This is a genomic window from Pseudochrobactrum sp. Wa41.01b-1, assembly GCF_019464455.1.
GTDB lineage: Bacteria > Pseudomonadota > Alphaproteobacteria > Rhizobiales > Rhizobiaceae > Pseudochrobactrum > Pseudochrobactrum saccharolyticum.
Genome location: NZ_CP080493.1, coordinates 57672 through 173014, shown reverse-complemented (window position 1 = coordinate 173014; position 115343 = coordinate 57672). Strand labels below are relative to the sequence as shown.

The 115343-nt window shown below is 50.7% G+C and carries 111 protein-coding genes and 5 tRNA genes (1 of these 116 only partly in view); 45 read left to right on the top strand and 71 right to left on the bottom strand.

The genetic code is table 11. From position 1 onward, the window contains the following. The 3 genes in view from K1X45_RS00865 to K1X45_RS00855 are tightly spaced (at most 33 nt apart) and all read right to left on the bottom strand, a layout consistent with a single transcriptional unit that may run on beyond the window. On the bottom strand, positions 1-261 hold the 5' end (the start) of the coding sequence (locus K1X45_RS00865) for an MlaD family protein (protein ID WP_220159517.1). The gene continues 735 nt to the left of window position 1, outside the view; only the first 261 of its 996 coding nucleotides appear in the window; its start codon is at positions 259-261; its stop codon lies beyond the left edge, outside the window. After that, positions 261-1193, bottom strand: a complete 933-nt coding sequence (locus K1X45_RS00860; protein WP_116088104.1) for an ABC transporter ATP-binding protein — start codon at positions 1191-1193, stop codon at positions 261-263. The genes K1X45_RS00865 and K1X45_RS00860 overlap by 1 nt, the downstream gene beginning before the upstream one ends. A gap of 33 nt (positions 1194-1226) precedes the next feature. Continuing rightward, positions 1227-2414 carry an ABC transporter permease gene (locus tag K1X45_RS00855; RefSeq protein ID WP_220159516.1) on the bottom strand — a complete coding sequence of 396 codons (1188 nt, stop codon included), beginning with the start codon at positions 2412-2414 and terminating at the stop codon, positions 1227-1229. Between the two features lie 178 nt (positions 2415-2592). Between K1X45_RS00855 and dgcA the strand changes: the two genes are divergently transcribed. The 3 genes from dgcA to K1X45_RS00840 all read left to right on the top strand — a co-directional run bounded on the left by dgcA (position 2593) and on the right by K1X45_RS00840 (position 7274). Then, positions 2593-3585 carry an N-acetyl-D-Glu racemase DgcA gene (dgcA, locus tag K1X45_RS00850; RefSeq protein WP_220159515.1) on the top strand — a complete coding sequence of 331 codons (993 nt, stop codon included), beginning with the start codon at positions 2593-2595 and terminating at the stop codon, positions 3583-3585. A 363-nt stretch (positions 3586-3948) separates the two neighbouring features. Then, entirely contained in the window at positions 3949-6297 is a 2349-nt protein-coding gene (locus K1X45_RS00845) for an NADP-dependent malic enzyme (RefSeq protein ID WP_022710371.1), read from the top strand. A 206-nt stretch (positions 6298-6503) separates the two neighbouring features. Further along, on the top strand, positions 6504-7274 hold the full coding sequence (locus tag K1X45_RS00840) for a hypothetical protein (RefSeq protein WP_220159514.1): 771 nt from the start codon (positions 6504-6506) through the stop codon (positions 7272-7274). On the opposite strand, the gene gltX is transcribed toward K1X45_RS00840, so the two are convergent. The 7 genes from gltX to rpiA form a co-directional block, all read right to left on the bottom strand. Next, positions 7237-8610, bottom strand: coding sequence for a glutamate--tRNA ligase (gene gltX / locus K1X45_RS00835; protein WP_220159513.1), 1374 nt, complete (start codon positions 8608-8610; stop codon positions 7237-7239). The genes K1X45_RS00840 and gltX overlap by 38 nt on opposite strands. 23 nt (positions 8611-8633) lie before the next feature. Then, entirely contained in the window at positions 8634-10316 is a 1683-nt protein-coding gene (locus K1X45_RS00830) for an NAD+ synthase (RefSeq protein WP_220159512.1), read from the bottom strand. A gap of 82 nt (positions 10317-10398) precedes the next feature. Then, on the bottom strand, positions 10399-10764 hold the full coding sequence (locus K1X45_RS00825) for a diacylglycerol kinase (protein WP_220159511.1): 366 nt from the start codon (positions 10762-10764) through the stop codon (positions 10399-10401). 80 nt (positions 10765-10844) lie between these two features. Continuing rightward, on the bottom strand, positions 10845-12224 hold the full coding sequence (locus tag K1X45_RS00820; RefSeq protein ID WP_075655519.1) for a class II 3-deoxy-7-phosphoheptulonate synthase: 1380 nt from the start codon (positions 12222-12224) through the stop codon (positions 10845-10847). 260 nt (positions 12225-12484) lie between these two features. Next, positions 12485-13879 carry a glutathione-disulfide reductase gene (gor, locus tag K1X45_RS00815; protein ID WP_075655521.1) on the bottom strand — a complete coding sequence of 465 codons (1395 nt, stop codon included), beginning with the start codon at positions 13877-13879 and terminating at the stop codon, positions 12485-12487. A gap of 255 nt (positions 13880-14134) precedes the next feature. Then, entirely contained in the window at positions 14135-14662 is a 528-nt protein-coding gene (locus K1X45_RS00810) for a DUF2059 domain-containing protein (protein WP_022710379.1), read from the bottom strand. A gap of 94 nt (positions 14663-14756) precedes the next feature. Further along, the gene (rpiA, locus tag K1X45_RS00805) at positions 14757-15455 is read right to left on the bottom strand and encodes a ribose-5-phosphate isomerase RpiA (protein WP_116088111.1); all 699 of its coding nucleotides are present in this window, start codon (positions 15453-15455) and stop codon (positions 14757-14759) included. A 273-nt stretch (positions 15456-15728) separates the two neighbouring features. Here rpiA and K1X45_RS00800 point away from each other — a divergent pair, with 273 nt between their 5' ends. Both K1X45_RS00800 and K1X45_RS00795 read left to right on the top strand, forming a co-directional pair. Beyond that, the gene (locus K1X45_RS00800) at positions 15729-16445 is read left to right on the top strand and encodes an HAD family hydrolase (protein ID WP_220159510.1); all 717 of its coding nucleotides are present in this window, start codon (positions 15729-15731) and stop codon (positions 16443-16445) included. Positions 16446-16468: 23 nt separating this feature from the next. Beyond that, positions 16469-17278 carry a class I SAM-dependent methyltransferase gene (locus K1X45_RS00795; RefSeq protein WP_220159509.1) on the top strand — a complete coding sequence of 270 codons (810 nt, stop codon included), beginning with the start codon at positions 16469-16471 and terminating at the stop codon, positions 17276-17278. A gap of 34 nt (positions 17279-17312) precedes the next feature. On the opposite strand, the gene tgt is transcribed toward K1X45_RS00795, so the two are convergent. The 5 genes from tgt to coaD all read right to left on the bottom strand — a co-directional run bounded on the left by tgt (position 17313) and on the right by coaD (position 21466). Further along, the gene (gene tgt / locus K1X45_RS00790; protein WP_116088114.1) at positions 17313-18446 is read right to left on the bottom strand and encodes a tRNA guanosine(34) transglycosylase Tgt; all 1134 of its coding nucleotides are present in this window, start codon (positions 18444-18446) and stop codon (positions 17313-17315) included. Between the two features lie 115 nt (positions 18447-18561). Beyond that, positions 18562-19638 carry a tRNA preQ1(34) S-adenosylmethionine ribosyltransferase-isomerase QueA gene (gene queA, locus K1X45_RS00785; RefSeq protein WP_151159296.1) on the bottom strand — a complete coding sequence of 359 codons (1077 nt, stop codon included), beginning with the start codon at positions 19636-19638 and terminating at the stop codon, positions 18562-18564. A 142-nt stretch (positions 19639-19780) separates the two neighbouring features. Then, positions 19781-20287, bottom strand: a complete 507-nt coding sequence (locus K1X45_RS00780) for a peptidylprolyl isomerase (RefSeq protein WP_220159508.1) — start codon at positions 20285-20287, stop codon at positions 19781-19783. A gap of 58 nt (positions 20288-20345) precedes the next feature. After that, positions 20346-20945, bottom strand: coding sequence for a peptidylprolyl isomerase (locus tag K1X45_RS00775; RefSeq protein WP_116088116.1), 600 nt, complete (start codon positions 20943-20945; stop codon positions 20346-20348). A 26-nt stretch (positions 20946-20971) separates the two neighbouring features. Next, positions 20972-21466, bottom strand: coding sequence for a pantetheine-phosphate adenylyltransferase (gene coaD, locus K1X45_RS00770; protein WP_028233504.1), 495 nt, complete (start codon positions 21464-21466; stop codon positions 20972-20974). 291 nt (positions 21467-21757) lie between these two features. Between coaD and K1X45_RS00765 the strand changes: the two genes are divergently transcribed. Next, a complete protein-coding gene (locus tag K1X45_RS00765; protein WP_220160553.1) occupies positions 21758-21937 on the top strand; it encodes a hypothetical protein in 180 nt (59 codons plus the stop codon). A gap of 202 nt (positions 21938-22139) precedes the next feature. Here the strand turns inward: K1X45_RS00765 and gyrA are convergent, their stop codons facing one another. Then, positions 22140-24938 carry a DNA gyrase subunit A gene (gene gyrA / locus K1X45_RS00760; RefSeq protein ID WP_220159507.1) on the bottom strand — a complete coding sequence of 933 codons (2799 nt, stop codon included), beginning with the start codon at positions 24936-24938 and terminating at the stop codon, positions 22140-22142. Between the two features lie 326 nt (positions 24939-25264). On the opposite strand from gyrA, the gene K1X45_RS00755 reads away from it, so the two are divergent. Further along, complete coding sequence (locus K1X45_RS00755) at positions 25265-25897, top strand: MarC family protein (RefSeq protein WP_075655538.1); 633 nt, start codon at positions 25265-25267, stop codon at positions 25895-25897. A gap of 50 nt (positions 25898-25947) precedes the next feature. Here K1X45_RS00755 and K1X45_RS00750 read toward each other — a convergent pair whose 3' ends face one another. Both K1X45_RS00750 and rpsD read right to left on the bottom strand, forming a co-directional pair. Continuing rightward, the gene (locus K1X45_RS00750) at positions 25948-26463 is read right to left on the bottom strand and encodes a single-stranded DNA-binding protein (RefSeq protein WP_220159506.1); all 516 of its coding nucleotides are present in this window, start codon (positions 26461-26463) and stop codon (positions 25948-25950) included. A gap of 157 nt (positions 26464-26620) precedes the next feature. Then, a complete protein-coding gene (gene rpsD / locus K1X45_RS00745; RefSeq protein ID WP_220159505.1) occupies positions 26621-27238 on the bottom strand; it encodes a 30S ribosomal protein S4 in 618 nt (205 codons plus the stop codon). A gap of 883 nt (positions 27239-28121) precedes the next feature. Between rpsD and K1X45_RS00740 the strand changes: the two genes are divergently transcribed. After that, entirely contained in the window at positions 28122-28517 is a 396-nt protein-coding gene (locus K1X45_RS00740; protein ID WP_220159504.1) for a BspC domain-containing protein, read from the top strand. A gap of 146 nt (positions 28518-28663) precedes the next feature. On the opposite strand, the gene K1X45_RS00735 is transcribed toward K1X45_RS00740, so the two are convergent. Beyond that, positions 28664-29116: a winged helix-turn-helix transcriptional regulator gene (locus K1X45_RS00735; RefSeq protein ID WP_370627051.1), complete on the bottom strand. Its 453-nt coding sequence runs from the start codon at positions 29114-29116 to the stop codon at positions 28664-28666. 190 nt (positions 29117-29306) lie between these two features. On the opposite strand from K1X45_RS00735, the gene K1X45_RS00730 reads away from it, so the two are divergent. Next, on the top strand, positions 29307-29948 hold the full coding sequence (locus K1X45_RS00730; RefSeq protein WP_220159503.1) for an NAD(P)-dependent oxidoreductase: 642 nt from the start codon (positions 29307-29309) through the stop codon (positions 29946-29948). Positions 29949-29993: 45 nt separating this feature from the next. On the opposite strand, the gene map is transcribed toward K1X45_RS00730, so the two are convergent. The 7 genes from map to K1X45_RS00695 form a co-directional block, all read right to left on the bottom strand. Further along, positions 29994-30791, bottom strand: coding sequence for a type I methionyl aminopeptidase (map, locus tag K1X45_RS00725; protein WP_220159502.1), 798 nt, complete (start codon positions 30789-30791; stop codon positions 29994-29996). Continuing rightward, on the bottom strand, positions 30788-31000 hold the full coding sequence (locus K1X45_RS00720; RefSeq protein WP_113942878.1) for a ParD-like family protein: 213 nt from the start codon (positions 30998-31000) through the stop codon (positions 30788-30790). The genes map and K1X45_RS00720 overlap by 4 nt, the downstream gene beginning before the upstream one ends. Before the next feature lie 76 nt (positions 31001-31076). Beyond that, positions 31077-34580 carry a DNA polymerase III subunit alpha gene (gene dnaE, locus K1X45_RS00715; RefSeq protein WP_220159501.1) on the bottom strand — a complete coding sequence of 1168 codons (3504 nt, stop codon included), beginning with the start codon at positions 34578-34580 and terminating at the stop codon, positions 31077-31079. A 756-nt stretch (positions 34581-35336) separates the two neighbouring features. Further along, a complete protein-coding gene (locus K1X45_RS00710; RefSeq protein ID WP_075655849.1) occupies positions 35337-36041 on the bottom strand; it encodes an ABC transporter ATP-binding protein in 705 nt (234 codons plus the stop codon). An 8-nt stretch (positions 36042-36049) separates the two neighbouring features. Next, positions 36050-37276: a lipoprotein-releasing ABC transporter permease subunit gene (locus tag K1X45_RS00705; protein WP_255561012.1), complete on the bottom strand. Its 1227-nt coding sequence runs from the start codon at positions 37274-37276 to the stop codon at positions 36050-36052. A gap of 143 nt (positions 37277-37419) precedes the next feature. Further along, positions 37420-38748, bottom strand: coding sequence for a proline--tRNA ligase (gene proS, locus K1X45_RS00700; RefSeq protein WP_022711724.1), 1329 nt, complete (start codon positions 38746-38748; stop codon positions 37420-37422). Between the two features lie 737 nt (positions 38749-39485). Next, positions 39486-40556, bottom strand: a complete 1071-nt coding sequence (locus tag K1X45_RS00695) for a helix-turn-helix domain-containing protein (RefSeq protein WP_220159500.1) — start codon at positions 40554-40556, stop codon at positions 39486-39488. Between the two features lie 147 nt (positions 40557-40703). Between K1X45_RS00695 and K1X45_RS00690 the strand changes: the two genes are divergently transcribed. Further along, the gene (locus tag K1X45_RS00690; RefSeq protein WP_220159499.1) at positions 40704-41405 is read left to right on the top strand and encodes a hypothetical protein; all 702 of its coding nucleotides are present in this window, start codon (positions 40704-40706) and stop codon (positions 41403-41405) included. Positions 41406-41463: 58 nt separating this feature from the next. Here the strand turns inward: K1X45_RS00690 and K1X45_RS00685 are convergent, their stop codons facing one another. Continuing rightward, a complete protein-coding gene (locus tag K1X45_RS00685) occupies positions 41464-41730 on the bottom strand; it encodes a DUF1467 family protein (protein WP_220159498.1) in 267 nt (88 codons plus the stop codon). Between the two features lie 194 nt (positions 41731-41924). Here K1X45_RS00685 and K1X45_RS00680 point away from each other — a divergent pair, with 194 nt between their 5' ends. Further along, entirely contained in the window at positions 41925-42734 is an 810-nt protein-coding gene (locus K1X45_RS00680) for a transporter (protein ID WP_255560468.1), read from the top strand. A 55-nt stretch (positions 42735-42789) separates the two neighbouring features. Here the strand turns inward: K1X45_RS00680 and K1X45_RS00675 are convergent, their stop codons facing one another. The 17 genes from K1X45_RS00675 to K1X45_RS00595 form a co-directional block, all read right to left on the bottom strand. Continuing rightward, positions 42790-44508, bottom strand: a complete 1719-nt coding sequence (locus K1X45_RS00675) for a ribonuclease J (RefSeq protein WP_220159497.1) — start codon at positions 44506-44508, stop codon at positions 42790-42792. Positions 44509-44773: 265 nt separating this feature from the next. Next, positions 44774-45553: a biotin--[acetyl-CoA-carboxylase] ligase gene (locus tag K1X45_RS00670; RefSeq protein WP_220159496.1), complete on the bottom strand. Its 780-nt coding sequence runs from the start codon at positions 45551-45553 to the stop codon at positions 44774-44776. A gap of 64 nt (positions 45554-45617) precedes the next feature. Beyond that, positions 45618-47054, bottom strand: coding sequence for an NADH-quinone oxidoreductase subunit NuoN (nuoN, locus tag K1X45_RS00665; protein ID WP_151159306.1), 1437 nt, complete (start codon positions 47052-47054; stop codon positions 45618-45620). Positions 47055-47071: 17 nt separating this feature from the next. Beyond that, entirely contained in the window at positions 47072-48577 is a 1506-nt protein-coding gene (locus tag K1X45_RS00660) for an NADH-quinone oxidoreductase subunit M (RefSeq protein ID WP_220159495.1), read from the bottom strand. After that, on the bottom strand, positions 48577-50559 hold the full coding sequence (gene nuoL, locus K1X45_RS00655) for an NADH-quinone oxidoreductase subunit L (RefSeq protein WP_220159494.1): 1983 nt from the start codon (positions 50557-50559) through the stop codon (positions 48577-48579). Before nuoL ends, K1X45_RS00660 begins: the two co-directional genes overlap by 1 nt. 7 nt (positions 50560-50566) lie before the next feature. Next, positions 50567-50875 (bottom strand): NADH-quinone oxidoreductase subunit NuoK, encoded by a 309-nt coding sequence (nuoK, locus tag K1X45_RS00650; RefSeq protein ID WP_022711734.1) that lies wholly within the window; start codon positions 50873-50875, stop codon positions 50567-50569. 13 nt (positions 50876-50888) lie between these two features. Further along, positions 50889-51509, bottom strand: a complete 621-nt coding sequence (locus K1X45_RS00645; protein ID WP_022711735.1) for an NADH-quinone oxidoreductase subunit J — start codon at positions 51507-51509, stop codon at positions 50889-50891. 209 nt (positions 51510-51718) lie between these two features. Further along, positions 51719-52210: an NADH-quinone oxidoreductase subunit NuoI gene (gene nuoI / locus K1X45_RS00640; RefSeq protein WP_022711736.1), complete on the bottom strand. Its 492-nt coding sequence runs from the start codon at positions 52208-52210 to the stop codon at positions 51719-51721. An 11-nt stretch (positions 52211-52221) separates the two neighbouring features. After that, a complete protein-coding gene (gene nuoH, locus K1X45_RS00635) occupies positions 52222-53268 on the bottom strand; it encodes an NADH-quinone oxidoreductase subunit NuoH (RefSeq protein WP_022711737.1) in 1047 nt (348 codons plus the stop codon). A 223-nt stretch (positions 53269-53491) separates the two neighbouring features. Then, positions 53492-55573: an NADH-quinone oxidoreductase subunit NuoG gene (gene nuoG, locus K1X45_RS00630; RefSeq protein WP_220159493.1), complete on the bottom strand. Its 2082-nt coding sequence runs from the start codon at positions 55571-55573 to the stop codon at positions 53492-53494. A gap of 127 nt (positions 55574-55700) precedes the next feature. Then, positions 55701-57008 carry an NADH-quinone oxidoreductase subunit NuoF gene (gene nuoF, locus K1X45_RS00625; RefSeq protein WP_075655572.1) on the bottom strand — a complete coding sequence of 436 codons (1308 nt, stop codon included), beginning with the start codon at positions 57006-57008 and terminating at the stop codon, positions 55701-55703. Positions 57009-57011: 3 nt separating this feature from the next. Further along, positions 57012-57641, bottom strand: coding sequence for an NADH-quinone oxidoreductase subunit NuoE (nuoE, locus tag K1X45_RS00620; protein WP_022711740.1), 630 nt, complete (start codon positions 57639-57641; stop codon positions 57012-57014). Next, entirely contained in the window at positions 57641-58831 is a 1191-nt protein-coding gene (locus K1X45_RS00615; RefSeq protein WP_022711741.1) for an NADH-quinone oxidoreductase subunit D, read from the bottom strand. Before K1X45_RS00615 ends, nuoE begins: the two co-directional genes overlap by 1 nt. Further along, entirely contained in the window at positions 58824-59264 is a 441-nt protein-coding gene (locus tag K1X45_RS00610; RefSeq protein WP_220159492.1) for a GFA family protein, read from the bottom strand. The genes K1X45_RS00615 and K1X45_RS00610 overlap by 8 nt, the downstream gene beginning before the upstream one ends. Positions 59265-59292: 28 nt before the next feature. Beyond that, complete coding sequence (locus K1X45_RS00605; RefSeq protein WP_028233835.1) at positions 59293-59901, bottom strand: NADH-quinone oxidoreductase subunit C; 609 nt, start codon at positions 59899-59901, stop codon at positions 59293-59295. A gap of 12 nt (positions 59902-59913) precedes the next feature. Next, on the bottom strand, positions 59914-60483 hold the full coding sequence (locus K1X45_RS00600; RefSeq protein ID WP_033316155.1) for an NADH-quinone oxidoreductase subunit B family protein: 570 nt from the start codon (positions 60481-60483) through the stop codon (positions 59914-59916). A gap of 35 nt (positions 60484-60518) precedes the next feature. Next, positions 60519-60884: an NADH-quinone oxidoreductase subunit A gene (locus K1X45_RS00595; RefSeq protein ID WP_022711745.1), complete on the bottom strand. Its 366-nt coding sequence runs from the start codon at positions 60882-60884 to the stop codon at positions 60519-60521. 483 nt (positions 60885-61367) lie between these two features. Here K1X45_RS00595 and K1X45_RS00590 point away from each other — a divergent pair, with 483 nt between their 5' ends. Then, positions 61368-61589 (top strand): hypothetical protein, encoded by a 222-nt coding sequence (locus K1X45_RS00590; protein ID WP_220159491.1) that lies wholly within the window; start codon positions 61368-61370, stop codon positions 61587-61589. A gap of 115 nt (positions 61590-61704) precedes the next feature. On the opposite strand, the gene K1X45_RS00585 is transcribed toward K1X45_RS00590, so the two are convergent. Then, positions 61705-61781 (bottom strand) — tRNA-Asp (locus K1X45_RS00585). A 199-nt stretch (positions 61782-61980) separates the two neighbouring features. Continuing rightward, a tRNA-Asp gene (locus K1X45_RS00580) sits at positions 61981-62057 on the bottom strand. 411 nt (positions 62058-62468) lie between these two features. On the opposite strand from K1X45_RS00580, the gene K1X45_RS00575 reads away from it, so the two are divergent. From K1X45_RS00575 to K1X45_RS00535, 9 genes are all read left to right on the top strand, one after another. Beyond that, positions 62469-62544, top strand: a tRNA-Val gene (locus K1X45_RS00575). A gap of 101 nt (positions 62545-62645) precedes the next feature. Beyond that, positions 62646-62721: transfer RNA gene (locus K1X45_RS00570), tRNA-Val, on the top strand. Positions 62722-64156: 1435 nt separating this feature from the next. Next, the gene (gene nrdH, locus K1X45_RS00565) at positions 64157-64378 is read left to right on the top strand and encodes a glutaredoxin-like protein NrdH (protein ID WP_022710815.1); all 222 of its coding nucleotides are present in this window, start codon (positions 64157-64159) and stop codon (positions 64376-64378) included. Positions 64379-64649: 271 nt separating this feature from the next. After that, a complete protein-coding gene (gene nrdI, locus K1X45_RS00560) occupies positions 64650-65060 on the top strand; it encodes a class Ib ribonucleoside-diphosphate reductase assembly flavoprotein NrdI (RefSeq protein ID WP_022710813.1) in 411 nt (136 codons plus the stop codon). 243 nt (positions 65061-65303) lie between these two features. Further along, the gene (gene nrdE, locus K1X45_RS00555; RefSeq protein WP_116088138.1) at positions 65304-67409 is read left to right on the top strand and encodes a class 1b ribonucleoside-diphosphate reductase subunit alpha; all 2106 of its coding nucleotides are present in this window, start codon (positions 65304-65306) and stop codon (positions 67407-67409) included. A gap of 69 nt (positions 67410-67478) precedes the next feature. Then, positions 67479-68453 carry a class 1b ribonucleoside-diphosphate reductase subunit beta gene (nrdF, locus tag K1X45_RS00550; protein ID WP_022710811.1) on the top strand — a complete coding sequence of 325 codons (975 nt, stop codon included), beginning with the start codon at positions 67479-67481 and terminating at the stop codon, positions 68451-68453. Between the two features lie 325 nt (positions 68454-68778). Next, on the top strand, positions 68779-68970 hold the full coding sequence (locus K1X45_RS00545) for a Flp family type IVb pilin (protein ID WP_116088139.1): 192 nt from the start codon (positions 68779-68781) through the stop codon (positions 68968-68970). A 107-nt stretch (positions 68971-69077) separates the two neighbouring features. Further along, positions 69078-69251, top strand: coding sequence for a Flp family type IVb pilin (locus K1X45_RS00540; RefSeq protein ID WP_116088140.1), 174 nt, complete (start codon positions 69078-69080; stop codon positions 69249-69251). A 122-nt stretch (positions 69252-69373) separates the two neighbouring features. Continuing rightward, on the top strand, positions 69374-70630 hold the full coding sequence (locus tag K1X45_RS00535; RefSeq protein WP_220159490.1) for a cytochrome P450: 1257 nt from the start codon (positions 69374-69376) through the stop codon (positions 70628-70630). A gap of 57 nt (positions 70631-70687) precedes the next feature. Here K1X45_RS00535 and K1X45_RS00530 read toward each other — a convergent pair whose 3' ends face one another. The 3 genes from K1X45_RS00530 to K1X45_RS00520 all read right to left on the bottom strand — a co-directional run bounded on the left by K1X45_RS00530 (position 70688) and on the right by K1X45_RS00520 (position 72930). Further along, positions 70688-71032 (bottom strand): cupin domain-containing protein, encoded by a 345-nt coding sequence (locus K1X45_RS00530; protein WP_370627050.1) that lies wholly within the window; start codon positions 71030-71032, stop codon positions 70688-70690. Beyond that, positions 71032-72318: an O-acetylhomoserine aminocarboxypropyltransferase gene (locus K1X45_RS00525; protein ID WP_220159489.1), complete on the bottom strand. Its 1287-nt coding sequence runs from the start codon at positions 72316-72318 to the stop codon at positions 71032-71034. The genes K1X45_RS00530 and K1X45_RS00525 overlap by 1 nt, the downstream gene beginning before the upstream one ends. Positions 72319-72513: 195 nt before the next feature. Then, complete coding sequence (locus K1X45_RS00520) at positions 72514-72930, bottom strand: CoA-binding protein (RefSeq protein WP_255560467.1); 417 nt, start codon at positions 72928-72930, stop codon at positions 72514-72516. Between the two features lie 366 nt (positions 72931-73296). On the opposite strand from K1X45_RS00520, the gene rplM reads away from it, so the two are divergent. From rplM to K1X45_RS00485, 7 genes are all read left to right on the top strand, one after another. Next, positions 73297-73761: a 50S ribosomal protein L13 gene (gene rplM / locus K1X45_RS00515; protein ID WP_022710805.1), complete on the top strand. Its 465-nt coding sequence runs from the start codon at positions 73297-73299 to the stop codon at positions 73759-73761. Then, positions 73761-74240 (top strand): 30S ribosomal protein S9, encoded by a 480-nt coding sequence (rpsI, locus tag K1X45_RS00510; protein ID WP_022710804.1) that lies wholly within the window; start codon positions 73761-73763, stop codon positions 74238-74240. The genes rplM and rpsI overlap by 1 nt, the downstream gene beginning before the upstream one ends. Before the next feature lie 135 nt (positions 74241-74375). Continuing rightward, positions 74376-74735, top strand: coding sequence for an antibiotic biosynthesis monooxygenase (locus K1X45_RS00505; protein ID WP_220159487.1), 360 nt, complete (start codon positions 74376-74378; stop codon positions 74733-74735). After that, the gene (locus K1X45_RS00500; RefSeq protein ID WP_220159486.1) at positions 74732-75193 is read left to right on the top strand and encodes an N-acetyltransferase; all 462 of its coding nucleotides are present in this window, start codon (positions 74732-74734) and stop codon (positions 75191-75193) included. Before K1X45_RS00505 ends, K1X45_RS00500 begins: the two co-directional genes overlap by 4 nt. Before the next feature lie 191 nt (positions 75194-75384). Next, positions 75385-76335, top strand: coding sequence for an agmatinase (speB, locus tag K1X45_RS00495; protein WP_220159485.1), 951 nt, complete (start codon positions 75385-75387; stop codon positions 76333-76335). A 191-nt stretch (positions 76336-76526) separates the two neighbouring features. Beyond that, complete coding sequence (argC, locus tag K1X45_RS00490) at positions 76527-77459, top strand: N-acetyl-gamma-glutamyl-phosphate reductase (RefSeq protein WP_121992749.1); 933 nt, start codon at positions 76527-76529, stop codon at positions 77457-77459. A gap of 17 nt (positions 77460-77476) precedes the next feature. Then, positions 77477-78328, top strand: coding sequence for an aminoglycoside phosphotransferase family protein (locus tag K1X45_RS00485; protein ID WP_220159484.1), 852 nt, complete (start codon positions 77477-77479; stop codon positions 78326-78328). 29 nt (positions 78329-78357) lie between these two features. On the opposite strand, the gene K1X45_RS00480 is transcribed toward K1X45_RS00485, so the two are convergent. After that, a complete protein-coding gene (locus K1X45_RS00480; protein WP_370627129.1) occupies positions 78358-79371 on the bottom strand; it encodes a COX15/CtaA family protein in 1014 nt (337 codons plus the stop codon). A 264-nt stretch (positions 79372-79635) separates the two neighbouring features. Between K1X45_RS00480 and K1X45_RS00475 the strand changes: the two genes are divergently transcribed. Together K1X45_RS00475 and K1X45_RS00470 are read left to right on the top strand one after the other, a co-directional pair. Next, positions 79636-79848 carry a DUF2842 domain-containing protein gene (locus tag K1X45_RS00475; RefSeq protein ID WP_075655607.1) on the top strand — a complete coding sequence of 71 codons (213 nt, stop codon included), beginning with the start codon at positions 79636-79638 and terminating at the stop codon, positions 79846-79848. 2 nt (positions 79849-79850) lie between these two features. Further along, positions 79851-80996, top strand: coding sequence for a GNAT family N-acetyltransferase (locus K1X45_RS00470; protein WP_220159482.1), 1146 nt, complete (start codon positions 79851-79853; stop codon positions 80994-80996). Between the two features lie 7 nt (positions 80997-81003). Here the strand turns inward: K1X45_RS00470 and K1X45_RS00465 are convergent, their stop codons facing one another. Continuing rightward, a complete protein-coding gene (locus K1X45_RS00465) occupies positions 81004-83244 on the bottom strand; it encodes a Wzz/FepE/Etk N-terminal domain-containing protein (protein WP_255560466.1) in 2241 nt (746 codons plus the stop codon). Positions 83245-83558: 314 nt separating this feature from the next. Here K1X45_RS00465 and K1X45_RS00460 point away from each other — a divergent pair, with 314 nt between their 5' ends. The 4 genes from K1X45_RS00460 (at position 83559) to K1X45_RS00445 (ending at position 88439) form a co-directional block, all read left to right on the top strand. After that, positions 83559-84122 carry a polysaccharide biosynthesis/export family protein gene (locus K1X45_RS00460; protein WP_116088154.1) on the top strand — a complete coding sequence of 188 codons (564 nt, stop codon included), beginning with the start codon at positions 83559-83561 and terminating at the stop codon, positions 84120-84122. A 46-nt stretch (positions 84123-84168) separates the two neighbouring features. After that, positions 84169-85308: a glycosyltransferase family 4 protein gene (locus K1X45_RS00455; RefSeq protein WP_255560465.1), complete on the top strand. Its 1140-nt coding sequence runs from the start codon at positions 84169-84171 to the stop codon at positions 85306-85308. Between the two features lie 243 nt (positions 85309-85551). Further along, on the top strand, positions 85552-87096 hold the full coding sequence (locus K1X45_RS00450) for an undecaprenyl-phosphate glucose phosphotransferase (RefSeq protein ID WP_022710792.1): 1545 nt from the start codon (positions 85552-85554) through the stop codon (positions 87094-87096). Continuing rightward, a complete protein-coding gene (locus K1X45_RS00445; protein ID WP_255560464.1) occupies positions 87093-88439 on the top strand; it encodes an O-antigen ligase in 1347 nt (448 codons plus the stop codon). Before K1X45_RS00450 ends, K1X45_RS00445 begins: the two co-directional genes overlap by 4 nt. Positions 88440-88604: 165 nt before the next feature. On the opposite strand, the gene K1X45_RS00440 is transcribed toward K1X45_RS00445, so the two are convergent. After that, positions 88605-89741 (bottom strand): GGDEF domain-containing protein, encoded by a 1137-nt coding sequence (locus K1X45_RS00440; RefSeq protein WP_220159481.1) that lies wholly within the window; start codon positions 89739-89741, stop codon positions 88605-88607. 351 nt (positions 89742-90092) lie between these two features. Between K1X45_RS00440 and K1X45_RS00435 the strand changes: the two genes are divergently transcribed. Together K1X45_RS00435 and K1X45_RS00430 are read left to right on the top strand one after the other, a co-directional pair. Beyond that, a complete protein-coding gene (locus K1X45_RS00435; RefSeq protein WP_022710788.1) occupies positions 90093-90344 on the top strand; it encodes a GlsB/YeaQ/YmgE family stress response membrane protein in 252 nt (83 codons plus the stop codon). A gap of 54 nt (positions 90345-90398) precedes the next feature. Further along, positions 90399-90692 (top strand): hypothetical protein, encoded by a 294-nt coding sequence (locus K1X45_RS00430; RefSeq protein WP_022710787.1) that lies wholly within the window; start codon positions 90399-90401, stop codon positions 90690-90692. 64 nt (positions 90693-90756) lie between these two features. Here the strand turns inward: K1X45_RS00430 and K1X45_RS00425 are convergent, their stop codons facing one another. Further along, positions 90757-92391: a phosphoethanolamine transferase gene (locus tag K1X45_RS00425; RefSeq protein WP_220159480.1), complete on the bottom strand. Its 1635-nt coding sequence runs from the start codon at positions 92389-92391 to the stop codon at positions 90757-90759. A 446-nt stretch (positions 92392-92837) separates the two neighbouring features. Between K1X45_RS00425 and K1X45_RS00420 the strand changes: the two genes are divergently transcribed. The 4 genes from K1X45_RS00420 to K1X45_RS00405 all read left to right on the top strand — a co-directional run bounded on the left by K1X45_RS00420 (position 92838) and on the right by K1X45_RS00405 (position 94794). Then, positions 92838-93137: an XRE family transcriptional regulator gene (locus tag K1X45_RS00420; RefSeq protein WP_220159479.1), complete on the top strand. Its 300-nt coding sequence runs from the start codon at positions 92838-92840 to the stop codon at positions 93135-93137. A gap of 246 nt (positions 93138-93383) precedes the next feature. Then, positions 93384-93728 carry a DMT family protein gene (locus K1X45_RS00415; RefSeq protein ID WP_028233603.1) on the top strand — a complete coding sequence of 115 codons (345 nt, stop codon included), beginning with the start codon at positions 93384-93386 and terminating at the stop codon, positions 93726-93728. A gap of 40 nt (positions 93729-93768) precedes the next feature. Continuing rightward, positions 93769-94287, top strand: coding sequence for a DUF3060 domain-containing protein (locus K1X45_RS00410; RefSeq protein WP_220159478.1), 519 nt, complete (start codon positions 93769-93771; stop codon positions 94285-94287). 234 nt (positions 94288-94521) lie between these two features. Beyond that, positions 94522-94794 (top strand): LptA/OstA family protein, encoded by a 273-nt coding sequence (locus K1X45_RS00405; RefSeq protein ID WP_220159477.1) that lies wholly within the window; start codon positions 94522-94524, stop codon positions 94792-94794. A 184-nt stretch (positions 94795-94978) separates the two neighbouring features. Here K1X45_RS00405 and K1X45_RS00400 read toward each other — a convergent pair. Next, positions 94979-95055 (bottom strand) — tRNA-Pro (locus K1X45_RS00400). A 98-nt stretch (positions 95056-95153) separates the two neighbouring features. Continuing rightward, positions 95154-95906, bottom strand: a complete 753-nt coding sequence (locus K1X45_RS00395) for a hypothetical protein (protein WP_220159476.1) — start codon at positions 95904-95906, stop codon at positions 95154-95156. A 123-nt stretch (positions 95907-96029) separates the two neighbouring features. On the opposite strand from K1X45_RS00395, the gene K1X45_RS00390 reads away from it, so the two are divergent. Further along, entirely contained in the window at positions 96030-97220 is a 1191-nt protein-coding gene (locus tag K1X45_RS00390; RefSeq protein WP_220159475.1) for a glycosyltransferase family 4 protein, read from the top strand. Between the two features lie 51 nt (positions 97221-97271). Here the strand turns inward: K1X45_RS00390 and K1X45_RS00385 are convergent, their stop codons facing one another. Further along, entirely contained in the window at positions 97272-98057 is a 786-nt protein-coding gene (locus tag K1X45_RS00385) for a glycosyltransferase family 25 protein (RefSeq protein ID WP_220159474.1), read from the bottom strand. Positions 98058-98230: 173 nt separating this feature from the next. Between K1X45_RS00385 and K1X45_RS00380 the strand changes: the two genes are divergently transcribed. Together K1X45_RS00380 and K1X45_RS00375 are read left to right on the top strand one after the other, a co-directional pair. Further along, complete coding sequence (locus tag K1X45_RS00380; RefSeq protein ID WP_116088163.1) at positions 98231-98482, top strand: hypothetical protein; 252 nt, start codon at positions 98231-98233, stop codon at positions 98480-98482. An 83-nt stretch (positions 98483-98565) separates the two neighbouring features. Next, positions 98566-98877, top strand: a complete 312-nt coding sequence (locus K1X45_RS00375) for a hypothetical protein (protein ID WP_220159473.1) — start codon at positions 98566-98568, stop codon at positions 98875-98877. A gap of 16 nt (positions 98878-98893) precedes the next feature. Here K1X45_RS00375 and K1X45_RS00370 read toward each other — a convergent pair whose 3' ends face one another. The 4 genes from K1X45_RS00370 to K1X45_RS00355 form a co-directional block, all read right to left on the bottom strand. Then, on the bottom strand, positions 98894-99427 hold the full coding sequence (locus tag K1X45_RS00370) for a GNAT family N-acetyltransferase (protein ID WP_220159472.1): 534 nt from the start codon (positions 99425-99427) through the stop codon (positions 98894-98896). A 29-nt stretch (positions 99428-99456) separates the two neighbouring features. Further along, a complete protein-coding gene (locus K1X45_RS00365; RefSeq protein WP_220159471.1) occupies positions 99457-100503 on the bottom strand; it encodes an HlyD family secretion protein in 1047 nt (348 codons plus the stop codon). A 27-nt stretch (positions 100504-100530) separates the two neighbouring features. After that, the gene (locus K1X45_RS00360; RefSeq protein ID WP_220160335.1) at positions 100531-102066 is read right to left on the bottom strand and encodes an MFS transporter; all 1536 of its coding nucleotides are present in this window, start codon (positions 102064-102066) and stop codon (positions 100531-100533) included. 283 nt (positions 102067-102349) lie between these two features. Continuing rightward, positions 102350-102742: a MarR family winged helix-turn-helix transcriptional regulator gene (locus K1X45_RS00355; RefSeq protein ID WP_238481587.1), complete on the bottom strand. Its 393-nt coding sequence runs from the start codon at positions 102740-102742 to the stop codon at positions 102350-102352. Between the two features lie 34 nt (positions 102743-102776). On the opposite strand from K1X45_RS00355, the gene K1X45_RS00350 reads away from it, so the two are divergent. Next, positions 102777-103394 (top strand): META domain-containing protein, encoded by a 618-nt coding sequence (locus K1X45_RS00350; RefSeq protein ID WP_220159470.1) that lies wholly within the window; start codon positions 102777-102779, stop codon positions 103392-103394. A 63-nt stretch (positions 103395-103457) separates the two neighbouring features. On the opposite strand, the gene K1X45_RS00345 is transcribed toward K1X45_RS00350, so the two are convergent. From K1X45_RS00345 to K1X45_RS00320, 6 genes are all read right to left on the bottom strand, one after another. Further along, on the bottom strand, positions 103458-103982 hold the full coding sequence (locus tag K1X45_RS00345) for a MerR family transcriptional regulator (protein ID WP_022710774.1): 525 nt from the start codon (positions 103980-103982) through the stop codon (positions 103458-103460). 377 nt (positions 103983-104359) lie between these two features. Beyond that, positions 104360-104686, bottom strand: a complete 327-nt coding sequence (locus K1X45_RS00340) for an integration host factor subunit alpha (RefSeq protein WP_022710773.1) — start codon at positions 104684-104686, stop codon at positions 104360-104362. Between the two features lie 147 nt (positions 104687-104833). Beyond that, on the bottom strand, positions 104834-105805 hold the full coding sequence (locus tag K1X45_RS00335) for a beta-ketoacyl-ACP synthase III (RefSeq protein WP_220159469.1): 972 nt from the start codon (positions 105803-105805) through the stop codon (positions 104834-104836). Between the two features lie 351 nt (positions 105806-106156). After that, positions 106157-107233 (bottom strand): phosphate acyltransferase PlsX, encoded by a 1077-nt coding sequence (plsX, locus tag K1X45_RS00330; protein WP_220159468.1) that lies wholly within the window; start codon positions 107231-107233, stop codon positions 106157-106159. A 335-nt stretch (positions 107234-107568) separates the two neighbouring features. Next, entirely contained in the window at positions 107569-108144 is a 576-nt protein-coding gene (locus tag K1X45_RS00325; RefSeq protein ID WP_220159467.1) for a DUF177 domain-containing protein, read from the bottom strand. 56 nt (positions 108145-108200) lie between these two features. Beyond that, complete coding sequence (locus K1X45_RS00320; protein WP_213599871.1) at positions 108201-108740, bottom strand: ubiquinol-cytochrome C chaperone family protein; 540 nt, start codon at positions 108738-108740, stop codon at positions 108201-108203. Between the two features lie 89 nt (positions 108741-108829). On the opposite strand from K1X45_RS00320, the gene K1X45_RS00315 reads away from it, so the two are divergent. Next, the gene (locus tag K1X45_RS00315) at positions 108830-109342 is read left to right on the top strand and encodes an outer membrane protein assembly factor BamE (RefSeq protein ID WP_075655863.1); all 513 of its coding nucleotides are present in this window, start codon (positions 108830-108832) and stop codon (positions 109340-109342) included. 81 nt (positions 109343-109423) lie between these two features. On the opposite strand, the gene K1X45_RS00310 is transcribed toward K1X45_RS00315, so the two are convergent. The 5 genes from K1X45_RS00310 to ribD all read right to left on the bottom strand — a co-directional run bounded on the left by K1X45_RS00310 (position 109424) and on the right by ribD (position 115203). Further along, complete coding sequence (locus K1X45_RS00310) at positions 109424-111565, bottom strand: sodium-translocating pyrophosphatase (protein WP_220159466.1); 2142 nt, start codon at positions 111563-111565, stop codon at positions 109424-109426. 447 nt (positions 111566-112012) lie between these two features. Beyond that, positions 112013-112519, bottom strand: a complete 507-nt coding sequence (nusB, locus tag K1X45_RS00305; protein ID WP_075655648.1) for a transcription antitermination factor NusB — start codon at positions 112517-112519, stop codon at positions 112013-112015. Position 112520: 1 nt separating this feature from the next. Beyond that, positions 112521-112982 (bottom strand): 6,7-dimethyl-8-ribityllumazine synthase, encoded by a 462-nt coding sequence (locus tag K1X45_RS00300; RefSeq protein ID WP_121992946.1) that lies wholly within the window; start codon positions 112980-112982, stop codon positions 112521-112523. A 413-nt stretch (positions 112983-113395) separates the two neighbouring features. Continuing rightward, positions 113396-114004 carry a riboflavin synthase gene (locus tag K1X45_RS00295; protein ID WP_220159465.1) on the bottom strand — a complete coding sequence of 203 codons (609 nt, stop codon included), beginning with the start codon at positions 114002-114004 and terminating at the stop codon, positions 113396-113398. A 26-nt stretch (positions 114005-114030) separates the two neighbouring features. Then, positions 114031-115203: a bifunctional diaminohydroxyphosphoribosylaminopyrimidine deaminase/5-amino-6-(5-phosphoribosylamino)uracil reductase RibD gene (ribD, locus tag K1X45_RS00290; protein ID WP_022710483.1), complete on the bottom strand. Its 1173-nt coding sequence runs from the start codon at positions 115201-115203 to the stop codon at positions 114031-114033. Between the last annotated feature and the right edge of the window lie 140 nt (positions 115204-115343).

Here is a 115343-nt window from a genome sequence, read left to right as displayed (position 1 = left end):
GTTCACTTCAGACTGCACAATCACCATATTCGGATTGAGCGGATCGAGGAACATCTGGCGCACATCGCCAACTTTAATCCCGTTGAACAGCACCTGACTGCCCTTGGACAGACCGGTAACAGAACCGGGAATACGGATTTCCAGCGGCAGCGTATCATTGCCGTCACCGAAACGCGCAGCCCAATAAACGAAACCAAATGCGGCAAGTGTCACAGCAAGTGTGAAAATACCGACCAGAACATAATTGGCTTTTGTTTCCATTACTGATTCAATTCCGTATCTGGTCCCGCATCAAGATTTGTATTCTGGTTTTCAGTCCCGCTCAAATCCGTTCCTTTTTTCTCAACCGGTATTGCTGAGCTTTTGCGCCGGCGGTTTGCTGCATTCATATCAATCTGCCGTGCTCTCTTACCGTTGAAATAGGTCTGTACCCAAGGATCGTCAAATTTCAGCAATTCTTCAACTGTGCCGTCTACCAGCACTTTCTTTTGCCCTAATACAGCAATTCGGTCGCAAATTGCAAAAAGACTATCAAGATCATGGGTTACCATATAAACGGTCAGCCCCATCGTATCGCGCAAATTGGCAATCAGATCATCGAAATCCGCTGCACCGATCGGATCAAGCCCTGATGTCGGCTCGTCGAGAAACACCACTTCGGGATCCAGCGCCAATGCGCGTGCCAGTGCAGCGCGCTTAATCATCCCGCCGGAAAGTTCAGACGGATATTTCTCCGCCGTATCCGGCTTCAGCCCCACCAGATCAATTTTGAGCCGTGCCAGCTCATTCATCAGCTTTGGCGACAGGTCGAGATATTCGCGCATCGGCACCTGAATATTTTCCAGTACCGTCAGCGAGGAAAATAGCGCACCTTGCTGAAAAAGCACGCCCATACGCATATCAATCGCCATTTTCTGGCGCTCATTGACCTTATCAACATCCTGTCCGAAAATATCGATCAGGCCGGATTTCTTCTGGTTCAGCCCCAGAATAGTGCGCATCAGCACCGACTTACCCGAGCCAGACGGACCGATAAAACCAAGAACCTCGCCGCGACGAATATCCAGATCCAGCTTGTCCAAAATCACATTACGGCCAAAAGCAACCGTGACATCACGCACGGAGATCACGGCTTCCTGCGCCGCTCCTGCATCTGTGCCCTGTGATGGCTGCCGGTTGTCTTTGCTTGTCATATTCATCCGTATGTTTATCGTAATGCTTTATTTTTAGAACTCGATGGCTGCGTAGAAAATCGCAAACAAGCCGTCCACGACAATCACCACAAAAATCGATTTCACCACCGATGAGGTAACGCGACGACCCAGTGATTCTGCACTGCCTTTTACCTTCATACCCTCAACCGAAGCCATGATACCGATAATCATCGCCATGAACGGCGCTTTAATCAGACCTGCAAGATAGGTTGAAGTCACAATCGCGTCACGCAACCGGCTCATAAAAGCTTCCGGCGGAATGCCCGAATAGGCCCATGCAACAAAACCGGCACCGGCCAAAGCGGCCAGATCGGCAATGATTGTCAGCATTGGCAGAACAATCACCAGCGCCACCAGTCGCGGAAACACCAGCACACCAACGGGATTGAGACCAATAACCGTCAGCGCATCGGTTTCCTCGCGCATTTTCATCGAGCCTATTTCCGCCGTGATCGCGCTGCCGGATCGCCCTGCAATCATAATCGCAGTGAGCAACACCCCGATTTCACGCAGTACGAGAATACCGACCAGATCGACCACGAAAATTTCTGCACCGAAATAGCGCAACTGAAAGGCGCCCTGCTGGGCGATAATCGCACCGATAATCGTCGACATCAGCAAGACAACAGGAATCGCGCCGACGCCCATTCGGTCAATCTGATTGACGATAGCTGCATAGCTGATGCCGTTGCCGCGACCGGACTTCATCTGCGAGCCGCGGATCGTCGCGCCAAGAATATGCATCGACATCAAAAAATCATCGCGTGCCGCATACATGAAGCGGCCGAGCTTATCGAGCAGAGCAATTGCAAAAAACGGACGACGGTGTTTTTCAGGCAGCTGATAGCGCTCAACGGCAGCGCCGACCTCTTCCAGCAGCGGTGTCCAGCTCGGGCGGATATTATCAATATGCACACGGATCTGCTGTTTGCTCAGCGCAACGCGCAGACGCTCGATCAGCCATGCTCCGGCCGTATCGAGACCGGATATGTCGCCCATATCCACTTTCACAACGGGTGCCTGCATTTTATCTGCAAGACCGCTTTCCAGCTTGCGCATCTGATTATCAACGCGGGCGACAGTCAGCGACGTCCAGCGGCCGGATAAAGAGATAATAGTCGCGCCATCATCCGCCACCACATTAATTTCGGGTGCGGATGCAGGGCTGCTACTTGTTTTACCCGTTTTATCGGTCAACATGCGTCTTCCAAAACCTGAGTCTGTTTGGAAATAACCGGATCAGATATGCGCCGGACTACTTCCATCCCTTCTGCAAATATCCAAGTCTATCAGCTTTCTGATAATCCCGAACGCCTGCACCAATATGATTTATCTGCACTATACCAGGCGTAAATTTCTATAATTACGGACAGTACCAATGCAATATAATCTAAACCTGCTTATTGAGCGCTACCCGATTGCAGGGAAATTTACAATCTCGCGCGGCTCCAAAACCGAAGCAGTGGTCGTAGTGTGTGAATTGAGTGACGGTATTCACAGCGGTCACGGCGAATGTGTGCCTTATGCCCGTTACGGCGAAAGCATCGAATCGGTCAGCGAACAAATTCATGCAATTGAGCCTTTGCTAAAACAAGGCGGCTCAGCAGAAAGCCTGCGTGTAAAACTGCAATCCTTCATGCCTGCCGGTGCCGCACGCAATGCCGTGGACTGCGCTTTGTGGGATTTGCAGGCCAAACAGTCCGGCACGACAGTTGCTGCTTTGCTCAAGATTGCACCGCGTCCGCTGATTACTGCGATCACCGTCTCCATTGATACGCCGGAAGCTATGGCCACAGCCACCGCCAAACTCGCACATCATCCGCTGATTAAAGTGAAAATCGGCGGTGAGAATGATGCTGCGCGTATTCGTGCTGTGCGGGAAGCCGCACCAAAAGCGCAAATCATTCTGGATGCCAATGAAGGCTGGAATGCGAATAATTTTGCTAAAAATATCAATGTGGCCGCAGAATGCGGGATTGCACTGATCGAACAGCCGCTGCCTTCATCCGATGACAGCTATCTGTTACAGGCGAGCCGCCCTGTGCCGGTCTGCGCGGATGAAAGCGCCCATACATCTGAAGGTCTGGAAAAGCTGAAAGACCGCTATGATGCGGTGAATATCAAGCTGGATAAAACCGGCGGCCTGACTGAAGCGCTGGTCATGCGTGACAAAGCCCGTTCTCTTGGCCTGCAAGTGATGGTCGGCTGCATGGTTGGTTCGTCTCTCGCGATGGCACCTGCCCTGATGGTGGCGCAGGATTCGGATTTCGTCGACCTCGACGGACCGCTCCTGCTGGCGCGTGACCGTGAACCGGCATTGCATTATGACGGGACAATTGTCTCCCCGCCTCTGCCTGAATTGTGGGGTTAACCGGATTTAGGTTAAGCGCGATTTCACTCTGACTGAGACATAATCGCGCTCCCCTTTCGGCTACAGGCCGCAAAAGCGTATTTTTTGATTTTTACAGTGCCGAATGAGCAGTCTGTGATTTGTAACTTGCCCGAATATCCCATATACGACCTTATTCCTACAAAATGGCACGCTTGTCCGAAGCGCCTCCCTTTGAGACAAATGCGCCAGAGTGTTTTTGGTTAATGTAGTTTGGGCAGATCATTGCGGAAAAGAAATAAGTCCGGCGGACTGATTTCCCCGCACAAGTGGAACCCGCTTTTGCTTAACTGCTTAGCTGTCACGGGGATGACTACCCCAATCGTCTGACTGGACAAGAATTATATGACAAAAAAATCATCCAACGACACGAATAACACCGGCACCGCACAGGTATCCGGCACAGACAGAAAATTCTCGGATTTTGAAGAAGCGGCACTGTTTTACCACCGCTCGCCAAAGCCGGGTAAGCTGGAAATCCAGCCAACAAAAACACTCGGCAACCAGCGCGATCTGGCACTGGCCTATTCCCCGGGTGTTGCAGCTCCTTGTCTTGCTATTCAGGATGATCCGGCACTGGCTGCCGATTATACTGCCCGCGCCAATCTGGTTGCGGTTATTTCCAACGGTACAGCCGTTCTCGGTCTCGGCAATATCGGCCCGCTGGCTTCCAAGCCGGTGATGGAAGGTAAAGCCGTATTGTTCAAGAAATTTGCCGATATTGATGTTTTCGACATTGAAATCGACTCGCTCAAAGTCGAGCGTATGGTTGACGTGATCTCCGCGCTGGAACCAACCTTCGGCGGCATCAATCTGGAAGACATCAAAGCGCCGGAATGTTTCGAGGTTGAAGAACAGCTCCGCGCTAAAATGAACATTCCGGTTTTCCACGACGATCAACACGGTACAGCGATTATCGTAGCCGCAGCCGTTATGAATGGTCTGGAGCTGGCCGGCAAAGATATCACCAAAGCCAAAATTGCGGTTTCCGGCGCCGGTGCGGCAGCGCTTGCCTGCCTTAACCTGCTGGTCAGCCTTGGTGCACAGCACAAGAATATCTGGGTCAGCGACCTGGAAGGCGTTGTCTATAAAGGCCGTAACGAGCTGATGGACCGCTGGAAAGAGGTCTATGCGCAGGATACCGATGCCCGCACATTGAATGACATTATCGCGGATGCGGATGTGTTCCTCGGCGTGTCTGCCGCAGGTGTATTGAAGCCGGAAATGGTTGCCAAAATGGCGCCTACCCCGCTGATTATGGCTCTGGCCAATCCGAAGCCGGAAATCATGCCGGAAGAAGCCCGTGCCGTGCGTGAAGATGCAATCATCTGCACCGGCCGTTCGGACTATCCGAACCAGGTGAACAATGTTCTCTGCTTCCCGTATATTTTCCGCGGTGCATTGGATGTTGGCGCCACAGCCATCAATGAAGAAATGAAAATGGCTGCGGTGAAAGCAATTGCGGCTCTCGCCCGCGAAGAAGTGTCCGATGTGGCAGCCCGTGCCTATTCCGGTGATACACCGGTATTTGGTGCCAATTATCTGATCCCGTCGCCGTTTGATCCGCGTCTGATCCTGCGCATTGCTCCGGCTGTGGCAGAAGCTGCTATGGAAACCGGTGTGGCAACCCGCCCGATCACCGATATGGAAGCCTATATCGACCGTCTCAACCGCTTCGTGTTCCGCTCCGGCCTGATTATGAAGCCGGTCTTTGCCGCTGCACGCCGCTCGGCAGACAAAAAACGCGTTATCTATGCCAATGGTGAAGAAGAACGCGTGCTGCGTGCCGCTCAGGTGGTGCTGGAAGAAGGCATTGCGCAGCCGATCCTGATCGGCCGTCCGAATGTGATCGAAACCCGCCTGCAGCGCTATGCGCTGAAAATCAAACCGGGCGTTGATTTTGAAGTCATCAATCCGGAAGATGATCCGCGTTACCGTGATTATGTTGATCTGATGCATAAGCTGACCGGCCGTCAGGGCATGACACCGGAAGCCGCCCGTTCCATCGTGCGCACCAATCCGACGGTGATTGCTGCTCTGGCCATGATGCGCAACGAAGCCGATGCGATGATCTGCGGTCTCGAAGGCCGTTTTGAACGTCACCTGACGCTGGTCAAACAGATTCTCGGTGTTCAGACCGGTCTGCATGATCTTTCCACACTCAGCCTGCTGATCTCCTCACGCGGTACCCTGTTCTTTACAGACACCTATGTGACCATTGATCCGAGCGCTGAAGAAATCGCGGAAATGACCATTCTGGCGGCAAAAGAAATCCGCCGCTTTGGTATCGAGCCGAAGGCTGCCCTGCTGTCGCATTCCAACTTTGGTTCACGCGATTCAAAAAGTGCAGCCAAAATGCGTCAGGCCTGCGCAATTCTGCAGGAACGCGCACCGGAGCTGGAAGTGGATGGTGAAATGCATGGTGACGCGGCTCTGTCGCAGTTCCAGCGTGACCGCGTATTCCCGAATTCCCGTCTGAAGGGCGAAGCCAATCTGCTGGTCTTCCCTAATCTGGATGCCGCGAATATCACCATGAATGTACTGAAGACTGTGACCGATGCGCTGCATGTCGGCCCGATCCTGCTTGGTGCAGCCCGTCCTGCGCATATTCTCACACCGTCGGTTACATCGCGCGGTATTGTGAATATGACAGCTCTGGCCGTTGTTGAGGCTTCACAGCGCACAACAGCCTGATTTCAACAGCGCTATAAAAATATTTGAACGCCGCATAGTTTCAAAACTATGCGGCGTTTTTTGTTAGCAATAAAATCTGATCCGAAAACACAAAAACATGATTGAAATTTCAAAATATTATTGAAAATCAATAATTTACACGTCATTTACCATCAATATTCATACTCTTCTCATTAGCAGTTCATTGCATTTGAGCGGAGTATTTCATGTTTTCATCAATCCATTTCAGAATAGCAGTTTTTCAATTTTCAGCATTTAAAGCCATGCTGGTTGCAGCCACACTTATATTTGCAAGCGCACCGGCAATTTCACAGAACCTGTCTGATGATCGTATATGCCGTGTCTATGAGCAGGACTTGCGCAATCTTGATTATCATACCAGCCTGAATGCGCGGCAGGCCAAACGCTACCAACAACTGAGCCAGATGCAGCGGCAGGCCAATAGTGATGCCAGACGCTATTCCTGTAATCCGGGACCATTCAGCAATGGTTCCGCTTCAGAAGAATGCCGCTATATACGTGCCTCCCAACATCGTATCGAAAGCGCCTTGCAGCAGATTTCCCGCGCAGCAGCAACACCACAGCAGAGACATCTGCGGCAGGTCATTTACACAGACATGCGCCGCTATAATTGCCGTAACCCGCAAGAAGTTGAGCTCTTGATGAAAGAAAATCGCGTTGTGAGCTCAGCGCGCAAGCGCATTAAGCAGACCTATAAAAAGCCAAAAACTCTCAGACAGGCTGCATTGCAGCAAATACCTGTAGTGCCTGCGGAAAACATAACCAGCACCACAGATCTGATACCGGTTAAGGCAACGGCCAGTGTCGGCAAATCACCCTTCTCCATTCCGGCAGCACCCGCGATGAAACATACAAAAGCGGCGGAGAAATCCCCGCCGCTTATTCAGGAAGCCGTTGATTATGTGCCTGATCCGGCGATCAGGCGCGTCGGGCCAGCGTATTTTCCCGCCCGATAAGCGGCAAGAGATCAGCCAGTTCAGGGCCGGAAGCAACACCGGTCAGCGCCAAACGCAAAGGCATGAACAAGGTTTTGCCTTTGCGGCCGGTGGCAACTTTCACAGCCTCTGTCCAGACTTTCCAGACATCATTGCCCCAAGGTGCTTCCGGCAGCAGATCGAAAGCCTGTGCGATGAAATCCTTGTCTTCATCAGCCACTGCATCGCTAAAAGGCGTTGTGCGGTTGACAACTTCCCACCACTGCGCAGCATCCTGCACATGGTCAATATTACCGCGCACAGTTGCCCAGAAGGCTTCAGCATTGTCGCCGGAAATACCCAAGGCTGCCAGACGCGGTTCAACATCGGCAAATTCCAGATGATGGATCAGAGCACGGTTGAGACCGGTCAGATCAGCCGGATCGAATTTGGCATTGGATTTTGATGCATGGGACGGCTCATAGCGTGCCGCCAGTTCTTCCATAGTTGCAATCGGCTCAACATTGTCCGATGTGCCGGTCAGCACCGCCAGTGAGGCAACCGCCATAGGCTCCACACCGGCTTCGCGCAGACTACCAACCGACAAAGCACCGGAGCGCTTTGACAGGCCTTCACCGCTTGTTGTTGTCAATAGATTGTGATGGCCGAAGACCGGCACCACATCGCTCAGTGCACGGAAAATTGCAATCTGTGCACCGGTATTGGTCACGTGGTCATCGCCACGGATAATATGGGTAATACCCATATCAATATCATCCACGACGGACGGCAGCGTATAGAGATAGGTGCCGTCTTCACGCACCAACACCGGATCGGACATGGAAGCAAGGTCAACAGTCTGGGGCCCGCGCACCAGATCATCCCAATGCACTTCAGTGCGTTCGGTTTCAAATGGTGTTGTTTTGAAATTCGGCAGCAGAAAACGCCAATGCGGTTTACGACCTTCAGCTTCATAAGCAGCCTTCTGCTCGTCTGTCAGCTTCAGTGCATCACGGGCGTAAACCGGCGGTAATTTGCGAGCCAAACGCAATTTGCGGCGCAAATCCAGCTCTTCCGCTGTTTCATAACAAGCATAGAGCAAACCGGCTGCTTTCAGCTTTTCAACGGCAGCATCATAAACGGCAAAGCGCTTGGACTGATATTCGACGCGGGATGGTTTGATGCCCAGCCAATCAATATCACGGGCAATCGCTTCTGCATATTCTGATCGAGAGCGCTCCACATCCGTATCATCGTAACGCAGAATGAATTGCCCCTTATTTTTGAGCGCAAACAGCCAGTTATAAAGCGCCGGACGGGCATTGCCGATATGGATATAGCCGGTCGGCGACGGTGCAAAACGAACGATTACAGTCATAATTTTCTTCTTTGTTTTTTGTATTAATGCCGGTCGCGGAAGCGGTTGGTTATCGGATAACGACGGTCGCGGCCAAAATTCTTGGTGGTAATCTTCACACCCGGAGCGGATTGCCGGCGCTTATATTCGGCGATGTACAGCAGATGCTCCACACGCTCAACCACAGCACGGTCATAACCCTCGGCAACAATCTCATCCACGCTGCGTTCATGCTCGACCAGCGCCTCCAGAACCGCGTCCAGCACCGGATATGGCGGCAGGGAATCCTGATCGGTCTGATTATCGCGCAGTTCCGCACTCGGTGCCTTGTCGATGATATTTTGCGGCACGACCACGCCTTCAGGTCCCATAGCACCTTCCGGCAGATGATGATTGCGCCAGTCGGCCAGCGCATAGACCTGCATCTTGTAGAGGTCTTTGATCGGATTGAAGCCGCCATTCATATCGCCGTAAAGCGTGGCATAGCCGACAGCCATTTCCGATTTATTGCCGGTGGTCACAACCATCGAGCCGAATTTGTTGGAGATCGCCATCAGAATAACGCCACGGGCGCGGCTCTGCAGATTTTCTTCTGTCACACCGCTCTCAGTACCGGCGAACATTGGCGCAAGCACATTGAGAAAGCCCTCAACAGGCTCTGCAATCGGCACAATATCATAACGGCAGCCAAGCGCCTCGGCACAATCTTTCGCATCTTTCAACGACATTTCAGATGTGTAGCGATAAGGCAGCATCACTGTATGCACGCGGTCTTTGCCCAGAGCATCAACAGCCAGCGCCGCACAGATTGCTGAGTCCAGACCGCCGGACAGGCCAAGCACGACGCTTTTAAAACCGTTTTTGTTCACATAATCACGCAGGCCATGCATACAGGCAAGATAATCCGCCTCTTCACCTTCCGGCACCCAATTGCGGTCGCCGTCTGCACAAGACCAGCCATCCGCACCGCGTGTCCAGTCACTCATGGAGACCAGTTCTTCAAACTGCGGCAGTTGCACCGCCAGATGATGATTAGCATTGATAACAAATGAACCGCCATCAAACAGCAACTCATCCTGCCCGCCGGTTTGGTTGGCATAGATCAGCGGCAGACCGGTTTCGACAACCTGACGTACAGCTATCTGATGGCGCACTTCCATCTTGGAGCGGTGATATGGCGAGCCATTCGGCACCAGCAGAATTTCCGCTCCGCTCTCTGCCAGCGTTTCACACACGCCGAGCTCACCCCAGATATCTTCGCAAACCGGAATACCTAAACGCACACCACGAAAATTGACCGGCCCCGGCATAGCGCCAGCCTGAAAATTGCGCTGCTCGTCAAATTCACCGTAATTCGGCAGGTCAACTTTGAAACGCTCGGCTATGACCTTACCGCCATCCAGCACCATCACCGCATTATGCAGACCGGTTTCACGCTGCAAAGGCGTGCCGATAATCACACCAGGGCCGCCGTCAGCAGTTTCCAGCGCAAAGGCCTGCACTGTCTTTTCACAGGCTTTGACAAAAGCAGGCTTGGAAACCAGATCTTCCGGCGGATAGCCGCAGATGAACAATTCAGTAAACAGGATCAGGTCGGCCTTGGCATCAGCCGCAGTTTTGCGGGCTGCGCGCGCCTTGGTAAGATTGCCCTGAAGATCGCCCATAACCGGATTCAGCTGGGCGATTGCGATACGTAATTTATCGGGAGATGTGGTCTTTGTGCTCATAGCACAAGCATTACCGCGACTGCCTTTTTCTTGCAATGAGAAACGGGCGCAGATCAGTGAATACAGGCGCCCATATCATTATTTAAGCAGAAAAAATCAGCGGTCGTACAAGCGGCCAGAGATGATAAATCCAGACGGTTGCACACATGATCGAGGCGATCAGCACGGCTAGTGAGCCTGCATCTTTGGCAATTTGAATATCTTTCTTGAAATCACGGCTGATAGCGTTGCAGGTAGCTTCAACGGACGTATTGATGACTTCCACCAGCAGCAGAAACAATACCGCGCCAACCAGCAACAGATAGGCTGCCATATCTGCCGCCACAAACCATGCCACAGGCAGCGAAACAAGCAACAGCACCAGTTCCTGCTGCACCGGCTTTTCATGGCGCGCCAGATGGTTCAGCGACCGCATAGAATTGATAAATGCTTTAAAAATGCGTTCCATATTGCCCCGCAATAAACCGGAAATCATAAAAATACGGGCGGGGAACCAAGCCCCGCCCGTATAGTTTTAGCTATTTAAAATCAGGCATTTGCCGCGATTTTCTGAGGTTGTGAATCACGATCCTTCTTCAGAAGTTCAGCCACGAGGAATGCCAGTTCCAGAGCCTGGTCCGCATTGAGGCGCGGATCGCAATGGGTGTGGTAACGGTCGGACAGGTCTTCTGCAGAAATGGCGCGTGCACCACCGGTGCATTCGGTCACATTCTTACCGGTCATTTCGATATGAATACCACCGGCATGAGTGCCCTCAGCCTGATGCACTGCAAAGAAGCTCTGAACTTCTTTCAGAATACGATCAAACGGACGGGTCTTATAACCCGCAGCAGTAATCGTATTGCCATGCATCGGATCGCAGGACCAGACAACCTTACGGCCTTCCTTCTCAACCGCACGGATCAGACGCGGGAGATGATCTTCTACTTTGTCATAGCCGAAACGGGCAATCAGGGTCAGACGACCGGCTTCATTTTCCGGGTTCAAACGGTCGATGAGACGCAGCAGATCATCAGCTTCCAGTGAAGGACCACATTTCATACCGATCGGGTTCTTGATACCACGGCAATATTCAATATGCGCATGATCCAGCTGGCGGGTACGGTCGCCGATCCACATCATGTGGCCGGATGTGCCATACCAGTCACCCGAGGTTGAATCCACACGGGTCAGCGCTTCTTCATAGCCAAGCAGCAGAGCTTCGTGGCTGGTGTAGAAATCGGTTTCACGCAGCGCATGATTGCTGTCTGCGGTAATGCCGATAGAGCGCATGAAATTGATGGTCTCGGAAATGCGGTTGGCAACGGCAACATAGCGCTCGTTCTGCGGGCTGTCCGAAACAAAGCCGAGCGTCCATTTATGCACGTTTTCCAGATTGGCATAGCCACCCTGTGCGAAAGCGCGCAACAGATTGAGCGTTGCCGCAGACTGGCGGTAAACCATTTCCTGACGGTTCGGATCAGGAATGCGCGATGCTTCATTGAACTCGATACCATTGATGACATCACCACGGTAAGAAGGCAGTTCCACACCATTCACGGTTTCCATGTCGCTTGAGCGCGGCTTGGCAAACTGACCGGCAATACGGCCAATTTTAACAACAGGCTGTGATCCGCCGAAAGTCAGCACAACAGCCATCTGCAAAAACACGCGGAAAAAGTCGCGGATATTGTCCGCGCCATGTTCCGCAAAGCTTTCTGCACAATCGCCACCCTGTAAAAGGAAGGCGCGACCTTCAGCCACTTCGGCCAGTTGCCTGGTAAGCTTGCGCGCTTCCCCTGCAAAAACCAAAGGCGGATATGTACGCAGACGAGCCTCGACATCGGCCAAAGCCTGCGCGTCCGGATAAGAAGGCACTTGCTTAATCGGCATGCCTCTCCAGGATTGCGGTGTCCAGTTCTTCGTCATTATAGCACCTGTAATATATTCTGATTTTATTTAGAGTTATCCCCTGCTGCACCGCACCATTGCAGTAACAGCCTTGCGTATATAGTCCACCGGAAGACAATGTACCAGCCGCAATTAAGCCGACAGGCTCCAGCCTTGTCATTTTTGCCAAGATTTAAGTCACATCTTGTAATTTTATGACGAAATCCATCAAAACTCACAAAAAAACCGGCGATTACCACCGCCGGTCTGTCACTCTGTCTCATGAGCGATACAAATAATCAGCCCTGACGCTGCCCTTTGACCAGCCTGTAGCTTGGTGTGTACATGGTCACGAACTCTTCCGCAGCGGAAGGGTGCAGCGCCATTGTGCGGTCAAAATCATCTTTTGTCGCTGCCGCTTTCAAGGCAATACCAAGCAGCTGCGCCATTTCACCGGCATCCGGCCCGAGCACATGGGCACCCAGCACTTTACGCGTATCCCCATCAACAACCAGCTTGGTCAGCATTTTCTCATAGCGTCCGGCCAGCGTATTGCGCATCGGGCGAAAATGCGCGCGATAAATTTCAACATTGGCATATTGCTTCGCCGCCTCTTCCTCCGACATGCCAACAGTGCCGATTTCCGGCTGCGAAAAGACAGCGGTCGGGATCAGCTCATGGTCAGGGCGCATCGGATTGCCCTTAAATGCCGTTTCAAGGAAGCACATAGCCTCATGAATGGCGACAGGCGTCAGCTGAACACGATTGGTCACATCACCGACAGCCCAGATATTCTCCACATTGGTATGGGAATATTCGTCAACAATGATCGAACCGTCTTCCGCTTGTTTCACACCGGCATTTTCAAGGCCAAGCCCCTTGGTATTCGGTACACGGCCGATTGCCTGCAGCACCTGATCGGCGGCCAGCACTTCACCATTGCTCAGTGTAACACTCAGACGATGCTCACCTTCCGCTTCTGCAACTGAGGTAATATTGGCTTCCGTGACAATACGGATGCCTTTTTCAATCATCGCCTCAGTAACCAGCCGGAACAGATCGCCGTCAAAACGGTGCAAAATCTGCTTACCGCGATAGACCAGTGTAGTCTCAACACCCAAACCGTTGAAAATACCGGCAAATTCAACAGCAATGTAACCGCCGCCCTGAATAGTAATCGACTTTGGCAGCTTAGCCAGATCAAAAACCTGATCGGAATTGATGCAAAGCTCATGCCCCGGCATGGCATCATCCATAAACGGATGACCACCGGTCGCGATCAGAATGGTTTCCGCGGTAACAGTTTTGCCGCTGCCGACCAGTTCAATCGTATGGGCATCTTTCAGCACGGCACGATAAGGCAGAATCTCCGTCTTCGCATTATTCAGCCCCTTGGTATAAAGGCCTTCAAGACGGGTGATTTCAGCTTCTTTATTGGCAACCAGCTTTGACCAGTCAAAACTGGTTTCGCCGACAGTCCAGCCATAACCTGCAGCATCACTGAAATGTTCCGGAAATTGGGATGCATAGACATAAAGCTTTTTCGGCACGCAGCCGCGGATCACACAAGTGCCGCCCATGCGAAACTCTTCTGCCAGCCCGACGCGTTTTCCCATAGCTCCGGCAAGACGCCCTGCCCGAACACCGCCGGAACCGCCGCCGATCACAAACAGGTCATAGTCATAACTGGTCATTTTAGTCTCCGAATTTTTTACGCGTTATCCGAATATGTTACCGGCACAATGGCTTAACAAGAGGAACCGTTACAGAACGTTACAACAGTCAAATTTGAGATTGAATCGTTGAAACTGCTGTAACTCATTGTTTTTACGTATCATCCCACACAGTTTTGCTGGAAATGCCGTAAAGTCACAAGCTCAACGTGCCAAATAATATGCAATAAAAAAGCCCGGCACTCAGACCGGGCTTTTTCTGTCATTGAGACTGAATTATTCAGCAGCAGCCGGAGCTGCACTGCCGGCAGCTTTCGCCAGCACTTCACCAACCTGCATGGCCAGATCACGGGCAACGCCGTTCTGCCAGACTTCAGCAGCCTTCAGCACTTCACGGGTTACAATCGGGCCTTCAGAAATCAGTTTCTTACCGGCTTCGGATGTATAGAAGCCGCTGATTGCTTTCAGTTCATCTTCACTGAAAGAATTTGCATAGGCACGGGCAGCTTCGGTTTCCAGATCGGAGCGGCGGGCAGCCAGTGCCAGAGCCTTATCATCAACTGTTTTGGTGATGATTGCTTCGAGATTCGGGTCTTTCTGGATCAGCTCGGATTTCAGAGCCTGTGCTGCACGTGGCAGAATGCCGTCAAACTGTTCGGTAGCGCCGATTGCAGCAATTGCAGCACGCGCGGCTGCCAGATGAGACTGCGAAGCCTCCTGAGCCTGCGCGAGATTGACACCAGCCAGTACTGTAAGCGCCGCCAGCGGCGCAATAAGACGGCGATAGCCAGTTGCCTTGGTCATATGGTCAATACTCCGTTTTTTATTCACTTTACACCGTTCTGTACGGCGTGAAATCTGTTTGTTCCGGCAATAGCCGACAGATATGTATTTAAAATTACGACAATGTACGGATGCCTGATGTGCCTGCAATAATCGCAGCACGCGCAAGCCCGATAAACAAACCATGCTCTACAACACCCGGAATGGCGAAGAGTGCGTCTGATAATGCTTTTGTATCCGGAATACGGCCAAAAGATGCATCAAGAATATAATGTCCGCCGTCCGTTACGAAAATTTCGCCGTCTTTCATGCGAAGATTCAACGGCGCTTCCAGTCCGAGGCCGGCAATAGCCTTTTCAATTGCCAGCTTTGTTGCAGCCAGACCAAAACGGTTCACTTCAACCGGCAGCGGGAAGCGGCCGAGTGTGTCCACCACTTTTGATTCGTCAGCAATAACGATCATAGCATCAGATGCGGCAGCGACAATTTTCTCGCGCAATAAAGCACCGCCGCCGCCCTTAATCAGCGACAGATCGCCATCCACTTCATCTGCACCGTCAATGGTGAGATCAAGATGCGGGGTTTCTTCCAGCGTGGTCAGCGGAACGCCCAGTTCAGCGCACAAAGCAGCGGTGCGCTCAGAGGTCGGCACGCCGATAATTTCAAAGCCTTCAGCCACCTTAACGGCCAGCAAGCGCACGAATTCCTCAGCTGTGGAGCCGGTACCGATACCGAGCTTCATACCGTTTTTCACATGGGTTAAAGCCTCAGCGGCGGCGGCAATTTTCAACTGACGCGGATCAACTGAACTCATAAATCTGCTTCCCGTATTTCCATTTGCAGCTTTGGCTGCGAAACGCTTTATGCCTTAACAAGCCACGCGCGGTAGTCGCGCAAAACACCGTTAATGCTGCTTATTTCCGCACTGCTGTAGCACGAGCATCACGCGCGGCAAATATATTATTGTTCCCATTTCATCTATTTAGCGAAAAAGACTATCAATAAGTCGCATTTCAGGTAGGTTTTGCCAATGCCGCACACTTTCCGTGCCGTGTTCTGTAAAATAGCGATAAGCCAAAGGGCAGATATGTCTCATTCCTCCGCAACCACCACAGCGCAACCCGTTATCGTCTTTGATCTCGACGGCACATTGGTAGATACAGCTCCGGATTTGCTCGACAGTCTCAATCACTGCCTCATTGCCGGTGGACTGACACCTGCCGATCCGGTCTCTTTGCGCAAATTTGTCGGCTCCGGCGCTAAAGTGATGATTGAACGCGCTTATCAGGCACAGAACCGTCAGCTGACGGATGAGGATATGAAAACGCTGTTTGCCCTGTTTATGGAGCATTATAACGGCAATATGCCGGGCAAGTCAGCCTTTTATCCGGGTGTGCTGAACAGTCTCGACCGGCTGAGTGCCGCAGGTTATGTCCTTGCTGTCTGTACCAACAAGTTTGAAATCAGTGCCAAGGCATTGCTGGAGCGTATGGGGGAAGCACATCGCTTTGCCGCGATCTGCGGACAGGATACCTTCCCTTACCGCAAGCCTGATCCACGCCATCTGACGGATACAATTGCGCAGGCCAAAGGCGACCGTTATCAGGCGGTTATGGTTGGCGACAGCCGCGCCGACATTGACGCTGCCAAAGCTGCCGGTATTCCGGTGATTGCCGTTGATTTCGGCTATACCGATCTGCATGTCTCACATTTTGAGCCAAGCCGCATCATCTCGCATTTTGACGAGATGACATTGGATATGATCAGCGACATGCTGGAGGCTGCAAAAGAAGCTGCTGAATAATTTTATACGACCTGTGGAGCACTATGACCGGTAAGCAGAATATTCAAGCTACTCAATCCTTTGGCAAAACCATTGATTTTGGCAAAACTGCCTCTGATTACCGGAATTTTCGTGCCGGTTTTCCGCCGAAGTTTTTCGATGCTTTAAGCGCGAAAAACTATATCAGCCCTGAACAAACAGCGCTTGATATTGGCACGGGAACCGGCACCGTCGCCCGCGGCCTTGCACAAAAAGGACTGATTGTTACCGGTGTTGATCCGGCGCAGGCCTTGCTTGATGAAGCTGCAGAACTGGACAGAGACACAGGAGTTAACATCCATTACCGGACAGGCTCAGCCGAGAGCCTTACCGAAGCGAATGATAATTTTGATCTTTTGACAGCCGGACAATGCTGGCACTGGTTTGATCGTCCGAAAGCGGCTCAAGAAGCAAAACGGGTTCTGAAACCTCATGGCCGTATCATTATCGCTCATTTTGACTGGTTGCCCTTTGCAGGGAATGTTGTTGAAGCAACAGAACAGCTTATTCTGAAATACAATCCGAAATGGACAATGGGCGGTGGCAGCGGAATTTATCCGCAATGGTTACAGGACTTGGCAGAAGCTGGTTTCTCTACGATTGAAACCTTCTCTTTTGATCTGCCGGTTTATTACAGCCATGAAGCATGGCGCGGACGTATTCGTGCAAGCGCGGGTGTAAAAGCCAGCCTGTCAGCTGAAGAAACGGTTCGTTTTGACAGTGAATTCTCTCAAGTTTTACTGAAAGGCTTTCCTGAAGACCCTCTGGCAATTCCCCATCGGGTCTGGGCTGTCACAGCTCTCAACACAAAATAAAAAAGCGGGATTTCTCCCGCTTTTTTATTGCCTGTTACAGAGGCGAAATATCGCCTTTGGCCCATTCCGCTGTCGTCTCTTCAAAGAAGTCATTGAAACGACCCGCTTCAATCGCATCGCGGATGCCCTGCATCAGATACTGATAATAATGCAGATTGTTCCATGTCAGCAGCATACCGCCCAGTGCTTCATTGGATTTCACCAGATGATGCAGATAAGCGCGGCTATATTGGCTCGATGCCGGACAGGTAGACATTTCATCCAGCGGGCGATGATCTTCCGCATGACGCGCATTGCGCAGGTTCACCTTACCGCGACGGGTAAAGGCCAGACCGTGACGGCCTGCACGGGTCGGCATAACGCAGTCGAACATATCAATGCCGCGCGCAACCGACTTCAGCATATCGTCCGGCGTACCAACACCCATCAGATAGCGCGGCTTCTCATGCGGCAGGATCGGACAGGTCACATCCAGCATATCCAGCATTACCTGCTGCGGCTCACCAACAGCCAAACCACCAACGGCATAGCCTTTGAGATCCATATCCTTCAGCGCCTGCGCAGATTGCTCGCGCAGCTGCACATTATCGCCGCCCTGCACGATACCGAACATCGCCTTGCCCGGCTGATCGCCGAAGGCCACCTTACAACGTTCTGCCCAGCGCAATGACAGTTCCATCGCCTTCTGCATCACATTGAAGGATGCAGGCAGTGCCGTACATTCATCGAGCTGCATCTGGATATCGCTATCAAGCAGTCCCTGAATTTCAATGGAACGCTCCGGCGACATTTCATAAGCGCGGCCGTCAATATGCGAACGGAAAGTTACGCCCTGCTCTGTCAGCTTGCGCAGCTGCGCCAGTGACATCACCTGAAAACCGCCGGAATCGGTGAGGATCGGCCCTTGCCAACCGCCAAACTCATGCAAACCGCCAAGGCGTGCCACACGCTCGGCACCCGGACGCAGCATCAGGTGGTAGGTATTGCCGAGGATGATATCCGCGCCAAGGTCTTTGACCTGATCCATATACATGGCTTTGACGGTGCCTGCGGTGCCAACCGGCATAAAGGCCGGTGTGCGGATAGTGCCGCGCGGCATAGTAATTTCACCGCGCCGTGCTTTGCCGTCTGTTGCCAGCACTTTAAATTCAAAATTTTCACTAGTCATATCAAAATCTCTTAGTATTATTTTTCGCAGTTTCGTATGGATCGTAGCGGAAGTTGAAATCACTCCGGTGGACTGATTTCTCCGCGTAGGCGGCTTCCACTTTTCCTGAAACTGCTCAGGCGTCGCGACGCGTCAGAAGGCTGGCATCGCCATAGGAATAAAACCGGTATTCGTTGCTAATGGCATGGGCATAGGCCGCCTGCATTGTCTCGAAACCGCTGAAAGCCGAGACCAGCATGAACAATGTCGAGCGCGGCAGATGGAAATTGGTCATCAGCATATCAATCGCACGGAACTTATAGCCGGGTGTGATGAAGATATCGGTCGCGCCCGACCAAGGACGGATAATGCCGTCCTCACCGGTTGCGCTCTCAATCAGGCGCAGCGACGTCGTGCCGACAGAGATAATCCGCCCGCCCCGCTCATGCACACGATTGAGTGCTGCTGCGGTTTCCTCAGAGACATAGCCGATCTCCGCATGCATTTTGTGGTCGGCAGTATCATCAGCCTTAACCGGCAGGAAGGTGCCTGCACCTACATGCAGGGTCACAAAATGTTCTTCCACGCCCTTGGCGCGAATGCGCTCCAGCAGTTCCGGCGTGAAATGCAATCCGGCAGTCGGCGCTGCAACAGCGCCCTCTTCACGCGCATAGACAGTCTGATAATCCTGTCTGTCCTGCGCATCTTCCGCCCGTTTGGACGCGATATAAGGCGGCAGCGGAATATGCCCGACCGAAGCAATCGCTTCATCCAGCACGGCACCGGAGACATCAAACACCAGCAGCACTTCACCGCTGTCGTGCTTTTCTGCAACCAGAGCATCCAGCGTGCCTAAAAAACAGCTGGAACCCGAATGGCCGAAACGAATGCGCTCGCCTTCCTTCACGCGCTTTGCAGGGCGCAAAAATGCTTTCCAGCGGTCAGCGCCGGTGCGCATATGCAAGGTCGCACTCACGGTTGCGACTGTGCCGTCACGCTCACGCGTACCCTCAAGCTGCGCCGGAATAACTTTGGTATCATTGAAAACCAGCGCATCACCTTCGCGCAGCAAATCCGGCAGATCGCCGACATGCAGATCCTGCAAAGGCTGATCCGGAATTACGCGCAACAGTTTTGCATGATCGCGCGGGGTAACCGGACGCAGCGCGATGCGCTCTTCCGGCAGGTCAAAATCAAACAGATCGACGCGCATCACTGGCCTCAATTTCGGGGAGTTCAAATTTTTCTAAAATTCGCATTGCCCTGCCATACAGAACAGCGGGCAAAAAATAAAGGGCGCGTTACGGCTTGAACCATAACGCGCCCCTCAAATCAGCAAGCTGACAGATCAGAAATTACAGATCAGCAGCGATTTTTGCAGTAGTAATTGAATCCGGATCAGTTACCGGCTCACCGCGCTTGATCTTGTCAACATTGTCCATGCCTTCAATAACCTGACCCCATACGGAGTACTGGCGATCCAGCCAAGGTGCATCAGCAAAACAGATATAGAACTGGGAGTTAGCCGAGTTCGGGTTCTGGCTGCGAGCCATCGAGCAGGTACCGCGTACGTGCTTGGTATTGGTGAATTCTGCCTTCAGGTCAGGCTTGTCCGAACCGCCCATACCGGCGCGGGATGGGTTGAAGCTGGAACCGCCCTGTTTACCGAACTTCACGTCACCGGTCTGCGCCATGAAACCATCGATCACGCGGTGAAATACAACGCCGTCATAAGCGCCTTCACGTGCCAGTTCTTTAATACGGGCAACATGACCTGGTGCCAGATCTGGATAGAGTTCGATTGCAACTGTACCTTTAGTGGTTTCCAGTACCAGTGTATTTTCCGGATCTTTATAAGCCATGGGGCTTCTCCTGTAGATTTTTCAGGCTGCAACTCAGACAGCCGCGTTTAAAGTAGAATTACTTACGATCGGCCAGAACAATGGCTTTAACGATACGGTCAGGATTATCAACCGCGCCATTGGCAGATTTGCTGCCTTTTTTGATTTTATCGACGGTTTCCATGCCGCTGACGACTTCGCCGACAACAGTATACTGGCCGTTCAGGAACGAGCCTTCATCAAACATGATGAAAAACTGCGAATTGGCAGAATCCGGCGATGAGCTGCGTGCCATGCCGACGGTGCCGCGCACAAATGGCTGCTTGGAGAATTCTGCCGGAATATTACCATAGGAAGAACCGCCGGTGCCTGCGCGACCCGGATTATAATCCTTATCCGCATTACCGAACTCTACGTCACCGGTCTGCGCCATAAAGCCGTCAATCACGCGGTGGAACACAACGCCGTTATAAGCACCGTCGCGCACCAGTTTCTTGATCTGCTCCGCATGTTTCGGAGCCAGATCAGGACGCAGTTCAATAACGACATCACCGTCTTTCAGAGTCAGAACCACTGTATTTTCAGGGTCTGCGGCCTGCGCATTAACCGGCTGCAAAGCGGCTGTGGCTGAAAATGCGAGAAAGGCTGTGACAGCCAGTAATTTACGCAAAAAGGACATGATTTTTCCTGTGTGAAGCTAAGGTCTTATTTTTTAAGCTTATGCTTTAGAGCTTTTTCGATAACAGGCGGCACGAAGCGGCTGACATCGCCCCCCATTGCCGCAATCTGGCGCACCAGTGTGGCAGTAATAAAACGCACATCGGGGGAAGCGGGCAAAAACACAGTCTGCACATCCGGTGCCATACCTGTATTCATACCGGCCATCTGCATTTCATAATCAAAATCAGTGGCATCGCGCAAACCACGCACCATCAGCGTTGCGTTGAAACTTCTGGCAGTGTCCACCACCAGACCGCTGAAACTGGTATAATCAATACGGCTATTATCTTTGCCAAAAGCCTGCTCTCCGGCCTCGCGCAGCAGCTCTACCCGCTCTTCAAAGCTGAACATCGGGGTTTTGCCCGGATGGACGCCGATAGCGACAATCACCTTATCGGCCAGCCCAAGAGCCCCGCGCAGAACATCAAGATGACCATTGGTGACCGGATCAAATGATCCTGCATAGAGAGCTGTTTTCATACCCAATGAATTAATCATTATACTGACCAATTTCAATCTCTAAAGCGAAGTACATAACGGGTTCAGCAAAGAGCGGAGCAAGAACCTCTCTAAGCCTCAGTCTTACATCAAAAGCATAGGTTTACGCGCTCCCAAAGTGAACCTAGCATGAATAGACCGGTCAGAAATAATTCAAGTGAAAACGCCTATATTACCGGCAACACAGTAACCGCACTGATCTCACATGCCACAAAATGAAAGATTTTATGCAACCTTTGTGTCGCTTGCGCGTAATATAAGCGAAAGGATAAAATGATGATGCTATTTATTCTCGCAATCTCAATGATCGTCGCGATGATGTTTGCAGCCATTATCCTGATGATCGAAGAAAGTGCCTCCAGGCGTCTGAGCGATCAGAAATCCGTCTTCGACCTGCGCTCTGTACGGCGTGTCGCCCGCGGCACCAGATCAAAGCGCATTACACACGCATAAGTGAAGTGATAATATCTTGGTTTCGCCTAAATCAGGCCTAAATAGATACAAAATACCTCTTTAATCAGAGGGCAGTTGCAGCCGGAACCTCCAGTCCAGGCTTTTATTTCAAGGCGGTGTGAGAAGACACCGCCTTTTTCTTTATGTAAGCACAATAAAAAACGCCCTGTCATTTTGACGGGGCGTTTTTTTGTTTCAGAACTTATTCAGCAGTTGGTTCATCGCCCGTTTGGGTCACTTCCTGAACCGGTGCCTGATCGCCGGCGGTTTCCGAGGTCTCATCCTCTTCATCATCGGTTTCAGAAATACGTTCTACCGACACAACCTTTTCACCATCAGCGGTGTTAAAGATGGTGACGCCCTTGGTGGAGCGACCGGCAATGCGGATGCCGCCAACCGGCACACGGATCAGCTGACCGCCATCCGACACCAGCAGGATCTGGTCGCTTGCTTCCACAGGGAACAGCGCAACCAGTGCACCGATTTCATCGGTTTTCGATGTATCAGTTGCGCGAATACCCTTACCGCCACGGCCGGAAATACGGAATTCATAGGACGAAGAACGCTTGCCGTAACCGAACTCGCTGACTGTCAGAACAGTCTGCTCATGGGCTTTCAACTCTTCATAACGCTCATCATTGAGTTCCGCATCTTCGGTCACGTCTTCACCGACGACTGCGATATCTTCCACATCATCCGAGCCAAGGCTGCGGCGCTCCGCAACGGCACGCTTCAGATAGGCTGTACGCTCGGCCGGTGTCGCTTCCACATGCTCAAGAATGGCCATGGAGATAACTTTATCGCCGTCTGCCAGATTGATACCGCGTACACCAATCGAATTACGACCGGCAAAGACGCGCACATCCTCCACACGGAAACGGATACACTGGCCGCCGGCAGCGGTGAGCAGCACGTCGTCATTAACCGTACATGTATCGACCGAGAGGATTTCATCACCCTCTTCTTCCAGCTTCATCGCAATCTTACCATTGCGGTTGACCTGAACGAAATCAGACAATTTGTTACGGCGCACTGTGCCGCGCGTTGTAGCGAACATCACGTCGAGTTCTGCCCAGCTTGCCTCATCCTCAGGCAATGGCATGATCGTGGTGATACGTTCACCCTGCTGCAAAGGCAGCATATTAATCAATGCCTTACCGCGGGATTGCGGAGTACCGATCGGCAGACGCCAGACTTTTTCTTTATAGACGATACCGCGTGAGGAGAAGAACAGCACCGGCGTATGGGTATTGGCCACAAACAGACGGGTAACAAAATCCTCGTCCTTCGTCGCCATACCTGAGCGGCCTTTACCGCCGCGACGCTGTGCACGATAGGTATTCAACGGCACACGCTTGATGTAACCGGCATGGCTGACGGTGACGACCATATCTTCACGGGCGATGAGGTCTTCATCATCCATTTCAGCGCCGCCAAGGGTCAGTTCAGTACGGCGTGGTGTGGCGAATTCATCACGAACCGCAGCCATTTCATCCTTAACAATGCCGAGAATGCGCTCACGCGATGCCAGAATAGACAGGTAGTCTTTGATTTCTTCGCCGATCTTATTCAGTTCATCAGCGATTTCATCACGGCCGAGAGCTGTCAGGCGCTGCAGGCGCAGTTCAAGAATAGCGCGTGCCTGTTCTTCCGACAGATTATAAGTGCTGTCATCATTCAGCACATGACGCGGATCGTCGATCAGACGGATCAGCGGTGCGATATCGGCTGCAGGCCAGCGGCGTGTCATCAACTGCTCACGCGCCGTTGCAGGATCCGGCGCACGGCGGATCAGCGCAATAATTTCGTCGATATTGGCAACGGCAATCGCCAGACCAACCAAGACATGCGCACGTTCGCGGGCTTTATTCAGCAGGAACTTGGTGCGGCGGCTGACAACTTCTTCACGGAAATGCACAAATGCATTCAGCACTTCCATCAAGGTCAGAAGCTGCGGCTTACCACCATTCAGCGCCACCATATTGCAGCCGAAAGAGGTCTGCAGCGGGGTGTAGCGGTAAAGCTGGTTCAGCACCACATCAGCATTGGCATCGCGCTTCAGTTCAACAACCACGCGGTAACCGTCACGGTCGGATTCGTCACGCAGATCGGAAATGCCTTCAATACGCTTATCGCGTACCAATTCAGCCATCTTCTCGATCATGGTCGCTTTATTGACCTGATACGGCACTTCCGTGATCACGATGGATTCGCGGTCATTGCGCATCGGCTCAATCGTCACGCGGCCACGCATCAGCACAGAACCGCGACCGGTGCTGTAAGCCGAATAAATGCCGGAGCGACCGAGGATCAAACCACCGGTCGGGAAATCAGGCCCCGGAATGATTTCGATCATTTCTTCCAGCGACATTTCAGGATTGTCGATCAGGGCAATACAGCCATTGATCACTTCACCCAAGTTGTGCGGCGGAATATTGGTGGCCATACCAACGGCGATACCGCCGGAACCATTGACCAGCAGGTTCGGATAGCGCGCCGGAAGCACTTTAGGCTCCTGTTCGCGGCCATCATAATTGTCCTGAAAATCAACAGTATCCTTGTCGATATCTTCAAGCAGAACCGAGGAAACTTTTTCCAGACGGCACTCGGTATAACGCATCGCAGCGGCACTGTCGCCGTCGATGGAACCGAAGTTACCCTGCCCGTCAACCAGTGGTTCGCGCATGGAGAAGTCCTGCGCCATACGCACCAGTGCATCATAGATAGAGGCGTCACCGTGCGGATGGTATTTACCCATCACTTCACCGACGACACCGGCAGATTTACGGTAGGAGCGGTTCCAGGCGAGCCCCATCTCATTCATGGCATGGAGAATACGCCGGTGGACCGGCTTCAACCCGTCACGAACATCAGGAAGCGCGCGGCTGACGATAACGCTCATAGCGTAATCGAGGTAGGACCGCTGCATCTCCTCCACAATAGAAATCGGTTCAATACCGTTAAATTCGTCTGAACCGGGCGGCGGAGTAAGGTCTGTCACTATTCAAATATCTTTCATAAAGAATCGATTAGTTTTGATAGATTGTACTCTATCCCATAACATCAAAATCACGAAATTTCGACTGCCTTGCGGCGGCCTTCATACACACCAAATATAGCCGATTTTGTGCTTTTTTGGCATATTTATTACCCTGTCACGCATAAATCAGAGAATATTCTTGTTTCCCGTTCGGGACGGGGGCAAATGCATCAGAATACTTCATCAATCGGCCTTTCAGAACCGGCACAAGAACCATCTTGCGCTTATACGGCAAAGACAGGCATAATTCTTACAATCATTCATAAAGAACAAGAACAGGAACACGGATGAGCTTTTATGACAGTCTCTTCAGCGCCTTTGTCACACTGCTCGTAACCATTGATCCGCCTGGGCTTGCACCGCTGTTTCTCGCCGTTACCACCGGCATGGATCGCCGCGAACGGGCACAGGTTGCCAAACGCGCCAGCATCATCGCCTTTATCATCCTCGCGCTCTTTGCCGTTGCCGGCGCGCAAATTCTGATGCTGTTCGGCATCACGCTCGGCGCGTTCCGCGTTGCCGGTGGTCTTTTGCTGTTCTGGATCGCATTTGAAATGATCTTTGAACGCCGTCAGGAACGCCATGAGAAAAGCGCGACGGTCGCCATCACCAAAGACCATATCCGCAATGTTGCCGCCTTCCCGCTGGCCATTCCGCTGATTGCCGGCCCGGGCGCCATCTCCGCCACAGTCCTTCTCGGCGGTACATTTCCGACCATTGGCAGCAGACTTGCTTTGCTCGGCATTCTGCTTGCCTGTATCGTGCTTTCCTACATCGTATTTCTGCTTGCAGAGCGTGTGGATCGTTTCTTGGGGGAAACAGGCCGCTCCATCCTCACCCGTCTGCTCGGCGTTATCCTTGCGGCTCTGGCTGTGCAATTTGTGGCGGATGGTATCCGCTCGCTGATTGTAGGAAGCTAAATAAAAAAGCCCGCGTCAAACGCGGGCTTTTCTTTTTGAGAGAATAAATCTCAGAATGGAATGTCATCATCCAAATCATGACTGAAACCGCCGGACTGCTGCTGCGGGCTGGAACGACCGAAATCATTGCCGCCGCCGCTGCTGCCATAGTCACCGCCGCGCGATGAACCGCCGCTGCCGCTGCCTTCAAAACGGCCGCCGCCACCGCCTTCGCCACGGCTGTCGAGCATCTGCAACTCACCACGGAATTTCTGCAACACGATTTCAGTTGTGTAGCGTTCATTGCCGTTCTGGTCTGTCCATTTGCGGGTCTGCAACTGACCTTCAATGTAAACCTTGGCGCCTTTTTTCAGATACTGTTCTGCAACTTTGGCCAGATTTTCGTTGAAGATTACAACGCTGTGCCATTCGGTCTTGTCCTTACGCTCACCGGACTGGCGGTCGCGCCAGCTTTCCGATGTTGCGATACGCAGGTTTGCAACCGGCTCACCGGAGTTCAGACGGCGGATTTCAGGATCCGCTCCGAGATTACCGACGAGAATAACTTTATTGACTGAGCCTGCCATAGACCTGCACTCCAGATTTTTTTCTTACAGTTTGCGTGACAATACATAAGGCAGCTCCCCGAAGAAAGGGAAAGATAGCTTATCCAAAACAAAAAAGCCGCCGCGGAAATCCGCAGCGGCTCTGATTTCACAGCGGATAATTCCGCCATACTCACGATTAACGGGAGTAATATTCAACAACCAGATTTGGTTCCATCTGAACGGCGTATGGAACGTCGGACAGGCCTGGAACGCGGCTGTATGTTGCAGTCAGCTTGCCGTGGTCAACAACGATGTAGTCAGGAACATCGCGTTCTGCGAGCTGAACAGCTTCCAGAACGATAACCAGCTGCTTGGACTTTTCGCGAACTTCAACAACGTCACCAGCCTTCAGGCGGTAGGACTGAATGTTAACGCGACGACCGTTTACGTTTACGTGACCGTGGTTGATGAACTGACGGGCAGCAAAAATGGTCGGTACGAATTTGGCGCGGTATACAACTGCGTCCAGACGGCTTTCCAGCAGACCGATCAGGTTTTCACCGGTATCGCCTTTACGACGAGCAGCTTCTTCGTAAGTTTTACGGAACTGCTTTTCGGAGATATCGCCGTAGAAGCCTTTCAGCTTCTGCTTTGCGCGCAGCTGAATACCGAAGTCGGACAGCTTGCCCTTACGGCGCTGACCGTGCTGACCCGGGCCGTATTCACGACGGTTTACAGGGGATTTAGGACGGCCCCAGATGTTTTCGCCAAGACGACGATCAATTTTATATTTGGAAGATTCGCGCTTACTCATCGCATTTCCCTTTAAAAGTTATACCGGCGCGGCAGCTTGTCTGCCTCGCTCGAAGGAAACGCGCCCTCCTCTGCCTTCTTGTTGTGAAGACTGACAGAATATTGCGACAGCGAATGTGGCAATTATTCACGGGACACGTCAACAGATACGGGGAATCTGTAAAGACGCCCTGAAATCCTGAGCGGCTTTTAAGGAGTGAAAGCCTGTCTTGTCAAGGCCTGCGGCGCAGACAGCGGATTGTTTCCGTATCTTGATCCGAAACCGGCCACTTATGTTTCGGAACACATGCCGGTTTCTTGCGTTGCAACATTGCCATTCTTTGAATCTTGCCTCAACTTAAATATCCGGCATTCCAAGAACAGAGATCGGCATGATAAAATTTATAATACGCATATATCCTGATGTAATCGCTGTTCTGTGCGGCCTTCTCATTATCCCGTGGATACTCGGCGTTCCCGGGCGGCCGACACCGGCTCAATTATCAGGCTGGAACATCGGGTTTTTCGCCATATGCGCCTATCTGCTACTCTATCAAACTATAAAATCCGTGAGAAATTTTGAGTTTTATAAAAAGAAGATTTCAATTCACCGGCCTGTTTCAAATATTCTCATTGGCGCTGCCTTATTCATTCCTGCGGTGATGGTGACGTCATTTCTTTTGCTTATTTACTCTTAACAACCCACATCAATGGAAATGATTTTGAAGTGAGAAACAGAGACTTCTCGATGCATATTACTGCAAAATGATATAGAAGGCAGCTTTTAACCCTCATTTGCACTAAAATAGATCATAGTTTTCAGCGATATTTTAAGAACCAATATTAATCAGATCATCACGATCAACAGGTATATTACATTCAATCAATAACCGGCAGGATTTGCTATGTTAACTCTTCCTTTTAAAGCCTCTGTTGTAATAATTTCTCTTATCGGTTCATCCTCCCTTGTTCAGGCGGAAGCTGTGCCAAAACAGAGCTCTGACTTTAAAGCCAATTACAATCTGGCCATCAATGACAGCAAGGCAAAGCCGGAAACTGCTTTATGCTCTGCAACAGTGCATGATCTGACCAAAAACAAGAAATATAAATATGACCGCTTCGGCTTTACGCAAGCCGATTATGATGCTGCGCAACTGAACCGCAACAACGGCAATGTAACCGTCAGGCTCAGCGGCGAAGCCCGTCAGCGCAACGGCAGTGCTGCATGGGATGCAATTACAGTCGACTGCAGTGTCAGTAAAAACAAAGTCCGCTCTGTATCCGTTACCGTGAAAAAATAACACGATAAGAAAGGAAGGCGCATTGTCAGAGCGGTTTGCATTCAAACCGGATCACGGCGCTCGTTCTATCTCTTTGTTTTTACGCGTATCTTATCCAAAAACCGGTTCTCAGTTTTCGGGATACGCTCTGACAATGCGCCTTTGATTTATTGTTGCGCATCGAAACGCGCCCGCTCCTCACGCATGGTATGGCGGTTGTCGACCGCCCATTGCCCCAGATTGTCAATCGGCTTTGCCAGCGACAGCCCCAATGCAGTCAGCGAATATTCCACCTCCGGCGGTGAAGTCGGACGTACAGTGCGCAACACCAAACCGTCACGCTCCAGCGAGCGTAAAGTTACTGTGAGCATACGCTGCGAAATACCCTCGATCAGACGGCGCAGTGCATTGAAGCGGATTGTACCCTGCTGAAGATTGAGAATAACCAGCAGACTCCATGTATCCCCCACCCGATCCAGCACTTCGCGGATCGGACATGTACCGTTCTCATCCGCTGTAAATCCTGCGGTATCAGCCAGAATCGGCGAGGTATTATTTCCATCATCATGCTGTGGCTCTGCTGAATTTTTCTTCAGCGCGGCATTCATCTGAGAGGTCATTACCTTCTCCTTCATTGCACGCGACCGTAAAATTGAACGGTAAAGCGCGCATTTGCAGGTGGTTACTTTGAAGTGACTTGCTGACTTTAAAGTGCATTCTTCACAGTCACTTCAAATCATATTACATAGTTACTTATCGTAACCTAATTAAAAATAATTCTTATCAATCTTATAATATGAGGTAAGTCCTATGTCAAAAATCGCAATCATCGGTGCCAGCGGCTATGTCGGTACAGCCTTGCTTAATGAAGCCGTGAAACGCGGCCATCAGGTGAGCGCCCTTGTACGCCATCCGGAAAAAATTGCTGCCAATGCCAATGTCACTGCTGTCAAAGCCGATGTTCTCGACACAGACGGACTGGCTGCCCTTTTAAAAGGCCATGATCTGGTAATCTCCGCCTATAATCCGGGCTGGCAGGAAGCCGACATCCGCAATATTCACATCAAAGGCAGCAAATCTATCACTGAAGCTGTGAAAAAAGCCGGTATCAAGCGCCTGATCGCGGTTGGAGGCGCAGGCAGCCTTGAAATCAACGGCGCTCAGCTGGTGGATTCCCCTGAATTTCCGGCGGAATATAAAGAAGGCGCGCTGGGTGCCCGTCAGGCACTCAATGATCTGAAAACTGAGAATGAACTGGACTGGTCATTTGTTTCACCAGCTATTCTGTTGGTACCGGGTGAAGCCACCGGCACATTCCGCTTGGGCACAGATTCTCCGGTTTTTGACGATAAGGGCGAAAGCAAAATCACTGTCGGCGATCTGGCAGTAGCCATTCTTGATGAAGCGAAACAGGGCAAATATATCCGCCAGCGCTTCACCGCAGCATATTAAAACATAGAATAAAAAGGCCTGTAGTCACTGCACGCCTTTTTCACATCAACTTGCTATCAAACCTAATCGTTTCGCCTGCGGTGAATTCTTTTCATCCCCACGCAAGGTCAGCACCGACACGCCTGTTGCGGTCACTGCAACCGTATGCTCGAACTGAGCCGAGAGTAACCCGTCCTTTGTGGTGACAGTCCACTCATCCGCTTCGGTCTTCACATTGCGCCGCCCCTGATTGAGCATTGGCTCAATGGTGAAAACCATTCCTTGTTGCAGAAACAGGCCGGTTCTGGGTTTACCGAAATTGAGAATTTGCGGCTCCTCATGCATTTCACGGCCGATACCGTGACCGCAATAATCATGCACAACCGAATAGCCGTTGCGCTTGGCATGATGTTCAATCGCCCAGCCGATATCGCCGATCCGCGCACCCGGTCGCACAGCCGCAATCCCCATCCACATTGCTTCATACGCAGTGCGCACCAGTCTTTTAGCGGCAGCATTCACCTCGCCAACACAATAGGTTTTGCTGGAATCCGCGATATAGCCGTTCTTTTCCAGTGTAATGTCAAAATTGACAATATCACCGCTTTTCAGCACATCCGTTTGTGACGGCACACCGTGACAAACCACATGATTGATTGAAGAGTTCAGCACAAAACCATAGCCATACTGGCCTTTACTCGCCGGACGGGATTGTAAATCCTCAATGATAAAGCGCTCGACTTTGTCGTTGATCTCAAGCGTTGAGACACCTTCAAGCGGCGTTTTATCCAGCATATCAAAGACAGAGGCCAGCAAACGCCCTGCTTCTGCCATCAGCGCCAGTTCCTGAGGTTGCTTAATCATGCTTCACTCACACTCAGCGAAGACACAGCAACACCGGCAGCATTCAACTCACGGCGCATAATTTCTGAAAAACTGAGCGTCGGATTGGTTTCGCATAACATGCCGATTTTAATCCAGAAGGCAGCCTGCGCATTAATAGAGCGGCAGGTCACCTTGCTCGCAAGACGCAACTGCTCATGCAGCTCGTCTTCAATATTCACAATACCCATAAGGCCTCACATATGCTTCATATACATACTATATACGAAACATATATTGAGTCTCAAGGCGAATAATAGTCAGCGATCAGCTGATGAGTTCCACATCCACCACACCGCTGATCGCCTTCATCGCGCTGGCTATCTGCGGGCTGATGCGGTAGCGATCCGGCAAAGCAACCTCCACCTCGCGCTGACCATTATCTTTAATCACGATAAAGCTGACCTCACCGTCACCACGGGTTTTGAAATAAGGCACGATCTGATCGAGCGCATCGCTGTTGCGCAGAAACAGACGCAGCGCCTTTTGCAGGCGGCTGGCTTCATCTTCCAGTGACACAACTGTAGCAATGCGCAGGCTCACGCCTTCCGGCCGGTTTTCAGCAGAAACGGTAATCACCACCGAGCGACCGGGTTCCAGCAGGTCGCGGAACTGCTGAAGCGCCTCTGAGAACAGCACCGATTCAAACTGACCGGTGGCATCGGAAAAAGCGATGATGCCCATTTTATTGCCGGTCTTGGTCTTGCGCTCCTGCTTGCTGATAACTGTTCCGGCAAGACGACCGTTGGTTGCGCCTTTCTTCACCGCATTGGAAAAGTCAGCCCAGCTCTGAACGCGCATTTTCTGCAGTGCTTCATTATAATCATCCAGCGGATGCGCGGAGAGATAGAAGCCTGCGGCCTGCAATTCGCGATGCAGTTTCTCTGATGATGTCCAAGGGGTTACCACCGGCAATTGCAGCTTTTCTTTTGGCACCAGACCGGTACCGAAAATATCAGACTGCCCGCTATTGGCGTTCTCCTGCGTGCGCTGGGTATAGGCCATCAGGCTGTCCATACCAGAACTCAGAGCTGAACGGTCAACACCGAAACAATCCAGCGCACCGGCATTAATCAGGCTTTCAAACACACGGCGGTTGACCATACGCGGATCAACGCGCTCGCAGAAATCTTCAAGGCTTTCAAACGGCTTTTCTTTCCGCTTTTCAACAATATGCTCAACGGCAGCATCACCAACGCCTTTGATCGCGGCCAGCGAATAGAAAATCTTACTTTCGCCGACTTCAAACGGACGGTAGGATGTCATGACCGATGGCAGCACCACCTCAATACCAAGACGCAAGGCATCACGGCGGAAATCATTGAGCTTTTCCGTGTTGTTCATATCATAGGTCATGGATGCGGCGAGAAACTCTGCCGGATAATGCGCCTTCAGATAGGCAGTATGATAAGAAACAATCGCATAGGCCGCCGCGTGAGATTTGTTGAAACCATAGTCAGCAAATTTAGCGAGCAGATCGAAAATCGTATTGGCCTGCGCCTTGCCGACACCGCCTTCAATCGCACCATCAACGAAACGGACGCGCTGCTTGTCCATTTCCTCGCGGATTTTCTTACCCATCGCACGGCGCAGCAAATCCGCTTCACCAAGCGAATAGCCGGAAAGCTCCTGCGCGATCTGCATCACCTGCTCCTGATAAACGATAACGCCCTGCGTTTCCTTCACCAAATGGTCGATTTTCGGGTGAATAGAGGCAATCTCCTCCTCACCATGCTTACGCGCATTATAGGTCGGAATATTCTCCATCGGGCCCGGACGATAGAGCGCCACAAGCGCAATAATATCCTCGATACGGTCAGGCTTCATCCCGATGAGTGCTTTACGCATACCCACAGATTCCACCTGAAACACGCCGACCGTCTCACCACGCGACAGCATTTCATAGGTCAGCTGATCATCAAACGGCAGTGTTTGCAGATCGATATCGACACCTTTACGGGCAATCAGCTTCACGGCTGTATTGAGTACCGTCAGCGTTTTCAGACCAAGAAAGTCGAACTTTACCAGACCGGCCTGCTCAACCCATTTCATATTGAACTGAGTGACCGGCATGTCCGAGCGCGGATCGCGATACATCGGCACCAGTTCCGACAATGGTCGGTCACCGATAACAATACCCGCCGCGTGGGTGGAGGCGTGGCGATAAAGTCCTTCAAGCTTCAGCGACATATCGAGAAGACGACCGACAACCGGCTCCTTCTCACGCTCCTCATTAATGCGCGGCTCTTCATTAATAGCCTGTCCAAGCGATACCGGATTGGCAGGGTTTGACGGCACAAGCTTACACAGCCTGTCCACCTGCCCGTAAGGCATTTGCAACACACGGCCAACATCGCGCAACACCGCACGCGCCTGCAACGTACCGAAAGTGATAATCTGCGCTACCTGATCGCGACCATATTTGGCTTGCACATAGCGGATCACCTCTTCGCGGCGATCCTGACAGAAATCGATATCAAAGTCCGGCATCGATACACGATCCGGATTAAGAAAGCGCTCAAACAGCAGAGAGAAACGCAGCGGATCAACGTCCGTAATGGTCAGCGCATAAGCAACCAGCGAGCCCGCACCGGAACCACGCCCCGGCCCCACCGGAATATCCTGTTGTTTCGCCCATTTGATAAAGTCCGAAACGATCAGGAAGTAGCCCGGAAACTTCATGCGGACGATAATGCCGATTTCATAATCCAGCCGCTTGAGATAGTCCTCGTGAGTATGGCCTTCAGCAAGGCCAAACAGTTTCAACCGCTCTTCAAGACCTTCACGCGCCTGACGCGCCATTTCGTCCGCTTCTGCCTGCAAAGCGGCTTCCGGATCATCGGATTCACCGGTAAAGCGTGGCAAAATCGGCGCGCGCGTTTGCGTGTACCAATGGCACCGGCGTGCAATCTCGACGGTATTTTCCAGAGCCTCCGGTAAATCGGCAAACAATGCCGCCATTTCGCTCTGGGATTTCAGATAATGATCCGGTGTCAAGCGGCGGCGATCATCTGATGCAATGACCTGACCATCTGCAATAGCCAGCAAAGCATCATGCGCTTCATAATCTCCGCTCTGCTTAAAGAATGCCTCATTGGTTGCAACCAATGGCAGCTCATATTCATAGGCCAGATCAACCAGTTTGGATTCAAGCACGCGGTCATAACCGCGCTGGCGGTGCAGTTCGACATAAAGGCGATCGCCAAAGATGTTTCTTAAAAATTCGAGGCGGCTGCGCGCACGTTCTTCCCGTTCATTGCTGAGCGGTTTGCCAATCGGCCCCTCTGCTCCGCCGGTCAGAAAAATCACATCTTCTGACAAATCCGGCAGCCAGTCGGCACGGATATGCACCGGATCACCGGCTTCTGTTTCCAGATAGGAGCGGCTGACCAGCCGCACCATATTGGCATAGCCTTCCTCACTGGAAGCCAGCAGTACCACCGGTGACAAGTCCAGCGCATCGCGGCGGTTAATCGCACGGCCTTCCGGCTGATGGTCGCCAAAGGCAATATCAACAACACAGCCGATAATCGGCTGTACACCGTCTTTCGACGCTTTCTGCGCAAATTCCAATGCGCCGAAGAGATTATTCGTGTCTGTTACGGCAATTGCAGGCGCATTATCATCCTTGGCATGGCCGATAATTTTGCCGATTTGCAATGCCCCTTCCAGCAATGAATAAGCCGAGTGCGTGCGCAAATGAATAAATACCGGCGCACCGGCAGGTAATTCAGAAGCAGCTACGGCAGAAACATCAGAAGGCAAAGGCATATACTCCGTCATTGCAATCATCGCCTGCCCGTTTGTGCAGTGATGTATCGCAGTACAAAGCCTTACATAGAAACTGCATTTCCAAAATAACAGTTCTGTAAGACGGGAAAATCAAACCGGATAATGAACTGAAGCCTGTCAGACTCCGCACATTCATCGGATCCTTTTTCCCGCAATGCCGTCATGATGTCCAGATGCATAAGCACATTCCGGCAATCATTACACATTCTATATCTCTAGCTGGCTATATCTTCAGCCAGCTACATCTTTACACAGAGCGTGCCGCGTTTAATTGTATCCGCTCTGCTCGCTCTATCTTCTTGTTTTACGCATGTCGCATAGGAAAACCAGTGCCCACTTTTCCGCGACATGCTCTGGTTAAATCAGGCTTTGTGCAGCCTCAGAACGCTGCCAGCCACATAGCAAAAGTTGCTACAAACAAACCGATGGAAATAAATGACATAACATCACGAACCAGATCAGACATGATATGAACTCCATTTGTTCTTGTATGTATGCATTTTGTTCCATTATTGTTCCGCAGTCAACCCCTCTTTGTTCACGTAAAAACATCTATAGTTAGTGAAATATGAACCGCTGATTTACCGCCTGGTTATGTAAGCAGCGCCTGTTTTATTTTTGATTGTAGTTTCAGCTATTTAAGCCGCAGCTCTTTTTTCCGTATCTACAGAACAAATAAAAATGCCGCATGCATATTTCAGCATACGGCATTCAATAATTCAGCTTGTCTTGCAATCAGGCGGCAGGTTTTCTCAAATCGAGATCAACGATCTTGCCGTCTTTCAGTGTAACGCAACGATCCATCCGTCGCGCCAGATCATGATTATGCGTTGCGATCAGCGCAGACAGGCCGGACTGACGCACCAGCGCCTCCAGTGCCTGAAACACATAAGACGATGTTGACGGGTCGAGATTGCCTGTCGGTTCATCCGCGAACAGTACCAGCGGCGCATTGGCAACTGCACGGGCAATGGCCACACGTTGCTGCTCACCACCGGACAACTCCGACGGGCGGTGCGAAGAGCGGGGCCCGATACGCATATAATCCAGCAAGTTCTGCGCACGCTGTGATGCAACTTTGGATGACAGGCCACGCAACATTTGCGGCACCATCACATTTTCAAGCGCGGTAAATTCCGGTAGCAGATGATGGAACTGATAGACAAAGCCCAGATCATTGCGGCGCATGGCTGTACGTTCATCATCATCCAGCTGAGCGCAAGAAGTTTTGCCCAGGATTACATCACCGGAATCCGGCTTTTCCAGCAGTCCTGCCGTATGCAGCAGGGTGGATTTACCGGCACCGGATGGTGCAACCAGCGCCACCATTTCACCGCGCATCAGCGTGAAATTCGCATCTTTAAGAATAGTCAGCTCACGGTCTGCTTCATGATAGCTGCGGCAGACATTTTTCAGCTGGAGGATCGGCTCTCCGGACATAGCAGCCATTATTCGTACCTCAGCGCTTCAACAGGATCGAGTTTGGCCGCACGCCAAGCCGGAAAAATCGTTGCAATAAATGACAAGAACAGCGCCATACCAATAACAGAAAGCGTTTCGCTGAGATTCATTTCAGCAGGAAGCTGACTCAGGAAATAAAGCTCCGGATTAAACAAAGTTGTGCCCGACAACCATGAGAAAAATGCACGGATACGCTCCACATTGAGGCACACGACAACGCCGAGTACCACGCCTGCCAGCGTGCCCGTGACACCGATCGCCGCACCGGTCATCAGAAAGATGCGCATGATTGCACCGCGGGTTGCGCCCATTGTGCGCAGGATCGCGATATCACGCCCCTTATCTTTCACCAGCATAATCAGGCCGGAAATAATATTGAGTGCCGCAACAAGAACGATCAGCGTAAGGATCATGAACATCACATTGCGTTCAACCTGCAAAGCCGAGAAGAATGTGGCATTACGCTGGCGCCAGTCTGTCAGCATCACAGGGCGTTCTGCCGCCTCTTCCACACCGGCACGCAGATCATCAACCTTGTCCGGATTATCGGCAAAGACCTCAATCGACTGCACACGGTCTTCCTGATTGAAGAATAATTGCGCCTCAGCCAAAGGCATCAGCACAATAGACGCATCATATTCCGACATGCCGATCTCGAAGATCGCCTTGATCGGATAGGCTTTGGTACGGGCATTGACACCAAACGGCGTTACGTCACCATCCGGTGAAATGATTTTCAGATCGTCACCGACACCAAGACCGAGATTCTGCGCCATACGGGTACCAATGGCCACACCGTCAGACGTGTCAAAGCTCGCGAAAGTACCGGATTTCACATTCTTGGCGATCAGCTCAAGCTTATTCACATCTTGCTCGCGCAAACCACGCACCAGCGCACCGGTGCCCGCACCGATACTGCCCTGCACCAGAGCCTGCCCCTCAACAACCGGAATAGCGAATTTCACGCCTTGCAGCGCATCCATACGCTTCACCAGATGATCGTAATCTTCCAGCGGACTGTCGATCGGCGCAACAATCAGGTGGCCGTTGATACCGAGAATACGGTTGAGCAGCTCCGTGCGGAAGCCGTTCATCACCGCCATAACGATGATGAGTGTGGCCACGCCGAGCATGATGCCGGTGAATGAAAAACCGGCAATCACAGAAATAAAAGCCTCGCGACGGCGGGAACGCAGATAGCGCCATGCAATCATACGTTCCAGTGAGGAGAATGGTCCGGTGCCCTGACGTTGTGCCTGAGCTGCCGGTTTCTTTTCCTGTTGTTTCTTTGGCAATTTATCGAGCAATTGCGCTCCCCCGTTGCCTTGATTTCCACCTGTCGCAGGCTTTTTGAACATTACTGCCCCGCAGTCAGAAGATTGATTGCGGCTTCAACAGTCATAGTCTGACGTTCACCGGTCTTACGATCTTTGACTTCAACTTCGCCATTGGCAACGCTGCGCGGACCGGCAATGATCTGTACCGGCACGCCAATCAGATCCATGGTTGCGAATTTCGAACCCGGACGGTCGTCGCTGTCATCCAGTAAAGGATCAAGACCGGCATTGGTCAGGGCTTCATAGAGTTTTTCAGAGACTGCATCGCAAGCTGCATCGCCCGGCTTCATATTGACGATACCTGCACCAAACGGCGCAATAGCTTTCGGCCAGATGATACCGTTTTCGTCATGGGATGCTTCAATCGTTGCAGCAACCACGCGCGACGGGCCGATACCGTAAGAGCCCATGGAAACCAGATGTTCTTTGCCATCCGGTCCCTGCACTTTCGCACCCATTGGCTCGGAATATTTGGTGCCGAAATGGAAGATGTGACCAACTTCAATACCGCGTGCAGCAACCTGATTACCTGCATCGACTTTTGCCCATGCGGCTTCATCATGCATTTCTTCCGTTGCAGCGTAAGGCGTTGTCCACTGGTCAACGATAGATGCCATTGCCGCATCATCGAAGAAGTCGATATCCGCACCCGGCACTTTCAGATCGAGATAAGCGCGGTCACAGAAAACCTGACTTTCGCCGGTATCCGCCAGAATAATAAATTCATGGGACAGATCGCCGCCGATCGGGCCGGTATCCGCACGCATCGGAACCACCTGCACGCCAATACGGGAGAATGTGCGCAGATAAGAAACGAACATGCGGTAGTAAGCAGCTTTCGCACCTTCGTAATTCAGGTCGAAAGAATAAGCATCTTTCATCAGGAATTCGCGCGAACGCATCACGCCGAAACGCGGACGCACTTCGTCACGGAATTTCCACTGAATGTGATAAAGGTTCAGCGGCAGGTCTTTATATGAACGCACATAGGAGCGGAAAATATCAGTGACCATTTCTTCATTGGTCGGACCGAACAGCATTTCACGCTCGGAGCGGTCTTTAATGCGCAGCATTTCCTTGCCGTAAGCATCATAACGGCCGCTTTCGCGCCACAGATCAGCAGACTGGATTGTCGGCATCAGAATTTCATTACCGCCAGCGCGGTTCTGCTCTTCACGAATGATCGTATTGACCTTGTTCAGAACCTTCAGACCCAGCGGCAGCCATGTGTAAATACCGGCTGACTGCTGGCGGATCATCCCCGCACGCAGCATCAGACGATGGGAGACAATTTCTGCCTCTTTTGGATTTTCTTTCAGGATCGGCAAAAAGAATCGCGACATACGCATGGAGGAACCACCGGAAATTGCTCCCGATCCCGTTAGAATCAGGAAAAAACACATAAAATCTCTCGTGTTTATTAACCACTTATCATGGCAATGAAAACCCGTCTCACGCAGAGCGGAGCCAGCAAATCTTCAGTCACGAAGGCATGCAGACCTGACGGATAAAGCCTGCCAAATTATGGCAGCGCCCGATGATTCCTTATATTTCAGGAGATCGGGATAAAAATAATGTGAGCTTTACAGCATTTCCCGCTGCCTGAACGGCAAAAGACAGGTTCAGCTTCAGTTTTATTTATTTGTGACAAATTTTTTACATTTTTGATTTTCATCCAAAAAGCACTCTAAAAACTGCAATTCTTATGAAAATTTCATTTTAAATCGAATTAAAAACATTGAATTTTGCTTTTCGGCTTCAATTCTTATGGCATTTTTGTGTCCGTGCTTAAAAAAACGCGTGACAACTGATATTTCTCATTCTATTTTCCAAGCAACGACAACAGAGAGCAGGCTTAACTACTCTCTCACGCGGTCAAAGTCTTGGGAGGATGCAACTCAGGCGCGGTATTTCGCAGCCGCCTGTAACAAGGAAACGAGTTGGACGCGTATTTTATCAGCAAGGCTAACGCCTTGCTTTTTTTTACATCTTAATAATACAAATATAGTGTGATTATAAACTCCGGCTTTGCTTCATCACGATAATAAAGCAATTCTCCTCAAAACTCATGTCATGCAAGGCCGTGCTATTCAGTGATGCTGGTGTCGGTCATAATTATTTGATTACGATATGTTTTAGGTGCAATCCCCGTCACCCGTAAAAATTCGCGATTGAAATTCGATTTGGTGAGAAAGCCGCTGGCAAATGTGATCTGCGTCACCGGCTCATCCGTATCCCGTAGCAAACGACACGCCTCCTCCACGCGAAAATTATTCACATAAACCGATACGCTGATCCCGCGACACCGGTTAACTGCCTCAGAGACATGGCGTGGTGGCCTGCGTAGCCGGTGAGCAATGCGCTTCAGGTTGAGCTCCATATCCTTATAAAGCTGTTTATCCCGCATCAGCGCATCCAGCTCAGTCACAATGGCCAGATGCTCATCTGTTGTCAGCGCAGTCTCAGATGTAAGTGCAGGTGCCTTCCCCTCATCCCGTTCATCCTCATCGGCATTGGTGCGATTATTCAGTGCCACACCAGCCGCCGCTCCCAATACCAGCAGCGACAAAATATTGGTGACCAGAATGATCGAGGGGGAATAGCGGCCGCTATTCCAGAGAAAATCAAAATTAATCAATATATCGACGATTACAGAGCCGATCAGCATAGCGGCGGTTATCTGCATCGCCCGATAGGAGCGCATGACCCCGTCTAGCCGCGCAGCAATCAGCACATCCGGCCCCGCAAAGCTCAGGCGCAGCAGAGCCAGACCATAGGCCAAAAATATCATGATAATTGCCAGTGCCGCCAGATCACGGCGTATAAGCAGCAACACAAACACCGCCAATACCGGCAGCAAATGCGGCCAGATTTTATGCGCCCGCAAAGCATCATCACTATTCTGCACCGTGAGACTGCGAAAACTTAAATAAGACAATCCGGCAATTATCGACGCCAGTAAAATCTGCACGGGCAGAACAGCAAGGATATCATAGCCCCAGCGCAAGCCGAGCAAAACCGATTGCAGCATATAGGTGCCGATCAGCGCGATGAAAAACATATCCGCACGGCTTCCCGCCTCGCGATTGCGCAAGAGCTGCACCAGTATAATCGCCAGCAATATTGTCAGCACAAATGGCAGCGGAATAAAAATCATCGGCAAATATCTCGGTCTTGTCTTATCTTGCGATCAGGAACATGAAGCAAAACACGTTATGCGTCGACCTTGATCCTGTTTCAGGTCGCAGAAATACACAGCCCGGCAAATGATCCCTGCATTATCAACGCAGTCAGGATCAAAATTATGGACTATATGCTTCTCTCAATTTTACTTTCAGCCATTCTCACGCTCAGCGGTTGCAGCAATGAAACAAGTACATCGGAAAAATCCGTGGCAACCGACGGCATAAAGAGCGTAACGATCAGCGGTGATGCCAGTCTTATCCGCTTGAACGCAAAAGACGATCAGAAACAACAGGCTGTCATGAGTGCCAAGCCATCGGGCTGGCTTTCCGGCTGGTTCTATAATGACTGTAAATCCAAAGGCGAGATGATTGTCAGCGGCCAGACATTGCTGATTAAAGCGCAAAACAGCGGCTGGTATGACCTGTCCGAATGCAGCACTTATCTGCAAATCAATCTGCCGCGCAATGCAGGCGTGACGATTAATCAGCCTGCTTTCAAAGGGGACTTACAGGGACAATTTGCCGATCTGAATATAGAGACCCGTGCCGCAGATATCAGCCTGCAAGGCTCTGCCACATCAGTCAGAATTCGCGGCGATGCTTTCCGCACCAGACTGCAATTTGACGGTACAACAGAGCCACAACAGATTGATATTGCAGGGCGTGCGCTGGATACGAGTCTGATTTTCCCGAAAGGTACTTCGATCAGTTATCGTATCCATTCCAAAGCCTCGCTGCTCGATACCAAGCTGCCGAATACGCAAGGAGCAAAGCCGGAAATCGTGATTTCAGGCGATTATGCGCGCACAGAAATCCAATAACAATTATCGAATAGCACTATAATTACAGCGTCTTATGGCAAATATTTCAGAATGAGATTCACAGTTCAGGAAAGAAGTGCGGGATATCGTCCAGCCCGTAACCGAGCTTCTGCGTCACAAACCAGAACAGGCCGAAAATCACTGTCGCAAGGATGGTCGTACGCAGAAAAGCCAGCCAGATCCGCGGGCGCGCCGGTGCGCTCGCGACTGTCCCGCGCACAATATTATTCTCTTCTGCCTGTGTACGCAGACCGAAAGGCAGCATGGCAAACAGACTTGTCCACCAGATGATAAAATAGATCGCCATTCCGGACATAACAGACATATTTTTCCTCCCCGCATAATTCTCTTAAAGGACTATGCATCATTATTGACCGTAGCATAGAGCAGCGAAAGAACACGGGCAAGAGACAGCATCACGCAGTTTCTCACAATGCTACGCATAAAAATGCCAGCTTCAAATTTCAGGCAATGCGCTTAACCTGCTTATTATTTCGAATAATATCAGGTCATTAGCCGATGATACGCAATATATTTCTCTACATTATAACATTCATATTATGCAGCATTGTCAGTTTCATTCCTGCTGCCAAAGCGCAAGAATCCGACGCACAACAACTGGCAAAGAAACTGGCCAATCCGGTTTCCAGTCTTATAAGCGTGCCTATTCAAAACACTTATACCTGTTGTACCGGCGCAAATAATGCCGGCCGTTTTACCACCAATATTCAGCCGGTTATTCCCTTTTCCCTCAATGCCGACTGGAATTTGATCGTGCGCACGATCGTGCCAATCAGTCATCAAAGCTCCCCTGCGCCGGATATCGGAGCGAAATTCGGACTGGGTGATACGGTACAGAGCTTTTTCCTGTCTCCGGTTCAGAAAACAGATGGCATCATCTGGGGTGTGGGACCGGCCTTTCTGTGGCCAACCGCCACCAATGCCATGCTTGGCAACCAAAAATGGGGCGCAGGCCCGACAGTTGTTGTACTCAAACAACAGCATGGCTGGACTATGGGTGCGCTGACCAATCATATCTGGTCCTTTGCCGGAGAAAGCGACCGGCAGAATGTCAGCGCCACACTGATCCAGCCTTTTATCAGCTATACTTTTCCCAATACGGTCGGCTTATCGCTCAACAGCGAGATGACCTATGACTGGACGAATGAGCAATGGACAATACCGGTTGATCTCGGCATTTCCAAAGTTTTCACCTTCGGCAAGCAACATGTCAGCCTTGGTGTTACCGGCCAATATTACGCCAGCAAGCCGGATAATGGTCCTGAATGGGGCGCTCGTTTTACAGCGACATTTCTGTTTCCTAAATAAAAACCGCCGGTGAATGGCTCACCGGCGGTACAATATTTATTCTGAACAGAAACGATCAGGCTTCCGGAATACGAGTGACAAAAACCGTGGTCACCGGTTTTTTACCCCAGACATCATTAGCTGCAGCACGCACTGCACGCCGCGCGGCTTCACGCACCAGCTCGATATCCTTGCGACGCGCACGCGGAATACTGTCGACAGCGCTGACGACTGCATCATAAAGCAGGTCTTCAATCAGATTGCGCTGACTATCTTCTTCCGGCAAACCAAAGGCCACAACCTCCGGCTCATCATAGATTTTATGCTGATTATCGAGAAGAATGGACACCGATACATGACCGACATAAGCCAGCTTGCGGCGCTCGGTGATGCCCATTTCATCTTCATCACCGATCAGGCGGCCGTCTTTATAGATGCGGCCATAAGGTGCTTCATCAATAATCTTTGCAGGGCCCGGTGCTAAACGCAGCACATCACCGTTACGCACCTGTGCCACATCCGGAATACCGGCCTGTATGCCCAATGTGCCCTGCGCAACCAGATGCGCGGCTTCACCATGCACAGGCACCAGAATTTGCGGGCGCACCCACGCATACATGCGCTTCAGCTCATTGCGGCGCGGATGACCGGAAACATGCACAAGCGCATCATCATCCGAAATGATTTTGATGCCCTGCTCGATCAGCATGTTTTTGATTTCAATGATCGATTTTTCATTGCCCGGAATAGTACGCGACGAGAAAATCACCGTATCACCGGCGGTCAAAGCCAGTGAGCGCATTTCATCGCGCGCCAGCTTGGCCAGCGCAGCGCGTGGTTCACCCTGACTACCGGTCAGCACCATCACCACATTTTCACGCGGGACATAGCCGTAATCTTCCTCGGAGAGAAATTCCGGCAGACCTTCCATATAGCCAAGCTCGGTTGCTACCGAGATACAGCGCTTCATCGAACGGCCAACCACCAGCACCTGACGACCGGCATCACGTGCAGCTTCGGCAATCGAGCGGATACGCCCGACATTGGAGGAGAATGTGGTGATTGCCACACGGCCTTTGGCATTCTCGATCAGTTCGCGCAGGCTTTCCGATACCTGACGTTCGGATGGCGATTCACCCTCGCGCATCGCATTGGTACTGTCGCAAACCAGTGCCAGCACACCTTCATCACCAAGCTGCTCAAAGCGGTTTGCATCAAGTACAGGCCCGAGCGACGGCTCCGGATCAATCTTCCAGTCGCCCGTATGGATTACACGGCCAAGCGGCGTGGTAATCGCCAGCGATACCGGCTCAGGAATGGAGTGCGTAACGGCCAGCGCTTCAATCTTGAATGCGCCGACTTCAAAGCTTTCACCGGCGCGGAACACAGTCACCGGAATTTCCGGCGCATTATATTCAGCCTGACGTTTGGCTTCGAGCAATCCGGCGGTAAACGGGGTCGCATAAACCGGCAGGCGCAGACGCGGCCAGAGATCCAGCAGCGAGCCATAATGATCTTCGTGCGCGTGGGTAATGATAATCCCGCGGATATTATTACGCTCGGCTTCCAGATAGCGGATATCCGGCAGGATCAGGTCAGCCCCCGGCAATTCAGGACCGGCAAAACTCACGCCCATATCGATAATGATCCATTCACGCGCATGTTCCGGCCCGTAGCCATACATTGCGAGGTTCATACCGATTTCGCCTACACCGCCCAATGGCAGGAACACCAGTTCCGCTTTGCCATTCACAGCGCTATCGTTTTGCACATCATCCAAACGGGACTGGGGCATTCCCCCTCCTCAATAAATATTACTTCCGACACATTATCATGTGGCACTTTCCATGCTCTTTTAAAGACAGAGCCGGATGCGCAGAGGCATGACAATGCAAATTTAGCATTATAATTTCATGACCGCTAAAGTGATTTGAAGCAAGAATAGTTCTCAAAAATTCTCAACTTACAAAAAGAAAACTGAAGTTTTGCACTTCAACTTAACAATTATAGCAATACCGGCCTTTTAGCAGTTCACAGCCTGCACTTCATTACAGGATGCTTTAGCGTGTTTCAGCACCAAAGAAAACCTCACCGGCTGAGATCGTCTGTTTTCGTCCCTGCGGCAGTGTCAGAACCAGATGGCCCTGTGGATCGATCGAGGAAAAGGTGCCTTCCAATGTCTCGCCACCACTTTGCACCCGAATGACTTCCCCCAGCCTTGCCGCATGGCGCAGCCAATGGGTACGGATAGTTTCCAGACCCTGACCGTTATTCCACAAAGCAAAGTTCACAGCAAAGCGCTCTGCCAGCGCCTGCAAAAGCTGTTCTGCACCCTGTGTATAGCCATTGGCTTTCAGACTGCTCACCGCATAGGGCACGCCTTCCGGAATATGCAGCACATTCACACCAATGCCGATAACCAGAGCCTTGCGACCGTCTTTCAGCAAAGCGGATTCAAGAAGAATGCCCGATAGTTTCGCGCCATCAGCCAGCACATCATTCGGCCATTTCAACTGAAATCGTGTCTCTGTCTCCGGCAGCAATTGCTCAACGGCCTCAACCAGTGAAAGACCGGCGACGAAGCTCAGTGTGGCAGCCAGTTCCAGCGGATAATCATGTATAAGCAGCAAGGTTGCAGCGAGATTACCGGTCTGTGTTGACCATTCACGACCACGTCGACCACGGCCGGAGCGCTGATCCTTCGTCACATACCAGACAGCACTTTCAGCTCCTGTCTGTGCTTCAGCCAAGGCCTCTGCATTGGTTGAGCCGATATATTCAAATTCCTTTAGCCCGTAACCGGCAGCAATTGTTTTCTCACTCAGAACAAAACTCATCATGCACCTTACAAAAAGAAACGCCCGGCATAAACCGGGCGTTTATAACATGCTTATTCAGATCGTATCAGAAAAATGCTTTGGCAGCATTTGTCGCCCAGATCATGATCGGCGAAGCGATCAGCGCATAGAGCAGAACGAAAGCTGCAGATACGCCCATCACCAGTTTCAGCTCACCGGCAGGTGCTTCAAGACCACCTGCAGGCTCATCAAACCACATGATTTTGATAACGCGCAGATAGTAGAAGGCACCAACAACGGAAGCCACGATACCGATAACCGCCAGCGGCACCAGACCAGCCTGAACAGCTGCAAGGAATGTGTACCACTTACCGAAGAAACCGGCCAGCGGAGGAATACCTGCAAGCGAGAACATGAAGATGGTCATGATTGTCGCCATCACCGGATTGGTACGGGACAAACCGGCCAGATCATTGATCTCTTCAACTGTACCGCTCTTGTTACGCATTGCCAGAATGAATGCGAATGTACCCAGTGTCATCACCAGATAGATCAGCATGTAAATAGCAACGCCGCGCACACCGTCTACAGTACCGGCAGCAAGACCAACCAGAGCATAACCAACATGGCTGATGGAAGAATAGGCCATCAGGCGTTTGATGTTTTTCTGACCGATCGCCGCGAAAGCACCGAGGATCATCGAAGCCAGAGCCACGAAAACGATGATCTGTTGCCAGTCAGCGGTCAGCGGTGCAAAGGCCCCCATGGTCACGCGTACCAGCAATGCAATAGCAGCCATTTTCGGAGCAGCAGCAAAGAAAGCGGTTACAGGGGTTGGCGCGCCTTCATAAACATCCGGCGTCCACATATGGAACGGAACAGCGGAGATTTTGAATGCCAGACCAGCCATGATGAAGACCAGACCGAAGACCAGACCCAACTGACGCTCGCCGCCGGTAACAGCAGCAGCAATATCAGCAAAGTTGATTGTGCCGGTGTAACCATAGACCAGAGAAATACCGTAAAGCAGCATACCCGAAGACAGGGCACCGAGAACGAAATATTTCAGACCGGCTTCTGTGGAACGTACGCTGTCGCGGTTGAAAGCGGCCAGCACATAGAGCGCCAGCGACGACATTTCGAGGCCGAGATAGAGAGCCAGCATATTGTTGGCGGATACCATCAACAGCATACCGACAGTCGACAGTACAACCAGAACCGGAAACTCAAACTTGTTGAATTTCTGGTCTTTGGCAAAGCCGACCGACATGATCAGCGTGACGACCGAACCGATCAGTGTCAGCACTTTCATGAAACGGGTGAAGCTGTCGCTGATAAATGCCGAGCCGAAAGCAGCGCCGTCAGCAGGGAAAACCAGCACGAGTGCGAGCGCACCCAGCAGCAATGCTACGGAGAGACCCGTAACAATGGTGTTGGCACGGTCGCCGGAAAATACACCCACCATCAGCAGCACTAGCGCGCCAACTGCGAGCAGCACCTCTGGTGCAGCGAGAGTAAGGTGGGCAATCAGATCGGTGTACATCGCTTGATGCCCTCGTCTTAATTTGCAACAGGCATGGCAACACTTGCCACAGCCGCATTGTAGTTGGTGACCAGAGCGTCAACGGCACTCGCAGTCGCATCAAAGACCGGAACCGGATAGACACCGAATAAGATCGTCAGAATGACGAGCGGATACAGGATCGCTTTTTCACGTGGTGAAAGATCCAGCAGCGCTTTCAGGCTTTCCTTATCAAGCGCACCGAAAATGACGCGGCGATAGAGGTACAGCGCATAGGCAGCCGACAGAATAACACCGGTTGTTGCAATCACAGCAATCCATGTATTGGCCTGGAAAACACCGAACAGTGTCAGGAATTCACCGATAAAGCCGGAAGTCCCTGGCAGACCAACATTGGCCATGGTGAGGATCAGGAACACAACCGCATATTTCGGCATGTTATTGACCAGACCGCCATAGGCCGAGATATCACGTGTATGCATGCGGTCGTAAACCACGCCAACGCAAAGGAACAGACCGCCGGAAATGATACCGTGCGACAGCATCTGGAACAATGCACCCTGCACACCTTGTGCATTGGCAGCAAAGATACCCATGGTCACATACCCCATATGGGCAACGGACGAATAGGCGATCAGCTTTTTGATATCGGTCTGAACCAGAGCCACCAGAGAGGTGTAAACAATGGCGATAACCGAGAGCCAGAATACGAAAGGTGCAAAATCAGCGGAAGCCAGCGGGAACATCGGCAGCGAGAAACGCAGGAAGCCGTAGCCACCGAGTTTCAGGAGAATACCCGCCAGAATAACCGAACCGGCTGTCGGCGCTTCAACGTGCGCGTCAGGCAACCATGTATGAACCGGCCACATTGGCATCTTCACCGCGAAAGAAGCGAAGAAGGCCAGCCACAACCATGTCTGCATTGATGCAGGGAAGTCGTAAGCCAGAAGGGTCGGAATATCCATTGTACCGGCGGTGAAATACATTGCCATCATAGCAATGAGCATCAGCACCGAGCCCAGCAGCGTATAGAGGAAAAATTTCAGGCTGGCGTAAACGCGGCGCTGACCGCCCCACACACCGATGATGATGAACATCGGGATAAGGCTGGCTTCAAAGAACACGTAGAACAGGAACATATCCAGTGCGCAGAACACACCGATAACGAGCGTTTCAAGGATCAGAAACGCAACCATATATTCCTTGACGCGGAAATCTACCGACTTCCAGCTCGCCAGAATACAGAACGGCATCAGGAATGCGGTCAGCACCACAAACAGCATGGAAATACCGTCCACACCCATGTGATAGCTGATGCCTTCACCGAACCATGCATGTTTCTCAACCATCTGGAAACCGGCATTTGAATTATCAAAGCCTGCCCAGATCACCAGAGACAATGCAAACACAAAGATTGTGGTCAGAAATGCAACATTACGGATATTGCGGCGCGCTGCCTCGCTGTCGTCCTTGATCAAGAGGATCAAGAACGCACCTACGAGCGGCAGAAACGTGACCGTTGAGAGAATTGGCCAGTCGGTCATCAGAAAGAGCTCCCGATCATCATCCAGGTGACGAGCGCGGCGACACCGATAAGCATCGCGAATGCGTAGTGATAAAGGTAACCGCTCTGCAGTTTAACAACGCGGTTGGTAATGCCGACCACACGAGCCGCCACACCATTCGGACCCATGCCGTCAATGATCTTGGTATCACCGGTTTTCCAGAGGAAACGGCCAAGAGCCATGGCAGGTCGCACGAACAGGAAGTCATAGAGTTCGTCGAAATACCACTTGTTCAGCAGGAACTGGTACAGACCGGGATGACGGGCTGCAATTGCCTTCGGTGTTTCCGGCGAACGGATATAGAAAGCCCAGGCAAAGATGAAACCCAGTACCATTGCGATGAATGGTGAGAATTTAACCCAGGTCGGCACACCATGGAAGTCATGCAGGATGTGGTTATCCGCACCGGTGAACAGAGCGCCCTTCCAGAAGGCATCATAATGATCGCCGAAGAAGTAACCGACGAAGAAGAAGCCTGCGAAAAGCGCACCAACTGCAAGAACGAACAGCGGTACCAGCATAACCGGAGGAGAATCATGAACGTGATGCATAACTTCAGCGGTTGCGCGCGGCTTACCGTGGAAAGTCATGAAAATCAGACGCCATGAATAGAATGATGTGAATGCAGCAGCGATCACCAGCAGCGTGAAGGCAAAGCCCGATGCAGCTGAATGCGAAGCAAATGCAGATTCAATAATCGCATCTTTGGAGAAGAAGCCGGCAGTACCGATAACAGTGCCCGGAATACCAAGACCTGTCAGCGCCACAGTACCGATGATCATCATCCAGTAAGTGGTCGGGATCAGCTTACGCAGACCGCCCATACGACGCATATCCTGCTCGTCAGATACCGCATGGATCACCGAACCGGCGCCCAAGAACAGCAGAGCTTTAAAGAATGCGTGTGTGAACAGGTGGAATACGGCAGCGCCGTAAGCGCCAACACCGAGTGCCACGAACATATAACCGAGCTGCGAACAGGTCGAATAAGCAATAACGCGCTTGATATCGTTCTGTACCAGACCAACGGTCGCGGCAAAGAATGCAGTGATCGCACCGATAATGGTTACAACCAGCAGAGCTGTTTCAGACTGTTCAAAGATCGGCGACATACGCGCAACCATGAACACACCTGCGGTCACCATTGTCGCCGCGTGGATCAGAGCCGACACAGGTGTCGGGCCTTCCATCGCATCAGGCAACCATGTGTGCAGCAGGAACTGCGCCGATTTACCCATCGCGCCCATGAAGAGCAGCAATGCTACAACTGTCAGAGCGCCTTGTTTGTCGAGTTCAAAACCAAGGAAGCTCAGCACAACCTGCGATGCATTTTCACCGGCAGCATAATTCTGGGCTGTCGAGAAGATCGTGGCATAATCCACGGCGCCAAACAGAACGAAGATACCGAAAATACCAAGCAGGAAGCCAAAGTCACCAACGCGGTTGACCACGAAAGCTTTCATCGCAGCCGCATTGGCCGAAGGTTTCTTATACCAGAAGCCGATCAGCAAGTAGGATGCAAGACCCACGCCTTCCCAGCCGAAGAACATCTGAACCAGATTGTCAGAGGTTACCAGCATCAGCATCGCAAAGGTAAACAGCGACAGGTAAGCAAAGAAACGCGGACGATGCGGATCGTGATGCATATAGCCGATCGAGTAGATGTGTACGAGCGCAGACACGCTGTTGATAACAACAAGCATGATCGCGGTCAGTGTATCCACACGGATTGCCCAGTCAAAAGACAGGGTACCGGAAGTCAGCCAGTGCAGAACCGGCACACGGACAGGCTCGGAGGAGCCCATTGCAATAGTAAAGAACGCAACCCATGACAGCGCAGCCGCAATCACGAGGAAGCCGGAAGTGATATATTCGCTGGCTTTGGCTCCGATCTTATTGCCGAACAGACCGGCAATAAGAAAACCAAGCAGCGGAAGGAAGACGATCGCGTAGTAGAGCATCTGCCCGTCAACCTTTCATGACATTGACATCTTCCACCGCAATAGAACCACGGTTACGGAAGAACACGACAAGAATAGCAAGACCGATTGCCGCTTCAGCAGCTGCAACAGTCAGGACGAAGAGTGCGAAAACCTGCCCGACCAGATCGCCGAGCGTTGCGGAAAACGCAATGAAGTTCAGATTGACCGAGAGAAGAATAAGCTCGACCGACATCAAAATGACGATCACATTCTTACGGTTGAGGAAAACCCCGAAAACGCCAAGCGTAAACAGGATCGCCGACACGGTCAGATAATGTTCGATACCGACTACCATCATGAGGCTCCTGTTAAATACCCTTGCCTGTTTCGACTTTTTTGATCTCGATCGCGGTTTCCGGTGTACGGGCAACCTGCGCAGGGATCGACTGACGTTTGACGCCTTCTTTATGACGCAGGGTCAGCACAATCGCGCCGATCATCGCCACCAGCAGGATCAGGCCGGCAATCTGGAAGTAGAAAACGAAATCCGTATAGAGAATGTCGCCAAGCGCCTGTGTATTCTGGCGTGTCGCCACATCAGGGATCGGATAAGCGGCATTTGCTGCAATTTTCGGCGAGAAGATCGAGGCGGAGAATGCCAAAATCAATTCTGCCAGCAGAACCACACCGACCAGAGCACCAACCGGCGCATGTTTAAGCGCACCCTGTTTGAGCTCAGCAAAATCCACATCCAGCATCATGACGACGAAGAGGAAGAGAACCGCCACAGCACCGACATAAACAACCACAAGGATCATTGCCAGGAATTCAGCGCCCGTCAGCAGGAACAAAGCCGCTGCGTTGAAGAATGCCAAAATCAGAAACAAGACCGAGTGAACGGGATTGCGTGCGGTGATAACCATCAGCGCACTCGCAATCATGATGAAGGCGAATAAATAGAAAAACGCCGCCGCTATACCTGTCAGCATGGGGTTCCCCAATATCCTTTAACTTGGCAAGGCAACTTGCCTGTCCTACCACCTCATATCCCACAGCCAAAAACCGCGACATGAGGCAAAACTTCAAGCACAACAGCCATGAGCACCAAAAGCTCCGGCTATTGCACCAACTTAAATATTCAGCTCCGCCCTCTCCGGACAGAGGAACTCATCTTAGCGATCCGATGGCTTAGCCCATCTTAGCGATAAGGTGAGTCCATCGCGATATTGCGCGCAATTTCACGTTCCCAACGGTCACCATTGGCAAGCAGCTTTTCTTTATCATAGTAAAGCTCTTCGCGGGTTTCCGTGGCGAATTCGAAATTCGGCCCTTCAACAATCGCATCCACCGGACAGGCTTCCTGACAGAAACCGCAATAGATGCATTTGACCATATCAATGTCATAACGCACGGTGCGGCGGGTTCCGTCATTGCGGCGCGGACCAGCTTCAATTGTAATTGCCTGTGCCGGGCAGATCGCTTCGCAAAGCTTACAGGCGATGCAGCGTTCTTCACCATTCGGATAACGGCGCAGAGCATGTTCACCGCGGAAGCGCGGTGAAACAGGACCTTTTTCATGCGGGTAGTTCAATGTTGCCTTAGGCGCAAAGAACTGACGCATGGAGAGAAAGAATGCTCCGACGAATTCTTTCAGAAGCAGTGATTTAGCGGCTTGAGCGATAGAAGCCATGTGATGTCTCCTTAACCTACGAGGCCGGTAAATTTGAGGAATGCAGCGGTTGCCACAACCATGAACAGCGAGATCGGCAGGAATACTTTCCAGCCCAGACGCATCAGCTGGTCATAACGGTAACGCGGTACGAATGCCTTCACCATCGCGAACATGAAGAAGCACATGCAGAGCTTCAGCATGAACCAGACAATGCCCGGCACCCATGCGAGGAACCATACATCCACGATTGGCAGCCAGCCGCCAAGGAACAGAATGGTCATCAATGCGCACATCAGAGTGATGGCAACATATTCACCGAGGAAGAACAGCAGGAACGGTGTCGACGAATATTCGATCATGTGACCGGCAACAAGTTCGGATTCCGCTTCAACCAGATCGAACGGAGGACGGTTGGTTTCCGCCAGTGCCGAGATGAAGAAGATCACGAACATCGGGAAAAGCACGAGCCAGTTCCAGTCGAGGAACGAATTCGGCAGACCCAGCGAAGTACCAAGACCTGTGGACTGAGACATTACGATGTCGGTCAGGTTCAGGGAACCGGCAACCAGCAACACTGTTACAATCACAAAACCGATCGAGACTTCATAGGAAACCATCTGCGCTGCGGAGCGCAGTGCGCCGAGAAACGGATATTTCGAGTTTGAAGCCCAGCCGCCCATAATCACGCCATAAACTTCAAGTGAAGATATAGCGAGAATATAAAGGATACCGACATTGATATTGGCAATTGCCCAGCCTTCACTGACCGGAATAACTGCCCATGTTGCCAGTGCCAGCAGTGCCGAAATAAACGGCGCCAGCAGGAACACGGCTTTGTTGGCACCCGATGGGATGATCGGCTCTTTGAATACGAATTTCAAAAGATCCGCAAAAGCCTGAAACAGTCCCCAAGGGCCGACAACGTTTGGTCCCCGACGCAACTGTACCGCAGCCCAGATCTTACGATCTGCATAAAGCAGATAGGCTACAACAATCAGCAATACGACGAGCAGAACGACTGACTTCAGCGCTATGATCAGCGCCGGTAAGACGTAAGCTGCAAAAATACCGTCCATTTTCCCGTCTCTCTCTTACAGCACTGCGTAGTTTTAGTCCCACGCAAGGGCAAGCTGTAAACCTTATTTATTCAGAGCATTTCCAGTTTAATGAAAAAGTGAAAATGCTCTGTTTTTTGTTTACGCAATTTCGGACGGAAAACCGGTTCCCACTTTTCCTGAAATTGCTTTGCAATATCAGCTCCTTAAACCCGAAAGCTTAAGGAGCTGTATGCATCAATGCTTATTCGGCTGCCTGCTGGAAGCCACCCTTTGCCAGCGCGGAACATTCAGCCATCACAGCTGAAGCACGGGCAATCGGGTTTGTCAGATAGAAATCTGTGACAGGCGAAGCAAATGCAACGCCCTTTACCGGAACTGCTTTTGCACCGAGAGTTGCGATATCCGCAACCTGACCGGCAGCCACTGCGTCAATCTGAGCCATATGCGGATAGTCCGCATAAAGCGCTGCACGCAGCTGAGCCAGACTGTCAAACGGCAGTTTCGCGCCCAGAATATCAGACAATGCACGCAGAATTGCCCAGTCTTCCTTGGCTTCACCCGGAGCAAAACCGGCACGGTTTGCCAGCTGTACGCGGCCTTCCGTGTTTACATAGGTACCGGATTTTTCTGTATAGGTGGAACCTGGCAGGATCACATCAGCAGCGTGGGCACCGGCATCACCATGGGTGCCGATATAGACAACGAAGCTCGAACCTTTGTTGGACAGATCCAGTTCATCTGCACCGGCAAGGAACAGCACATCCATCTGGCCGACCATGTCAGCAGCTTTAACGCCACCCTCACCCGGCACAAAGCCGAGATCAAGTGCGCCGACGCGGGCAGCAGCAGTGTGCAGAACCGCAAAACCGTTCCACTCTTCGCTCACTGCGCCAACGGCATTCGCCAAAGCAGCAGCCTGAGCCAATACAGCTTCACCGGTTTCACCGGTCAATGCACCCTGACCGATCAGGATCAGCGGACGCTGTGCATTTTTCAGCACATCAAAGAACTTGTCTTTGCCGCTTGCTACCTGAGCCAGCGTATCAGAACCGGCGCCGAGATAGTTGTAAGCGTAACGCAGATCTGCCTGTTCACCGATCAGACCAATCTGCAGTCCACCCTGACGCTGACGCTTCAGAATACGTGCATTGAGCACCGAAGCTTCAAAACGCGGGTTGGAACCCACGATCAGAATCGCATCAGCCTGCTCGATACCTTCAATCGTCGGATTGAAGATATAAGAAGCACGGCCGAATTTAGGATCAAGCGCAACACCATCCTGACGGGCGTCAATATTGACGGAACCGAGTTTGGTCATCAGGCTCTTCAATGCGTAGAGTTCTTCCACATTGGCCAGATCGCCGGCAATCGCGCCGATTTTGGCAGCTGAAGTCTTGGCAACAGCAGCTTTAACCGCAGCAAATGCCTCGCTCCAGCTTGCAGCCTGCAGACGACCATTGACGCGAACATAAGGGCGATCAAGGCGCTGGGTGCGCAGACCATCCCAGATGAAACGGGTCTTGTCGGAAATCCACTCTTCGTTCACCTGTTCGTTCAGACGCGGCATAATACGCATCACTTCACGACCACGGGTATCAACGCGAATGTTTGAACCAAGAGCATCCATCACGTCGATAGATTCGGTCTTGTTCAACTCCCAAGGACGTGCCTGAAACTCATAAGGCTTGGATGTCAGCGCACCGACCGGGCACAGATCAATCACATTGCCCTGCAGTTCAGAGGTCATTGCGCGTTCGAGATAGGTGGTGATTTCAGCATCCTCACCGCGACCTGTGAGGCCGAGCTCGGAAATACCGGCAACTTCCGTGGTGAAACGAACGCAGCGCGTGCAGTGAATGCAGCGTGTCATGATCGTTTTGACCAGAGGGCCGATATATTTGTTTTCAACAGCACGTTTGTTTTCGCGGTAACGCGAACCATCGGTACCGAAAGCCATCGCCTGATCCTGCAGATCGCACTCGCCGGCCTGATCGCAAATCGGGCAATCCAGCGGGTGGTTGATGAGCAGGAATTCCATCACACCTTCACGGGCCTTTTTGACCATAGGTGTGTTGGTGAAGATTTCAGGTGTTTCGCCGTTCGGGCCCGGACGCAGATCGCGTACGCCCATAGCGCAGGATGCAGCCGGCTTCGGCGGTCCGCCTTTAACTTCAACCAGGCACATGCGGCAATTGCCGGCAATGGAGAGGCGTTCGTGGAAACAGAAACGCGGCACGGTAGCGCCAGCCTCTTCGGCTGCCTGAAGAAGCGTGTAGTGATCGGGTACTTCGATCTCGTTACCGTCAACTTTGATCTTTGCCATCGCTTGTCCAAACCTGCGGCACTTGCCGCATTCTTTTAAACCCGCGGCATCCGCCGCATCATATTAATTCTGCGGCAATGCCGCTTCATGACTGAACGGGCAGACCGCAACCGGCCTGCCCTGAAGCTTATTCCGCAGCTTCGAGCCGGATATTACGGCTCTGAACAGCATTGCGGGTATAATCATCAATACGCTTTTCAATTTCCGGACGGAAATTACGGATCAGACCCTGAATTGGCCATGCAGCCGCATCACCAAGCGCACAAATCGTATGACCTTCAATCTGCTTGGTCACATCGAACAGCATGTCGATTTCGCGCTTCTGCGCGTTACCGGTAACCATGCGTTCCATAACGCGCCACATCCAGCCTGTACCTTCACGGCAAGGTGTGCACTGACCGCAGCTTTCGTGCTTGAAGAAGGCCGACAGACGGGCAATCGCTTTGATGATGTCGGTTGACTTATCCATAACGATAAGACCGCCGGTACCGAAAGACGACTTAACATCGCGCATACCGTCGAAGTCCATGATGGCGTCCATCATGTTTTCTGCGGTAACCACAGGACAGGATGCACCGCCCGGAATAACTGCCAGCAGATTGTCCCAACCGCCGCGGATACCGCCGGCATGTTTTTCAATCAGTTCGCGGAACGGAATACCAAGTGCTTCTTCAACAGTGCATGGTGTGTTCACATGGCCGGAAATCTGGAACAGCTTGGTGCCCACATTGTTCGGACGGCCGATAGAAGAGAACCATGCACCGCCGCGACGCAGAATGGTCGGAGCAACTGCAATCGATTCCACGTTGTTCACAGTGGTCGGGCAGCCGTAAAGACCCATATTCGCAGGGAACGGGGGTTTAAGGCGTGGCTGGCCTTTTTTGCCTTCAAGGCTTTCCAGCAGCGCAGTTTCTTCACCGCAGATATAAGCGCCCGCACCATGGGAAACGAAAACGTCCATATCCCAGCCGCACTTGTTGTTTTTGCCAAGCAGACCGGCTGCGTAGCATTCATCAATTGCTGCCTGCAGGGCTTCACGCTCACGCATGAATTCACCGCGGATATAAATGTAAGCTGTATGTGCGCCCATTGCGCAACCGGCAATCACGCAGCCTTCGATCAGCGTATGCGGATCATGGCGCATGATATCACGGTCTTTACAGGTGCCCGGCTCCGATTCGTCGGCATTGACAACGAGGTAATGCGGACGACCGTCGCTTTCCTTCGGCATGAAGGACCATTTCATGCCGGTCGGGAAGCCCGCACCGCCACGACCGCGAAGGCCCGAAGCCTTCATCTCATTGATGATCCAGTCACGGCCTTTTTCGACAAAACCTTTGGTATTGTCCCAATGGCCACGGGACATAGCGCCTTTCAGCGACTTGTCTTTCAGACCATAAATATTTGTAAAGATGCGATCTTTATCAGCCAGCATCAATCAGCCCTCCGCTTTCGGATTGCCATCAGTCAAAGATGTCAAGCCACCAATCGGCGCAGAGAAATCACGGTCGATCTGCGGACCCGGCTTGATGGTATCGCCCTTGCCTGCTTCAAAAGCATCAATGATTTCTTCAAGGCGTTCAGGTGTCAGGTCTTCATAAGCGTCTTTGAAGATCATGACCATCGGCGCATTGACGCAAGCACCCTGACATTCAACTTCTTCCCAAGACAGCGTGCCCGAAGCATTTGGTGTCAGCGGATCATGATGAATTTTGTGCTTGCACACTTTCATCAGCTCTTCAGCACCGCGCAATGCGCATGGTGTTGTACCGCAAACCTGAATATGGGCGCGTGTACCAACCGGCTTGAGCTGGAACTGGGTATAGAATGTTGCCACTTCCAGAACGCGGATCAGCGGCATTTCCAGCATAGCTGCAACATGCTCAATCGACGCTTTGGTAACCCAGCCATCCTGTTCCTGCGCACGCATCAGCAGCGGAATAACCGCAGACTGCTGGCGACCTTCAGGGAATTTCTTAATTGTCTTTTCAGCCCAGGCCTGATTTTCCGCATTAAACGAAAAGCTGGCCGGCTGAACGGAATCATCTGCGAGACGACGGACGGACATCAGCGGTCTACCTCACCAAACACAATATCGAGCGAGCCAAGGATCGCGGAGACGTCGGCCAGCATATGACCGCGACACAGGAAATCCATGGCCTGAAGATGAGCAAAACCCGGTGCACGCAATTTGCAACGATACGGTTTATTAGTGCCGTCAGACACCAGATAAACACCGAATTCACCCTTCGGTGCTTCCACTGCGGCATATACCTCGCCTTCCGGCACATGGTAACCTTCAGTGTAAAGCTTGAAATGATGGATGAGAGCTTCCATCGAGCGTTTCATTTCGCCGCGTTTCGGCGGAACAATCTTATTGTCCATATTCGACACAGGGCCGACGCGCTCTTTGCCGAGCAGCAATTCACAGCACTGGCGCATGATGGAAGCGGACTGACGCATTTCTTCCATACGGATCAGATAGCGGTCATAGCAGTCGCCGTTCTTACCGATCGGAATGTCAAATTCCATTTCATTATAGCATTCATAAGGCTGCGATTTACGCAGATCCCATGCTGCACCCGAACCGCGCACCATGACACCGGAGAACCCCCATGCCCATGCATCATCCAGCGACACAACGCCGATATCAACGTTACGCTGTTTGAAAATACGGTTGCCGGTAATCAGATTGTCCAGATTGTTCAGCGTCTTGAAGAACGGATCAATCCAGTTGGCAATATCCTGAACCAGCTGCTCAGGCAGATCCTGATGAACACCGCCCGGACGGAAATAGGCTGCGTGCATACGGGCGCCGCAAGCGCGCTCATAGAACACCATCAGCTTTTCACGCTCTTCGAAGCCCCAGAGCGGCGGTGTCAGTGCACCAACGTCCATAGCCTGTGTGGTTACGTTCAGCAGGTGATTGAGAATACGGCCGATTTCCGAGTAAAGTACACGGATCAGCTGACCGCGCTTCGGCACATCAATACCGAGCAGGCGTTCAACCGCCAGCGCATAAGCGTGTTCCTGATTCATCGGCGCCACATAATCGAGGCGGTCGAGATAAGGCACAGCCTGCAGATAGGTTTTGGCTTCCATCAGCTTTTCGGTACCGCGATGCAGCAGACCGATATGCGGATCAACACGCGCCACAACTTCACCATCGAGCTCGAGCACCAGACGCAAAACGCCGTGCGCCGCCGGATGCTGCGGGCCGAAGTTGATATTAAAATTTCTTACTTGTGTCTCAGCCATTCTCGGCATCCTGTGTAGAGGCAAAAGCTGCCAGAAACTCTGCTTCCGTCATTTTGCTCGTATCATTGGCAAAAGCGTAACTATCAGGCTTACAGTCGATATAAATCTCTGTTGTAAACCTGAATTGCGAAGGATTTTCAAACGCCTGAACGGAAACAACATTATGGGAACCATCCTGCATGCGCCACATCAGAGTGGAGCCGCAGACTTTGCAGAAACCGCGTTCACCCCATGCGGATGAACCGTAAAAGCCGAGATCATCACCTTTGGTGACTTCAAGACTGTCTCCGCAATCCACACAGAGAAACACACCGCCGGACCAACGGCGGCACATTGAACAGTGGCAGGCGCCCATTTCGTCATTCACAGGCTTCGCCGAAAACTGCACTGAACCACAGAGGCAGCGACCTTCCAACTTAGCACCATCAGACATTTTTAAATCCTTCAGCTAACGTGACAGATTAATTTGACTTCGCTTTCTCATCGCCCGGAAGCACATAATCTGTTGCTTCCCACGGGGACAAGAAATCAAAATTACGGAATTCCTGACGCAGCTCAACCGGCTCGTAAACAACGCGTTTGACCTGATCATCATAACGGACTTCGACAAAACCGGTCAGCGGGAAATCCTTACGCAGCGGATGACCTTCAAAACCGTAATCTGTCAGCAGACGGCGCAAATCCGGATGACCGGAGAACAGAATGCCGTACATGTCGTAAGCTTCACGCTCGTACCACAATGCACCCGGATAAACGCCGGTGATTGACGGCACAGGTGTATCTTCATCGGTGATTACGCGAATGCGGATACGCAGGTTATGACGTGGCGACATCAGCTGATAGACCACATCAAAACGATTGACGCGGCCCGGATAGTCCACACCGCTCAGATCGGTGAAATTCACGAACTGGCACTGCACATCATCGCGCAGGAATGTCAGCACAGAAATAATCTGGCTGCCCGGCACAGTGATGCTCAGCTCACCGTAACGCAGTGATGTTTCATCGATTTTGCCTTCGAGGCGTTCGGACAGATAGGCCGAGAGTTCATTGAGAGCTTCTTGAATCATCATATCCCCCAATCAACGCTCAATCGTACCGGTGCGGCGAATCTTCTTCTGCAGCATCAGAATGCCGTAGAGCAGTGCTTCAGCGGTCGGAGGACAGCCCGGCACATAGATATCAACCGGAACAACACGGTCACAACCACGCACAACAGAATAGGAGTAATGGTAGTAACCACCGCCATTCGCACAGGAGCCCATGGAGATCACATAACGCGGCTCCGGCATCTGGTCGTAAACCTTGCGCAGCGCAGGAGCCATTTTATTGGTCAGCGTACCAGCAACGATCATCACGTCGGACTGACGCGGAGACGCACGCGGCGCAATACCGAAACGCTCGGCATCATAGCGCGGCATGGAAATATGCATCATCTCCACAGCACAGCAGGCCAGACCAAAAGTCATCCACATCAGCGAGCCGGTGCGCGCCCATGTAATCAATGCATCAGCAGAGGTAACAATGAAGCCCTTATCGGACAGTTCATTATTCAGCTCACCGAAAAATGCATCGTCCTGACCGATCAGCTTACCGGTATTCGGATCAATAATACCCTTAGGGCGGGGAGCTATCAGCGTCCCGCCACCCATATTGGCATTAGAAGACATAGTGTTTTGGCCAGAGGTCAATCCCATTCGAGGGCTCCCTTCTTCCATTCATAAATGAAGCCGATGGTGAGCACACCAAGGAAGACCATCATGGACCAGAAACCAAACATGCCAATTTCACCGAAGGACACAGCCCACGGGAACAGGAATGCAACTTCAAGGTCGAAGATGATGAAAAGAATGGATACCAGATAGAAACGCACGTCGAATTTCATGCGCGCATCGTCAAATGCGTTAAATCCGCACTCATAGGCGGACAGTTTTTCTGGATCCGGCTGTCTGTACGCGACCAGGAACGGCGCTACCAGCAACGCAATTCCGATCACCATTGCCACGCCAATAAAAATGACGATCGGCAGATAGGAACTTAAAAGCTCGTTCATTACCCTATTTCCGGCTTCAAGATGTAAAGTTGTGCACTACATAAGCCATTTGACGGCTACAGCCATGTGACACATTGCACCTTACAATCAATCTCGCCCAAACAGCTTCAAATGGCGTGCCGTGCGAATACAGTGCTTTGTGTGGGGACGGTTATCGTAGTCAACCCGATTGCGCAAGCCTTTAAAGCACATGACTGCCCTGCGCTCACACGGATATGATTAATAAAAGCCATCCTGTTAACAACTCCGTGCCGCCCGCGTTTTGCGCAGACACCAGCAGTCGTCACATCGCTATATTACACAAATTTCCGTAAAAAATCATTCGGCTCAGATTTGCAGGCTAAAAAGAATCTGTTTCACGCCGCAAGGCGAGTCGCCCCTCACCTCATGCGGCACATCATGCAAAATGCGTAATCAGCCTGCAGGTGAATCAATGTATTTTAAAACCTGATATTTTTTGATTTATTTTTATGGGAAATGCCAATGCACACACCACTTGGCGCCATTACAGGATTAATCCCTCTGACCGCCGCACTCCTATCCGCAACCACCGGGATATTTACCTATATTCTGATGGACGGCAGCGGATCACCGACACTTATCAAAATCGTCGCCGTCAGCTTCCTGCTCATCAGCCAGATCGCATTCGCCACCATACCACGGAAACTGACGAAACCACTTCAGCAATCCTGCGGCCAAAATTGAAAAACAGGCAGCAATCCCCGCCCCTGCGGATATACATTATAATAGATAGATCATAGAAAAGGATAATTGGCGGGATGCGCCACTTTCTCTGAACTGTACTTTTAAGAAGAGAAAGTGGCGCGAGTGACGGGGCTCGAACCCGCGACCTCCGGCGTGACAGGCCGGCACTCTAACCAACTGAGCTACACCCGCGCAGTACTTCATCTGCTGAAGTGATTTGGTATGTACCCTGATTCATTTTTAAAATCAAAGGGTTTTCTTACAAATTTTACAAATAAATGAAGAAAATTTGCATTTAAAAACAAATGCTTAAATCGGGACATCAAAGGGAAATATAAAGCAGGCGGGGTGCGCCACTTTCTCATAAACTGTATTTTGTAAGAAGAGAAAGTGGCGCGAGTGACGGGGCTCGAACCCGCGACCTCCGGCGTGACAGGCCGGCACTCTAACCAACTGAGCTACACCCGCGCAGTATTTTCAGAGATTATCTGAAAGCCTTAAGCTATTCGCTTCAGGCACCGTGACGTTTCCGTTCGGTATGGGCGCTGTCTAATGTGTTCACTATGAACTGTCAAGCGAGCTTTTGAAAGTTTTTCACCGAAAAGAGGATAAATATGCGCAAAGCCCGAACAGAGCACTTTATATATATAGGCAGTCCACAAATGACCGATTTTATGCACAGCACGGGATAAAAAGAGGAACCCTCTCACTCCCTATAAGCATCTGAATTCAAAGAATCATCCGAAACGCATGACGGGATGACATCAGGAATGTGAAGAAACAAAAATTAATTCAAATTTCTGTTTTATTTTTGATTTTTGCTCTTGCGCTTAGCCAAAGAATTCCTTAAACGAGCCTCACAGCCGCTTCAAAGCGAGCGGGCGATTAGCTCAGTTGGTAGAGCGCTTCGTTTACACCGAAGATGTCGGGAGTTCGAGTCTCTCATCGCCCACCATTCATTTCTGAGAAATCAGATCAGTGAATGACAATTATAGATATGTTGTGCTCATATTTATAATTGAAGACTTAAGTCAGCACATACCGCTTTTAGCGAGCGGGCGATTAGCTCAGTTGGTAGAGCGCTTCGTTTACACCGAAGATGTCGGGAGTTCGAGTCTCTCATCGCCCACCATTTCCTCCCCTCTTCTGCAAATCAACATTTTGTACCTTACGCTGATTTTCGGCGAAAATTGTTTCATGCAGAATCGCAGTCTCATGGCTGACTAGAGCGGTTTACGTCCAGATTGAATCACAGTGCTCGCTCTAGATTCTTTATTTGGTCGCATTATCACTGGCGTCAAGTTGATCCAACTTGACTGTGAAATGCTCTATCCTCACATCTTCCTATCTGCACTTCTTCTCCGCCTCATTTAAGAATCGCCTGCCCGCTCCGGCCGCTTTTGTAAAGAAAAGAATCTGCCCGGAAACAGCAAAGTTTCCGCCCCAAAACCGCTCATATCTTATATGCTGCAGTTAAGAATCAAGCTGAGCGGTGGCAGCACGCCTGCCGACCCTGCTGATGCCCTTTTGGCACATCTCCACATATTAATTCAGCCCTGTGTATAGCGGGTAAAATTATCAGAGAGACACCATAGGTATTGACGAAAAATTCATAACATATACCATATATAGTGTCTTGAGCGGTTCTTCGATTCTGCAAACCGCAGCTTCGCAACCACGCTCAAAACGGCTTTATCAGGCACAATGAAACCGGCGATACGCAATGCGATCCGGGATAGTTGCGTCGAAATTTTTGCCGGTTCTCAGGAGGTAACTCCTTTCCGGCGGAGAATCGGAACTTGTTGTTATCAACAGGCTCCGGGAATGTTGAAGACGGAAGAAATGTGATCCGTTGCGCCGGTGTTGTTTTCAGTATCGCAGGCACACAGATCACAGTTCAGCAAGGCAACAGGAATCAGGTTATGCGCAAGGTCAGAGCTGCTTTTCAGGGATCGGAAAACAAACAGATGTCTGCATCTGTCGTTCAGAAACCTGTTTCAGCAGATTTGTCAGCGGTCAGAGCGAATCTTCGCCCGATGGCTTTATACGACCATCTCTGATGACGCATCCGGCTCCTCTGTGAGCTGTTCCTTCCAACCTCTCCCGCCGTCCGTTCCGTTCTTATCAGTTTAAGCAAGTTCAGCATGCGTTTTGCGGAATAGCCGCAGTTTGTGCAGCAGATTTAAAGGTGCGCTCTGCACCTGAAAGGCCTCCGCCCTCTCGTTTCAAAAGCGGCGGAACCACAATGCTCGGATTTATCACCGCCGGTGCGTCTCTGGATGAACCATACCGGTGAGGAATACAGGGAAGCGTAAACAAGAAGTTCTTTGAGGGCACAACGCTCCGGAGAACGAAGAATCCCGCACCGCAAGGTGCAAAAAGAGAAGAGCACCGTCAGGTGCAGATACAAGAAGGCACCGCAAGGTGCAGACCAATGAGGCCCTGCCAAGGGAAACTGTAGCCCCCGCTACAATGTCCGCTGACTATTCTCTCCGGAATAATCAACAGGCATATAACGCATATCAGTCTCTGAAAAATATCAGGGCGATCAAGAAACGAGGAATCCGATGTCCATTACTGTTTACAGCAAGCCAGCCTGCGTTCAGTGCACCGCCACCTATCGCGCTCTGGAACGTCAGGGAATCGATTTCAACATCATTGATATTTCTGCAGATGCAGAAGGCTACGACACAGTTAAGCGTCTCGGTTATATGCAGGTTCCGGTTGTTGTTGCCGGTGACACACATTGGGCAGGCTTCCGCCCTGACATGATCAGCGCGCTGGCTTAATTATAATGGCCTGAGCGTTCCGGTTTGACTGTCATATCCGGACAATCCGCCTGACTGTTCAATCTGGCCGGTAATTCTCTGCCCGTCTTTCACATTGCAAGACGGGCAGAAGCCGGAACCAGAAACGGCATTTCAGGCAAATCACAAAAGCTATGCCCTCTTCCTGTATAATGCACAGCATTGGCTGCAAAGCCGGACTGGTGCCACTATATATAGAGGGTCTTTGTTTGACTTCAGTGTCTCACTGGAGATTTAACATGAGGAAGTGGCTATGAGCATGCTCGTCTATTTTTCAAGCGGCACGCAAAATACGCATCGCTTTGTCACAAAAACCGGACTGCCTGCTCTGCGTATTCCGTGCAGCATGAAGGCCGATCTTTTACAGGTGACACAACCTTTTGTGCTGGTTGTCGCAACCTATGCCGGCGGGGACGGACGCGGTGCTGTTCCCAAGCCTGTGATCCGTTTTCTGAATGACAGTGCCAACCGTTCCTTTATTCGCGGTGTGATTGCCGGTGGCAACCGTAATTTCGGTGCAACCTATTGTCTTGCCGGCAATGTCATATCTGAGAAATGTCAGGTGCCGTTTCTGTATCGCTATGAGCTGGCCGGAACGGATGATGACGTTATCAATGTGCGGAACGGTCTGCGGAAATTCTGGCAGGCAGACCTCGCTGCCTGACTTCTGAGCCCATACAGGGTTCAACAACGAAATTAAATTGCTGTCCGCCTTCTCAAACGAAAAGCCGGATCAGTATTGTGAACAGATGTGAAAGCGAAGCCGGTCTTTGTTTTGCACATACCGACAAATAAATTGGCCGAAAAATGAATTGGAAAAACTGTGGCGACTCTTGAGCTTGAACGGACAGAAAAGAACAACACCAACAGTTCAAACAACGGGAGTTCTAAAAAGGACACTCCGGCAATGGACTATCATGCGCTGAATGCCATGCTGAACCTGTTCGGTCCGAATGGTGAGATCCAGTTTGATATGGATCGCAAGGCCGTTCGCCAGTATTTTCTCCAGCATGTGAACCAGAACACGGTTTTCTTCCACAATCTGGAAGAGAAGCTCGATTATCTGGTGACCCAGAATTATTATGAAAAAGAAGTTCTGGATCTGTATTCTTTTGAATTCGTCCAGAATCTCTTCAATCTCGCTTATAAAAAGAAGTTCCGCTTTCCGACCTTCCTCGGCGCGTTCAAATATTACACCAGCTATACGCTGAAGACTTTTGACGGTCTGCGCTATCTGGAACGTTATGAAGACCGCGTTTGCATGGTTGCATTGGCACTTGCCGACGGTGACGAGGCTCTGGCGATCTCGATCATGGAAGAAGTGCTGTCCGGCCGTTTCCAGCCTGCGACACCGACCTTCCTCAATGCCGGTAAAAAACAGCGCGGCGAGCTGGTTTCCTGCTTCCTGCTGCGCATGGAAGACAATATGGAATCGATCGGCCGTTCGATCAATTCCGCGCTGCAGCTTTCCAAGCGCGGTGGTGGTGTGGCCTTCTCGCTCACCAATATCCGTGAGCATGGCGCGCCGATCAAAATGATCGAGAATCAGTCTTCCGGTATTATTCCGATCATGAAGCTGCTCGAAGATGCATTCTCCTATGCGAACCAGCTCGGTGCACGTCAGGGTGCCGGTGCGGTTTATCTGAATGCCCACCATCCGGACATTATGCGCTTCCTCGACACCAAGCGCGAAAATGCCGATGAAAAAATCCGCATTAAAACCCTGTCGCTCGGCGTGGTGATCCCGGATATCACCTTTGAACTGGCGAAGAATGACGAGGATATGTATCTGTTCTCGCCATATGATGTGGAACGCGTTTACGGTGTACCTTTCACGGAAATTTCCGTGAGCGACAAATATCGCGAAATGGTTGATGACGGCCGTATCCGCAAGCAGAAGATCAAGGCACGCGCCTTCTTCCAGACACTGGCGGAAATTCAGTTCGAATCCGGCTATCCATATATCATGTTCGAAGACACCGTGAATGCAGCCAATCCGATTGCCGGCCGCATCACCATGAGCAATCTCTGCTCGGAAATTCTTCAGGTCAGCGAAGCCAGCACCTATAAAGACGATCTGAATTACGAACATATCGGCAAGGATATTTCCTGTAACCTCGGCTCGCTCAATATTGCGATGACCATGGACTCACCGGATTTCGGCAAGACTGTTGAAACGTCGATCCGTGCGCTGACCGCTGTGTCGGATATGAGCAAGATCAATTCCGTGCCATCGATTGCCCGCGGCAATGATGAATCACACGCGATCGGTCTGGGTCAGATGAACCTGCACGGCTATCTGGCGCGTGAACGCATTTTCTACGGTTCTGAAGAAGGTGTGGATTTCACCAATATCTATTTCTACACCGTGACCTATCACGCGATTAAAGCGTCCAACCGCATTGCGATGGATCGCAAGTCGAGCTTTGTCGGCTTTGAAGATTCAAAATATGCCGACGGCACATTCTTCGACAAATATACTGACAAGGTCTGGGAACCGGAAACTGCCCGCGTTCGTGAACTGTTTGAAACAGCAGGTGTTACGATCCCGACACAGGCAGACTGGGAAGAGCTGCGCAAATCGGTGATGGCGCATGGTATGTATAACCGCAACCTTCAGGCTGTTCCGCCGACAGGTTCGATTTCTTACATCAACAACTCGACCTCTTCGATTCATCCGATTGCGTCCAAGATTGAAATCCGCAAGGAAGGCAAGATCGGCCGCGTTTATTACCCTGCCCCGTTCATGAGCAATGATAATCTCGATTATTATCAGGATGCCTATGAGATCGGCGCGGAAAAAATCATCGATACCTATGCAGCGGCAACGCAGCATGTGGATCAGGGCCTGTCGCTCACGCTGTTCTTCCGCGATACCGCAACAACACGCGATATCAACAAGGCGCAGATCTATGCATGGCGTAAGGGAATCAAGACAATCTACTATATCCGCCTGCGCCAGATGGCTCTGGAAGGCACACAGGTAGAAGGCTGCGTTTCCTGCACCCTGTAAACCCTATCCTTTTATATCAAACCGTCTGCCGCAGTGCAGACGGTTCATCCGAACAGATCAGAGCACGTTATGAACGCCCAACCTAAACTCGTCTGCGCCACAAAGGCTGTTAACTGGAACCGTATCGAGGATGATAAAGATCTCGAAGTATGGAACCGTCTGACCGGTAATTTCTGGCTGCCGGAAAAAGTCCCGCTGTCCAATGATATTCCGTCCTGGGGTACGCTGACGCCGGCAGAAAAAACACTGACTATCCGTGTTTTCACCGGCCTGACCCTGCTGGACACTATCCAGAACACTATCGGCTCAATCAGCCTGATGCCGGATGCTGTGACCCCGCATGAAGAAGCTGTATTGTCGAATATCAGCTTCATGGAAGCGGTTCATGCCCGCTCCTATTCCTCGATCTTCTCCACCCTGTGTTCGACACCGGATGTGGATGATGCCTATCGCTGGAGTGAGGAAAACCCGCATTTGCAGCGCAAAGCGGCTCTGATCATCAATGAGTATAAATCTGATGATCCGATGAAGCGCAAAATTGCCAGCGTATATCTGGAAAGTTTCCTGTTCTATTCCGGCTTCTATCTGCCAATGTACTGGTCGAGCCGCGCCAAGCTGACCAATACTGCCGATCTTATCCGCCTGATTATCCGTGACGAAGCCGTGCACGGCTATTATATCGGCTATAAATATCAGGTGGCTTTGGAAAAAGAGAGTGAAGCCCGCAAGGAAGAGCTGAAAGATTTCGCCTTCTCGATGCTGCTCGATCTCTATGAAGTTGAAACCAAATATACAGAAGCGCTTTATGACGGCACCGGTCTGACCGAAGATGTCAAAAAATTCCTGCACTATAATGCGAATAAAGCGCTGATGAATCTCGGCTATGAGCCATTGTTCCCGAGCACTGTGACCAATGTTAATCCGGCGATCCTGTCATCGCTTTCACCGAATGCTGATGAGAATCACGACTTCTTCTCCGGCTCCGGCTCCAGTTATGTGATCGGTAAAGCTGTTGCTACAGAAGATGATGACTGGGATTTTTAATTCTTCTGTCAGGAAATAAACGGTTTTTCATTGATATTCCGTCTGCTTTCCGATGATCCGAATATTTATGCCCCTGAGACCAAACAACGTCTCAGGGGCATTTCTTTTTGAAATCATCATTTAAGATATTGAAAATACAGTCACATTTTATTTTTTGAATATATAAAAAACTCCTCAACAGACACAATAAAAGTAATTCATTAAGCAAGTTCAATGCTTAAACTTCATTTACTATGTAATTTAAGTCTTGAAAAACACTCTTCGGGCTATAAGTCGTAACAGGTCAGCAAGACCATAACGAAAAGAACTATCTGGAGTTAAGGCAATGAAAGCAATTTTTAAGCGCTTCCGCAAAAATGAAGACGGTGCAACTGCAATCGAATACGGCCTGATTGCCGCTCTGATCGCTGTTGTTATTATTGGTGCTGTAACCTTCCTCGGCACTCGTATCCAGGCAACATTCAATACCGTTGGTACTGCTCTTCAAACTGCAACTACCCCTCCTGCTGGCAACTAACAATAAGTGGCTAGCTTATTAAGCTTAAAGTTTCGAATCCGTCCGGCAACAGCCGGGCGGATTTCTCTAGTGGCCTATTCGATTAACCGTCGTATCAGGTGAAAACTATGCAAAAACAAAAATTCTGGAAGTCACAAAACGGCGCATCTGCAGTTGAGTATAGTCTTATTGCTTGTTTTATAGCCTTGGCGATTGTTGGTTCACTTTATTTTTTGGGCTCTGAACTATATACATTATTTGATACTGCTGCAAAAATTCTACCTGCAACACCACAACCTTAACGAATAGCGTATTTAATCAAATCCGCTCCCCATGCCGCGCTTTGTCACGCTGCATTTTCTCATCATCTGCCTTTATAGTTGCATAGCAAATTCTCTTTTAATGCCAATGCGATGAAAGCCTGATGAGTCATTTCCCTAGCGCCCCTGCAAAACCTGATTATCTTCATTTCGATTCTGCTACCCGCCATGTACGCATTGATCCCCATCAGCCGGATTTTGTACAGAATCCCTATGCGGCTTACGCATGGCTGCATCACAATGCACGGGTGTTTTTCTGGGAAGATTACGGTTTCTGGTGCTTTGCCGGTTATGACGATATCAACAAGCTGTTCCGCGACCGCCGTTTTGGCCGTGAAGAACCGGGCGGTTATCGCGCCAATGCAATCAATCGCGAGCATCTCAAAGATTTTGACGGCGTTGAACGCCACTCCATGCTGGAGATTGAACCGCCGGTACATACCCGCCTGCGCACCCTCGTCAATCGCGCTTTCGTCTCCCGTCATGTCGAGCGCCTGCGCCCGCGTATTGAAAAACTCGCCAATGAGCTGATTGACGGTTTTGAGCATCAGGGACATGTCGACCTGATGCCGGCCTTCGCCACCCCTATTCCGGTTGTTGTGATTGCCGAAATGCTGGGTGTGCCGACCGACAATGCCCCGCAGCTTCTCGACTGGTCGCATCGCATGGTCAATATGTATATGCACAATGCCACCCGTGAGGTGGAAGACAGCGCCAATCAGGCGGCCAAAGAATTCTCCGACTATTTGCGCGACTATGCTGCCCAGCGCCGCAAAAATCCGGGTGATGATCTGTTAAGCCTGTTACTCGCCGCAGAAGAAAACGGTGCCAAGCTCTCGGAAGACGAGCTGATTACCACCTGTATTCTGTTGCTCAATGCCGGACACGAGGCAACGGTCAATCAGACAGGCAATGCAGTTAAGAGCATTCTGCAAAGCGGACTGGATCATCGCGTTCTGTTTGCAACGCCGGAATCAACTGCTGCCACTGTTGAGGAAAGCCTGCGCTTTGATGCACCACTGCACATGTTCACCCGCTATGCCTATAATGAGACTGAAATTGCAGAAGGCGTAACACTCAAAGCCGGTGAGCAGCTTGGTCTGTTGCTTGGCTCAGGTAACCGCGATTATCAGGCATTTGACCAGCCGGATCGTTTCTGGCCGGAGCGTCCGGATCAGAAAAACGTCTCCTTCGGTGCGGGTATTCATTTCTGTATCGGCGCACCGCTGGCACGTCTGGAAATGCAGGTTTCTCTGGCAGCATTGTTCAAACGCCTGCCGAATATCCGCTTTGCCGAGCCACCGCTTTATGGCGACACCTATCATTTCCACGGCATGCAAAGCCTGAAACTGGAATGGTAAAAACAAAAACGCCGCGTCCCATAAGACGCGGCGTTTTCTATTTCACACAATATAAGTTTAAAGCTTTATCACATAGGTTTTACGAGTCGTTTCAATCACTTCCCACGTGCCTTTAAAGCCCGGTCTGATGATGAAACTATCACCTGCCCGCAAAGTGACCGGCTCTTTGCCCTCTTCGGTCACCACAGACACACCGCTGATCAGCTGGAAGAACTCCCACTCATCATACGCGACATGCCACTTACCAACAGTGCATTCCCATATACCGGCATATAGCCCGTCCGAGGTCTCTTCCGCATTCCATGTTTTAAACTGCGGATCGCCGGAAATGATGCGCCCTTCTGCGGGCGCACCAATTTCCGGTTCAGACTCTGTATTGACTGGCAGCAAAAGCGCCATCATCAGGCGATCTTTGCCAGAGCCTGTTCGAGATCAGCGATAATATCGTCGGCATCTTCAATACCAATCGACAAACGCACCACTTCTGGCCCTGCACCGGCAGCAACTTTTTGTTCGTCAGTCAGCTGGCGATGGGTGGTTGATGCCGGATGAATAACCAGCGAGCGCGTATCGCCGATATTGGCCAGCAGAGAGAACAGTTCCAGCGAGTTCGCAAAAGTCTTACCGGCTTCATAACCTCCCTTCAGACCGAAGGTGAAAACCGCGCCGCCGCCTTTAGGCGAATATTTCTGCTGCAAAGCATGATATTTGTCGGTTGGCAGACCGGCATAACGCACCCATGAAACTTTCTCGTGCTTTTCCAGCCATTTCGCTACTTTCAGCGCATTGTCGCAATGGCGCTGCATACGCAGCGGCAGAGTTTCAATACCGGCCAGAATCTGGAACGAGTTGAACGGAGAAATCGCCGGACCAAAATCACGCAAACCGAGTGTGCGTGCTGCAATGGCAAAAGCAATATTGCCGAATGTTTTGTGTAATTCCGCACCGGCATATTCAGGACGCGGCTCGCTCAGCATCGGATAATTGCCGGATTTCGACCAGTCGAATGTACCGCCATCGACGAGAATACCGCCCATGGAATTGCCATGACCGCCAATGAATTTGGTCAGCGAGTGCACAACAATGTCTGCGCCATGTTCGATCGGACGGATCAGATATGGCGATGCCATTGTATTATCAACGATCAGCGGCAGACCGTGCTTATGCGCGATTTCCGCGATAGCAGCGATATCAACAACGATACCACCCGGATTGGCCAGACTTTCAACAAAGATCGCACGGGTTTTATCATCGATCTGTTTCTCAAAGCTGGAAACATCGTCCACATCACCCCAGCGCACTTCCCAGCCGAAAGACTTAAAGGCATTACCGAACTGGTTGATCGAACCGCCATAAAGCTTGTTTGCAGCGATGAAATTATCGCCGGTGCGCAGCAGATTATGGAAAACCAGCAGCTGGGCAGCATGACCGGATGCAGTAGCCACAGCGGCTGTACCGCCTTCAAGCGCTGCAACGCGTTCTTCCAGAACCGCTGTGGTCGGGTTGGTCAGACGGGTATAGATATTGCCGAATGCCTGCAGGCCGAACAATGCGGCAGCATGATCCACATCATCAAAAACATAAGATGCAGTCTGATAAATCGGCGTGGTGCGGGCACCGGTTGTCGGATCCGGTTTTGCGCCTGCATGAATAGCAAGTGTATCAAAACCCGGGTTGCGCTTAGACATTCTCTACTCCCCAAAATAAACAATTTGGGTCAGGTTAGAATTTTACTCTCGCACAAGCAAAGAAAAAGATTCCGCTTATCACTATAATACACGCAAACTATTATCTTTTTCGGCAGCCACAACTATAAATTACCCGCAAATTTACATTGCGGCGAAAACACAAATTTTGCGCCGCAATGTCACATAAAGCTAATATCAGGCGCCGATCAGACGCTGATGCTGCTGTTTGGTGCACATATTTGTCACCACCTTTATTCCGGCAGCGCGGGCTTTGGCTTCAGCCTCTTCATGGGTGATTTCAAGCTGCAACCACAAAACATCCGGCTGTGTTTTCAGTGCCAGAATTTCATCGACACTTGCAGGCACAGCATTGGAAGCGCGAAAGACATCGACAATATCAATCTTCTCCGGAATATCGGAGAGCGAGGCATAAACTGTCTGCCCCAATATCTGCTTCCCCGCCTGCCCCGGATTGACCGGAATAACTTTATAACCATGCTCCAGCAGATATTTCATCACACCAAAGCTTGGACGATCCTCATTCGGAGAAGCGCCGACCAGCGCGATCACATGCTTGGTTTGCAGGATAGATCTGACTTCCGTTTCATTCATGGCATTCTCCGTTTTCATGCTGCTATGCATCACATTCTGCAAAAGATATAATCTAGGCATAAAATGCGGGCAATTGAAGTGATGCTGCAGGCCGGACGGAAATATAGAGTAAAAATCGCCTGATTTTATAGGGTAATATAATACCGCAATTTTAACGCATTGATTTTAAAAGATAATTACAAACACACGCAGATTCAGCACACTTGACGCCCACCCACAGGCGCTGTATTGGACAGCCAGAAAGCGTACATCTGTCAAAGATGAGCGGTTTTCATTTGTTACGCGCAGATTTCTGCCGCAACACAAGCAACAAAAAAAGCCTTGCTCCAGTCTCTGTTGCAAGGATTATTTCCAAGGATAACTTCAATGGCAACTTTTTCCCAGAAGCCAGCAGAAGTGGTGAAGAAGTGGATCCTGATCGACGCTGAAGGCGTTGTTCTCGGTCGTCTCGCTTCTCAGGTCGCCAACATTCTGCGCGGTAAGAACAAACCAACCTTTACCCCACACGTTGACGACGGTGACAATGTCATCATCATCAATGCTGACAAGGTTGTTCTGACCGGCAAGAAGTACACCGACAAGGTTTACTACTGGCACACTGGCCACCCAGGCGGTATTAAAGAACGTACAGCTCGTCAGATCCTCGAAGGCCGTTTCCCGGAACGCGTCGTTGAGAAGGCGATTGAACGTATGGTTCCGCGCGGTCCGCTCGGCCGTCGTCAGATGAAAAACCTGCGCGTTTATGCAGGCGCTGACCACCAGCACGAAGCACAGCAGCCAGAAGTCCTCGACATCGGCGCTTTGAACAGCAAAAATAAGAGGAACGCATAATGGCTGAGCAGCTCAACTCGCTCGAAGAACTTGGCACAGTTGCAGCAGCTGCTGCTCCTGAAGCTCCTGTTCACGTTAAAAAAGTCGACGCTCTCGGACGTTCTTATGCGACCGGTAAGCGTAAAGATGCGATTGCACGCGTTTGGGTAAAGCCAGGCACAGGCAAGATCATCGTGAACGGCAAAGAGTTCAACGCATATTTTGCTCGTCCGGTTCTGCAGATGGTTCTGCAACAGCCAATCGTTGCAACAAACCGCACTGGTCAGTTTGACATTATTGCGACTGTTGCCGGCGGTGGTCTGTCCGGTCAGGCTGGTGCGGTTCGTCACGGCATTTCAAAAGCCCTGACCTACTACGAACCAGCTCTGCGCGCAGTGCTGAAAAAAGGCGGCTTCCTGACACGCGACAGCCGTGTTGTAGAACGTAAGAAATACGGTAAGGCGAAAGCCCGTCGTAGCTTCCAGTTCTCCAAGCGCTAATATCTTTAGCACTTCCAATATTAAGAAAGCGGATCTTCGGATCCGCTTTTTTTATTTCATGCGACAGCATAGCCGCTGTCTCCTGCGTCTTGTGTCTCTTATGTTTGACATCACCAAGCCTCAGGATTCTGTTTCATGCATAATCGCTCTCCGTTCGCTACCCTTCCTCAGCCGCCTTATTACATCGTTGCGTTTTCATCGCAGCGCACGACAGATGATGACACGGGCTATGGCGAAATGGCCGATCAGATGGTTGAACTGGCGGAAAAGCAGGACGGGTTTCTCGGCATTGAAAGCGTGCGGAATGCAAGAGGCTTCGGCATTACCAACTCCTACTGGCGCGATGAGGAAAGCATTCGCAACTGGAAACGCAATGTCGACCATCTGGTAGCGCAGAAACAGGGACGCGCAGCATGGTATGAAGCCTATGCTTTACGGATTGCCCGCGTTGAACGCGCCTATGGCTTCAATGCGGACGGGGCACAAGCCCGATGACAGCCAATCGTTTTACGCTCCGGCGTCTGGACTTGCAGGATATGGCGCAGGCTTCCCGCATCCATCGGGCATCCTTCGATAACACTTTGCCATGGCTGAAAGGCCTGCATACACCGCAAGAAGATCAATGGTTTTACGAGAACTGCGTCTTTCCGCAATGTGAAGTCTGGGCAGTATTTTCCCCTGATATGGCTGGTATTATTGCCTTTAAAACAGGCTGGATTGAGCAGCTCTATATTCTGCCGGATTTTCAGGGGCACGGTATTGGCAGCGCTTTACTCAAACAGGCACAAACGACATTTCCGCATCTGCAATTATGGACATTTCAGCGAAATATTCAGGCACAGCAATTCTATGAGAAACACGGTTTTATCGTGATTGGTAAAACCGACGGCAGCGGCAATGAAGAAAAAGAACCGGATATGCTCTATGAATGGCGCAGAGCCGGTTTGATATAAGACACATCATTCTTCTCCCGCCATGCGACATAGGCAGAATTGCCGATTATCATCTCGCCAAGATCAACAATCACGACCTTCTTGCGCCTGATAATTCTCAGCAATTTAAATATCGGGCGCCGCTTTATCAGCCCGCCAAAAGACGCTACAGCTTGTATCGTCAGTTTTGTTTCAGCTTACGGTGTTACTTCATGGCGCATAAATCCATCGACAATGCTTTTACGGCTCAGACCATCAAGGGAGCTGCAACCGACCCTACTCATGCCGGTGCCCTCTCCTTTATGCGGCGCCTCTATAGTAAAGATGTGAGCAATGCCGATGCGGTGGTCTGGGGCATTCCGTTTGATGCAGCTGTTTCCAACAGGCCGGGTGCCCGCTTTGGCCCGCAGGCAATCCGCTGTGCCGCAGCGATCTTTGATAATGATCCGCAATATCCGTTTCAGCGCGATCTGTTTGAAAATCTGGCGGTGATTGATTACGGCGACTGCCTGCTCGATTACGGCAATCACCAGCTGACACCGGCAACCATTGAACAGGAAGCCGCTAAACTGATCGCCAATGATGCTTTTCTGGTGTCGCTTGGCGGCGATCATTTTGTGACATGGCCGATCCTCAAAGCCCACGCCGCGAAATATGGCCCGCTGGCCTTAGTGCAGTTTGATGCCCATCAGGACACCTGGTTTGATGATGGCAAGCGTATCGATCACGGCTCATTTGTTGCTCGTGCGGTACGCGACGGCATTATTGACCCAACCGCATCCATCCAGATCGGTATCCGCACCCATGCACCGGAAGATTGCGGCATTCAGATTCTCTATGGCCACGATATTGAAGATATGAGCGCCAAAGACATTGTGCAGGTGATTGAAGCCCGTACACAGGGGCGCAAAACCTATGTCACTTTCGACATTGATTGTCTTGATCCGGCCTATGCGCCCGGCACCGGCACACCGGTTGCAGGCGGCCCGTCCTCGGCAAAAATGCTCTCGGTGCTGCGCCAGCTCGGTAAAATTGATATTGTCGGCGCTGATATTGTAGAGGTTGCACCGGCCTATGACCATGCCGATATAACAGCCATTGCAGGCGCGACAATTGCCATGCATTATCTGGGTCTGCTTGCGGAAAAGAAAGCCGCACGTTAAAGCGGTTCCGGTGAATATTGAATCACTGGCACTGCTCCGACTGTTTGATTTTACGCATTGTCCTCAGGCAAAACCGGTTCCTGCTTTTGCCCGCAATGCTTTAGTCTCACGAAATGAATCAACTGTTTGACAGAATGATTCAGCAATAACTCCTAACACTCTGAATTCTCTACCATTAAGGCAAAATTCAAATGAAACCGAAAATCTTTATTGACGGCGAACATGGCACAACGGGTCTGCAGATCCGCACCCGCCTTGCCGGTCGCACTGATCTGGAAGTCCTTTCTATTCCGGAAGAAGAACGACGCAATAAAGATTTACGCGCTGATCTGCTGCGCTCGGCTGATATTGCTATTCTCTGCCTGCCGGATGATGCCTCGCGTGAAGCAGTAATCCTGCTTGAAGGCCATTCCACGCGTATTATCGACACGTCAACCGCGCACCGCACCCATTCAAACTGGGTTTATGGTTTTGCAGAGCTCGAAGCCTTGCAGGCGCAGCGTATTCGCGAAGCCCGTCTGGTTGCCAATCCGGGCTGTTATCCAACCGGTGCAATCTCGCTCATTCGTCCGCTGCGTGATGCAGGACTGATGAACAGCGATTATCCTGTCACTGTCAATGCGGTATCCGGCTATACCGGCGGCGGCAAGCAAATGATTGCCCAGATGGAAGATGTGAACCATCCGGAACATATGAAGGAAAACAACTTCCTCTATGGCCTGACACTCAAGCACAAGCATCTGCCGGAAATGCAAATGTATGGCAAACTCGACCATGCGCCGATTTTTGCACCAAGTGTCGGCCGTTTTGCGCAGGGTATGATTGTACAGGTTCCGGTCCATCTCGATCTGCTCAAAGGCAAACCGACAATGGAAGACGTGCATAATGAGCTGAAGGCACATTATTCCGGTCAGAAAATCGTTCGTGTTGTCCCGCTTGAAGAAAGCAGCGCCATGGCGCGTGTTGATGCCGAAATGCTGGCAGATACAGATGGTATGAATCTTTATGTCTTCGGTTCTGAAGGCGGCAAGCAGATCAATCTGGTCGCCGTGCTGGATAATCTCGGCAAAGGTGCATCGGGTGCAGCTGTGCAGAATATGAACCTGATGCTGGGGCTGCGTTAACCGGAGCATTCATTACTATGGAACAGCAAGCAGTGATAAAGCCGGTATTTCCGGCACATTGGCAGATTGCCTCTGCAACACTGCTCGCTGACACCAATTCCAGCCATATCTGGAAAGCAATAATCACCGGAGAAGAACAGTCTCCGGTGATTGTTAAAGTTCTCAAGCCTGCCGGTCATGAGGAACTGCGCGGCGCTTATTATCTGCGCGAGCGTGACGGACATGGTGCGATCAGGCTGCTCGGCCTCACGCATGATCCGGTGATGATGTTGCTGGAATATGCCGGTGATTATGACCTCAAAGCCCATCTTGAAGCCGGCCATGATGCAGAGGCTATCCGCATTGCCGGTGAAGTGATCCGTGCTTTACACAGTCCCTCCGGTCGGGTGCTGCCGTCTGAATTACAGCCGCTGCTCAAACATTTCAAAAGCCTGTTTGATCTGGCGGGAAAGAAAGCGGATATTTACACGGAAGCAGCCGATCTCGCGGCATCCCTGCTCAGACAGCCTCATGAAATCATCGCCCTGCATGGCGATCTTCATCATGAGAATATCATTCGCAGTGCACGGGGCTGGCTGGCAATTGATCCGCACGGATTGTGCGGTGATGCTGCCTTTGATTGCGCCAATCTGTTCTACAATCCGCTCGACTGTGATGATTTGTGCCTCAATATGCAGCGCGCTGCAGAAATGGCGCAATATTTCGCAGAGATTATCAACAAGCCTGCTTCCTATATTCTTGATTATGCCTTTTGCTATGGCTGTCTTTCAGCCGCATGGCACCATGAAGACGGCAATACTGCAGATGAGGAGCGCGAGCTGAAAATCGCTGCCGCGTTGCGCAGATTAAGGTTGCAGCTTTACCCATAAAAAAGCCCCGCATTTGCGGGGCTTTTTTGTTACGCTGCACGCATTTCATAAGCACCTTTACAGGCGCGCCAATGGGCGACAGCAAAACTCAGAACCACCAGTGCGAATCCCTGATGGGCAAGACCCCATTCAATCGGCACCATTGTCAGCAAGGCGATAATTCCGATCGCCGCCTGCATCAGGATCAGGCCGAGCAGCACAACAGAGCGTCGCGCGTGAGTTGTACCGGCAGCATGGCGATGCGCCTGCACAGCGTGCAGCAGAGCCAGCACCAGCACCGTATAGGCAAACATCCGGTGAATGAATTGCACAGTCTTCGGATTTTCAAACAGGTTGCGCCAGTAAGGCTGGTTGATGAACAGGTCTGAAGGGATAATTGCGCCATCCATCAGCGGCCATGTATTATAGGTCAGACCGGCATGTAGCCCCGCAACCAGCCCGCCAAGATAAATCTGCACCAGAATTGCCAGAACCAGCCAGCCTGCAAAGCGTTGCAAACCGCGCGGCGCTGGTTTTTCCGTATATTCAGCAAGCCCGCGCGCAACATAAAACACGGCAGTAATAATTACACAGGCCATAGTGAGATGCACAGCTAAGCGATACTGGCTCACCGATGTCAGCACGCTCAAGCCCGATGCCACCATCCACCAGCCGATAGCACCCTGCAGGCCACCCAGCGCCAGAATGCCGAGCATCCGCGCTTTCAAGCCGTCCTGCAAGCGTCCTGTTACCCAGAAGAAAATCAGCGGGATAGCCACCAGAAAACCGACAAAACGCGCCAGCATACGATGCGCCCATTCCCACCAGAAAATGAACTGGAACTCTTCCAGCGCCATACCCTTGTTGATCTGCTGATATTGCGGGATCTGGCGATATTTATCGAATTCTTCCAGCCATTCCGCATGGTTCAGCGGCGGGATAACGCCATGGATAGGCTTCCATTCGGTGATAGACAGACCGGAGCCGGTCATACGGGTTGCACCGCCCACCATGACAATTGCGATCAGTACAACGAACACCGCATAAAGCCACCACCGTACCATTTTACGGTTCTTGTCGTGGTTGGCACTGACCGGCTGTTGTGTTGCCGGTAATGCGGCATAATCTGTTATCATCAATCCTGCTCCGACTGAGTTTTACCCCCGCAGATACATGCCGCATGCGCACTGCGAATACAAGACAACAACACGCGACACGCAGACGCTGTTTTTATTACCCCTTTCATAAATGCAGTGACGAAGCGGAGACGAAAATCATTTCAGATTCAGTGCTGTCTGGTGTAAGAGAGTGGTGACGGAGAGAGAAATATGCCTGTAAGACTGAAAAAACTGATCGGAACCGTGCTGCTTGTTCTGCTGATTGCAGTTTATGCGCTGCTTGCAACCATGATCGCGGTTGCCCATCTTGGCCAGTCTTCGGTCTGGGTGCAGCTTGCTTATTTCTTCTTCACCGGCTTTTTGTGGATACTTCCGGCCATGTATCTGTTGTGGTGGATGGTTCAGCCGCCTAAAGCCCGCTGATTATGATCCGCACGGTCTGTTATTCCGAGATTCATGAGGCTCTGCCACTCTGGAGCAATGACAAGACGGTGCATGGTATAGCCCAGTCTGCACTCTGGACACGGCTCTGGCAGCAGAATGTGAATCCTGACTGTCTTGTGCTGGCGCTGTTTATTGATGACAGCCCTGCTTTGTTATTGCCGCTTGAGGTTATCAAACAAAACCACAAGCATGTTGCGCGCTTTGCCGGCGGCTCCCATGCCAATTGCAATTTTCCGGTTCTGTTTCCGGCCTTTGCGCAACACATCAGCAAAGAGCATATCACTGCACTGATTGCCTGCCTGAAAGAAGCGCGGCCGGATATTACGCTGCTATCCCTCACCCGTCAGATGCAGAGCTGGCTCGGATATAATAATCCGCTGCTCAGCCTCTCTCATCAGCGCAATCCGAATCCGGCGCTGATTGCCACTCTGCCAGACAGTTTTGACACTGTGCTTGAGCGCAGCAATGCCTCACGCAAACGCAAAAAGCACCGCCAGCATGCCCGCCGTTATGATGAAACAGGTGCATGGCGGATTTATACCGCAGAAGGTGATGCGGAAAACAGCGCTGCATTCAATGATTTTTATGCGATGAAAAGCCAGCGCTTTGCCAAACAGGGCATTGCCAACAGCTTTACCGGCGATGATCTGAACCGTTTTTTCCAGAAACTCTTCGCTGCACCGGAAAATGACACGCACAGACAATATCGCCTGCATGTTCTTGAAGTCGCCGGAAAACCGCGTGCGGTCATTGGCTGTGCTTATTGGCAAAGCCCTGACAGTCAGACACCACTGCAACGCGGACTGACTGTGGAATTTGGTGCTTTTGCCGATGATGATCTTGTCACCGCCAGCCCCGGAGATTTTCTGTTTTACGAAGCAATTGCCGCTGCCATTGATGACAAGCTGGATTATTTCAGTTTCGGTATCGGCGAGGAGAAATACAAACGCGACTGGTGCGATATTGAGCAGCCGCTTTATGACAGCCATATCGCGCTGACATTCAAAGGCCGGTTGAGCGCAACATTCAATCAGCTGCGCTCAGGTCTTGTCTATCGTATTAAAACCAACAAACATCTCTGGCCGCTGGTGAAACAGCTACGCAGCAAGCTGCGTAGAAGCGCTTAATCCGTTTTTATGCGTGCGGTACCATCAGAATGGTCACATCATCCTGACCGGCCTCATGGAATGCCAGTGCCGTCTGCGCCACAGCCTGATCTTCGCTGTCAAACACATTCATCACAAAGACGGATGTATCGCTGTCGAGGTTCAGCGCCTGTTCGGCAGAGGATGCACCGGTTTCCACCAGCACGAAATCATAGGCCGTTTCCAGCGCTTCAAAAATCACCGGCAGACGCTCGGCCTGTGCCATAGCGGTTTTCGGATCAGAAAGACCTGTCGGAATCACATCCGCATCCGAATATAAATCGCCGTGAATAATATCGGTGAACTGCTTCACATTGAGCAGCAGGTCGGTAATGCCTGCAGGCCTGTTGCCATCCAGCATTGCCTGACTGACAGCACCATTGCCGGTCATATCCACGAGCAACACCCGCAGGCTGCGGTCAGCCAGTTCACGCAGCAGATGCACACTGCCGGCAGATCCGGCATCGCCTTCCGGCGAGATCAGAATGATGCGGCGGCGCTCCTGCAACATCAGACGGCTGGCAATTGCCGCCACACCGTTGGGCGCATAAATATCATCAGATGCCGGATCAGGTTCTTCCGTGGCATCCGGCTCGGACACAGTATAGCTGTCATAGATACGCTGAATTGTTTCAACATCAATTTCAGGACGGGCCATAGGCTGCTCTACCATCTCATTTTTATCGGAAACAGGCTCGGGAGCCGGCTGCACAATCAGCTTATTATCAATCTGTGCGGTTTTATTATGCGCAGGGCTAAAATTCTGTGCAACAGCACCATATTCATCGCCCCAGAGATTTTGTCCCCTGACAGCTCTGACAGGATTTGTTGTCATAGCGCGACCACTGAAAAGCTCACGCAGCAAAACAAAAACCGACAACAGCAACAGGCCCGCAACAAAACTCATGCTGACCATAGGCAACACTTTAGGGAAATACGGCGCCCCTGCAACAGTTGCCGTTGAGAAAATCCGTGCATCTGCAGGCTGATCTGTACGGTCAGCAATGCTGGAAGCCTCGCGATAGCGCGCCAGATAGGCTTGTAGCAAATCGCGCTGGGCGGCAGCATCACGTTCCAAAGCACGCAGTTCAACTTCCTGACTGCCAGCCTCGGCGGCCTGCGCTTTCAGACGGTTGAGTTCACGGGTCTGCTCCTGCTCGCGGCTGCGGGCAGTCGTCACCTCATTATCGAGGCTTTTCAGAATTGTATTGCCTTCCTGCCGGATCTGCCGGTCAAGATCGGCGAGCTGCGCACGCAAGCCCTGAATACGCGGATGCCCGTCGAGCAGCGTTGTCGACAGATTGGCAATCTCGGCCATCAGCGCTCCGCGACGCTCATTCAGCTGCTGCATAATGCCGGAGGACATAACTTCCGGCAGGCTGTTGATCGGCACACCATTTTTAAGCGCAGTGCGAATGCTCTCAGCCTTAGCCTCACTGGCAGCACGCTCAGCTTTCAGACGCGACAGTTCCGATGAGATATCGGACATTTGCTGCGTGGCAAGGGACGTATTGCTGCTGGTATTGAGAAGATCGCTTGCCGCGCGGAAATCAGCAACTTTGGTTTCCGCCTCACGCACCTTCTTCGTCAGCCGTTCAATTTCCGGCTCCAGCCAGCCGGTTGCATCACCTGTCAGCTGGCGCTTGGCAGCAGCCTGTGCTGCAATATATTCATCCGCAATTTTATCGGCAACATCGGCTGCAACTTGCGGATTTTTGGAGACAAATTCAACCACGATCACCCGCGAGCCGGTTACAGCATAGACCTGTAAATTCTCGCGCATACGGGTGAGAACCTGCTCAGCTACCGGAATCGTGCGCGGATCAGGGCGCAATCCCAGCAAAACCAGAACCTGTTTCACCGGCGACATGGTTTTCGGATAGAATTCCGCATAATCTTCAAGTTTCAGATCCGCGGCCACTTTTGCAAGGATTTTAGCAGAGCTGATCAACTCTACCTGCGATTTCACGGCTTCCGGATCCAGCAGCGGACGATCCGTTTCCGATCCGACATTCGGGCGCGTGAAGACAGTTTCCCGTGCTTCAATCAGAATACGCGCTTCGGAACGGTAATAAGGCGGGAGAAACTGCGCAACACCCCATGTCAGCAAAGCAAACAGGAGTGCGCCCAGTAGAATGAACAGCCAGTTGCGCTTCAGAGCGGCAAACAGCGCTCCGATATCAATTTCCGCATTTTCTGCTGCATCACGCATCACTGACCCGATCCCCATAATCCTGCACAGGACTCTTATGGTAAATCATCAAGGTAACTATAGGGTTAAATCCTGCAATTTCCCCTCACCCTTCATACTAAGGGCCTATCAGGACTTTACTTTAGCAGTTTGTATTTAAAGATAATTTTATCAGTACAACAGATTTTAGCTTTTAGTCTTTACGCCATATTAACCCTAATAATTCAATAATCACAATCAGACAGATGTCCGTTGCACAGCTATGAAATGCGCAACATAACCTGAACACATATAATATGAGCTGGCGGGTTCTGACGCCAAAGCAATCAGAACGGGATAAGGAAAAGAGCAGAATGAAAACACGTGTTTTTATGGCAGCTTTGGGCGTAACCTGTCTGGTATTGTCAGGCTGCACCAGCTATCGCCCTGCTCCTCCGGCATTCCATGAAGCGCTGAACCAGCCTTATATTCTCGGCTCCGGCGACCGTCTGCGCATCACCGTTTTTGAACAGGCCGGTTTAAGCAATACATATTCCGTCGACCAGTCCGGCTATATTGCCTTCCCATTGATCGGCAGCGTACCTGCACGCGGCAAAACAGTAAAACAGCTAGAAGCCACCATCGCTTCAAAACTGCGTGGCGGCTATATCCGCAATCCTGACGTCAGCGTGGAAATCGACCGCTACCGCCCTGTCTTCATCATGGGTGAAGTCGGCGGCGCCGGACAATATTCTTACGTACCGGGCATGACTGCACAAACGGCTATTGCAGCTTCCGGTGGCTTTACACCACGCGCCAATCAGGAAAGCGTGGATATTACCCGCCAGATCAACGGTAAAATCTTTACCGGACGGGTACGCATTACAGATCCTATCCTTCCAGGCGATACAATCTATGTCCGTGAACGGTTATTCTGATCATCACGGATAGACCAGCATCCATCCTTCCTGAGACGAGGCTATTGTGAAGCAAAAATCTTTGCGGATTATCCATTGCTTCCGTTCCCCTATAGGCGGTGTGTTTCGCCATATACGTGATCTGGCTGCCATGCAGAATGCAGCCGGTCATCAGGTCGGTGTGATTTGCGAATTATGCGAAGACGGCGCACTTGAACAACAGCAATTTGCTGCCATGCTACCTGATCTGGCACTCGGCCTGCACCGTATTCCCATCAACCGCAAAATAGGATTCAGTGACATCGGTGCTATTTTAAGCACGCGCAAAATATTGAAGCAGCTTCAGCCGGATATTGTACACGGACATGGCGCAAAAGGCGGGACTTATGCCCGCCTCGGCACAATAGGCATCCATAAAAGTCAGGCTCAGCGCCCACACAAATTTTACTCCCCTCATGGCGGTAGCCTGCATTATGATCCGGCAACCCTTGCCGGTAAAATCATGTTCACGGCAGAGCGCCTGCAAGAACGGATCACCGACGGCCTGATCTTTGTCTCGGCCTATGAGGAAAACACTTATCAGGAAAAGGTCGGAAATCCGCGCTGCGCTCACATTGTGATCCGCAACGGCATCAGCAAAGATGAATTTGCACCGGTTACACCGAAAACCGATGCCGCGGACTTTCTGTTTACCGGCATGATGCGCGACCTGAAAGGGCCGGATTTATTTATCCGCGCGCTGGCTGAGCTGAACAAGGTAGCAAGAGCCAACAACCGGCCTCTTGCCACCGGAGCCATGGTCGGGGACGGGCCGCAGAAGAAGAATTATCAAGCTCTTGCTGTGCAACTCGGACTGGAAAACCACATTCGTTTTTATCCGGCAATGCCGGTGCGTGAAGCACTCAAGCACGGGCAAATCTTTGTGTTGCCTTCCCGTGCGGAATCCCTGCCATATATTGCACTGGAAGTTCTGGCAGCACAGCGCAGCATGATCGCCACAGATGTCGGCGGTCTTGCTGAAATATTCGGCACAGATAGCAATGCCCTTTGCAAACCTGACGCCGGTGCCATTGCTGCGAAAATGTGCGAAGCCCTGACCTTCCCTGCCAATTATCAGCAAACTATGCCTGATCCGCTGCTGCTGCGCTCACGCTTCAGTCGGGAAAATATGGCTCATGCAGTTGAACAATTCTACCGCATCAACTAAATTACATATAAGCACTATGTAAAACTTCCGTGCTTCATTAAAATACAAATATCATTCGTTTAATTTTACTGTAATAAAGCAATATTGCGGATATTTACTATCCGGCAACCACAATACGTAAAAAGCCCGTATAGCGGCCTAAACTGCGCATTCTCTTAAAAAAAATAAGAAAATAGCAACCCTCATCACGGATAGATTGCTTATATTTTCTTGTGAGTAAAATTTTAATATGCCGGTGCACCCATGAGTGAGAAAAAACATAAAGGAAGTTTCGACAGGAAGGCGCTGCAAAAGCAGCATGACTCCGGCGCAGCCTCCACACCTGCTGAAAAAGTTGAATTGAGCCCGCTGGCCATGAAAGTAGCCGCTCAATACAAGAATGAAAGTATTTCACCCGCTCTGTTCACAGGGCTTATGCGCATATGGGAATTTGCTGTTGTCGCCCTGTGCGGTATCGCTGTCTACCTCAGCTATGTCGGCGCTGAAAGCATCCATATGCTGGAATATTTGTTTGCGAATATTCTTGCCGCCGCGCTCTATGTTATTTTCGCTCAGTTCAGTTCCGGCTATCGCCCTTCTGTGCTGCGCAAGCCGTTTCGCTATCTCGGCCGGCTGATTATCTGCTGGGCCGGTGTTTTTGCGGTTCTGGCTATTGTGGCCTTCCTGCTGAAAATTTCTGCGGTTTATTCCCGCATCTGGTTTGCAGGATTTGTAATTTCCGGTTTTATCGCCCTCACAATATCACGCTTTCTCGCAGCCAAACTGATGCGTATTCTCGCCCGCAGCGGCCGTATGGAACGACGCGCGGTTATTGTCGGCGGCGGTCAGAATGCGGAAGATCTTATTCTTGAACTCAACAAACAACCGGATAATGACATTCGTATCTGCGGCATTTTTGATGATCGCGGCGACCGTCGTTCTCCGCCGATTGTTGCCGGTTATCCGAAGCTCGGCAATATATCCGAGCTGATTGAGTTTGCCCGTGTTGCCCGCATTGATATGCTGATCGTTTCTCTGCCGATCTCCGCGGAAGAACGGGTTTTGACACTGATGCAAAAGCTTTGGGTATTACCGGTCGATATCCGTCTTTCTGCCCATGCCGCCAATATGCGTCTGCGCCCGCGTGCTTATTCCTATATCGGCTCGGTACCGATGCTGGATATTCTCGACAAGCCGATCAACGACTGGGATGCGATTGCCAAGCGCTTGTTTGATATTGTCTTTAGCCTGTTCGGAATTGTGCTGTTCTCGCCGGTCATGCTGGCGACGGCTATTGCGATCAAGCTCGACAGCAAAGGCCCTGTAATCTTCAAACAGAAGCGACACGGCTTTAATAATGAAGTGATCAATGTCTGGAAATTCCGGTCGATGTATAGCGACCAGTGCGATCCGACTGCAAAACTGGCCGTCACCAAAAATGACAGCCGTGTTACACGTGTCGGTCGCTTCATCCGCAAAACATCGATTGATGAATTGCCGCAGTTTTTCAATTCCTTAGGCGGCAGTCTTTCACTCGTCGGCCCTCGCCCGCATGCAATCAGCGCCAATTCCAACAACATGCTCTATAATGATGTGGTTGACGGTTATTTTGCCCGCCACAAAGTTAAACCGGGCGTAACCGGCTGGGCGCAGATCAATGGCTGGCGCGGCGAAATCGACAAGCCTGAGAAAATCGTCATGCGTACGGAATATGATCTCAATTATATTGAGAACTGGTCATTGCTGTTCGACCTGAAAATCCTGTTCCTGACCCCTGTGCGCCTGCTGAACACGGAAAACGCCTATTGAGCTATCCGTCCCAACCTGTGCCCCGATCTGTGCCCCGATCTGTGCATGCGTCATCCGCATCAGATGCAGCATTCCATGCATTGGCGGAGCGCGGTCAGCGACAAGCTGCTATGCAATGGATTGCACGGCTGTCACTGGCAACAGGTGTATTTTTCAGCGGCTTCGTTCTTTTCGAGCCCGGGCCTTATGAAATACTGATGCTGGTGCTCATCAGCCTGTGGCTGTTATTCGGCCTCAGGCTGAGTGTTAACTCACTGGCATTGCTGCTCCTGCTCACCTTATTCAATATTGGCGGTGTGCTTTCAATTTTTCAGATGGCTGATCTGAAAAAGGCACCGCTTTACATTGCCGTGTCATATTTTCTGGCACTGACCAGTGTGTTTTTCGCCGCTGTCACCGAAAGCGACTGGCGCAGAGTACAGCCGCTTTTCACCGGCTATCTGACGGCTGCCGTCATTACAGGAATGCTGGGTATCGGCGGTTATCTCAACCTGATACCTGCGGCGGATCTGTTCACACTGTACGGCCGTGCCAAAGGTGCATTTCAGGACCCGAATGTCTTCGGCCCTTTTCTGATCCTGCCTATCAACTGGTGCATCTATCAGGTTCTGACACGCCCTTTTCAGAAAAGCCTGCTCTATTGGGCACTGTTTCTGGTGCTGACACTTGCAGTATTGCTATCCTTCTCCCGTTCAGCATGGGGCATGTATGCCGTATCCTTAGTGCTCATTCCGGCTCTGTTGTTTATCGGCAGCAAGAACCAGCGCTTTCGCGGCAAGATCATCCTGATCAGTATTGCAGCGATTGTTGTTCTTGCCCTTGTATTGCTGATTGCCTTGCAGTTCCCGCAGATCAGTGAAGTATTTTTCCAGCGTGCTCGCCTTGAACAGGATTATGACAGCGCCCGTACAGGACGTTTTGCACGGCATTGGCTGGGTTTTCTTCTGTCCATGGAAAAACCCTTCGGCATTGGTCCGCTGGAATTCGGCCCCATGTTCGGAGAGGATACCCATAATATCTGGCTGAAGGCCTTGCTGGATTATGGCTGGCTCGGCTTTCTGTCTTTCATCATCCTGACAATGCTTACGCTGGGTTTCGGCTTCAGACTGATGCTGCGTGAGCGGCCATGGCAGCCTTATTTGCTCTGCGCCTATGTGGCTTTTATCGGCCATATACTGATCGGCAATGTGATCGATATCGATCACTGGCGGCATTTCTATCTGATCGTCGGCATTATCTGGGGCTGTGCAGGGCTTGAACAACGTTATCAGCAACAGGCACGGCATCATCTTACTTCAGAAACACACCCGTATAGCAACCCACGCTTTCCAAGACCGGTTTAATTTCTGCGGAACCAAAACACCGGCACCGGCGTTACATCCCTGTAACCAAATCAAGACAATCAGGGAGAGCAAATATGTTAAGAGCCGGTATTTTGTGGATGATGGGTGTTCCGTTTTTTGTCGTTGTCCTGATCTGGTATTTCTTCTTCTGATCCGCAGCAGAGATCAGGCAAAAGTCACCTGATCGCGGCCGGTCGCTTTACTGCTGTAAAGCGACACGTCAGCCCGCCTGTAAAGGCTTTCAAAGTCTTCATTATTCTCGAGTTCTGCAACACCGACGCTGATTGTAAGAACACCTGAGACCAGCGAACCCTCATGCTCGATTTTCAGTGCAGCAATCTGCGTGCGCAGCTTTTCCAGAAACTGTCTGGCCTGTTCCGTTGTACAATCATAAAAGAACAGCGCGAATTCCTCACCGCCAATTCTCGCCGCCATATCCTCGCTACGACGCAGCGTAGCGTTGATTGTACCGGCAACATGTTTCAGAGCTTCATCCCCCGCCGCATGGCCGTATATATCATTATACAGCTTGAAATGGTCCACATCGATCATTGCAAAGCACATGGGTTTACCCAGTGAGCGTCCCCTGCCCATCATTGTCTCAACATGTTGGGAAAACAGGCGGCGATTTGCCAGACCGGTCAGCGAATCCGTGTCGCGTTCTTTACGCAACTCCGCAATCATATCCATAAATGTCACGGCCAGCAGTCCGATGCCGGTCACAACACCGATCACAGAAATGGTGAATTGCAGTACCAGCCAGAACGAACCGGCAGAAAAATCAATGACAGATGACATCGTCATTCTTTCTGCCGTCATAATTGTGCGCGGAAAGAAATGCAGGCCAAGCCCAACGATCAGCCAGAACAATAATTTATCACCGGAAGTACCGCGCAGCAAAAAGCGCGCCTGCAGGGCGGTGGCCAGAAAGATCGCCCCCACTCCCAGATTGATAATATAGATCCGGTAAAACAGGTTTCTCTCGATGTAAAAATAATAAAATGTGCCGCCGACAATCGTGATCATGAACAGGGCATGAAACCAATAGGGCAATTGCCTGCCTGAGCGGATCAGGACACCATGGGAAAAGAACAAAACGCCCGCAACATATAAAGCTGCGGATAAAACGGCATTCTGACCGATATTTGCGGGAACAAATGTAACCTGAATTAAAGTCCCGAGCGAGACCAAAAGAAAGGCGCAACCGAACAGCCCGAGATGCGGCCGTGTCCGCTCAAGGAACCACACACCAAAAAACATCAGCGAAAATAAAAAGAAGAAAACCGGCGGCAGATAAATCATAGCAAAGCAGTTTTCATTTTCTCTGAACCGGAAAACTGACCGGATTTATCCATCCCACACCCTCACGACCACATGCGCCTGTAATTCAGAATGCACTCCCGCATGCCGGTCTTTATCTTCCTGATAATTATTTTAACGTCTTTCATCAAGCAACATAAAATTTATTTTATGCAAAACAGCACCTGCATGTCTTTCGATGCATGGATCACTGTCTTTACGGGAACCAAAACGCACTCTGAACGTTTTCTTTCATAGCAGAAGTTTCACGCTGCATTTGTCTGCGCCTTAAATTCCGGCAGACAAAGACCATCTTTTTACTATGTGCTGAACGTCAATAATGAGGGATATACCATGGAAGATGCTCAGATAGGCTGGATTGCAGCTATTATCATTGGTGGTCTGGCCGGCTGGCTGGCCGAAATGTTCATGAAAAGTGACCACGGCGTTTTCATGAATATTATTCTGGGTATTATCGGCGCTGCTGTCGCCAATGCCCTGCTCGGCATGTTCGGTGTGGTTCTCGGAGGCTGGCTCGGCTACCTGATCGCCGGCTTTATCGGGGCATGTATTCTGATTGCAGCGGGGCGCATGATCCGGCGATAACTCCCACGCCTTTTGTAAGCGCCCATTCCACAGTCAAGATAACGGAGAATGAAAATGGCAGAGAATGCTGACAATGCCCGTCAGGCAATGGAAGAACAGATTGCAGAACTGCGCGCGCAGATTGATGCGATGAGCAAATCTTTGAAACAGCGCGGCGAGGAAGCTGCAGAAGAAGCCCGCACCCGCCTGAACCGTGCAGCCTCAACCATCAAAGAACAGGGACAGGCAACCGTATCTGTCATCCGTGAAAATCCGGGCACCGCAACAACCATTCTGAGCACGGCCGGTATTGCCGGTTTCGTGCTCGGTTTTCTGGTTGCCAGCTGCCGGAATGACACGCGCTGGTAACAGCCGCAACGCTCCCTGCGAGTTCAATAAAACAGCGCCGGAAATTCCGGCGCTGTTTTGATATTCAGGAAGCCGCTCCGTCACCACGACAGGTATTGAATATATCCATATCCTTGTCATAGACGGTCGTTTTTACATTCATCAAGCCCAGCACCGTATGGAACAGATTATCATGGGATGCCGGATGATCACTCAGCGTCTTCAGGCAAGCCTGTTTCAGATCATTCTCCTTCAGAAAATCCGGTGAGAACCAGCTAATAAACGGAATCGTTGTCTGCTCCCGCGGCGCGATGAAATAAGGCATGGCATGAAGATACAGCCCTTTCTCGCCAAGGGATTCACCATGATCGGACATATAGATCATCGAAGAAGCAAACTCGCTTTCTCTCGATTTCAGCAGGTCAATGATTTCCGCTAATATTTTGTCGGTGTAAGCGATTGTATTATCATAGGCATTTACAATTTCCTGCTGAGTGCAGTCAGCAAAATTTGATGTGCGGCAGGCAGGCTTGAAGATTTCCTGCTCCGGCGGATAGCGCCGGTAATAGGCAGGTCCATGGCTGCCAAGCATATGCAACACAACAACCGTGTTAGTCTTAAAACTATCGAGACGGGATGCCAGTGTGTCTACCAGCACCTGATCGTAACACTCACCACCTGCACAATTCGGATTGCCTTCTTGCAACTGGCTCATATCAATTATTTCAATACGATCGGCCACACGCTTACTGCCGGTGTTATTTTCAACCCACAAAGGCTGAATGCCAGCATGTTTCAGCACATCCAGCAGATTTTCAGACTGGCGGAATTTCTTGCTGCTATATTCCGTACGCGGGAACGGGGAAAACATACATGGCACAGAAACAGATGTCTCTGTTCCGCAACTGCTGACATCGGTAAAGTTCAGCACATCGCGCTCACGCAGCATCGGATTTGTATCGCGGTAATAATTATTGAAACTGAAATTCTGTGCGCGTGCTGTTTCACCAACCACAATCACCGTCAGACGCTTTTTATTACTGCCCCCTTGATATGGCTTGGTTTGCACAGCATCCGTACCGAGCGGCTGGGCAATATAGGTGCGCTCGTCATTGACCTTCACGAAATAACGGATGGTACTGCTGAGCGGTGCAAGCGGGTTGAGCCTGCCGGTGATTTCCGCCTTCTTTTCACGAAACATCGAAGAAAAAGTACCAAAATTTGTCAGAAGCAGAGCAACACCGGCAATCAGGCAGCCGCTGATCAGCAGCGTATTGACCCATAATTTTTGCACAAAAGGCCGGTGCCTGACCTCAACCCAAATAATCAGCAAAGACGGCAAACCGGCATAAAGCAGCATATTCGTTACAAAATGCGCATTAATCAGATGACCGGATTCAGCCCTTGTGGTTGTCGCAGCATTTTCAATCATATTCGGCGTAATCAAAACACCGAAGTGGTCAATGAAATATGCCGCGGATGCCGACACCGTAACAAAGAAAATCAATGCAGGCTTGATGAGATATGGCGCTGAAAATAAAACCAGCAAACAATAAGTCAGTAAAAACAATGTTGCAGCGATAATACCGGTGTTCAGAAAATCTCCTTTGAGATAATCTGCGATGAAAACAAAAGCTGCGCGGTTAAAAAATACAGTAATATAAATGGCTGTAATGAAGCATAATAGATTACTTGCAACAGAAATTCTTTTGAATTTCATAATTCACCTGTTCGACGTTTAAAAACGCACAGATTCAATATCTTCATCAAGAAACAACGCGTTTTTGAGCAAGCTACAAAGCAGATCAAAACCAGCTGAATAAATATGAGCGTTTTTGAAATAAATTTTTGTGAAAAGACAGAAATTACAATTACTTATCAAATTTAATTTTGAGAGTTTCTCCCGAATATTGAAGCGCCTACTTCCGGGCAAAATTGTGACATTGCAATCTGGATAAGAATATATTCCGTTGCAATTCTTGTTTTACAAAGCAGCTTTCTGCACCAGAATTCACCTCACTGAATTTTCCCTGCCGCTTCAAAAAGTCTTGTTTCAACTTCCTGCAACTGAGCTATGATGGATTGAATAAAGTTCTATTTCTCAAACGCTTACGGTGCCCGCCAATATCTTCCCGACGGCACCGCAGTCAGAAGGACAGACTTGAAATGATTACCGGCCCGCAATCTAAAGCTGCCCGCGCATTAATTGAACTCAGCCGTGAAAGACTGTCATCATTCTCAGGCATTGATATCCGTGTGATTGAGTTATTTGAACGTAAACTTGAAACACCGGACGAGACTGCCCTTGCTGCGCTGCAAAAAGCGCTCGAAGATGCCGGAGCCGTATTCATTCCGGAAAATGGCGGCGGTATCGGCGTCAGATTGAAATTTACACGATCCGAAGCACGGCGTCTCTCTACTCTGGAAAGCGAAGGCGGCATTGTTGCCTATGACGAAGTTCCTTAAGCGGAAACATCTGTCTGATTAAAAAATGCGTCACGGGCAGAACAAAGCAGAGGAATTGTCTGGCTTTCTCTGCCCGTGAAATGGTGTTTTCTGCCTTGCGGGCGATCTGTTCAAAGGTAAAACAAACCGATAAAAGATCTTGCTGTTCGCACCATCTTTTTATCCCGTTCCGGCCTGCCAGAACGCTCAGCCCGTCACAATGATTGCACGCTGAGTGCGGCTGCCGCCGATCACACCGAGGCACATATGGCTGATTATCTCAAGCCGATCTTACTGCTTTGCGCATCCAATATCTTCATGACATTTGCCTGGTACGGGCATCTCAAATTTACAAACAAGCCGCTTTTGCTGGTAATCATCGTCAGCTGGCTGATTGCTTTTGCTGAATATTGCCTTGCGGTTCCCGCCAACAGAATGGGGCATGGCATCTACAGTGCGGCAGAGCTCAAAACCATTCAGGAAGTTATCACTCTCAGCGTATTTGCCGGATTTTCTGTGCTGTATCTGGGAGAAAGCATAACCATCAATCATATGATTGGTTTCGCATTTATCTGCCTTGGCGCTTTTTTTGTATTTAAAGGGCCATTTTAGAGATATACAGAATACCTCCCCTCCCTCAACAGAGAGTGACATGATGAAACTGAAAATTTCCGCAATCACTTTAATGAGTGTTCTTATTTCAGGTGCCGCATCCGCAGAAGAACTGACAGTTGAAGGCTCCGGCATTACACGTGATATTGCCTGTTCCTCGAATGATATCGGCATTTATGGTGCAAAGAATATCATCAAACTGACCGGTAAATGCGATGATATTGTCATTCACGGCACCAATCATCAGGTTACATTTGAAGAAGCTGATGATGTCTCGGTGTCCGGCTCCGACAATAAAGTGACCGGCGGCCGCGTGAAAGACCTCTCTGTAGACGTGGCCAATCATGAAGTCACAGCCACATTACGTTCCAATGATAATGACAGAGCCGAGCTTGAAGTTAACGGTGCACAAAATGTGGTGAACGTTACCTTGGAAAGTGACAGCAAAATCGAAGTGGGCGGGGTTGGCCATAAAATCAACTGGTCTGTCGCATCAGGCGTTAAAGATCCGGCGATTTCAATTTACGGCGCCGATCACGAAGTTAAAAAAGCAAACTAACCTTGTCTGTCTGTTGCCGGCACATTCATAACAATCTGCCGATTGTAAGTGGTAAAAACAGTTCAGGGAAAGCAACTATCCCTGACTGTTTTGATGCGGCAATATAATGTTCTTTGAACCGGTCGCAAATATCTGCCTGCTGCCCTATCCGGCTCTCCCCTCCCACTAAGTTGTGATTTTCACCACGGAGGAACTATGTTTTCATTTCCTTCTTTTCAAATGAAGGAATTCATAATGCGTTCTACTTCACTTATTTGCATAACGGCATTATCCGCTTTCGCCATGATCGCCAATGCAGAGGCTGCCTCAACAACGGCGAAACAACCTGCTTATACAATTACTGCAGATCAGATAAAACAGTCATCAAAAACTGTTTCCCAGTTCAGCGGCAATGTGGTTATCAAAATGGGAGCCACAGAAATCAGGACAAATAAAGCGAAACTGGTTACTGCACCTGACAAAATAACAGTCTACACGGACACATTTGTCGCCACAGCGAAAAAGTGACCTCCGTCGACAGTTGCTCTCTTCCATGTTCTGATTTTACTACTGTTTTCAGGAATAGCGGTGAAGCAAACCATGCCAATCAGGCTATGATCTTAAGGGTTTAATGGCGAGGCAATAATATCTGCACGGCTCATCCTTTTGAAGGCGTATGAGCCGTTTTACAGCTGTTTAATGGCTTTAAATATGGTCGGAGCGGCGGGATTCGAACCCACGACCCCTTGACCCCCAGTCAAGTGCGCTACCTGGCTGCGCTACGCTCCGAACACCTAAAAGCCCTAGAATAGAAAGGCTTTTATGGCAAGCCCTTTAAACTGACACGAAAAATACAAAAGCCTCACCGTCTTTATTATCTGCCTGAATTATGAATTTATGATCTCATAAAGCGGTGTATCCGGCAGAATCTGCTTATTATTATTCGCCGTATTATAAAGATGGAAAGCCGTTGTCCTTGGAGTAATCAAATCTTGGACGCGCAGACCTCTTTCATGAAGAAGTGTCGTACAAGTATAGTGCATAGGATAATAAATATCGATCGGGCTGACCTTATTCTTAAGATCCAGCTCTTTAACAATATGCGTTATCAGGCTGGGACCAATAGCCCCCCATGGATGCTTTGAAACAGGCTTTGGAAACCCCAGAGACTTTCTCAGTCTATATCTTTTGATTTTATTGGCTTTAAACCATGGCGGAATAAAATAAGGATCTTCAGCCGCAGATAATAATTGCTTCAGCATCGCACTATCATGAGGCACTTTCAGGATCGCGCCATTAATTGTGCTTTGCGTTTCCCAGCCCATTATATAGTCATTATCTTCAACCGGCTTTATACAATAAACATCACAGTCGACATAAAGCCCCAATCCTTCCCGCAAAATTCGGTAGCGATAAATATCCGAGGCAAGTGCAAGATTGCCCGATGAAGTCCGAACGATCTCGCTCTCTTTCATCAGTTTGTTTGCGTCGAAAATTTCAACCCCTTTCGGAGTATCCTCGGGCCTGCCATAGGCATGTAAGACGATCTTACAGCCCTTATCTACAAATGATTTAAGACATGCAGCATGCACTTCACCAAGCCGCTTACCGATCCACAAACTATTTACGATGAGCGACATATCTTCCTCAAAATGCGGGATTTACCACCACCGCTGCATAGCTTTGCAAGCTTGATTTTGTCAAATAATAACAGCTAAAGGATATGCGTCTTATACCGGTATGAGTAAACCATCAGGATAGAAATGTTTTTCTTTAAAAAAGCAAGCAGCACAAACCGCCCTCTCAAAATCGGCCTGATTATTGATGAATATTTCGGTGCAGCTGATACAGCCTTTGGTGGTTACGGTTTTTTGGCGCGAAGATTAATTGCCAAATATCTTCCCGACACAAATCTTCAAATAGATGCTCTGCTTGGCAGAGGGCGAAAACGGTATAGTGCCGAGGAATTCATCGTCCAAGATGATAAGACTATCAATTTATACCGCTTACCTAAACGCAAATGGGCGGCCAAAAGATGGTTAAAAAAGCAGAATTATGATGCTTATCTCAGCATTGAACTGACTTACAATTATGTTCTGGAATGCGAACCCGATACGAATAAGAAATTAATTTTATGGATACAAGATCCAAGACCTATGTATGAGTGGGACGAGATCAATACAGTAAAATTATTTCCGGAGACCAATTACTACGACCAAAGTATTTATGACACGGTTCATAAATTATACAGACAGGACAGAGTGAAATTTATTTCTCAGGGGCATTTTTTACATCAAAAAGCAAAAGATCTGTACGCTTTAGATGACAATGTCTCAATCGAATACGTACCAAATCCGATTGAATATGATGAAAGTTTTAAACTCTCTGACAACCCTAAAGAGAATTTAATCATCTTTTTAGGACGGCTGGAATCTGTAAAGCGCGGCTGGTTGTTTTGTGAAATTGCCAAGAGTATGCCTGATTATCAATTCTGCGTTCTCGGCCAGACTTTTCGCGAGAAGCACAAAAACACAGATATTATGCAGTCCTATTACGACATACCTAATCTGCATTTTGCAGGTCATGTAGATGGCGATGTGAAAAATGAATATCTGAAACGCGCAAAAATTCTTGTAAATACTTCTATTCATGAAGCATTGCCGATTTCATTTCTGGAAGCCCTGTCCTTTGGCACATTGCTCGTCAGCAACAGAAACCCGGAGGATCTGACATCGAAATTCGGCATTCATGTCGGCGATGTATTAGGGGACGGTTTCGATAAAGTAGATCTGTTTGTTGATGCTATTCATAAGATTCTGGATAATCCCGATCATTATGATGCCATCGCCAATGAAGCTATATCCTATATCCGCTCAGTCCATAATGTTTCTGCATTTCAAACCACGATGCAGAATATACTCAAAGAAGAATTCCCTGATCGTTATAACAGGTAATCGCTTTATATGGTCTGCCTGACGCATACAGGCAGACTCTTCTTCGCCGAACTAAAAATAATCAACGATCATTCTTTTTTGCCAAACAAAGTTTTTAATTTTTGTCGCGCCTTTTTTAAGTTCACGCATAATTTTATGCGTTTTCGACAAAGTACTGCGACGGGTTTCAATCATATCCACGACAGAACGCCCCTCAATATTCTGTCCTAATGTCAATGCTTCAGGTTGCAACACCTGTTCCTGCACACAAATCGCAGGAGACATTTGATATATATTTGTGCTGGAGAATCCATCGCACAGCGGATCAAACAAAAAATGATCTATCGGGACCGGCATATAATTACTTGATAGTTTTAAGAGCTCGGCTGCCAGCTTACGGGATATTAAATAACCACCCGTTCCAGCATGAAAGCTCAGCATTCTCAGCAGCTGCCAATTCTTGACTGATACATTTCCCCATCGTTTAAAATAGACCTTCATTTTAAAAGTCTCAAAGCGCAGCAAATTTATGTCAGCCGGTACCCAGTCAGAATTTTTGAGAAATTCGGCTGCACTATCACTGAGGATAATGTCGTCTTCGAAAATTGCGGCATATTCATCCGTACTGGCAACAAGAATTTCCCAGCATTTCCGATGGCTCATAAAGCATGCAAATTCAGAATTTGTCGACTTTGGCCAATCTTTATGCAAAGTGATATTGTCGAGCTCACTCTGGGGCAAACCACGCGCATCAATGGCAGCCACACGTTCAAAATCAAGATTCAAGCGCCCAAATTGCTCATGACAATGTTTTAGCCTGTCGGGAGATCTATCCAGATTAATGACAAGATTTTTCATAGAATGGCTCACGTTACAATTCTGCTCCTTCTAAATTTTATTATCAGCAAGGACAAGACAATGAAGCCATTCCACTTTCGACTGCCATCTCTTTCCTGAATTCAGACCTCAATAATCGCGCTTGACCGCAATCAAAAATAAGAACATTGTAAGAACAAACAGAGGATTCTATAATGTCTCTCGCCGCACAAAACCCTGAAAAATATATCATTATGCCGTTTCGTAAGAATAATCAGAAACTTGTTGCGGCGGAAATGCGCCCTGCCTCCAGTGAGGCAGGTGCCATTAAGATTGCCACATCTATGTCCGGCCGTTTTATTGGCGTTGCAGCCTATGCTGTGCTGGTGGATGAGGAAAGCGGCGATATGAACGCGCCGCGCCTGTTAGCAAGTTTTGGCGAAGTACCTGATTTCAGTGATGATTAAAGCCTGATTTCCTGTTTATTATCCACCGAACATTCGCACTCTATGCAAGCTTTTTCAGCAATATAACCAGCAAAGGATTCAGTATGCGCATTCTATTTCTCAAAATGATTACAACCGCACTTTTGATGATGGGGCTGAGTTCAGCATCATTAGCGGCTCTTGCACCGCAGTATCAGCGCGCAAGTGAAATGAATGCTGTCATCTCTGCGGTTACAGAAACACTGTCTCCGCAACAAGCTGTCACCAAAGTCGTTTATCAGAGTGAAGACCAGTATTTGGTGGTCGCAGGTAATTGCTCAATCAAAGCAACTCTTATCACGCTTCCGGCAAAGGCCGGACTGGTAGGGCCAAGACAATTTAAAGTTCAGCTTGGAAAACAGCGCTGCAAAAAGTAAGGCCGTGCATCGAAGATCAGAACTGATGGATCAGATGAATATCATCCGGCTCCAGAGCATATAGTTTCTGATCCGGCTGCCCTATCGGATGGCCGCCCTGATGCAGATAAAACTCAACCGTATGCCGCGTTGAGGTTGAAGAAATATAAAACCCTTCCGCACCCTGTTCTTTGACAATTTGCATAGATTGCCGGTAGAGGCGTGAGGCTAATCCATATCCACGCCAATCGTGACTGACATGCAGAAATGACAGCTGCCGATATTGCGGATAATCCGTAACCGGCCGCGCATCAACAACAGCCACCGCAACCAGTTTTCCTCCCGCAAAAGCACCGGTAAATGTGCCACCATGATCATAACACTCCAGCAAGATCGGAGTATAGAGCTCAGGCTCCCCGTCCGGCCAGTCGCGTGTATCATAGAACTCTGAATGTAATTGCAAGCGGCCGTCAGTGAAGCGATAGACTTCCTGAACAATCTCGCGTCGCTCAATCTGCCATACGGATACCACCTCATCGCGTATAAGCGGACGTATCTCTATAGCTTGCATTCAGACCTCGCTCTGTTGTCCTGCGAGCATTATTCCGCTGCAACTCTGGTATCAACCTTTACGATAACCGACATACCTGGCATCAGACGTTCGACCTGTTCCTGTCCGCCATCAATAGCAATGCGAACCGGCAGCCGCTGCGTTACCTTGATGAAATTCCCCGTAGCATTATCCGCTTTCAGAACACTGAATTCCGAGCCTGTTGCCGGAGAAAAGGCTTCGATATGACCGGTCATTTTCTCATGGTTTAATGCGTCCACAGTGAATGTCACCGGCAGTCCGGCTTTCATGCCGTAAAACTGCGTCTCTTTAAAATTTGCAATGATCCACTTTTTATCAGGCACCAGATTAGTCAGCTGTGCACCAATATTGACATATTGCCCGGGCTTCGCACCGATTTCCCCAAGTACACCATCCTGAGGCGCAATAATTTTTGTATTGCTCAGATCAATTCTGGCCAGATCAACCGCAGCTTCTGCATTTGTCACAGCCGCTTCGAGAGAATGCCTGCGAACAATGATGGATTGTACATCCTGTTTATTGACTTCCAGCGCAGCCTCAGCCTGACTGACAGCGCCGCGCGCCTGTTCCAAAGCGGATAAGGACTGGTCTTCATTGCTCTGGGTCATCACCCCGCTTTTACGCAAAGGTGTCACGCGGTTGTAATTCGCCTCGGCCACATTCAACGCCACTTTCGCACTGTTCAGAACAGCCTCACCGGAGCGTGTCCGTGCCTCTGCGGCTAAACGATCCTGCTCAGAATTTGCCAAAGATGCTTTTTGCGTTTCCAGCATGGCCTCAGCCTGCTTCAGCTTCTGCACATAGATGCGGTCATCCAGCGCAAATAACACATCACCTTTTTTCACACGCAAATAATCGCGCTCCGGCACCTGCTTGATATAACCTGCCAGCTGAGGGCTGATAATTGTGACCTGCCCGCGGACATAGGCGTTTTCTGTCATCTGCACGGAGGAGCGAAATGGCGGCAGCTGCCAGGCATAAAGGATGAACAATACGCCGCAGAGACCAATAGCCAGAATAAACAATGTTGCCGAATTACGAAAAATCTTCTGCATTTCAGATACTCACAAATCAAAATCAACTTATGCGGGCTGCGCAATTGCGCGCCCGTGAATCAAGCGCCAAAGTTTCCCGATTACGGGGAAAACAGCGCGACGGATAATCAGAATGGCCAAAGTCAGCGCGGCGATAGCAGAAACAAGCAGAAACAGATCATTATAGGAGAGCACAGTTGCTTCCTTCATGATCTGCTGGCCAAGCAGCATCGCACCTTCAGCCTGAATATAGGCAGGATCAGTGATAACCTTCGATATGGCTGCTGATAGCTGCGAGATACGCAAAGTCACCAGAGGATCAGTCAGCACAATCTGGTCATAAAGCGCACGCATATGATGCTGCTGCCGCCATGTTACAAAGCTGCCGAAGACTGCGGAGCCAAACAGCCCGCCCACACTCTGCGTGAAAATGAAAATCACAATAAAGCTGGTGATATAAGCCGGTCCGTTTTTCAGCGCGCTCATCAAACCCGCCGCCATGGCAGGAGGCAAGAACAGTGCGCCGCCGAATGAAATCATCGCCTGACTGAGATACATCATTTCAGGACGGGTCAGATTATTGGCATGACCATCCATGAAGGCACCGGTCATAATCAATATCAGCGCAACTGCATAAATATAGGCCTCACGCCCCGGACGGATAACCATCGCGCAACTGATACCGCCCATAAACGAGCTGATAATCAGAACCCAGTAAAGGCCGGTGCTTTGCTCATTATAAATGCCGAGCGCCTGAAACATACCGGTGGCACCCGCTGTCTGCTCCGATAACACCAGACGAAACACCAGCAACATGCCGGTAAAAGTCAGTGTCTGCCTGCTGGTCAGCCAGCGGATATTAATCAGCGGATTTTCACGGTTGAATTCAATCGCTGCGGCCAATGCCAGAGCAGCAAAAGCAACCGCGAGACAGATGCCGATCCACGGTGCCTCAAGCCACCAGTATAAACGACCGACAACCAGCATCATCGCCAGAAGCCCGAAACCGGTTGCAATCAGCGGATAGCTGATGAAATCCAGCTTTTCGAGCACTTTCTGATGCGGGATCGGTGTCAGTTTGAGTGTATAGACTGTTGCAAAACACAGCATCGCCAGACCGATTTCCAGCATATAAAGCTGCTGCCACAGAGCGGCATCCAGCAATATAGGAGAAATAATGCGCGACAGCGGTGCACCAAGTGTCGTGCAGGTCAAAGCAAGACACAGCCCCCAGCTCATTTTCTTACTCGGGGGAAACGCCTCAAGCATATAGAAAAAGCCGAGCGTCGACATAGGTGATGCCGCAGCCCCCGAAAAGAACCGCACAATCAATGCAGAGTTAAGGTCATGGATAAACCAGTGCAGTGATGTAACCACCACAAATGTCAGCAGCCCCAGTTCTGTGAAACGGCGCAAGCCGTATTGCGTGCGGATTTTCATCAGGAACAATGTCAGGCTGACATTTGGCGCCATATAGGCAGCAAGCAGCCATGTTGTTTCCGCAGTCGTAGCGCCAAGTCCGCCCTGTATTTGCGGAATATTGACTGCAACCATATTCAGACCAATGCCCTGTGTGATCCACATCAACAGAGATGCACACACAAAAGCAGCAGAAAGCAGAAACGGTTTTGCCGGTGGTACAGGCGGAGCCGCAGGAGCCTGCGGGGCATCGGATGCAGGAGCTTCCACCGCTTCCTCAACAAGTGCCGGTTTCACCACCTGTTGTGGGGCGGCAGGCACAGCTTCAGCTGTTGGCTTTTCCGCATCCTGCAAACCGGCATTTGCCGGATGCAGCACTGCATCAGCATCATCTCCGGCCTCTTTCGGCTCATCCTTTCCGGTCATTCTTATATCTGCCATGATAAAATCAGCTGATTGCTTCCATATTCTTCAAAATCACCCGCATAATGCGTAAGCCCTCATCCAGATCGGCCTCGCTCAAATCCTGAAGAATGCGGATGCGCAATTGCTCAGCGACAACGTGCAGCTCTTCCACCTGATCATGTGCCGCTTCGGTCAGAATGATGTGCTTGGCGCGTCTGTCGCCCTCCACGGCACGCCGTGTGACCAGTCCCTGCTTTTCCAGTCCGTCAATGAGGCGCACCAGTGTCGGCGTCTCAATTTCCAATGCCGCAGCCAGTTCTGTCTGCGTCATGCATTTATGGGTTGAAAGCAAAAACAACGTGCGGGCACGGGACAATGTCATGTCGTGCTCTTTGGCGAATGCATCAAATAAAGTGCGCAGTTTGCGACCTGCCACGGACATATCCGTAAGCAAATCAGCACGTTTCTGAATGATTGCAGGTTTCATGAGCACACACATAAATAGGAAGCTAACAATTATTATGCTATATAATTTTATTTACATCATTTTGCAACCCGATATGCGCGATAAGCGTTTACTCATCACTGTATTTAAGGTGGACAAACATCAGACAGTCGGGTTCACATGCCCTTATCCGCAAGCAAATCATTTCATAACGAGGACAAATATGGCGCTCAGCTCCACCAAACTCATTCAATCCGCCGTGATTTCTGCAGGATTAATGTTCGCAGGATTCAGCACTTCTCATGCTGCGGAAACAGGAATTTACGGTAACTGGATTACAGAGCGCATTCAGGGGCATAAAGTGCATGCAAAAGTGCAGTCCACCCTTGATATTGCGCAGGATGGCAAGATTTCCGGCAGTGGCGGCTGCAATCGCTATATGGGCGGCATGGAAATTAAAGGTGATAAAGTAAAAGTGCAGCCGGTTGGCGCAACACTGATGGCCTGCCCGCCGCCGATGATGCAGCAGGATTCCAAATTTCACGCTGCACTCAATCTGGTCACAAGCTGGAAACTCAGCAAAAACAAACTGATCTTGATTGATTCAAAAAATCGTGAAGTGCTTCGTCTGAAGCGTGCCTGAGCCCCTAAAAACAAAAACGGGGCGGTTTACACCACCCCGTTTTCCTAAAGTCAGAAACTATCTTTAGCGCACCTGATCGAGCAGGCGTTTGCATTCCAGCAAATCGAAAAGCGCTTCCTGCAACAAAGTGCGGTTGTCTTTATTCAGACGCTTGGAATCAGCGCCCATCGGCCCCTCTTCATCACCGCGCAGCAGGCCGAATAATTTACGGCCGCCTGAAGACTGGCGCTGTTCTTCCGGATCATAATCATCAATCGCCGCATCCTGCGCGGCTGTTGCCTGCTTCTGACGCGTTATCGCCTCAACAGCAGCAACATCACCATTGCCGAGCGCAATGATGAATTGTGCATTATTTTCACGCAGCAAACGCTGCACACCTTTGATTGTGTAGCCCTGATCATAGAGCAGATGACGGATGCCCTTGAGCAATTCCACATCCAGCGGACGGTAATAACGGCGTCCGCCGCCGCGTTTCATTGGCTTGATCTGGGTAAAGCGCGTCTCCCAGAAACGCAGCACATGTTGCGGCAAATCCAGATCTTCCGCCACCTCACTGATCGTCTTAAACGCATCAGGACTTTTATTCATGTACTGCCCCTTTCCGGTCGTAAAGGAGTATCACTCAAACGATACACAACTTGAATGAATCACATTTCCTGCAAAAACAAGGCATTCCGCATATAAACTTATAAAAAACAGGCCTATCCCTGACAAAAAAGTCGAGAGTCCGGTTCTGACCGCGGCACTTTGTTCGGCATTTATAATGATTCTTATTATCACTTACCATAATGCAAAAATCGCAGGCTGCATAATGCCTTAAGCGGAAAACCTATCAAGGTTAAAAATCCGTATCACTCACGGCACTGAGACAGGTCCTGATCCGCCCCCCATGCGCAGAAAGTAAAACACCGGCCACATATGCAGCCGGTGCTTCAAAATCGAAAGCCTTTAAACAAGGCAGATAATCAGGCCTTGGCCTTATTACCCTGACGGGCAAGATGCTGATCCAGAATACGCTGTTTCAGCACATTTGATGCTTTGAAGGTCATAACCCGACGCGGCAGAATTGGAACTTCCTCACCGGTTTTCGGATTACGGCCAATGCGCTCATTCTTGTCGCGGACCTGAAATGTTGCAAAAGATGAAAGCTTAACAGTTTCACCATTCACAATGGCATCACAGACTTCGTCAAGAATCATTTCAACAAGCGACGCAGATTCCGTACGTGAAAGCCCTACCTTGCGATAGACAGCTTCAGCCAGATCGGCACGCGTGACAGTCTTACCCCCCATGATGAACCTACTCGGCTAGCGTTAAAGGTGATAATATCTTGTATGTGCAACAGGTTACACAGATGCAACGCCGATGGTCAAGCAGACTTTTGTACCGTATGAAACTTCTTTTCAGTCAATAAGCCATTGAAATGCTGTTTGAGTGCCCTACCAGCGCAGCAAAACCGCACCCCAGGTAAAGCCGCCACCCATTGCTTCGAGCAAAATAAGGTCGCCTTTTTTGATGCGGCCGTCTTTTACTGCGGTCGCCAGAGCCAGCGGCACGGAAGCTGCTGATGTGTTGCCGTGCTGATCGACGGTGATCACAACCTTATGCTCTGCAATGTTCAGCTTCTTGGCCGAGGCATCAATAATGCGCTTATTGGCCTGATGCGGAACGAACCAGTCAATGTCCTCAGCGCTCAGGCCGGTGGTTGCAAATGAGGCTTCGATCACATCAGTAATCATGCCCACCGCATGTTTGAAAACTTCACGGCCTTCCATACGCAGATGACCGACTGTCTGGGTTGTTGAAGGGCCGCCATCAACATAGAGTTTTTCTTTGTGGGAACCGTCGGAACGCAGGTTCGCTGTCAGCACGCCGCGATCAGAGGTCAGACCATTGCCCTCGCCCGACTCGAGAACCAGCGCACCCGCACCGTCACCGAACAAAACGCAGGTTGTGCGGTCTTTCCAGTCGAGAAGACGCGAGAAAGTTTCCGCACCGATCACCAGCACGCGCTTGGCCATACCGCTCTTGATATACATATCAGCCGTTGTCACCGCATAGACGAAGCCGCTGCACACAGCCTGCATATCAAAGGCAAAGCCGTGCTTCATGCCCAGCGCATTCTGAATTTCGACAGCACTGGCCGGAAATGTATGATTTGGTGTGGAGGTTGCCAGAATGATGAGATCAATATCATCCGCCGTCAGGCCGGCATTTTCCAGAGCAGCCTGTGCGGCTTTGGTGCCGAGAGATACAGTCGTTTCATTCTCCGCAGCAATATAACGCTGACGAATACCTGTACGCTGAACGATCCATTCGTCAGATGTTTCGACAACCCCTTCCAGCTCGGCATTTTTTACAACGCGTTCCGGTGTGGCTGCACCAATGCCTTTAACGACGGATCTGATCATCAGTAATTTTCCTGTCTGACATATCGGGCATCTTGTCGGGGATCTGGCGCAAAGCAAGCCATCCGACGACACCGGATACATATATTGATATTGTGCGTGCTCGTCCGGCGAGACACATGCGAGAATTTATCGCCGGATAATTGCAATATAGTGTCAGTCATTACAAATGCCTGAACGGAAAGCAATGACTGACAGAATAAAGCTTATATGGAAATCATATAAGGCGAATTTACGATAGAGCGGCTTACCTGAAAATTACATCACAGTACTCGCTCTATCTCCTTGTTTTTGCGCATGTCACTATCGGAAAACCAATCTCCGCTTTTCCGCAACATGCTCTAAATTAAAGGATCAGGCCGGTTTTGCAGTTGCGTCTGCTGGATTGCCAGCCGCTTCAGCATCATCAGCTTTGTAATGGCTGTAGAATGTGGTCAGATCCGCCTCGATCTTTTGCATAAGACCGTTGCGTACCATGTCATAGCCAACTTCAATCGCCGAGCAGAAACCGTCAACATTGGCGCCGCCATGACTTTTGATGACTACGCCATTGAGACCAAGAAACACCCCGCCATTGACCTTGTTCGGATCCATCTTTTCCTTCAGACGGTTAAACGCGCCTTTGGCAAAAATATAACCGATCTTCGCCATCCATGTCCGGCTCATCGCGCCGCGCAAATAGGCAGAAATCTGCTTGGCTGTGCCTTCGGCAGTTTTCAGAGCGATATTGCCGGAAAAACCTTCTGTCACAACAACATCTACGGTGCCTTTGCCGATATCATCGCCCTCGACAAAGCCGTTATATTCAAAGCCCGGCAGCGGTGTTGCTTTCAAGGCAGCGCCCGCTTCCTTGATTGCATCCAGACCTTTAACTTCCTCAACACCTACATTGAGCAGGCCGACTGTCGGACGCTTAATTTCAAACAGCGCGCGCGCCATACCGGCGCCCATCACAGAATAATCAATCAGCTGACGGGCATCTGCACCAATACTCGCGCCCACATCCAGTACAATGCTTTCGCCACGCGTCGTCGGCCAGATCGCCGCAATCGCCGGACGTTCAATATTTGCCATCATACGCAGGCAGAATTTTGCCATTGCCATCAGCGCACCGGTATTGCCTGCGGATACGCAAACATCGGCTTCGCCGTTTTTCACTGCTTCAATCGCCTGCCACATCGTGGATTTGCCGCGACCATTGCGCAAAGCCTGACTAGGCTTATCGTCCATCTGCACCGCGGTTTCGCTGATATGCAGCACCGATACAGCTTTCAGTTTAGGAAATTTATCCAGAAAAGGTTCGACCTGGCCTGCTAAGCCATAAAAAACAAACCGGATGTCAGGATGACGCTCCAGTGCATTCGCCGCAGCGGGGATAACCACTTCAGGGCCAAAATCGCCCCCCATAGCGTCAATAGAAATTGTGACCACTTGATCGTCCTATACCGGTCCTCACAAAACCACACGGGTTTGCCATAAAGGCTGCCTGTCCGGCATGATTTAAATGTATATTCCGCGTCCGCAAAGCAAACGTGAATATCTTCGTCTTCTTCATCTGCGAAGTTGCAGTCCTATACAGCACTGCAACCCGCCCTGAATTTTGCAAAATAACTTTTTTGCCTGCGCGCACAACTTATTTTTAATTTTGGCACGCAGACAACATTCCGCGAAACGGCAGCTCCCACAGCATGTTTTTGAATATAAAGCACTTTACAGGCTTTGACTATTCAAATCACGCGGGGCATCCGCCGTTTGAAAACAGAATCTCAGTTTTTGTCACGCAGCTTGGCCAGACCGGCAAAAGGCGAATCCGGCTTGATGTCACTTGTGTCTTCATCTTCGTCATCTTCGATGATTTCGATATAATCCGCCTCAGCTTTGCGCGGATAAGGATCAAGTGCCAGTTCAAAGAACTCCTCAGCCACAGCGCCGATATCAATGCGGTCACCTTCAAAGGTTTCCGGCATATCCGGACCTTCGGCATCAATCAGCATTTCACCGCTTTCATCCAGACGGATGCGTGCAAGGCGGGAGTTTTCCGGTACGAAAACCGTATCCACTTCTTCACTGATCATTGCATTGATCGGCTCAAGCGTCGCAACGCAAGCCTGCACGATCTGCGCTTCAATATGACCGCGCAGTTTAATGCCGTCTTTCTTCCAACGTGTAATCAGAAAATCCGCCGTGAATGAATCAACCGATAGCAATTCATGATTGGCAGCCAGAAGAGCGCGCTCTTTCTCATTGGCTTCGATCTTAACGGTCGTGCCCTTAGGCGGCACATGCGCCACCGGAACCGGATGGCTTAAGCCCGTATTACCCGACCCGTTATGTTTAGTCATGATAAGTCCATTTCGTTTCAATGCCGGTGCAATACCGGCATTTATATTTGTATTATTTATGCAAAGCTGAAGCTTGCTTCAAGGAAGCTGCTGTCCGGCTGCTCACGTAAATGCGCATAAACCTGCATCACATAAGCGGCCATTGCCTCACTATGCTCCCATTCTTTACCAGCCTCGGTCAGATCAGGACGCACATTACGGCCGAGAGCGACAGCCAATGCCGCGCTGTCATTCTTGTCGATTGCCTCAGCATAGCTCAGTACACGGCCATAATACATGCGCGCCAGTTTTTTCATGCGTTTCGGCACGCCCTGATCGCCGATACCAAGCTCACGCAGGGAATGGTCGACATCTTTGAAAAACTCTTCGGCAATGTCCTGCGTCAGTTCTTTCAGCGCGGAATTTTCAGATTTCAGCCGGTGCATCAGCAAAAAGACATGTAAAGACAGCATTTCATAGCGGCCGATCGGCGTATCGGGCACAAGAAACTCCGCGTAAAAGCGTTTTTGTCGTGCTGCCGCCACGATTTTCTCATAAGCAGACAGTGTAATTGCTTCATTTACTCGGGATTTGCGTCTTAATAAATTAAGAATCATCATTTAACGCCCATGCTTTTGTTGCATCCGGATGCAAGGTGGTTTACCCAAGTTCATCTGGATACGGAAGTACCGTTGGGATAATGGTTATGGAGATGTCGTCGTTGCAGCGTATTTTCGCACAAAACCGCAGCAGAAGCTTGCTCATTACAGGCGCAGCCGTGCTTTTTTCGCTCGGGCTTGCCGGTTGCAATACCGCAAGCACGCTCAATCCTTCAGAAACTTTGACTGAAGGTTACGTCCTTGATGAACAGGCACTTGATTCTGTTCCTGTCGGTTCCAGCCGTGAGCAGGTTCTGCTGACGCTCGGCACCCCGTCAACAACTGCTACATTTGATAATGAAGTCTTCTACTATATTTCGCAGAAGCGTTATCGTGTTGCGCAGTTCATGGCGCCTAAAATCATCGACCGCCGCATTCTTGCTGTTTACTTCAACAAGGATGGTAAAGTCTCTCAGATCGCCCATTATGGTCTGCAGGATGGTAAAGTCTTCGACTTCATCTCCCGCACAACACCAACCGGCGGTAAAGATCAGAGCTTTATCGGTCAGCTTATTCAGGGCGTTGGCAAAATGCCGACCTCGCTGCCAGGCACGATCTAAACTATTTCTGCATGATTGCAGTGATGAGAACAAAAACGCCGGTGAGATATTCTCACCGGCGTTTTTCTTTACCTGCACGCTTTACTGATGCGCCAGTACTGCCAGCAGCAGCAATGCAACAATATTGGTGATCTTGATTGCCGGATTGACCGCCGGCCCTGCCGTATCCTTATAAGGATCGCCGACAGTATCACCGGTGACCGAAGCCTTATGCGCTTCCGAGCCCTTCATATGCTTCACGCCGTCTGCATCGGTGAAGCCATCTTCAAAGCTCTTCTTGGCATTATCCCATGCGCCGCCGCCGGAAGTCATGGAAATCGCCACGAACAATCCGTTGACGATCACGCCGAGCAGAGAAGCACCGAGCGCAGCAAAAGCGGAAGCCTTGGAACCGGAAATCAGCAGCACACCGAAATAAACCACCAATGGCGCCAGTACCGGCAGCAATGACGGGATAATCATCTCGCGGATCGCAGCTTTGGTCAGAATATCCACCGCACGAGCATAATCCGGCCGTTCCGTACCGCTCATGATACCGGGCTTTTCCCGGAACTGACGACGCACTTCCTGCACCACCGATCCCGCAGCACGACCGACTGCCGTCATGGCGATACCACCAAACAGATAGGGAATCAGACCGCCAAAGATCAGTCCTGCCACCACGTAAGGGTTGGAGAGGTCAAAAGAGACTGGCCCCATATCGCTGAAATACGGATAGTTCTGACTATTCGCTGCAAAGAATGCCAAATCGTTGGAATAGGCTGCAAACAGCACCAAGGCACCAAGACCGGCCGAGCCAATCGCATAGCCTTTGGTTACCGCCTTGGTCGTATTGCCTACCGCATCCAGCGCATCTGTTGCCTTGCGCACTTCCGGATCAAGCCCCGCCATTTCCGCAATACCACCGGCATTGTCGGTTACAGGGCCAAAAGCATCAAGCGCCACGATCATACCGGCAATGCCGAGCATCGCTGTCACTGCAATTGCCGTGCCGAACAATCCGGCCAGCTGATAGGTGGTGATGATACCGAATACGATAACAATCGCAGGCAATGCCGTTGATTCCAGTGACACAGCCAGTCCCTGAATGACATTGGTGCCATGTCCGCTGACGGAGGCCTGCGCAATCGAATTAACCGGACGCTTATTTGTGCCGGTATAATATTCCGTAATCACCACGATCAGACCGGTGACAATCAGACCAATCAGCCCGCAAATGAACAGGTTTGTACCGGTGATGGAAATACCGGCAACAGTACCGACCTCACCCCAGCCGATGGTCAGCGTGGTTGCTACTGCAAGCCCCACCACAGACAGCAGACCGGTCGCAATCAGCCCCTTATACAAAGCCCCCATAATGGAATTATCCGTGCCGAGCCGCACAAAGAATGTACCGGCAACGGATGTGAGAATGCAAAGCCCGCAAATAGCCAGCGGGTAGAGAATGATCGTTGGCAGCAATGGCGTACCGGCAAAGAAGATCGCCGCCAGCACCATGGTTGCCACCACGGTTACCGCATAGGTCTCAAACAAATCCGCAGCCATACCGGCGCAGTCACCAACATTATCGCCGACATTATCGGCAATGGTTGCCGGATTGCGCGGATCATCTTCGGGAATACCGGCTTCAACCTTGCCGACCAGATCGCCGCCGACATCGGCCCCCTTGGTGAAAATACCACCACCGAGACGGGCAAAAATGGAAATCAGCGAAGCACCGAAGCCAAGCGCCACCAGTGCATCAATCACCACACGGTCACCGGAAGCATAGCCCATCATCGCCGTGAGCCATGTGTAATAACCGGCAACACCAAGCAGCGCCAACCCCGCCACCAGCATGCCTGTGACTGCACCGGCGCGGAAGGCAATCTCCAGCCCACCTGCGAGACTCATCGATGCCGCCTGTGCTGTACGCACATTGGCACGCACGGAGACATGCATCCCGATAAAACCGGCCACACCGGACAGAACCGCACCAATGAGAAAACCGAAGGCCGCATAGGCACCCAGCAACCACCATGTAATGAGAAAGACCACCGCACCAACGAAAAAGATCGTCATATATTGGCGTGCAAGATAGGCTTGTGCACCCTCGCGGATTGCTCCTGCAATTTCCTGCATCCGCGCATTACCCGCATCCGATGCCAGCACCGAGCGGATTGCCCAGCCTGCATAGACCAGTGCGAGAATGCCACAAATAAGAATGAGTATGAGAACTGCCATGCGTATTCCCCTTATTCTTCGGCCTTTATAATTCCGGAATGAGAACCGGATTATCTCCCGATAACGGAGGACGGCATGGAGCAAGGTACAGCAGTCATTTAAAGCGCGGAGTGCGCTTCTGAAAATGCTCACAGTCTGTTCAGACAGCAACAGAGGGCAGTTATTTCAGTTCAGAGTCCGGCAGTTTGATTTACCCCATAATCCTGCCCTGAAATCTCTCAGTCTTCAGGATTATGTTTCGTTCAGCATCTGTCTGATCAGCATGCTTCAGGCTTGTCTTCCGGTATTCTGTGCGCAGGATGCGAAAGCCTGTAACAAAGGTCAAGTGCCTGTTTTAAAAACGGTAACAGCGCAAGTACCGGCAATATAAAAAAGCCGGCACAATATTGTACCGGCTCTGATGGCTTTAAAATGCATCGCAAAGGCAATCGCCTCTGCCAAACACCGTCAGCGCGGCGTTTTTCTGGTTCCGCGGCTCTCGCCACGAATTTCAAATGCCAGACGATCCAGCACAGCATTGACGAGTTTCGGCTCGTCTTCTTCGTAAAAAGCCTTGGCAATATCTACATATTCCGAGACGATAACGGCTGTCGGCACTTCTTTTTTAGTGCGCAATTCCCAGATACCCGCACGCAAAATCGCACGCAGGGTCGAATCAAGGCGCGACAGCGGCCAGTCTTCGGTCAGCGACTGACGGATCATCGGATCCAGCACGCGCTGGTCGGCAACCACACCGGCAATAATGGCGCGGAACCATTGCGGGTCAGCTTCCAGATACTGATCGCCGTCAATATCTTTGCCGAGGCGGAAATTTTCATATTCAGCAGCAATGTCCAGCACGCCGGTGCCGGTGACTTCCATCTGATACAGTGCCTGAACGGCAGCAAGGCGTGCAACGCCTCGCTTATTGGCGGTGCGCGGCGCATTCTGCGGCGTCGCATGAGGGGCGGTCATATCAGACTCCAAATTTTTTCTGTAAATCAATCATCGTCAGGGCAGCGCGCGCTGCAAAACCGCCCTTATCTTTTTCACTGCGTTTGGCGCGGGCCCAGGCCTGCTCTTCATTTTCAACAGTGAGAATGCCATTACCGATCGCAATGCTCTCCGAGACCGACAGATCTGTCAGCGCACGGGAGGATTCATTGGCAACGATTTCAAAATGATAGGTCTCGCCGCGAATGACAGTACCAAGCGCAACATAACCATCATATTCTGTACCGCCACCGGCTTCAGCATCGAGAGCGAAAGAGATAGCCGCAGGAACTTCAAGAGCGCCCATGACCGTCACAATATCATAAGTCGCACCGGCTTCATCCAGCGCCGCTTTGGCACCATCCAGAAGCGCGTCAGAAAGCGCATCGTAAAAACGGGCTTCAACAATCAGAATATGCGGCGGATAGGCCAGATTTCCGGTCATCTCATTCTCCATAGTCAGCTGCCTTTAAAGCAATTGAATCCACGACTACCAGAGCGGTTTATATGAAACTGCCACAGGTCAAGAACACTGTATCCTCTCCCGCAGGCACAGGCTGCTTACGGGAACGTATATAAATCATATTCTATAGAAACCTGCGGCACTTACAATGTAAGCAGCCATACATTTTTCAATATGCTTTTTGCCCGCAACAACAGCGAGACCCTGCTGCGACAGATCAATCTGCACAACTGAGTTAAAGCAACGCCTGAACGGTAATGACTGCTGCTCTACAGCATTGCGGTTGAAAAGTAATCCCTGTTTGCAGCTTTTCAGTGATTTTGTCGCACGCATAAAACAAAGATGCCGCTTATCTGCATAAGCGGCATCCCGTCCGGTTGTCATAAAAAAGGTATTTATGCCTTAAACTGCGCAAGGCGGGCTGCATAACGCGCCAGCTGGTCGATCTCGATATTGATCTTATCGCCGACCTGACGTGTGCCCCATGTGGTCACTTCCAGCGAATGACGGATCAGCAGCACATCAAATTCATTGCCGTTAACGCCATTGACTGTCAGCGACGTGCCGTCCAGTGCCACGGAGCCCTTCTGCGCGATAAACGGCACCAGATTTTCCGGTGCGCGGATGGTAAAGCGCACCGCCTCACCTTCCTGCTGAATATTGATAATTTCCGCCATGGCATCGACATGGCCGGATACAAGATGACCGCCCATTTCATCGCCAAGCTTCAGCGAACGCTCCAGATTGATTTTGCGTCCGGCTTTCCATTCGCTGATCGTGGTCAGACGCAGGGCTTCTTCCCATGCTTCCACTTCAAACCAGCAGGCATTGCTTTCAATATCCGGCAAGCGGGTAACTGTCAGGCACACACCCGAACAGGCAATAGATGCACCGATCTCAATGGTTTTCGGGTCATAATGCGTATCAATACGCAGTCTTACGCCTTCATCCATCGGGTTGATTTCAGCAACTTCACCGATATCTGTAACAATGCCTGTAAACATAAGAAATCCTTCTCATTCCCTGCTTATCAAAAACCTGCTTTGCGCTTGTACTCACTCAAAACATCTGACGCAAAATGGCTTTCGCCGGTTTTGACAAAATCCGCATCAATGAAAGCCTGCAAACCCTCAACCGCCAGCGCCTGACCATCTCCGTTGGAAAGGATCGGGTTCGGGCCGTCAAAAATCATCAGCTTATCAACCAGTCCCTGTGCCAGAAAAGCCTGTGCAACAACTGCGCCGCCTTCTACCATGACTGTGGCAATGCCCTGCGCTGCAAGGTCATCCAGCAGTTCCGGCAGAGCGATTTTTTCATCCTCGCATTCCGTTGCCAGAATACGGCATCCGGCTTCAATCAGTTGCTGGCGTTTTGCCGGATCAGCATTATTGCTGGCAGCAATCCACAAAGGCACCTGACGCGCGGAACGCACCAGTTTGGATGTGAGCGGAATACGCAACTCGCTATCGAGAATAACGCGGATCGGCGAACGATCCTGCAGCCCCGGCAAACGGGTATTCAGTACCGGATCATCCGCTATAACCGTTCCGACACCAATCATAATCGCATCGGTCTGGGCGCGGCGCATATGCACCTGCGCAATACTGACCGCACCGGTAATGGCAATCTGACCACGTCCGACGCAGCCGACATAGCCATCAACCGACAGAGCCAGCTTCAGCATCACTTCCGGACGCTTGCGGAAAGAGCGCGACAGATAGCCTGCCAGTTCATCGTCGCCCTGCTCGCGGCAAACATCGGTGACAACTTCCAGCCCTGCATCACGCAAAATCTGGTAACCACGGCCTGCAACACGCGGATCAGGATCGCTGCTCGAAGCAACAACGCGCTTGATGCCTGCAGTGACCAGCGCAGAAGCGCAAGGCGGTGTGTGACCGTGATGAGCGCAAGGTTCCAGCGTGACATAGGCGGTTGCGCCCTTTGCCAGTTCTCCGGCTTCTGCCAGCGCTTGTGTTTCTGCATGCGGACGTCCGCCTTCAGCTGTCACACCACGCCCGACAATCACCGGCCCGTGGCCGTTATCCGCTACAATCAGCGTCGCCACAGAAGGATTGGTTCCCGTAATACCAAGATGGCGGCGTGAATAGCGGATTGCAGCCGCCATAAAGCGCTTATCAAGCTCCGATGCACTTCCCTCGCCAGAATGGGTCTGACGGGCTGTCGCGTTCTGAGGTTCATTCATATGCCAAATTCCAGTACGGAGTGTTTTGTACCGCCTGCCTTTAAGCCAAACAGATTCAAAACCTATTTACTTTAACACGCATCTGACCCGAAACAATTTTCAGTTGCCAATATGCATTCAGTTCACAAGAGGCATCAGGT

What these genes read in the sequence shown, in the direction of transcription:
- nrdE (WP_116088138.1), top strand. Translation starts at nt 65,304, where the DNA reads ATGGACTATCATGCGCTGAATGCCATGCTGAACCTGTTCGGTCCGAAT.
- K1X45_RS00415 (WP_028233603.1), top strand. Translation starts at nt 93,384, where the DNA reads ATGGCTGATTATCTCAAGCCGATCTTACTGCTTTGCGCATCCAATATC.
- K1X45_RS00435 (WP_022710788.1), top strand. Translation starts at nt 90,093, where the DNA reads ATGGAAGATGCTCAGATAGGCTGGATTGCAGCTATTATCATTGGTGGT.
- dgcA (WP_220159515.1), top strand. Translation starts at nt 2,593, where the DNA reads ATGCAATATAATCTAAACCTGCTTATTGAGCGCTACCCGATTGCAGGG.
- K1X45_RS00615 (WP_022711741.1), bottom strand. Translation starts at nt 58,831, where the DNA reads ATGGCTGAGACACAAGTAAGAAATTTTAATATCAACTTCGGCCCGCAG.
- nrdF (WP_022710811.1), top strand. Translation starts at nt 67,479, where the DNA reads ATGAACGCCCAACCTAAACTCGTCTGCGCCACAAAGGCTGTTAACTGG.
- K1X45_RS00535 (WP_220159490.1), top strand. Translation starts at nt 69,374, where the DNA reads ATGAGTCATTTCCCTAGCGCCCCTGCAAAACCTGATTATCTTCATTTC.
- nrdH (WP_022710815.1), top strand. Translation starts at nt 64,157, where the DNA reads ATGTCCATTACTGTTTACAGCAAGCCAGCCTGCGTTCAGTGCACCGCC.
- K1X45_RS00780 (WP_220159508.1), bottom strand. Translation starts at nt 20,287, where the DNA reads ATGGCTTATAAAGATCCGGAAAATACACTGGTACTGGAAACCACTAAA.
- K1X45_RS00680 (WP_255560468.1), top strand. Translation starts at nt 41,925, where the DNA reads ATGATACGCAATATATTTCTCTACATTATAACATTCATATTATGCAGC.
- K1X45_RS00405 (WP_220159477.1), top strand. Translation starts at nt 94,522, where the DNA reads ATGCGTTCTACTTCACTTATTTGCATAACGGCATTATCCGCTTTCGCC.
- K1X45_RS00670 (WP_220159496.1), bottom strand. Translation starts at nt 45,553, where the DNA reads ATGATGAGTTTTGTTCTGAGTGAGAAAACAATTGCTGCCGGTTACGGG.
- K1X45_RS00310 (WP_220159466.1), bottom strand. Translation starts at nt 111,565, where the DNA reads ATGGCAGTTCTCATACTCATTCTTATTTGTGGCATTCTCGCACTGGTC.
- tgt (WP_116088114.1), bottom strand. Translation starts at nt 18,446, where the DNA reads ATGACTAGTGAAAATTTTGAATTTAAAGTGCTGGCAACAGACGGCAAA.
- K1X45_RS00450 (WP_022710792.1), top strand. Translation starts at nt 85,552, where the DNA reads ATGAGTGAGAAAAAACATAAAGGAAGTTTCGACAGGAAGGCGCTGCAA.
- rpsI (WP_022710804.1), top strand. Translation starts at nt 73,761, where the DNA reads ATGGCTGAGCAGCTCAACTCGCTCGAAGAACTTGGCACAGTTGCAGCA.
- K1X45_RS00825 (WP_220159511.1), bottom strand. Translation starts at nt 10,764, where the DNA reads ATGGAACGCATTTTTAAAGCATTTATCAATTCTATGCGGTCGCTGAAC.
- K1X45_RS00830 (WP_220159512.1), bottom strand. Translation starts at nt 10,316, where the DNA reads ATGAGCACAAAGACCACATCTCCCGATAAATTACGTATCGCAATCGCC.
- map (WP_220159502.1), bottom strand. Translation starts at nt 30,791, where the DNA reads ATGATTAAGCAACCTCAGGAACTGGCGCTGATGGCAGAAGCAGGGCGT.
- K1X45_RS00690 (WP_220159499.1), top strand. Translation starts at nt 40,704, where the DNA reads ATGGACTATATGCTTCTCTCAATTTTACTTTCAGCCATTCTCACGCTC.
- proS (WP_022711724.1), bottom strand. Translation starts at nt 38,748, where the DNA reads ATGCGTATGTCGCGATTCTTTTTGCCGATCCTGAAAGAAAATCCAAAA.
- K1X45_RS00475 (WP_075655607.1), top strand. Translation starts at nt 79,636, where the DNA reads ATGCCTGTAAGACTGAAAAAACTGATCGGAACCGTGCTGCTTGTTCTG.
- rpiA (WP_116088111.1), bottom strand. Translation starts at nt 15,455, where the DNA reads ATGAGTTCAGTTGATCCGCGTCAGTTGAAAATTGCCGCCGCCGCTGAG.
- K1X45_RS00810 (WP_022710379.1), bottom strand. Translation starts at nt 14,662, where the DNA reads ATGACCAAGGCAACTGGCTATCGCCGTCTTATTGCGCCGCTGGCGGCG.
- nuoG (WP_220159493.1), bottom strand. Translation starts at nt 55,573, where the DNA reads ATGGCAAAGATCAAAGTTGACGGTAACGAGATCGAAGTACCCGATCAC.
- K1X45_RS00345 (WP_022710774.1), bottom strand. Translation starts at nt 103,982, where the DNA reads ATGAATAAAAGTCCTGATGCGTTTAAGACGATCAGTGAGGTGGCGGAA.
- K1X45_RS00800 (WP_220159510.1), top strand. Translation starts at nt 15,729, where the DNA reads ATGTCTCATTCCTCCGCAACCACCACAGCGCAACCCGTTATCGTCTTT.
- K1X45_RS00420 (WP_220159479.1), top strand. Translation starts at nt 92,838, where the DNA reads ATGATTACCGGCCCGCAATCTAAAGCTGCCCGCGCATTAATTGAACTC.
- K1X45_RS00390 (WP_220159475.1), top strand. Translation starts at nt 96,030, where the DNA reads ATGTTTTTCTTTAAAAAAGCAAGCAGCACAAACCGCCCTCTCAAAATC.
- K1X45_RS00385 (WP_220159474.1), bottom strand. Translation starts at nt 98,057, where the DNA reads ATGAAAAATCTTGTCATTAATCTGGATAGATCTCCCGACAGGCTAAAA.
- K1X45_RS00750 (WP_220159506.1), bottom strand. Translation starts at nt 26,463, where the DNA reads ATGGCAGGCTCAGTCAATAAAGTTATTCTCGTCGGTAATCTCGGAGCG.
- K1X45_RS00335 (WP_220159469.1), bottom strand. Translation starts at nt 105,805, where the DNA reads ATGATCAGATCCGTCGTTAAAGGCATTGGTGCAGCCACACCGGAACGC.
- K1X45_RS00675 (WP_220159497.1), bottom strand. Translation starts at nt 44,508, where the DNA reads ATGCCCCAGTCCCGTTTGGATGATGTGCAAAACGATAGCGCTGTGAAT.
- K1X45_RS00775 (WP_116088116.1), bottom strand. Translation starts at nt 20,945, where the DNA reads ATGTCCTTTTTGCGTAAATTACTGGCTGTCACAGCCTTTCTCGCATTT.
- K1X45_RS00365 (WP_220159471.1), bottom strand. Translation starts at nt 100,503, where the DNA reads ATGCAGAAGATTTTTCGTAATTCGGCAACATTGTTTATTCTGGCTATT.
- rplM (WP_022710805.1), top strand. Translation starts at nt 73,297, where the DNA reads ATGGCAACTTTTTCCCAGAAGCCAGCAGAAGTGGTGAAGAAGTGGATC.
- K1X45_RS00590 (WP_220159491.1), top strand. Translation starts at nt 61,368, where the DNA reads ATGCACACACCACTTGGCGCCATTACAGGATTAATCCCTCTGACCGCC.
- K1X45_RS00370 (WP_220159472.1), bottom strand. Translation starts at nt 99,427, where the DNA reads ATGCAAGCTATAGAGATACGTCCGCTTATACGCGATGAGGTGGTATCC.
- K1X45_RS00465 (WP_255560466.1), bottom strand. Translation starts at nt 83,244, where the DNA reads ATGGGGATCGGGTCAGTGATGCGTGATGCAGCAGAAAATGCGGAAATT.
- nuoL (WP_220159494.1), bottom strand. Translation starts at nt 50,559, where the DNA reads ATGCTCTACTACGCGATCGTCTTCCTTCCGCTGCTTGGTTTTCTTATT.
- nuoK (WP_022711734.1), bottom strand. Translation starts at nt 50,875, where the DNA reads ATGGTAGTCGGTATCGAACATTATCTGACCGTGTCGGCGATCCTGTTT.
- K1X45_RS00520 (WP_255560467.1), bottom strand. Translation starts at nt 72,930, where the DNA reads ATGAATGAAACGGAAGTCAGATCTATCCTGCAAACCAAGCATGTGATC.
- K1X45_RS00320 (WP_213599871.1), bottom strand. Translation starts at nt 108,740, where the DNA reads ATGATTCTTAATTTATTAAGACGCAAATCCCGAGTAAATGAAGCAATT.
- K1X45_RS00350 (WP_220159470.1), top strand. Translation starts at nt 102,777, where the DNA reads ATGATTGCAGGTTTCATGAGCACACACATAAATAGGAAGCTAACAATT.
- K1X45_RS00685 (WP_220159498.1), bottom strand. Translation starts at nt 41,730, where the DNA reads ATGTCTGTTATGTCCGGAATGGCGATCTATTTTATCATCTGGTGGACA.
- K1X45_RS00720 (WP_113942878.1), bottom strand. Translation starts at nt 31,000, where the DNA reads ATGGGTATTGTGAATATTGAAGACGAGCTGCATGAGCAGTTGCGTCTT.
- K1X45_RS00425 (WP_220159480.1), bottom strand. Translation starts at nt 92,391, where the DNA reads ATGAAATTCAAAAGAATTTCTGTTGCAAGTAATCTATTATGCTTCATT.
- nuoI (WP_022711736.1), bottom strand. Translation starts at nt 52,210, where the DNA reads ATGGCTTCTATCGCTCAAGCCGCTAAATCACTGCTTCTGAAAGAATTC.
- K1X45_RS00605 (WP_028233835.1), bottom strand. Translation starts at nt 59,901, where the DNA reads ATGATTCAAGAAGCTCTCAATGAACTCTCGGCCTATCTGTCCGAACGC.
- K1X45_RS00380 (WP_116088163.1), top strand. Translation starts at nt 98,231, where the DNA reads ATGTCTCTCGCCGCACAAAACCCTGAAAAATATATCATTATGCCGTTT.
- coaD (WP_028233504.1), bottom strand. Translation starts at nt 21,466, where the DNA reads ATGAAAACAGCTCTCTATGCAGGATCATTTGATCCGGTCACCAATGGT.
- K1X45_RS00765 (WP_220160553.1), top strand. Translation starts at nt 21,758, where the DNA reads ATGATGATGCTATTTATTCTCGCAATCTCAATGATCGTCGCGATGATG.
- rpsD (WP_220159505.1), bottom strand. Translation starts at nt 27,238, where the DNA reads ATGAGTAAGCGCGAATCTTCCAAATATAAAATTGATCGTCGTCTTGGC.
- K1X45_RS00410 (WP_220159478.1), top strand. Translation starts at nt 93,769, where the DNA reads ATGATGAAACTGAAAATTTCCGCAATCACTTTAATGAGTGTTCTTATT.
- K1X45_RS00755 (WP_075655538.1), top strand. Translation starts at nt 25,265, where the DNA reads ATGAGCTTTTATGACAGTCTCTTCAGCGCCTTTGTCACACTGCTCGTA.
- K1X45_RS00660 (WP_220159495.1), bottom strand. Translation starts at nt 48,577, where the DNA reads ATGACCGACTGGCCAATTCTCTCAACGGTCACGTTTCTGCCGCTCGTA.
- K1X45_RS00795 (WP_220159509.1), top strand. Translation starts at nt 16,469, where the DNA reads ATGACCGGTAAGCAGAATATTCAAGCTACTCAATCCTTTGGCAAAACC.
- K1X45_RS00530 (WP_370627050.1), bottom strand. Translation starts at nt 71,032, where the DNA reads ATGATGGCGCTTTTGCTGCCAGTCAATACAGAGTCTGAACCGGAAATT.
- K1X45_RS00610 (WP_220159492.1), bottom strand. Translation starts at nt 59,264, where the DNA reads ATGTCTGATGGTGCTAAGTTGGAAGGTCGCTGCCTCTGTGGTTCAGTG.
- K1X45_RS00485 (WP_220159484.1), top strand. Translation starts at nt 77,477, where the DNA reads ATGGAACAGCAAGCAGTGATAAAGCCGGTATTTCCGGCACATTGGCAG.
- queA (WP_151159296.1), bottom strand. Translation starts at nt 19,638, where the DNA reads ATGCGCGTCGATCTGTTTGATTTTGACCTGCCGGAAGAGCGCATCGCG.
- nuoF (WP_075655572.1), bottom strand. Translation starts at nt 57,008, where the DNA reads ATGCTGGCTGATAAAGATCGCATCTTTACAAATATTTATGGTCTGAAA.
- K1X45_RS00470 (WP_220159482.1), top strand. Translation starts at nt 79,851, where the DNA reads ATGATCCGCACGGTCTGTTATTCCGAGATTCATGAGGCTCTGCCACTC.
- K1X45_RS00440 (WP_220159481.1), bottom strand. Translation starts at nt 89,741, where the DNA reads ATGATTTATCTGCCGCCGGTTTTCTTCTTTTTATTTTCGCTGATGTTT.
- K1X45_RS00460 (WP_116088154.1), top strand. Translation starts at nt 83,559, where the DNA reads ATGAAAACACGTGTTTTTATGGCAGCTTTGGGCGTAACCTGTCTGGTA.
- K1X45_RS00545 (WP_116088139.1), top strand. Translation starts at nt 68,779, where the DNA reads ATGAAAGCAATTTTTAAGCGCTTCCGCAAAAATGAAGACGGTGCAACT.
- K1X45_RS00315 (WP_075655863.1), top strand. Translation starts at nt 108,830, where the DNA reads ATGGAGATGTCGTCGTTGCAGCGTATTTTCGCACAAAACCGCAGCAGA.
- K1X45_RS00600 (WP_033316155.1), bottom strand. Translation starts at nt 60,483, where the DNA reads ATGGGTGGCGGGACGCTGATAGCTCCCCGCCCTAAGGGTATTATTGAT.
- K1X45_RS00730 (WP_220159503.1), top strand. Translation starts at nt 29,307, where the DNA reads ATGTCAAAAATCGCAATCATCGGTGCCAGCGGCTATGTCGGTACAGCC.
- K1X45_RS00360 (WP_220160335.1), bottom strand. Translation starts at nt 102,066, where the DNA reads ATGTGGATCACACAGGGCATTGGTCTGAATATGGTTGCAGTCAATATT.
- gor (WP_075655521.1), bottom strand. Translation starts at nt 13,879, where the DNA reads ATGACCAGTTATGACTATGACCTGTTTGTGATCGGCGGCGGTTCCGGC.
- K1X45_RS00645 (WP_022711735.1), bottom strand. Translation starts at nt 51,509, where the DNA reads ATGCTGACAGGTATAGCGGCGGCGTTTTTCTATTTATTCGCCTTCATC.
- nuoH (WP_022711737.1), bottom strand. Translation starts at nt 53,268, where the DNA reads ATGGACGGTATTTTTGCAGCTTACGTCTTACCGGCGCTGATCATAGCG.
- K1X45_RS00500 (WP_220159486.1), top strand. Translation starts at nt 74,732, where the DNA reads ATGACAGCCAATCGTTTTACGCTCCGGCGTCTGGACTTGCAGGATATG.
- nrdI (WP_022710813.1), top strand. Translation starts at nt 64,650, where the DNA reads ATGAGCATGCTCGTCTATTTTTCAAGCGGCACGCAAAATACGCATCGC.
- K1X45_RS00735 (WP_370627051.1), bottom strand. Translation starts at nt 29,116, where the DNA reads ATGACCTCTCAGATGAATGCCGCGCTGAAGAAAAATTCAGCAGAGCCA.
- nusB (WP_075655648.1), bottom strand. Translation starts at nt 112,519, where the DNA reads ATGACCGCCCCTCATGCGACGCCGCAGAATGCGCCGCGCACCGCCAAT.
- K1X45_RS00855 (WP_220159516.1), bottom strand. Translation starts at nt 2,414, where the DNA reads ATGTTGACCGATAAAACGGGTAAAACAAGTAGCAGCCCTGCATCCGCA.
- K1X45_RS00300 (WP_121992946.1), bottom strand. Translation starts at nt 112,982, where the DNA reads ATGACCGGAAATCTGGCCTATCCGCCGCATATTCTGATTGTTGAAGCC.
- dnaE (WP_220159501.1), bottom strand. Translation starts at nt 34,580, where the DNA reads ATGCCTTTGCCTTCTGATGTTTCTGCCGTAGCTGCTTCTGAATTACCT.
- K1X45_RS00740 (WP_220159504.1), top strand. Translation starts at nt 28,122, where the DNA reads ATGTTAACTCTTCCTTTTAAAGCCTCTGTTGTAATAATTTCTCTTATC.
- K1X45_RS00840 (WP_220159514.1), top strand. Translation starts at nt 6,504, where the DNA reads ATGTTTTCATCAATCCATTTCAGAATAGCAGTTTTTCAATTTTCAGCA.
- K1X45_RS00430 (WP_022710787.1), top strand. Translation starts at nt 90,399, where the DNA reads ATGGCAGAGAATGCTGACAATGCCCGTCAGGCAATGGAAGAACAGATT.
- K1X45_RS00860 (WP_116088104.1), bottom strand. Translation starts at nt 1,193, where the DNA reads ATGACAAGCAAAGACAACCGGCAGCCATCACAGGGCACAGATGCAGGA.
- argC (WP_121992749.1), top strand. Translation starts at nt 76,527, where the DNA reads ATGAAACCGAAAATCTTTATTGACGGCGAACATGGCACAACGGGTCTG.
- K1X45_RS00820 (WP_075655519.1), bottom strand. Translation starts at nt 12,224, where the DNA reads ATGACGAAGAACTGGACACCGCAATCCTGGAGAGGCATGCCGATTAAG.
- K1X45_RS00705 (WP_255561012.1), bottom strand. Translation starts at nt 37,276, where the DNA reads ATGATTGCATGGCGCTATCTGCGTTCCCGCCGTCGCGAGGCTTTTATT.
- nuoE (WP_022711740.1), bottom strand. Translation starts at nt 57,641, where the DNA reads ATGTCCGTCCGTCGTCTCGCAGATGATTCCGTTCAGCCGGCCAGCTTT.
- K1X45_RS00540 (WP_116088140.1), top strand. Translation starts at nt 69,078, where the DNA reads ATGCAAAAACAAAAATTCTGGAAGTCACAAAACGGCGCATCTGCAGTT.
- K1X45_RS00395 (WP_220159476.1), bottom strand. Translation starts at nt 95,906, where the DNA reads ATGTCGCTCATCGTAAATAGTTTGTGGATCGGTAAGCGGCTTGGTGAA.
- K1X45_RS00295 (WP_220159465.1), bottom strand. Translation starts at nt 114,004, where the DNA reads ATGTTTACAGGCATTGTTACAGATATCGGTGAAGTTGCTGAAATCAAC.
- K1X45_RS00480 (WP_370627129.1), bottom strand. Translation starts at nt 79,371, where the DNA reads ATGGTACGGTGGTGGCTTTATGCGGTGTTCGTTGTACTGATCGCAATT.
- K1X45_RS00325 (WP_220159467.1), bottom strand. Translation starts at nt 108,144, where the DNA reads ATGACTAAACATAACGGGTCGGGTAATACGGGCTTAAGCCATCCGGTT.
- K1X45_RS00505 (WP_220159487.1), top strand. Translation starts at nt 74,376, where the DNA reads ATGCATAATCGCTCTCCGTTCGCTACCCTTCCTCAGCCGCCTTATTAC.
- K1X45_RS00340 (WP_022710773.1), bottom strand. Translation starts at nt 104,686, where the DNA reads ATGGGGGGTAAGACTGTCACGCGTGCCGATCTGGCTGAAGCTGTCTAT.
- speB (WP_220159485.1), top strand. Translation starts at nt 75,385, where the DNA reads ATGGCGCATAAATCCATCGACAATGCTTTTACGGCTCAGACCATCAAG.
- K1X45_RS00525 (WP_220159489.1), bottom strand. Translation starts at nt 72,318, where the DNA reads ATGTCTAAGCGCAACCCGGGTTTTGATACACTTGCTATTCATGCAGGC.
- nuoN (WP_151159306.1), bottom strand. Translation starts at nt 47,054, where the DNA reads ATGTACACCGATCTGATTGCCCACCTTACTCTCGCTGCACCAGAGGTG.
- K1X45_RS00695 (WP_220159500.1), bottom strand. Translation starts at nt 40,556, where the DNA reads ATGATTTTTATTCCGCTGCCATTTGTGCTGACAATATTGCTGGCGATT.
- K1X45_RS00595 (WP_022711745.1), bottom strand. Translation starts at nt 60,884, where the DNA reads ATGAACGAGCTTTTAAGTTCCTATCTGCCGATCGTCATTTTTATTGGC.
- K1X45_RS00710 (WP_075655849.1), bottom strand. Translation starts at nt 36,041, where the DNA reads ATGTCCGGAGAGCCGATCCTCCAGCTGAAAAATGTCTGCCGCAGCTAT.
- ribD (WP_022710483.1), bottom strand. Translation starts at nt 115,203, where the DNA reads ATGAATGAACCTCAGAACGCGACAGCCCGTCAGACCCATTCTGGCGAG.
- K1X45_RS00845 (WP_022710371.1), top strand. Translation starts at nt 3,949, where the DNA reads ATGACAAAAAAATCATCCAACGACACGAATAACACCGGCACCGCACAG.
- gltX (WP_220159513.1), bottom strand. Translation starts at nt 8,610, where the DNA reads ATGACTGTAATCGTTCGTTTTGCACCGTCGCCGACCGGCTATATCCAT.
- K1X45_RS00375 (WP_220159473.1), top strand. Translation starts at nt 98,566, where the DNA reads ATGCGCATTCTATTTCTCAAAATGATTACAACCGCACTTTTGATGATG.